We start from the raw sequence: 93,105 nt of genomic DNA on the forward strand, positions 1-93,105 counted from the left end.
CCGAACTCACCCCGGGTGACAAGGGCAAGCAGGGCCGCGTCCTCGAAGTCTTCCCCGACACGCAGCGCGTGATCGTGGAGGGCGTCAACCGCATCACCCGCCACAACAAGCCCGGCATGAACGGCCAGGCCGGTGGCATCGAGCAGGTCGAGGCCCCGATCCACGTGTCCAACGTGGCCATCGTGGATCCCGAGGACAACAAGCCGACTCGCGTGGGCTTCCGCGAAGAGACGGTTGAGCTCGAGAACGGCCGCACCAAGACGATGCGCGTCCGCATCTCGAAGCGCACCGGGAAGGACATCTGATGACTGAGACGACCCAGACCGTCCCCAGCCCGCGCCTGAAGGACCAGTACCGCAACGAGGTCAAGTCCTCGATGCAGGAGCAGTTCGAGTACGCGAACCCCATGCTCATCCCCGGCCTGACCAAGGTCGTCGTGAACATGGGCGTGGGCGACGCCGCTCGTGACTCCAAGGTCATCGACGGCGCCATCAAGGACCTCACCCTCATCACCGGCCAGAAGCCGCAGGTCACCCGCGCACGCAAGTCCATCGCACAGTTCAAGCTGCGCGAGGGCATGCCGATCGGCGCTCATGTGACTCTGCGCGGCAACCGCATGTGGGAGTTCCTCGACCGCCTCATCTCCACTGCTCTGCCCCGCATCCGCGACTTCCGTGGCATGTCGCCGAAGCAGTTCGACGGTGCCGGCAACTACACCTTCGGTCTCTCGGAGCAGGTCATGTTCCACGAGATCGATCAGGACCAGATCGACCGCGTTCGCGGCATGGACATCACGATTGTGACCACCGCGAAGACCGACGAAGAGGGACGCGCGCTGCTCAAGGCGCTCGGCTTCCCGTTCAAGGAGAAGTGAGATGGCGAAGACAGCGCTCAAGAACAAGCAGCAGCGCAAGCCGAAGTTCCAGGTTCGCGCTTACACCCGGTGCCGTCGCTGCGGACGTCCGCGCTCCGTGTACCGCAAGTTCGGAATCTGCCGAGTCTGCCTGCGCGAGCTCGCCCACCGCGGTGAGCTCCCCGGCGTGACGAAGAGCAGCTGGTAAGGACTATCGCCACAGGTCCCTGAAGAGGGAAACCACGGTGAGAAAGAAGCATTCGACATGACAATGACTGATCCCATTGCGGACATGCTGACTCGTGTGCGGAACGCCTCCGGCGCGTTCCACGACGACGTCACCATGCCGTACTCGAACTTGAAGGCCCGCATCGCGGAGATCCTCAAGACCGAGGGCTACATCAACGACTGGCGCGAGGAAGAGGCGAAGGTCGGCAAGAACCTCGTCATCACCCTCAAGTACAACCACGTCGCACGCGAGCGTGCGATCTCCGGTGTGCGCCGCATCTCCAAGCCGGGCCTGCGGGTCTACGCGAAGTCCACCAACCTGCCCAAGGTCCTCGGCGGCCTGGGCGTGGCCATCCTGTCCACGTCCTCCGGCCTCCTCACCGACAAGCAGGCAGCACAGAAGGGCGTGGGTGGGGAAGTCCTCGCCTACGTCTGGTAATCGGAAAGGAGACCGGAACATGTCCCGTATTGGACTTCGTCCCATTCCCGTGCCCGCTGCTGTCACCGGTGTGACCATCGACGGCCAGCGCGTTCAGATCGCCGGCCCGAAGGGCGAGCTCGAGTACACGGTTCCCGCACCGCTGACCGTTGAGCGTCGCGACGAGGACGGCGCCATCGTGGTGAGCCGTCCCGATGAGGAGCGCGAGACCCGCGCTCTGCACGGCCTGGCACGCACGCTCATCAACAACATGGTGGTCGGTGTGACCGACGGCTACGAGAAGAAGCTCGAGATCGTCGGCACCGGTTACCGCGTCATCGCCAAGGGCTCCGACCTCGAGTTCAGCCTCGGCTACTCCCACACGGTCCTGGTGAAGCCGCCCAAGGGCATCACCTTCGCTGTGGAGAGCCCGAACAAGTTCTCCGTGTCGGGCTACGACAAGCAGATGGTCGGCGAGCAGGCGGCTAAGATCCGCAAGCTCCGGGCCCCCGAGCCGTACAAGGGCAAGGGCATCCGCTACGCGGATGAGACCGTCATCCGCAAGGCCGGAAAGGCTGGTAAGTGATTATGGGTTTCGCTGAGAAGCACACTCGTGGTGACCGCAAGAGCCGGGTCCGCGCACGCGGCCGCCGTCACCTGCGCCTGCGCCGCCGCATCATCGGCAGCGCCGAGCGTCCCCGCCTCGTCGTGACCCGCTCCGCGCGTCACGTGTTCGTTCAGGTCATCGACGACGCCAAGGGCCACACCCTCGCGTCCGCCTCCACCATGGAAGCTGACCTGCGCGGCGACTCCGTCACCAAGACGGAGAAGGCGAAGAAGGTCGGCCTGCTGGTCGGCGAGCGCGCCAAGGCAGCCGGCGTTGAGTCCGTGGTCTTCGACCGCGGCGGCAACAAGTACCACGGCCGAGTGGCCGCCGTCGCCGACGGCGCCCGCGAAGCCGGACTGACTCTGTGACCAACCCCCGGAACCAGGACGAGAAGAGGATTCACATGACTGCTGAGCAGCAGAACAACGGTCCCGCCGCCTCCGGCCGGAGGGACGACAAGCAGAAGGGCGGTCGCAACGACCGTCAGGGCGGGCGTCGCGACAACCGCGGCGGCCGCCAGGAGGAGAAGTCCGCATTCCTCGAGCGCGTGGTGAGCATCAACCGCGTCTCGAAGGTCGTCAAGGGCGGCCGCCGCTTCGCCTTCACCGCACTCGTTGTGGTGGGCGATGGCGACGGCACCGTCGGCGTCGGCTACGGTAAGGCCAAGGAAGTTCCCGCGGCCATCTCCAAGGGCGTTGAGGAGGCGAAGAAGAACTTCTTCCGCGTCCCGCGCATCAAGGGCACCATCGTTCACCCCGTGCAGGGTGAGGACGCGGCCGGCGTGGTCTTCCTGCGCCCGGCAGCCCCGGGTACCGGTGTGATCGCCGGCGGTCCGGTGCGTGCAGTCCTCGAGTGCGCTGGCGTGCACGACGTGCTGAGCAAGTCGCTCGGTTCCGCGAACGCCCTGAACATCGTTCGCGCCACCATCGCGGCTCTCCAGCAGCTCGAGGAGCCCGAGGCAGTGGCAGCACGCCGCGGCCTGCCCCTCGAGGACGTCGCTCCCGGCTACCTGCTCCGCGCACAGGCCGAAGGCCGTGCCGAGGCTCGTGCCGCACGTGAAGAGAAGGTCGGTGCCTGATGCAGCTCAAAGTGACTCAGATCAAGTCGACAATCGGCGGCAACCGCGCTCAGCGTGAAACCGTGCGCGGCCTCGGCCTCAAGCGCATCGGCGACGTTGTGGTGAAGGAAGACCGCCCCGAGATCCGCGGCATGGTCAATGCCGTCCGTCACCTCGTGACGGTTGAAGAGGTGGACTGATTTATGCCTGACAACAACCCGCTCAAGCTGCACGACCTTCGCCCGGCCCCCGGGTCGAAGACCGCAAAGACCCGTGTGGGTCGCGGTGAGGCATCCAAGGGCAAGACCGCCGGCCGCGGCACCAAGGGCACCAAGGCCCGCTACCAGGTGCCCGCAGGCTTCGAGGGCGGTCAGACCCCGATGCACCGTCGTCTGCCGAAGCTTCGCGGCTTCAAGAACCCGTTCAAGGTGACCTACCAGGTCGTGAACCTGGACACCCTCCAGGCTCTGTTCCCTGAGGGCGGCACCGTGACGGTCGATGACCTCGTGGCGAAGAAGGCTGTTCGCAAGAACCAGCCCGTCAAGGTCCTCGGCACCGGCGACATCAGCGTCAAGCTGGACGTCACCGCGCAGAAGTTCTCGGCATCCGCCGAGGAGAAGCTCGTCGCCGCCGGCGGCAGCGCGACCGTTGCCTGATCCCGGCATCGCCGGTCAAGCATTTTGACGAGGCATCGCGGCTCACCTATTCTGAGCCGCGATGCCTCTTTTCATCTGGCACCAGAAGGAGGAACCGGGTGTCCAACCCCGTCATTCGTGCCATGCGCACGCCTGAGCTGCGCAACAAGATCCTTTTCGTCCTCGCACTGATCGCGATCTACCGGCTCGGCGTCTTCATCCCGACCCCCGGTTTCGACTACCGCAACGTGAACGCCTGCATCGACCAGTCGATGGCCGGCGGCGGGGGCGTGCTCGGCATCGTCAACATGTTCTCCGGCGGCGCACTGCTGCAGATGTCGATCTTCGCGCTCGGCGTCATGCCCTACATCACCGCCTCGATCATCGTGCAGCTGCTGCGCGTGGTGATCCCCCGGTTCGAGGAGCTGCACAAAGAGGGCCAGTCCGGTCAGGCGCAGCTGACGCAGTACACCCGCTACCTCACCGTGGGCCTCGCCGTGCTGCAGTCCACCACCATCATCACGCTCGTGCGCTCCGGCCAGTTCTTCCAGGGCTGCACCCTGCCGCTCGTGCCGGACCAGTCCGCCCTGATGCTGTCGCTGATGATCCTCACCATGACCGCCGGCACCATCGTCATCATGTGGTTCGGTGAGCTGATGACGGAGAAGGGCGTCGGCAACGGCATGTCCCTGCTCATCTTCACCTCCATCGCCGCCGGCTTCCCCGGCTCGCTGGGCCAGATCCTCAAGCTCCAGGGCTGGCTGATCTTCGGTCTCGTGTTCCTGGTGGGCCTGGTGCTGTGCGTTCTGATCATCTATGTGGAGCAGTCCCAGCGCCGCATCCCCGTGCAGTACGCGAAGCGCCAGGTGGGTCGTCGTCTCATCGGCGGCAGCTCCACCTACATTCCGATCAAGGTGAACCAGGCCGGCGTGATCCCCGTGATCTTCGCGTCGTCGCTGCTGGCGCTGCCGCAGCTGGCCACCACGTTCGGCAACCCCAACGACGGCTGGGTGCAGTGGATTCAGACGAACCTCACCCAGGGCAACGGCTTCAGCTGGGTGTACTCCGTGACGTTCTTCCTGATGGTGGTGTTCTTCGCGTTCTTCTACGTGTCCATCACCTTCAACCCGGAGGAGATCGCCGACAACATGAAGAAGTACGGCGGCTTCATTCCCGGCATCCGCGCCGGCAAGCCGACCGAACGCTACCTGCAGTACGTCATCAACCGCGTGCTCTCCGTGGGTGCCGTCTACCTGGGCGTGCTCGCGCTCATCCCGATCCTCGCCCTCGCGTTCCTCGGCGCGGATCAGAACTTCCCGTTCGGCGGCGTCTCCCTGCTGATCATCATCGGCGTCGGCCTCGACACGGTGAAGCAGATCTCCGCCAAGCTCCATCAGCACCATTACGAAGGGATCCTCTGACATGACTCAGACCCCCACCGCCACCCGCCTGCTCATCATCGGCGCCCCCGGCGCCGGCAAGGGCACGCAGGCCGCCCGCATCGCCGAGGCGCTGAACATCCCGGCGATCTCCACCGGTGACATCTTCCGCGCCAACGTCTCGCAGGAGACCGAGCTCGGCGTCCTCGCCAAGTCCTACATGGACAAGGGCGAATACGTGCCCGACGAGGTCACCAACAGCATGGTCAAGGACCGCCTCGCCCAGGACGACACCGCCACTGGCTTCCTGCTCGACGGTTACCCCCGCACCGCCGACCAGGTCACCGCCCTGGACGGCATGCTGAAGGACTCCGGTCGGGAGCTCGACGCCGTCATCCTGCTCGAGGTCGACACCGACGCCGTCGTGGACCGCCTGGTGCAGCGCGGCAAGGAGCAGGGCCGCTCCGACGACAACGAGGAGACCATCCGCCGCCGCATCGACGTGTACGGCGAGCAGACCGCCCCGCTGATCTCCGTGTACGACGAGCGCGGCCTCGTGCGCCGCATCGACGGCATGCAGCAGATCGACGAGGTCTCGGCGGACATCCTCCGGACCCTCGGTGTGAACCGCTGACGGGTATGGCCCGCAGCCGCATCGAATACAAGACGCCCGAGCAGTTCGCGCACATGCGAGCTGCCGGGCTTCTTGTCGACCGCCTCCATGACGAGATCCAGCGGTCGCTGCAGCCCGGGATGACCACCGGCGACCTCGACCGCATCGCCGCCGAGGTCATCGCCGACGGCGGCGGGACCCCCAACTTCCTCGGCTACCAGGGCTTCCCCGCCACCATCTGCGTCAGCGTCAACGAGGAGATCGTGCACGGCATCCCCGGTGACCGCGTCATCAACGACGGCGACCTCGTGTCCGTGGACGCCGGCTGCATCATCAACGGCTGGCACTCCGATGCCGCCCGCACCCACATCGCGGGTACCGCGAAGGACCCGGAGCACCGCCGGCTGATCGACGTCGCCGAAGCGGCCATGTGGGACGGCATCGCCGCCGCCGCCACTGGCCGCACGGTCGACGACATCGGCGCAGCCGTGGAGGACTCCGTGCTCGCCGCAGTGGGGGAGAGGTTCCAGCACCTGGAGGACTTCGGCGGGCACGGCATCGGGTCCGCGATGCACCAGCCGCCGGACGTCATGAACTTCCGCACCCGCGGCCGCCACCCGAAGCTGAAGCCAGGCATGGCGATGTGCGTGGAGCCGATGCTCACCATCGGCAGCGCTGACTGCGAGATCCTCGACGACGACTGGACCGTGGTCACCCTCTCCGGCGCGGTCGCCGCGCACGTGGAGCACGCGTTCGCCATCCTCGAGGACGGCATCTTCGTACTCACCGCCGCCGACGGGGGCCGCGAGCAGCTCGGCGCCCGCGGCGTGGAGATCGCCGCCGAACCCGTTCTCTGACGCCCGCCCCGCCGATGCGCCGGGACCGGCGGGGGAGGGGCCGGCATCCAGGGCGGCGGAACCCGTCGGCCGACGGGTGCGTGAGGTGAGCGACCACACGCGATCCCGCTCTTATCAGCCTTCTCCAGCCCGTGTAAGGTAGACGATTGGGTGTGTTCTGCACCCTTGAACAACCGGCGTAGACGACGCGCCTGCAATCGATGCCCGTGAACGGGTAGAGAGTACGTGAGGTTATGGCGAAGAAAGACGGAGTGATCGAGGTCGAAGGTGTTGTCACGGAGGCACTCGCGAACGCGCGTTTCCGTGTCGAGCTGGACAACGGCCACAAGGTCCTCGCCCACATCTCCGGCAAGATGCGCCAGCACTACATCCGCATCCTTCCCGAGGATCGGGTCGTGGTGGAGCTGAGCCCGTACGACCTTGAGAAGGGTCGCATCGTCTACCGCTACAAGTAAGCCAGTGAGGACAGCATGAAGGTTCACCCGAGTGTCAAGCCGATCTGTGACGACTGCAAGGTGATTCGTCGCCACTCCGTCGTCATGGTGATCTGCAAGAACCCCCGTCACAAGCAGCGCCAGGGCTGATCCGGCCCGCGGCCTGCCGCGAAACCCCGCGGGATCATCCCCGCACCAACAATTGAAGAGGCATCATCGACCGCCGATCAGGCGGTGACCCGCGGTGCGGAGGCTGCGGCGCTCGAACGAGTATGGGCGAGATGATGACTCAGGCCTCCGAGAAAAATAGGAGAACTGCACAATGGCACGTCTCGTTGGCGTTGACCTCCCGCGCGAAAAGCGCCTGGAAGTCGCCTTGACGTACATTTTCGGCGTGGGTCGTTCCCGTGCCGTCGAAGCCCTCGCCGCCACCGGTGTGGACGGCGACCAGCGCGTGCGCGAGGTGTCCGATGAGGACCTCGTGAAGCTGCGCGACTACATCGAAGAGAACTTCCAGATCGAAGGTGACCTCCGCCGTGAGGTCGCAGCGGACATCCGCCGCAAGGTGGAGATCGGCTCCTACCAGGGCCTTCGTCACCGTCGTGGCCTGCCCGTCCACGGCCAGAAGACCAAGACGAACGCTCGCACCCGCAAGGGCCCGAAGCGCACCGTCGCCGGCAAGAAGAAGGCGCGCTGAGGCACTAGCCGAAGCTGCGCCGCGATCGACCGTCAGGTCCGGTCGCTCCGATCACCTTCACGAATCCCAAGGAGTTCAGCCACATGGCTACCAAGTCCCGCGCCACTGCCGCGGCCCGCAAGCCGCGTCGCAAGGCGAACAAGAACGTCGTCGCCGGCCAGGCGCACATCAAGAGCACCTTCAACAACACCATCGTGTCGATCACGGACCCCGCCGGCTCCGTGATCTCGTGGGCCTCCGCCGGCCAGGTCGGCTTCAAGGGCTCGCGCAAGTCCACCCCGTACGCCGCGCAGATGGCTGCTGAGGCCGCTGCCCGCCGCGCCCAGGAGCACGGCCTGAAGAAGGTCGACGTCTTCGTCAAGGGCCCCGGCTCCGGTCGTGAGACCGCGATCCGCTCCCTGACCGCTGTCGGCCTCGAGGTCGGCTCGATCCAGGACGTCACCCCGCAGGCGCACAACGGCGTTCGTCCGCCGAAGCGTCGCCGCAACTGATCTGTCCCCCGTCCATCTCCGTGTCATACCGCCACCTGAACGTCATATAGCGGACGTTCGCAGAAAGGACACAACGTGCTCATTGCACAGCGCCCCACGCTGACCGAGGAGACAGTCTCGGACAATCGCTCCCGGTTCGTCATCGAGCCGCTGGAGCCGGGTTTCGGCTACACCCTCGGCAACTCGCTGCGTCGCACGCTGCTGTCGTCCATCCCGGGCGCAGCGGTGACGTCGATCCGCATCGACGGCGTTCTCCACGAGTTCTCCACGGTTCCGGGTGTGAAGGAGGATGTCACCGAGCTCATCCTCAACATCAAGAACCTGGTCGTCTCCTCCGAGAACGACGAGCCTGTTGTGATGTACCTGCGCAAGGAGGGCGAGGGCACCGTCACCGCTGGTGACATCACCCCGCCGGCCGGCGTGGAGATCCACAACCCGGATCTGCACATCGCAACTCTCAACGACAAGGGTCGTCTCGAGATCGAACTGATCGTCGAGCGCGGGCGCGGCTACGTGTCCGCCCAGCAGAACAAGGGCGTCGAGGGCGAGATCGGCCGCATCCCGGTCGACTCGATCTACTCGCCGGTCCTCAAGGTGACCTACAAGGTCGAGGCGACCCGTGTCGAGCAGCGCACGGACTTCGACCGTCTGATCATCGATGTCGAGACGAAGCCGGCCATCGCCCCGCGCGATGCCATCGCTTCGGCCGGCAAGACCCTCGTGGAGCTCTTCGGCCTCGCCCAGGAGCTGAACGAGGAGGCTGAGGGCATCGAGATCGGTCCGTCCCCGACCGACCAGGCGATGGAAGCTGATCTGGCTCTGCCGATCAACGACCTCAACCTCACGGTCCGCTCCTACAACTGCCTCATGCGCGAGGGCGTGCACACCGTCGGTGAGCTCACCTCCCGCAGCGAGGCGGACCTGCTGGACATCCGCAACTTCGGTCAGAAGTCCATCGACGAGGTGAAGGCGAAGCTCGCTGAGCTCGGCCTGAGCCTGAAGGATTCGCCGGCGGGCTTCGACCCGTCGACTGTGCTCGAGTCCTACGGCGACGGCGACTTCGGCGACCAGTTCTGACACTTCACACTTCCAAGGAGAACAACAATGCCTGCACCCACGAAGGGAGCTCGTCTCGGCGGTTCCGCCGCTCACGAGAAGGCGATGCTGGCCGGCCTGGCCACCGCTCTGTTCGAGCACGGCGCCATCAAGACCACCGAGACCAAGGCGAAGCGCCTGCAGCCGGTGGCCGAGCGCCTCATCACCATCGCGAAGAAGGATGACCTTGCTGCACGCCGCCGCGTCATGCGCTCCGTGCTCGACAAGTCGGTCGTCCACGAGCTCTTCACCGAGATCGCCCCGAAGTTCGCTGAGCGTCCGGGCGGCTACACCCGCATCACCAAGATCGGTCCGCGCAAGGGCGACAACGCCCCGATGGCGCTGATCGAGCTGGTCGACGAGCCGTACTCCGCCAAGGAGTCCGTGGTGAAGGAGGCTGAGGGCGCTGCCAAGCAGTCCGCGAAGGCTGACGACGCTGCGAAGGCCGACGAGGCCCCGGAGACCACCGAGGCAGCCGCCGAGGAGAAGACCGAGGACTGATCCTCTGGATCGCGACTGAGGTCTGATCCGCTTCGGATCACGAAGGAAAGGGCCGCTGGGTTGATTCCCAGCGGCCCTTCGTCATGCCCGCACGCAGGGGCGGCGGCAGCGTTCACGGCGCGGCCCGCGCCCGCCACAGCGACAGCGGCGGCCGTGGCGGTTGCGGTTGCGTCAGCGCCCCCGGCCGGGCAGGCGCCGCAGAACACGCCGGCCGGTGCGCTTCACGAAGTTGATGGTGCCGCCGTTGAGCACCCCGTGCTCGATGACCTCGAGCTGGTGGGCCATCGCATCGACCTGGTGGCGCATGTCGGCCAGCTCACGGCGGGTGTCGGCGAGTTCGCGGTGGAGCCCGTCGGCCTCCTCCCGCAGCGCCGCGGTGATGAACATCGGCAGTCCGAGCCCGTTCTTCTCCACCCAGGTGGTGAAGTACTGGTCTCGCAGCAGTGCGTCGAAGCGGTGGTGGTCGCGCAGGCCCGCCACCATAGAGTTGCTGGAGGCGCCGGTGGAGCCGGGCCGCTGATGCCAGAACGCGAGCGGTTCGTCCAGGAATCCGACCGTCATCGACTGCAGGAGCCGCAGATGGAACTCGTAGTCGCCGATCACCGGGAGCGATTCGTTGAACAGCCCGATGGTGTCGTGGACGCTGCGGCGGTACAGCAGGGAGATCGGTACCATCCGATTGATGCGGATGAAGTGCGCGAGGGTGATGCTGTGCATCTCCGGCCAGACCGGGAACGTCTCGTAGGGGACGTACACGCCGGGCTCCTCACCGGCGAGGCGCTCCAGCACGATGTGCGTGCGCACGGAGACAGCGGCGTCGTCGGTGTCGGCGAGGAAGCGTGTGGTGCGGGCGAGGAAGCGCGGGTGCCAGACGTCGTCATCGTAGTGGACGGCGACGAATTCGCTGCGGGTGGCGGCCAGGCCCTGGTTCGTGGCGGCTTCCATGCCGCGCGACTGCTCATTGTGGAGAACGGTGATGCGCTCGCCCAGTTCGTCCCGGTAGCGGTCGACCACGGCGGTCAGGTCGTCGGTGTCGCCGCCGTCGTTGACGATGACGAGGTGCCAGTCGGTGACGGTCTGCCCGAGGATGTCCTGGATGCCGCGGTCCAGGAGCAGGGGCCGGTCCTTGGTGCGCAGAATGATCGCGGTCTGTGCCGGTTCGCCGGTGGTCCCAGCTGATTCACCGGACGCGGCGGTGGCAGGGGAGTGGGCGCGGGTACCGGCTGCGGCCGCGGTGGCGGAACGGTCGCCGGTGTCTGTTGCTGCAGGGGCGTCGCCGCTGGGGGAGGGGGCCGACGGGTCCCGGCCCTGCAGGGCGTCCGCGATGGCGTCCCAGGTGCCGGTGATCGCCTCAAGCGCGGCTGCGCCGTGCGACGGGCCGCTGGCGTCGGGCGCGTCGGCGCAGTGGGCGAGATCGGCGATCGCGGCGTCGACAGCCGCCGGATCGGCGAGCAGGTGCTCCAGGCTCAGGCTGCGCTGGTCGGCCCCGGCATTGGCGAGGGCGCCGTCCATGCGGACGCGGCCGTACCGGTCCAGGTGGATCGGCAGCACGGGTGTGGCCGAGGCCAGCGCGAAGACCAGGGGATGGAACCGGGTGGTGAGGACTGCGTCGGCCGCGCAGGTGCGGGCAGCGGACGCCGCCGCCAGTTCGATCGGGGCGAGCCGGTGCGGGGCATCCAGACGCGCCGCAACCAGCGCATTGAGTCGGCAGTCGCCGGAATCGGGGTCGTCCTGATCCGCCATGTGCGGCACGAATTCGACTGTCGCGTCCAGTGCCGTCGCGGCCCGGTCGATGATGCCGGCGAGGGCGGTGACGTACTCGTCCTCATCGAACGGAGCCGCCGACCCGAGGGTCACCGAGAGGGTGCGGCCGCGGACAGCGCCCGCCCGGCCGTCAGTGTCTGCCCGGTCGTCAGTGCCCGCCCGGGCCTCGGTGCCGGCCCCGTGCGCGTCGTCAGCGGGGCCGGTGATGCGCTGGTCGAGGATCGGCGCGGCCGCATCGTCGCTGCTGCACAGCACTGCTGACGCGGCGGAACCCGTCGGCCCCACGCAGCGGGCGAGCGCGGCGCTCGCCTCATCGCGGACCGCCACCACTCGCGCGATGGCGAAGAGATCGCGCAGGCGGGCACGGTCGGCCGCCGTGAGGTCAGGGCCGAGGGTCTGGCCCGCGACCACGACCGGCAGGCCGAGGCTGTGCGCCAGCAGACCCATCGCCCACCGCTCCAGCAGCAGCCACCCGAATCGGGAGTTCAGGTTTCCTCCGCCGCCGATGACGAGGGCGTCCACGCCGCGCAGCTGCTCGCGGATGCGGAACAGCTTGTCCTCGGCGGGCAGGGCGGCATCGCTGCCGCCGAGGACCTGCTGGATCTCCTCGGCGTACCGTTCACGGTCCTGCGGATCGTGCGGGAAGGTGAGTGCGTCGATCGCGTCTGCGGGGGCGGTGCCGCCGGGGCCGTACTTCTCGTGCCGCGACACCGGGACCACAGTGAAGCCTCGGCGCTCCAGCTGCTCCCGTTCAGCGGACGCGATCGCTTCATCGCCCACGTGGTAGACGGTCTGGTCCACATCGCACAGCAGGGCGACTCTCATGCTTCACACTCTCTTCAGCGTCGACGGCGTCGGCAGGGCACCGTCCTGACCGCGGCGGTCGACGGGATCAGAGCTTGCCCTGCCTCTTCATCAGACGATAGATGAACGCGGCCATGTCTGCTCGGTTCGTCGCGACGAGCGGGCGGAACGTACCGTCCGGCCAGCCGGTGGAGATGCCCGCGCTCTTCATCCACGTGATCTCACGGGCGAACTGCGAGGTGCGGGGCACGTCCCGGAACGGGGCGGTCTTCGCCACGGGCAGCGGATCGCCGCTGGAACGGAACAGGAACGCGGCGATCGCATCGCGGTTCACCGGCTGCAGGGGACGGAACTCGCGGCCCCGGCGGGTGGTCCAGCCGGTGGAGAGGCCTGTCGCGTACGCCCAGGAGATCTCACGGTAGAACTGCGAGTTCGTCGGGACGTCCACGAACGGGGAGCGGGCCGGCGGGGTGTAGGCGGGGGAGCCGGCGACGCGGTACATGAACGCGATGATGGCGTCGCGGTTGACCGCGACGGACGGGCGGTACGTGCCGTCCGGCCAGCCCCGCAGAATGCCCTTGTTCGCCAGCGCTTCGATCTCGGTGGAGAACATGTGCGAGCGCGGCACGTCCTTGAAGGTCTGCCCGGGGCCGCCGGCGGTGAACACGACCTTGCCGTTCACCTTGTCGGCGATACCGTTCGCGAAGCGCTGCGGCCCGCTCGTCTTGGACTCCAGCGGCTGGCCCCACGCGGGGGTCCAAGAAGCGGCGTACGGGCTCTGGTGCGCCACGGTGGACTGTCCGGCGGTGACCACGAGGCCGCGAGTGGCGCGGGTGACGTGGTAGGAGCCCTCCAGCCGCTGGGCGTGGGTGACGGTGCCGAAGCGCGTGAAGCCTCCGTTCCGGTGGAACGCGAGGTAGTGCCCGGTCGGGTGGGCGTCGCGGTAGCGCTGGGCGAGGGTGCGCAGGTTCTCGAACTTCGAGTACACGTTCTTGCCGGGGCAGGAGGTGTAGTTGACGTCGCGGTGGCCGAAGATGCGCGGCAGCGACACGGGGCTCTTGTACCGCACGGCAGGCGAATCGGTGTTGCGGGGCTGGTGCACCGAGGTGCCGCGCACGTCGGCGATGAACGCGGAGCCGAGCTTCCAGCCCGCCACCCGCGCGAGGGCGTCGATGCCGGCCGACGGAGCCGACGCGACCTCGTAGTCGCCCATGATCGAGATGCCGAACGTGCTGTGGTTGAAACCGAGCGCGTGGGCGCCGCGGATGTTGCGGTGGATCCCGCCGCGGCGGCCCTCGAAGATCTGGCCGTACTTGTCGACCAGCACGTTGTAGCCGACGTCCGCCCAACCGAGCGTGCGCGTGTGGTAGCTGTAGATGCCGCGCATGATCTGCATCGAATCAGCGCGCGAATAGCTGTTGGAGCCGGCGGTGTGGTGCACCACCACGGACTTCAGTTCGCTGTCGGCGCTCGAGTTGCGCGCCCAGGACTCGTTCGCGCCCCATTCGGCGCGGGTGAACATCGCGGGCGCCGCGGTGGCGAGCACCTTGGTCGCCGGGACGGTGCCGGTGAGGCCGGTGCCGCCGCCGCTGGGCCCATTGCCCACGCGTTCGTGGTCCGACGGGTCCTCCGAGGTCTCGATCAGGTGCGCCGTCAGCTCAGCGGTGACGTCCTGACCGTCGCGCGCGGCGCGGAAGCGCACCGCTGTGGAGGGACCGAACCAGGACGGGTCGGTGGCCTTCGCCCCCATGTCGGTGAGCAGTTCGAGGCGGCGCCACGGGCACCAGGTGCCGTCGGCGGCCCGAGCGGACACCTCCACCGTGTCCGGGTCCTCCCCGGTCCAGGTGGCGGCGGCCATCGTCGCGGTGCCGGCGACGGAGCGTCCGGGAGCGTCGTCGTCAGCGGCGGAGGATGCGTTCTTCGCGGACTCCGGTGCCGCCAGGTCCTCATCGGTGATGGTGGTGGTGCCCGAGTCGCCCTGGGTGCCATCGGCTGCGGGGAGGGCGGCGGACGCAGCGGGGACGGCGGCTGCTCCGAAGGGGAGAGCGGCACCGGTGCGGATCAGGGAGCGGCGGGGAAGGAGAGACATGATGGTCCTCGGGTGGGAAACGCGAACATTACGAACGTATATCGGATCCATCGAAAGTGCTAGGCCGGTAACTTGGGGTTCCACGCGGTGTGAGAGAAAGCCCGTACTGCACATCAGGGGCGGCAGACCGGTCGCCCGGCTGCCGCCCCTGCGGTAGTTGATCGTCGAACCCCTCGGGGTGGTGGCCGATGGGATCAGCCGAAGTGCTTCGGCAGCACCGCCTCACGCTTCTCGCGCAGCTCAGCGATCGGGAAGGACCCCACACCCTGGATGTCGAGGGCATCGCCATCGGTCACACCGATGCGCACGGCCGGGAACTTCCGCGCCGTCACCATGTCGGTGAAGCGGACCTCTTCGCTGCGCGGCAGCGCCACGATCGCGCGGGCCTGCGACTCCGACAGCAGCGCGGTCAGATCGTCGAGGCCGTAGCGCTCCTTCAGCTCGTCCAGCACGATGCGGGCACCGGTGCCGAAGCGGGAGCAGGACTCCACCAGAGCCTGGAACAGGCCGCCCTGGGAGAGGTCGTGCGCGGCGTCGATGAGGCCGTCGCGGGAGCAGGACACGAGGATCTCGGCGAGCTCGCGCTCCGCGTCGAAGTCGACCTTCGGCGGCTGGCCGCCCAGGTGGTCGTGCACGGCGCCGGCCCAGGCCGACCCGGACAGCTCCTCAGCGGTGGAGCCGAGCAGGTAGATCGCCAGGCCCTCGTCCTTCCAGCCCGACGGCGTGCGGCGCGCAACATCATCGAACACGCCGAGGATGCCGACCACCGGGGTCGGGTGGATCGCGGAGTCGATGGTGCCGGGCTCACCGGTGGAGTTGTAGAGGGACACGTTGCCGCCGGTGACGGGGACCTCCAGGGTCCGGCACCCGTCGGCCAGGCCCGTGATGGCCTCCACCAGCTGCCACATGCGGTCCGGGTCCTCCGGGGAGCCGAAGTTCAGGCAGTCCGTGACCGCCATCGGCTGCGCACCGGTGGTGGCGACGTTGCGGTACGCCTCCACCAGCGACAGCTGCGCACCGGTGTACGGGTTCAGCATGGCGTAGCGGCCGTTCGCGTCGGTCGAGAGCGCGATGCCGCGGCCCGTCTCCTCATCCACGCGCAGCACGCCGGCGTCGTCCGGCATCGCCAGGGCGGTGTTGCCGCCCACGTAGCGGTCGTACTGATCGGTGACCCAGTGGGTCGAGGCCAGATTCGGGGACGTGGTCACGGTCCACAGCTGCTCCACCAGAGCGGCGGCATCCGCCGGACGCGGCAGCTTCTCAGCGGCGTCGGCCTCCAGCGCGTCCTGCCAGGAGGGACGGGCGTACGGGCGGTCGTAGACGGGGGAGTCGTGCGCGACCGTCTTCGGGTCCACATCGACGATGCGCTGGCCGCCGTGGTCGATGGTGAGGCGGCCATCGCCGGTGACCTCACCGATGACAGCGGACTCCACACCCCACTTGTCGGCGATCTCCAGGAAGCGGTCGAGCTTCTCGGGGGAGACCACCGCCATCATCCGCTCCTGCGATTCGCTCATGAGGATCTCGCCGGCGGTGAGGGACGGATCGCGCAGCAGGACCGTGTCGAGGTCCACGTGCATGCCGGAGTCGCCGTTGGAGGCGAGTTCGCTGGTGGCGCAGGAGATGCCGGCGGCGCCGAGGTCCTGGATGCCCTCGACGACCTCCTCGCGGTACATCTCCAGGCATGCTTCGATCAGCAGCTTCTCCATGAAGGGGTCGCCCACCTGCACAGAGGGGCGCTTCGCGGGACCCTCGTCATCGAAGGACTCGGAGGCGAGGATGGAGGCGCCGCCGATGCCGTCACCGCCGGTGCGGGCACCGAACAGGACCACCTTGTTGCCCACGCCCTCTGCGTTGGCGAGGTGGATGTCCTCGTGGCGCATCACGCCGATGGCGAGCGCATTGACGAGCGGGTTGTCCTGGTAGCAGGGATCGAACACGGTCTCGCCGCCGATGTTCGGCAGGCCGAGGGAGTTGCCGTAGCCGCCCACACCGGCCACCACGCCCTCCACCACGCGGGCGGTGTCCGGGTGGTCGATGGCGCCGAAGCGCAGCTGGTCCATCACCGCGACGGGGCGCGCACCCATGGAGATGATGTCGCGGACGATGCCGCCCACACCCGTTGCGGCGCCCTGGTACGGCTCCACGAAGCTCGGGTGGTTGTGGGACTCGACCTTGAAGGTGACGGCCCAGCCGTCGCCGATGTCGACCACGCCGGCGTTCTGACCGATCCCGACCAGGAGGTTCTTCTTCATCGCCTCCGTGGACTTCTCGCCGAACTGGGAGAGGTGTCTGCGGGAGGACTTGTACGAGCAGTGCTCCGACCACATGACCGAGTACATGGCGAGCTCGGCGTTCGTGGGGCGGCGGCCCAGGATCTCGCGGATCTTCTGGTACTCATCCCCCTTCAGACCGAGGTCGGCCCAGGGCTGCTGCTCATCAGGGGTGGCGGCAGCGTTCTCGACGGTGTCGATGTCAGGCATTGACGGAAGTGTCCTTTGGCTCGAGCGCATAGAAAACGGGGCTGGGTGCGGCCCGCAGCCGACCCAGCCCCATCCTACCCATGGGCGCAGCCCCGCCGAGCCCTCGGGTGCGGGGCGCTTCAGCGCGCCTGGTGCAGGGACTTCTCGCTCACCGGTGCGTTCCGGCTGGCGCGCTGCTGTCGGTAGTGCTCCTCCGCCTCATCCTGGCGCTCCCGCTCCGCGCCGAGCGCGATCGGGGCGCGCACATGCTCGGGCGCCAGATCGAACGCCGCCACGAGGTCCAGCGCCACCGGGCGCAGCTTCCACAGCAGGCGGTTGATGTACCCGCGCAGGGTGCGGCCGCGCTGCAGGGAGATGTGCCCGTTCAGCAGGTACCACGACAGGTTCGCTTCGATGCGGGTGAGGGCGAACAGGTCCCGCAGGCGGAACATGACGTGCTGGGTCTGCTGGTCCTCGATGTCGTTGATGGCGGTGGTGAACGCGGTCCAGCGCACCAGGTCCGCGTGCGCCTTCGCCGCCTCCAGCATCTCCACCTGGTGGCGGTTCACCAGGGCGGCCGCCTCCTGCGGGCTCATCTTCGCGGCGGGACGCAGCGCCAGCGCCACCTCCTCCACGGTGGACTTCGCGCGGGCCGCCAGCATCGACTCCTGGAACTGGGGGTCGCGCATCGACAGGGCGGCGCGCTTCGCACTGCCGGCGTCCTGCGCGGTCTGCACCAGGCGGTTCCACGGGGTGTGGCGCTTGGAGAGGGCTTCGGCGCGACCGGCGATGAACCGGCCGATGCCGGCGCGGTCGATGCTCTTCATCTCCGAGGAGTAGTCAGCGAGCAGACGCTTCGCGACCAGCTGCAGCAGCACCGTGTTGTCGCCTTCGAAGGTGGCGTAGACGTCGAGGTCGGCGTGCAGGCCGACGAGGCGGTTCTCCGCCAGGAACCCCTGACCGCCGCACGCTTCGCGGCATTCCTGGATGGTGTCCAGGGCGAGCCGGGTCGACGTCGGCTTCAGCGTGGCGGCGAGGGTCTCCAAGTCCTCGCGGGCCTCGGGAGTGTCGCCCTCGCCGGAGAACACGTCGTCGTAGGCGCGCAGCAGCTCGTCGTGCGCGAACTGCCCGGCGTAGGTCTCCGCCAGCGCCGGCAGCAGCCGGTTGAGGTGGGACTGGTAGTCCATCAGCACCGTCTCGCGGTTGGGGTCCGCGGAGGTGAACTGGCGGCGCTGCGAGGCGTAGGTGATGGCGATGGTCAGCGCCAGCTGGGTGGCGCGCAGAGCGGAGCCGTCCAGTGACACGCGGCCCTGCACGAGGGTGCCGAGCATGGTGAAGAACCGGCGTCCGGGGGATTCGATGGGGGAGGTGTAGACCCCGTCGGCGTCCACATCGCCGTAGCGGTTCAGCAGGTTGGTGCGGGGGATGCGGACGTTCTCGAACGCAAAGCGGCCGTTGTCGATGCCGTTGAGGCCGCCCTTCGGGCCATCGTCCTCGGACCGGATGCCGGGCAGCAGCTCGCCGTTCTCGTCCCGCACGGGCACGAAGAAGCAGTGCACCCCGTGGTCCACGCCGCGGGTGATGAGGCGGGCGAACACGGTGGCGGCGCGGGCGTGGCAGGCGGCGTTGCCGAGGTAGTCCTTCCACGCGGCCCGGAACGGGGTGTTGATGACGAACTCGTCGGTCTCGGGATCGAACGTGGCGGTGGTGGCGAGGGCCTGGACGTTGGAGCCGTGGCCGATCTCGGTCATGGCGAACGCGCCGGGCAGGCGCATCGCCATGGCGTCCGGCACCCAGCGGCGATGGTGTTCTTCGCTGCCGAGCTGAACGATGGCGGAGGTGAACAGGCCGAACTGCACACCGGACTTGATCTGCAGGGACGGGGAGCCGACCACGATCTCCTCGAACTGGGCGACGTTGTCCCCCTGCTTGTTGGGGCCGCCGAGAGTGGTGGGGACCATGTTGTCTGCGACCCCCATCTCCGCCATGAGGTGCAGCTGCTCAAGGACGCGCTCGCGGTGCTGGGCGACGGTCTGGTCGAGGTGGTCGTGGAGGCGCTCGTCCTTCATGCGCTCGCGGGCGAGGCGGCGGGAGTCGGCGTAAGTGCCGAGCAGGAGGTCGGTGAGCAGGGGGACGTCCACCTGCAGCGGTTCGTCGCTGTAGGGAGGGGCGACGGGGGCGGCGGTCTCGGGCTGCTCAGCGGTGAGCGCCCTGATGCTGTCGGTGATCGGCATGGCGGTCCTTTCAGTGCGTGTGTGTCACTCGGTGGGCGGGCCGGCGAGCAGCCACGTCACGAGGTGGTCGGCGATGTCATCGGGGGTCTTCTCGAACAGGGCATCGCCCTCGCGGGCGCGGATCCACTGGCTGGTGACGCCCTGGACGAAGCTGACGGCGCCGCTGGCCCACAGGGTGCGGGTCTGGGCGTCGATCGACTGGGGAAGGGAGGCGGCTACGAGGCGGCCCACAGAGGTGAGGAAGTGGTTGAGCCCGGCACTGGGCTGCACCACGAACTCGTAGAGGTTGCGGGAGGTGGCGGCGGTGTGCACGAACGAGGTGGTCATGGCGCGGATGGAGGTCTCGGCCGACGGGTGCTCATCGTTCGTGGCGCGCAGGACGCGGGTGAGCTGCTGAACCATCTCGTTGAGGATCTGCACGCCGAGGGCGCGCTGCAGTTCGGCCTTGTCCTTGAAGTAGCGGTAGACGATGGACTTCGAGGTTCCAGAGGCGACGGCGATGTCCTCCATGGTGAGGGAGGGGCCCTGGCGATGGATCTCGGTGCGGGCGACTGCCAGCAGCTCGGAGCGGCGCTGTTCGCGGTGGCGGGCCCACCGGGTGGAGCGGCCGTCGGGCTGAGGGGCTTGCGCGTTCATGTTCACGAAACCTAGAGTATCAAGTACTGGCAGTACTATGTAAAGAGGTCATTGTGACAGCTCCTCAGAACGCCCCGCGCCGCGTGCACGTCCTCGGCGGCAACCGCATCCCCTTCGGCAAGATCGGTGGCGCCTACCGCGGCGTCTCCAACCGCGACATGATGACCGCCGCCCTCGACGGCCTCATCGCCCGGTACTCCCTCCAGAACGAACGCATCGGCGAAGTCGCCGGCGGCGCCGTCCTCAAACGAGCAGCGGACTTCAACCTCACCCGCGAAAGCGTCCTCGGCACCGCACTGGACCCCCACACCCCGGCGATCGACATGCAGAAGGCCTGCGCCACGGGCCTCGAGACCCTCAACTTCGTCACCGCGAAGATCCGTCTCGGCCAGATCGACTCCGGCATCGCCGGCGGCGTCGACTCCGCCTCCGATGCCCCCATCGAAGTGTCCGACTCCCTGCGCCGCAAGCTCCACACCCTCTCCCGCGCGAAGACGGCAGGCCAGCGCCTCAGCCTCGTGGGCTCCCTGCGCCCGTCAGACTTCGCCCCCCTCGCCCCGCGCAATAGTGAGCCGCGCACGGGCCTGTCCATGGGTGAGCACCAGGCGATCACCACCCGCGAATGGGGCATCACCCGCGAGGAGCAGGATGAGCTCGCCGCGGCCAGCCACAGGAACCTCGCCGCCGCTTACGAGGAGGGCTTCTTCGACACCCTCATGACCGGCTACCGCGGCTGCGGCCGGGACGAATTCCTCCGCCCCGACACCACCGTGGAGAAGCTCGCCGGGCTGAAGACCGTCTTCGGCAAGGAGCAGGCCACCATGACGGCCGGCAACTCCACGGGCCTGTCCGACGGCGCCTCCGCGGTCCTCGTCGGCACCGAGGAATGGGCCGCCGCCAGGGGCCTGACCCCGCTCGCGGAGGTCGTCGACTTCCGCGCCGCCGCCACCGACTACGTCCACGGCGACGAGGGCCTCCTCATGGCCCCGGTGGAGGCGATGCCGCGACTGCTCGCCGACAACGGCCTCACCATCGACGACATCGACTTCTTCGAGATCCACGAGGCGTTCGCCGGCACCGTCCTGTCCACCCTGAAGGCATGGGAGTCGCGCGAGTACATGGTGGACCGCCTCGGCTTCGACGACGTGCTCGGCACGGTCCCGCGCGAGAAGCTCAACGTGAAGGGCTCGTCGCTGGCCGCCGGGCACCCTTTCGCCGCCACAGGCGGCCGCATCGTCGCGTCGCTGGCCACCATGCTCCGCACCGCAGCGGACGACACCGGCCGCACCCAGCGCGGCGTCATCAGCGTGTGCGCCGCCTCCGGGCAGGGCGTGGTGTGCCTGCTGCAGGCCGAGCCCGTCGGACAGGAGGACAAGTGATGGCCGCCCCCAACCTGTACGGCTCGTTCGTGAAGAGCCCCGTCGGCGGTCTGCTGGCGAAGCAGCTCGGCCTGCCCAGGCCCGCCCACCTGCCCCGCCGCGCAGACCGCGACGAGCTCGTCCTCAGCCCCGCCGTCGTCCTCGGCGACTCGACCGGCGCTGACGACATCGCCGCCCGCCTGCTCGACTGGGGCGCGGATGTGCGCCGCCGCGCCGACGACACCGGCAGCGTCGGCTCCCTCCTGCTCGTCCTCGACGACCTGCGCCGCCCCGAGGACATCGCGGGCCTCATCCAGCAGGCCCGCGCCGCCGTGAAGAAGCTGCAGCCCGGCGGCCGCATCATCACCGTCTCCCGCACCCCCGACGGCGCCGACCCCGTGGTCGACTCCGCCCGGGGCGCCGTCGAGGGCCTGCTGCGCTCGCTCGGTCACGAGGTGCGCCGCGGCGCCACCGCCAACGGCATCCAGGTCGCGCCCGAGTTCCCGCTCAGCGCCGTCAGCGTGGAGCACGCCCTGCGGTTCTTCCTCTCGGCCCGCTCCGCTTTCGTGGACGGGCAGCTGCTGCGGATCGATGCCGACACCGGCACCGCCCCCGCCGACTGGACTCAGCCGCTGGCCGGCCGCACCATCGTGGTCACCGGCGCCGCCCGCGGCATCGGCGAAGCGATCGCCCGCACCCTCGCCGCCGACGGCGCCGACCTCATCCTGGTCGACATGATGAACGCCGGCACCGAGCTCTCCCGCCTCGCCACCGAACTCGGTGGTCGCCCCGTCCTCGCGGACGTCACTCAGGAGCGCACCGCCGCCGCCCTCATCGCCGCGGCCGACGGGAGCCCGATCGACGGAGTGGTCCACAACGCCGGCATCACCCGCGACAAACTGTTCGCGAACATGACGCAGGACCGCTGGGAGGCCGTCATCGCCGTGAACCTCCGCTCGCAGCTGGCGATCACCCGCGCCCTGCGGGATGAGGATGCGCTCGGCGCCGACTACCGCCACGTGGGCATCGCCTCCACCTCCGGCATCGCCGGCAACCGCGGCCAGACCAACTACGCCGCCTCCAAGGCCGGTGTGATGGCGTACGTGGACGCGCTCGCCGGCGACCTCGCCGAATCCGGCGGCACGGCGAACGCGGTCGCGCCCGGGTTCATCGAAACGGAGATGACCGCGACGATGCCCGTGGTGACGCGCGAGGTGGCGCGCCTGCTGAACTCCCTCCACCAGGGCGGCCTGCCGCAGGACGTGGCCGAAGCGGTCGCGTTCCTGCTCTCGCCCGCCGCCGGCGGCATCCGCGGGGAGACGCTGCGGGTGTGCGGCCAGAACCTTGTGGGACGGTGATCCCATGAGCGTCCGTGAACTCTCCAGCGTCCCCAGCTTCCCCGCGATCTGGGCGGCCGCGCTCGGCCGCCCGCCGCTGGTGCCCCGCGCCACCAGTCTGCCGCAGCGCCGCTACCGGGTCCGGGGAGTGAAAGTCGGGGCGGAGCAGTCCGCCCGGTTCGACCACCTGGTGGGCGCCGCGGCGTCCGACTACGTCCACCCGGGCCTTCTGCATGTGCTCGCGTTCCCGGTGTCGCTGTCGCTGATGGCACATCCGCGGTTCCCGTTCCCGCTGCTGGGGCTCGTGCACGTGAAGAACTCGATCCTGCAGCATCGACCGGTGCGCGTGGGCGAGGTCGTGGATGTGGAGTGCAGCGTGCGGAACATCCAGCCGCACCGCCGCGGCGCCACGTTCGAAGCGGTCTCGACCCTGTCCGCTGACGGGCAGATCGTCGCCACGGACGTCTCCACCTATCTGGCCCGCGGGGAGACCGCCCGAAAGATCGCGGCGCTGCAGGAGGAGGGCGCGTCGGCCGACGGGTCCCGTTCCGAGGACCGTGCTGCGAAGCGTGAGGAGTTCCAGCCGCCGAAGCCGTCGGCCCGCTGGAAGCTCGGTGGGGACACCGGCCGCCGGTACGCGGCCGTGTCCGGTGATGCGAACCCGATCCACATGTCTGCCCTGTCGGCGAAGCTGTTCGGCTTCAACCGGGCGATCGCGCACGGGATGTACACGGCGTCTCGCGCATTCAGCGAGTGCCTGCCGGATCTGTCACGGCCGCTGCGGTGGGATGTGGAGTTTGCGGCGCCTGTGATGATCCCGGGAACGGTGTGGGTAGCGTATGATGCGGAATCGGAGCGGCGCACCGAGTTCGTGGGCTATCGCGCGCCACGGAAGGACCGCCCGGCCCGGAAGAACTTCAGCGGCTCGGTCGAGACCCTCGGCTGAGGCCGTGGCGAGGTCCGGACGAGCATTGAGCCTGCGCGGATGCGAAAGGTGAGCGATGGGTTTCTTCGGTGGCAAGAGCGGCGATGTGATTCGTCTTGAGGCGGAGGTGAAGCGCCTGCATCAGCGAGTGGATCACCTCACCGCGCTGATGACGGAGATCCTTGGTGAGGAGCTGCCTGCGGAGTCTCCCCCGACAGATCCGTACGCACCGACTCAGTCCGAGCGGGAGCTGGCGGCTGCGGGGCGGAAGATCGAAGCGATCAAAGAGTACCGTTTGCGCACCGGTGCAGGACTGCGCGAGGCGAAGACGGCGATCGACCAGATCTGAACGAGTCTGCGCCGAACCGACACGGACGTGGGCGAGCCAACTCGGATCTATTCCGTGAGCTCTCGGCTCAGGTGCGGAATCGACGGTGTTTGGTGATGATCCCGCGTCCGCTGCGTGAGCGCCATCGGATGCCGGTTCCACCCTGCAGCGGCTCGGCGATGTCGCGGTCGGCTTTGCTGAGGTTGCAGAACGCGTCGAGCGCGGCGCCGTTCGCCATTGACGCAGGGCCGCCCCGGCTGTGCGGGCGCACATGATCGATGTGGTCAGTGACGCCGGTGCGCTGCAGGGTGCCATTGCAGAACGGCTTCTGGCAGGCGTGTGCGCGGCCAGGGCAGCGGGCCACTGTTCCGTTCAGCGCCGTCGGCAACGCCAGTGCCTGCTTCACGTCCTGCCGCCCCGCCAGTCTCCACCCCGTCGCCGAACCGCAGCGCGCTGGACCGAATCGCGTGCGTGAACGCGTCGGCCTCCCACCGGGCACGGACAAGCAGTCGATGCCGGATCAGCCGGTCCCGCTGCGCATCCGTATCAGGCTGCATCCGGTCCACGTTCTCGTTGATCGCAGTCATGACACACCCCCTCCGCGGCGGTCTTTCCTCTCGAAGTGCCTCAGGCGGGGATGGGAGCGGCTGCCGCCGGCGGCGAGGCGGGCCGACGCGCTGCCACGACGCCGCTCAGCGCTGCGAAGGGCATGAATGCGATCGGGTCACGAAATGACGTAGCGAAAACGGTGCCGAGAGCAAGAACAGCGAGTCCGCCTGCAGTGCCCGGCCCGGGCGGCAGCCACTGCGCCATGGCTGACTGAGGTTCACTCCATCTGCCTGTGCTGGGGACTCGTTGTCGCGCGCAATCCTCAGCGACACTGTCCGTGATCCGCCCAGCCCGGCCCACCGCCACAGAATTCGACGGATGTTCCGTATTCGCCGCGAATAGCGAACATCCGTCGAATTCTGTCTGCCCGCCCCCGCGACCAGGCCAGGCAGCCGGCCCCGAGCCCCATTTCCAGCGCTGAATCTGCTCCCCCGGACACGCCCCGGGCGGGGCGACGGCCGAGTGCTGCAAACCGGCAGGAAGGGCCCAGACATCTTCGAGATAGTGGCGACACCAGTAAGGCGCGTCACAAAGGAGTATCGATGCCCCTGTACGAGTTCAGCTGCGACGGCGGCCACCTCACCGAGAAGCTGCTGCCGATCAGCTCGGAGACTCGATCGATTGCGTGTCCGGCCTGCGATGGGGAGGCGACTCGGCGCATCAGCGCCCCCGCGGTCTCCACCGCGGACCCCACCCGCATGAAGCTGATGGACTCCACGCAGGCCACCGCGCATCAGCCGCAGGTGGTCTCGAGCGTCCCCAGCGGACTGTCTCAGCGCTCCACCCCGGTCACCCGGAACCCGCAGCACCAGAAGCTGCCGCGGCCGTGACCTGGGCCGTGCCCCAGCACTGAGACCCACCCTCCGGATTCCAACCCCTCCCCAAAGGAAGGCGACCATGCCGAAGAATCTGTTCCCCCTCGATTCGTCCAAGAAGTTCACCGAGCAGGAGAAGATCGGCCACAACCGCTGGCACCCCGACATCCCCGCGCAGGTCACCGTCAAGCCCGGCGACACCTTCCGCGTGGACTGCCGCGAGTGGTTCGACGGCCACATCAAGAACGACGACTCCGCTGAGGACATCGCCACCGCGCCGCTGCACACTGTGCACACCCTGTCCGGCCCATTCCGGATCGAGGGTGCGAAGCCGGGTGACCTCCTCATCGTCGATATCGTCGACGTGGGCCCGATCCCGCAGGAGGAGGGTCCGCTCGCCGGCCAGGGCTGGGGCTACACCGGCATCTTCGCGAAGAAGAACGGCGGCTCCTTCCTCACCGACCAGTTCCCCGACGCGTACAAGGCCGTGTGGGACTTCCAGGGCGGCACCTGCACCTCCCGCCACGTGCCGGGCGTGAAGTTCACCGGCATTGTGCACCCGGGTCTGATGGGCACCGCGCCCTCGGCCGAGCTGCTGAAGAAGTGGAACAAGCGCGAGGGCGACCTCATCGCGACCGACCCGAACCGCGTTCCTGCCCTGGCGCTCCCGCCGGAGCCGAACGGTGCCGTCCTCGGCAGCCTCGAGGGCGAGGAGTTCGACCGTGTCGCCTCCGAGGGTGCGCGCACCGCACCGCCGCGTGAGAACGGCGGCAACCAGGACATCAAGAACCTGACCAAGGGCACTCGCGTGTTCTACCCCGTGTTCGTGGACGGCGCGAACTTCTCCGTGGGCGACCTGCACTTCTCGCAGGGCGACGGTGAGATCACCTTCTGCGGCGGCATCGAGATGGGCGGCTTCATCGACCTGCACGTGGATGTGATCCCGGGCGGTATGGAGAAGTACGGCGTGAAGGAGAACGCGATCTTCATGCCGGGCAACACTCCGCCTCAGCACAGCCAGTGGCTGAGCTTCTCCGGCACGTCCGTCACCCTTGACGGCGAGCAGCGCTACCTCGACTCGCACCTGGCATACCAGCGGGCGTGCCTGCATGCGATCGAGTACCTGTCCACGTTCGGCTGGTCGAAGGAGCAGGCGTACCTGCTGCTGGGCGCGGCACCGATCGAGGGCCGCTTCTCCGGCGTGGTGGACATTCCGAACGCCTGCGCGACCGTGTACCTGCCGCTGGACATCTTCGACATCGACATCCGCCCGACCGCGGGCGACGTCCCGACGATCGATCCGGGCATCGGCGCGCCGAAGTTCGAGGTGAAGTGATCCGGTGAAGCGACCAGTCCGCGGCGTCTGAAGCGCCGGGGCTGATCGCGTGAGCTCCCCCGAGGGCGGGGTCGGCGGCGAAGGCCGCCGGCCCCGCCCTGTTCTGTGCGCCGGGAGGAGCCGGGCAGGGGAGAGCCCGTCCGCGGGGTCCCGGGATGTGACGTCGCGCTTGCTGAGTCGTCATCGGGAGCCATCTGCCGACATCTGCTTATGGGGGTCATAAGCAATCTGTGTAGTGTGTCGGCGTCCGGCCCGCGGCGGCGACCCGCCGCGGGCATCCTCATCACCGACCCCAAGGAGCCCTCCTCATGCTTCTCACCGGACTCGCCGTCGGCGTCGTCCTCGGCTTCGTCTTCCAACGCGGCCGGTTCTGCGTCACCGGCGCATTCCGCGACGTGTGGCTCAGCCGCTCGCTGCGCTGGCTCACCGCCTTCCTCGTCGCCGTCACCATCCAGGCGGTCATCGTCAACGTCCTCATCGGCGCGGACATCATCCACCCGGAGATCCCGAAGCTCGCGCTGCTGGGCGTCGCCGCCGGATCCTTCCTCTTCGGCATCGGCATCGTCCTCGCCGGCGGGTGCGCCACCGGCACCTACTACCGCTCCGGTGAGGGCCTCATCGGCTCCTGGATCGCGCTCGGCCTCTACGCCTTCACCGCGTCCGTGATGAAGTTCGGCGCGGGTCAGCAGATCACCGACTCCCTGCGCGACACCTCCACCCAGGCCACCACCATCCACGGCACCCTCGGTGTGCCGGTGTGGGTGCCGCTGGGCCTGCTCAGCATCGTCACGATCGCGCTCGTGGCGCGTCAGCTGTCCCGCCCGGCCCCGAGCTTCGTGGGGCTGCCCGCGAAGAGGACCGGGCTTGCGCACCTGCTTCTGGAGAAGCCGTGGGCGCCGCTGGCGACCGCTGTTGTGGTGGGCCTCATCGCCGCCGCCGCGTTCCCGCTGTCGGAGGCGGCTGGCCGTCCCGGCGGCCTGGGGATCACGACCCCGTCGGCGAAGATCGTCCAGATGCTCACCGCCGGTGACGTCTCGACGCTCGACTGGGGCGTGCTGTTCGTCCTCGGGCTCATCCCCGGGTCCTACATCGCCGCGAAGGCGTCCGGTGAGTTCCGCCTGCGCGCCCCGGACGCGCGCACCGCTGTGCGCGCGGTCATCGGCGGTGTGCTGATGGGTGCAGGCGCGGCCATCGCCGGTGGCTGCACCATCGGCAACTCCCTGGTGGAGACCGCGCTGTTCTCCTGGCAGGGCTGGATCGCATTCATGTTCACCTTCCTCGGCGTCGGCGCAGCCTCCCGCCTGTTCATCGTCACGCACCGCCGCGTCGGGGCCGAGCCCGTCCGCCTGCAGGCCGACGGTGCCGCATCGGACAAGCCCGCTGTGACGCTCGAACGCATCAGCTGACCCAACGACAGAAAGGACCGAGACCATGGGTTTCATTACGCTTCCCAAGCGCCGCCCCACCGTGGAGCGGCAGGTTCCGCAGAACCCGTCGGCCGCCCACGCGGACGCCGAAGCGCAGGCGCCGCAGACCGACTCGGGCGCCACCTACCGCCTCGACACCATCGGCCAGGTGTGCCCGTTCCCGCTGGTGGAGGCGAAGCGCGCCATCGAACAGATCGACCGCGGTGACCGTCTGCAGATCGACTTCGACTGCACCCAGGCCACCGACTCCATCCCCGCCTGGGCCGCATCCGCCGGCCACGACGTCACCGAGTTCCGTCAGCTGGATGCCGCCACCTGGTCGATCACCGTCCAGAAGGGATGAATCCAGTCGGGTGGGTCACACTGTCGGCATGGACGACCTCACCTCCCGCCTGCACGTGCTGCGCGGCCGCGAGGTCCCCCTCGGAGGGCCCCGCGGCATGACCGTCATGCGCACCCTGCCCCACCGCGACTGTTCGCTGGTGGGGCCGTGGTGCTTCCTGGACCAGTTCGGCCCGGATGACGTCTTTGCAACGGGCGGCATGCAGGTGGCGCGCCATCCCCACACGGGATTGGCGACGGTCTCCTGGCTGTTCGAAGGGGCGATCACGCACCGCGACTCGATCGGCTCGCATGTTCTGGTCACCCCAGGCGCGGTCGATGTCATGACCGCCGGTCGCGGCATCACGCACTCCGAATTCACCACGAACGACACCACCACCCTGCACGGAGTGCAGCTGTGGTTCGCGCAGCCCGATGCCCAGCGCTTCGGCGACCCGGCGTTCGCGCTCGCCTCCACCGAACGGATCGAAGCCGACGCCTTCGCGCTGCGCGCCGGGTTCGGCGAGCATTCGGTGACCGGCCCGGGTGACCAGGTTGTCACGGCCCGCGGCGACCTGCAGATGGGCGTCCCGCTCGACTTCCTCGAGATCACGCTCGACCCCGACATCGAGGTCACCGCTCACCTGGATGCGGGGCACGAGTACGCGGTCGTGGTGGACCGAGGGCCCGTCACGGTCGGGGCGGGGGAGCGTCCCGTGGTGGAGGCCGACGGGTACGACCTCGTCCTGGTCCCCGAACGCTCCGAGTCGGTGCGGCTCACGGCAGGGGAGGCCGGGGCGCGCGTGCTGCTGATCGGCGGGGAACCGCTCGGTGAGGACATCGTGATGTGGTGGAACTTCGTGGGCCGCTCCCACGAGGAGATCGCCGAGTTCCGTGCCCGCTACCAGCAGGAGATGGGCTTCGAAGGCGCCGACGGCGAGGCACTCGACCCCGACTCGGACGCAGCGCGGCCGGCGACTGAGGGGGACCTGCTGTTCGGGACGTTCCCTCCGAACACGCCGCGGCCGCTGCCGGCACCGCGCCTGCCCGGTGGGCGTCTGCGGTCACGCGGGCGCCGCCCCCAGGAGCGTCGCGAGGGCCGAGGCACGTAGTCTCGGGGCATGACCGACGCTTCCCGCTCCGCCGCGCACTCGTTCATCGCCGACTCCGCTGACGCCCCGGCCTTGGCCGCCACCGCTCCTGACGCGCTCGAGCGCCTCATCCTGCACGACGCCTTCGGCGACGCCGCTGACTCCGCGGATGGCGATGCCGCCCCGGCAAGCAGCGGCGATGCCTCAGCGGGGGATGTGCTCGTGCTCGGTGACGACACCGGCGCTCTCACCCTCGGCACTCTCCAGCACGCGGCCGCGGCGCGGGTGATCGTCCGCTGCGGCGCCGTCGACGCGGCGCAGCGTGTGCGCGCCGCGGCCGACCAGGCGGGGGCGGAGGTCGCGGGGCGCGTGGTCGTGGTCGGCCTCGACACCGACCTCCCGGGTGGGGCCGAGCTGGTGCCGGCATCCGTCGGCCCCCGCATCACCACCGCCCTCGGGCGGCTCCCGAAATCGCTCGCCGAGCTCGACCTGCTCGCCCGCGGCACCGCAGCGATCGCGGCCGACGGGGCCCGGCTTGTTCTCGGCGGCAACCAGAAGCACATGGCCCGCTCCATGAACGACGTCCTCGCCGGCGCGTTCGAGAACGTCCGCGGAGGCTTCGGCAAGGGCAAGCACCGCTGCCTCATCGCGACCGGCCCCATCGCCGGTGCGGCGGCGCATGAGGCGCAGCGGCAGGAGGTGCTCGGCGTCGGCATGCTGACCGGTTTCGGCGGTGTGTTCTCCGGTGCGAAGCCCGACCGCGGCGGCTCCGCTCTCGCTGACCAGGCGATCCGCTGGCTCACGGCCCGGAGCGAGCGTGCGGCCGGCGCGGAGAACGGGGGAGGGGCCGACGGGGCCGCCCCCGCGCGGGTGCTGGACCTCGGCTGCGGCAACGGCCTGGTGTCACTGCGCCTGTTGCACGCCGCTGCGACGAAGCACGGCCCTGGCGCAGCGCAGAGGGGCGACGAGGTGAGCGATGGGGGAGCGGCTGCTCTTGACGTCACCGCTACTGATCACCAGATCGACGCGGTCCGCTCCGCTGAGTCCACGCTCGCCCGCTACCGTGACCGCGCCCGCGTCACTTGGGATGATGCCGCCTCGCAGGTCGAGGACGCCTCGATGGACCTGGTGCTGCTCAACCCGCCGTTCCATGAGGGCGCCCGCATCGATATGACGCTCGTGCAGGGCCTGCTGGATGCTGCGCAGCGTGTGCTGGTGGACAGTGGTGAACTGCTGTTCGTGCACAACTCCCACCTGCGGTATCGGCCGGCGCTGGAGGCGCGGTTCGCGTCGGTGAACGAACTGCATCGCGACCGCATGTTCACGGTGCTGCGCGCCGTGAAGTGACCGCGCTCGCGGTCCCTCGAGCCCGAGCCGCTTCTTCTCCGCGTCGGTGAAGTCTGCGGTGCGGACTGACGGCACCTGACATGCGGGTTAACACTCGGCCGCACTGGACCACAGACCTCAGGTCGATGGTGTTCGGCGTGTCAGAGTGGAAGTGCCCCGGAGGGATGATCCTCGGGCGGCGACGCCTCTTCTGCGGAGCCTGACCCAGAGCTAGGAGATGACCATGGCCGACACCCAGTTCACCGCCACCGCCCAGTCCATCGAGGGACTGCAGGTGCGCGCCTCATCACGGCAGCACACCATCACCGTCGATGAACCTGCTGCACTCGGCGGCACCGATCTCGGCGCCAACCCGGTGGAGCTGCTGCTCGCGGCGCTCGGCTCCTGCCAGGTGATCGTGGCCCGCGCCTATGCCGAGGCTAGGGGCATCAACCTGCGCGACGTCGCCATCGACGTCACCGGCACCCTCGACCCCGACGGCTTCCTCGGCAAGAACCCCGACGCCAAGCTCGGCTTCTCCGCCATCACCAGCCGCTTCCGGATCGACGCGGAAAATACCCAGGAGGAGATCGAGCAGTTCGTGGAGTTCATCGAAGCGACCTGCCCGGTTCTGGATACGCTCGTCAACACCCCGCGGATCGCTGCGGAGGTCGCGCCCGCCGGTGAGGGCAAGGGCACTGCCAGCGCCTGAGGCCGTCGGCTCGGCCTGACCCCGTCGAGCCGCCAACACAGAAGCGCCGGCCCGTCCCCCGTTGAGTGGGGAGCGGGCCGGCGCTTCGTCACGTGCGCCGCGCGGTTGCGCGAGCGCTGAGGCCAGACGGGCCTCGAGTGTCGGCGGTGCCTGGTGTATCAGCGGTGCTTCTTGCCGGTGGCGGCAACGAACAGCAGGCCGCCGGCCATCGCGAGGTTCTTCTGGAACTGCAGTCGCTGCTGAGTCTTCTCGTCCTTGTCCGTGGACTCCCAGAAGGCGTGGCCCGCGAGAGTGGTCGGGACGAGGGCGCCGAGAACAGCGAGCGACGCGAGGCGCGGGACGATGCCGAGAGCGAGGGCGGTGCCGCCCGCAACCATGGTGCCGGAGCTGGCGCGGACCATGGTGGCGGCGCCGTACTGCTGGGTCTGCTCCGGCATCCACGCCTTGAGCTTGTCCTCGACCATGGGGGCCATGGCGTCGGCGTTCTTGAACGTGTTGTAGCCGTTGTTGATGAACATGGAGGCGAGGCCGGCCCTGCCGATGGCGCGAAGGAGCTTGCTCATGGTCACGTCCTTTCAGACGGATCGTCGAAGTGTTGGACGATACCGAATCGTAATCAGGCGGTCTCCACTGTCGCTGGGTGGTAGGGGCGGAGCGGAATCCCGTTGACTGCGTTTCAGCGCCCATTCCGACGAGAATGAGCGCTGAAACGCATGGAACCGGGCTCTGCCGGTCGGGCTGGCCGGCGGGGGCCGGGCCGGGCCGTCGTCAGTTCGCGGCGACGAGCGAGGACAGCACGGAGCTGAAGAAGCGGGCGCCGTCGGTGCCGGAGCGGGTGCCCTCACCGGGCATATCCGGGCCGAAGCCCGCCTCCACCGCGTGTTCCGGGTGCGGCATGAGGCCCACCACGTTGCCCCATTCGTTGGTGATGCCCGCGATCGCGTTCACCGAGCCGTTCGGATTCTCCTCGAACCCGGCGGGGCCGTGGGTCGCGCCCTCCACGTAGCGGAACACCACGCGGTTCTCCGCTTCGAGCATGTCCAGGGTCCGCTGATCGGCCACGTACTGGCCGTCCTGGTTCTTCAGCGGGATGCGGATGACCTCACCATCCGTGTAGTCCGTGGTCCAGGCGGTGCGGGAGGTCTCCACGCGCAGCGGCTGGTCACGGCAGATGAAGGTACGGTGCGCGTTCTTGATCATCGAACCGGGCAGCAGGTGCGTCTCGGTGAGGATCTGGAAGCCGTTGCAGATGCCGAGGACCGGCATCCCGCCCTTCGCGGCATCGACCACGCGCTCCATCACGGGAGCGAAGCGGGAGATGGCGCCGGCGCGCAGGTAGTCGCCGTAGGAGAAGCCGCCGGGGAGGATGATCGCGTCCACGCCGTGGAGGTCGTCCTCGTTGTGCCACAGGGCCACCGGCTCAGCGCCTGCGAGCTTCACGGCGCGCAGGGCGTCGCGGTCGTCGAGCGTGCCCGGGAAGGTGACAACACCGATCTTCGGCATCAGGCGGTCTCCTCAGCCAGGCGCACGGACACGACGTCCTCGATCACCGGGTTCGACAGCAGCGTCTCGGCTGCGCTGCGGATCTCGGCGAGCTTCGCCTCGTCGAGAGCGCCGTCGACCTCGAGCTCGAAGCGCTTGCCCTGGCGGACGGAGGAGATGCCGTCGAAGCCCAGACGGGGAAGCGCACCGGCGACAGCCTTCCCCTGGGGATCGAGGATCTCCGGCTTGAGCATCACGTCAACAATCACGCGTGGCATTCAGTTCTCCCTGCTCTGCGCGGCTCACAGGCGTTTCCGCGCATCATTCTCTGCGGTCTCTCCTAGTCTATTGCCAGGAAGGGAGTTGTTCGACTCGTGCGTGTCACACATTTCAAGCACTCCGCGCTGCTGCTGGACTACCCCGGGACCCGGATCATCGTGGACCCCGGCAATCTCGCCGACCCAGCACTCCTGCAGACCACGGGGATCACCGCTGTGCTGGTCTCCCACCAGCACCCGGACCACGTGACCCTCGACAACCTGCAGGTGCTGGTCGACCAGAACCCGTCGGCCGATCTCTTCCTCGAAGCCGGCGCCTATGATGAGATGCGCCAGCAGGCCGGCCCCGGAAGCCTCGGCGATTCGATGCGGCGCGTGGAACCCGGGAAGCAGTTCCAGGTCGGCACCGGCTTCGGCGGCCAGGTGACGGTCACGATCCGCGCCGTGGGCGGCGAGCACGCCACCATCCACCCCGATATCCCCAGCGTGGGCAACGTCGGGTACGTGTTCGAGGCCGACGGGTTCCCCACCGTGGGACACACCGGGGACAGCCTGGAGCCGCTCGATGAGTGGCGCGGCATCGACGCCCTCAGCTTCCCGGTCTGCGCGCCGTGGTCGAAGATGCAGGAGACCATCGACTTCCTGCGCGAGGTGAAGCCCGTCATCGGGATACCGGTCCATGACGCGATCGCCTCCCCGGCGGGGCGTGAGATCTTCATGCGGCTGGCCACGAACCTCGCACCCGAGGGCACGGAAGTGCGGGACTGGCCGGTGGACGGAGTGATCGTGCTGGGCCGCAAGGCGAGCGAGACCAGCCACAAGTGGCGCCCGTGGACGGGGGACCCGGACGACTGAGCCCGACCCCCAGTCCGGAGGTTACCTGAGGGAAACCTTCTGGTTCGGTTCTTGTCAACGCCCTTCTGTAGCGTCACGCAGGCGTTCCTGACCCCGCACAGAAGGCATCCCTCCATGCTTTCCCGTCGCACCCGCATCAGCGCGGCAGCACTGACCCTGTCGGTGGCCGCCGCCGTCGGCCTCGTCCCCGCCAGCACCGCTGCCGTGCCCTCTGCGGCCAGCTCCGTCGGCGCCGCCCCGACCGCGCCCACGTTCGGCGCCGCCGCCTCGAAGAAGACCAAGCCCGTCACCAACGCCGTCACCGGCACCATCCCCGCCGACGCGTTCGACGAGGAGAGCGGCCTGCCCGCCGACGTGCAGATCGCAGGCCGCACCGCGGTCAAGGACCCCCTCACCCCGGGCGATCACCGCAGCGCCGACACCCCCGCCGCCGCGCCCGGCGACCTGCCGGTGATCCGCGCCGACCTCGCCGCAGCCGACGGGAACGCCCTCACCTGGAGCGGCACCGTTGACCCCGCCCGCAGCGTCACCCTGCTCGCCCTCAACCACGACACCGGCCGCTACGAGGTCCTCGACACCGCTCGCGGCAGCGCCGACGGCGACACCGAACTGGCCGCCGCAGGCCCCGCGGGCACCATCTCGAACGGCCGCGCCACCGTGATGGTCGTCGGCACCGACCCGTTCGCCGACGACCTCGACGAACCGGTCGACGACGCGTTCGAGAACACCGAGGGCTTCGACTTCTCGATCATGCACCTCACCGACACGCAGTACATCACCGAAGGCGCGACCAGCCGCCCCAGCCCGAAGGAGCGCCGCGTCTGGGAGAACGGCTACAAGGACACCTACCGCTGGCTCGCGAAGAACAAGGACAAGCACAAGATCGCCTTCGCCGCCCACACCGGTGACGTCATCGAGAACTGGCACCCCACCGACCCGTCCGGCCCGTACGGCACCCGCCGCGCCGAAGGCGAGTACCGCTTCGCCTCCGAAGCCGAGCGCATCGCCGACGACTCCGGCGTTCCCCACTCCGTCATCCCCGGCAACCACGACAACCGCGGCGGCAAGGACACCGGCCCGGACTCCATGTTCAACGAGCACTTCGGCCCGGACCGCTACAGGGCCCTCGAGCAGACCGACGGCTGGCGCGAACGCAGCGCCGAATACCACCCGTGGAAGGAGGGCGACAACCAGAACAGCTACAACCTGTTCACCGCCTCCGGCCGCGACTTCATCGTCATCAACCTCGGCTACGACGTCACCGACGAAGAAGCAGACTGGGCGCACAGCGTCCTCCAGCAGTACCCCACCCGCAACGCCATCATCACCACGCACGCCAACGACAAGCCGTCGAAGCAGGCCGACGGGCGCGGCGACCACGACTCGCACGACGGTGAAGTCATCCGCAGCCGCATCGTGGAGAAGAACCCCAACGTGGCACTGGTCCTCTCCGGCCACGAGCACGGCGTGAACATCGCGGTGAACCGGAACGTGGGCCAGCCGGGCAACCACGTGGTGGAGCTGCTCGCCGACTACCAGTTCTACACGGTCGGCTCTGATGAGTTCGGCATCACCGATGTGGGCGGCTACCTGATCAACCGCCAGCTGCGCTTCGGTGCGAGCTACTTCCGCCTCCTCCAGTTCGATCTCGACCGCGGCGAGATGAGCGTGGACACCTACTCGCCGCTGCTGGACGACTTCGGCGCGAGTGAGCACGACACCGCCAAGCGGTACAACGGCAAGGAGGACGACTTCCGCGTCCCGATCCAGTTCCAGGACCGCACCACCGCGTTCTCGGCCGACGGGTTCACCGCCGCCTGAGGCGGCGCCCCGCGCTGCCGCTCACAGAACAGCGGCCCACTGAGCATCTGCTCGGTGGGCCGCTGCGGTTCAGCGGTGCTGATATCAGTAGGTGGTGATGCCGCGGGCGCGGAAGACCTCCCGGGCGGCCTCCACCTGCTCGTTGGTGGGTGGGGGAGTGTCCTTCAGCTGGTAGGCGAGCCCCAGGTTCTCCCACTTGTCCTGCCCCATCTGGTGGAACGGCAGCACCTCCACCCGGGACACCGTGGACCAGCGGGACGCGATGTCCGCGACCTTCTCGATGTTCGCGGGATCATCGGTCAGGCCGGGTACGAGCACGAACCGCACCCAGATCTCGGTGCCGGCCTCTGCGAGGCGGTCACCGAACTCGATGGTGGGCTGCAGGTCGCGGCCCGTCACCGTCTTGTAGGTGTCCTCGTCGCCGCTCTTCACATCCAGCAGGACGAGGTCGATGTCCTCGAGCATCTGGTCACTGACATGCCGGCCGAGGAACCCGGAGGTGTCGATCGCGGTGTGCACGCCCATCTCGTGGGCAGCGTGCAGCAGGTTCGCGGCGAACGCCGGCTGCATCAGCACCTCTCCGCCGGACAGGGTGATGCCGCCGCCGGAGGCGCGGAACACCGAGCGGTACCGGCGGATCCGCTTCACCAGTTCGTCCAGGGAGATGTCCTGTCCGTCCCGCATCACCATCGTGTCCGGGTTGTGGCAGTACAGGCAGCGCAGCGGGCAGCCGGAGAAGAAGACGGTCAAGCGGGTGCCGGGGCCGTCCACCGCGGTGACCAGCTCCCACGAGTGGATGCTTGCGAGCTCACCGGCACGGATCGAGGCGAGGCGGTCAGGGCGGTCCAGGACCGTCTCCTCGAGTCCTTCGATGCCGGCGCCGAGGCGACGCTCGGCGCCGGTGAGCAGATCCACTGCGTGGGGCTGGTTCATCGGTTCCGCCTCAGGCGTTCTGGTGGAACGTGCGGTTGAGGACGTCCAGCTGCTGCTCGCGCGTGAGCTTCACGAAGTTCACGGCGTAGCCGGACACGCGAACCGTGAGGTTCGGGTAGTTCTCCGGGTTCTCCATCGCGTCCTCCAGGGTGTCCTTGTTCAGGACGTTGATGTTCGCGTGGTACAGGCCGGAATCCATGTTGTTCTCCGCGCGGTTGGCCTTCATCGAAGCCAGACGCTCCTCGAACGTGGGGACCATGTCGGTGTCTCCTGTCGTGGATGCTGCTGCTCGGTTGTTCTCGGTGGTGGTCATGTCAGTCCTCCTCCATGATGAAGCCGGCGTCCAGGATGCCGACCAGGTTTGTGATCCGCTCCTCCTCGGTGCGTCCGAGGCCCTGCGGGGTGATCGTGTTGGTCAGCGAAATGCCGTCCAGCGCGTCGTTGTAGTCGAGCTTGCCCACGCTCAGCATGGAGGCGACCATGCCGTGCGTGTCCATGCCGTTCGCGGGGTTCGCGCCCGGGGAGAACGGGGTGCCGGCGCGGTGGCCCGACGGGAAGTTGCCCGTCGCCTTGCCGTACACCACGTTGGACGTGATCGTCAGGACCGACTGGGTCGGGATCGCGTCGCGGTACATCGGAATCGCGTTGATCTTCTGCATCACGGTGTGCACGATCGTCGCCGCGATGTCGTCAGCGCGGTCATCGTCGTTGCCGTACGCGGGGAAGTCGCCCTCCGTGCGGTAGTCGACGATCAGACCGGTCTCGTCACGGATCGGGGTGACCTTCGCGTACTTGATCGCGGACAGGGAGTCCGCCACGATCGACAGGCCGGCGATGCCGCAGCCCATCGTGCGGATGATCTCCGAATCGTGCAGCGCCATCTCGATCGCTTCGTACGCATACTTGTCGTGCGCGTAGTGGATGATGTTCAGCGCCTCCACGTAGGTGCCGACCACCCAGTCGAGCATGAGCTCGTACTTCTGCCACACCTCGTCGAAGTCCAGCGGTCCGTCGCCCTCGATCGGGGTGTGCAGGCCCGGTTCGGTGACCTGCTTGCCGGTGACCTCGTCGCGGCCGCCGTTGATGGCGTACAGCAGCGCCTTGCCGGCGTTGACGCGGGCGCCGAAGAACTGCATCTGCTTGCCGACCTTCATCGGGGACACGCAGCACGCGATCGCGGCGTCATCGCCCCAGCGGCCCCGGATCTGCTGATCCGACTCGTACTGGATCGAGGACGTCTCGATCGAGATCGCCGAGCAGAACTCCTTGTAGCCGGCCGGCAGCTCCGGGTCCCAGAAGATCGTGATGTTCGGCTCCGGGGCCGGGCCGAGGTTCCTCAGCGTCTGCAGCAGGCGGAACGAGGTCTTCGTGACCTGGGCGCGCCCGTCCGAGGAGAAGCCGCCGTCGGACCAGGTCGCCCAATAGGGGTCTCCGGAGAAGATCTGGTCGTAGTCGATGGTGCGCAGGAACCGCACGATGCGCAGCTTGATCACGAACTGGTCGATGATCTCCTGCGCCTGCTCCTCGGTGAGGGTGCCGGCGGCGAGGTCGCGCTCGAAGTAGATGTCGAAGAACGGGGAGAGGCGGCCGATGGACATGGCGGCGCCGTCCTGGCTCTTCACCGCGCCGAGGTACGCCATGTACGTCCACTGCACGGCCTCGTGGGCGTTCTCCGCAGGGCGGCGCACATCGATGCCGTACAGGTCGCCGAGGGTGATCAGCTTCTTCAGCGCCTTGATCTGCTCGGAGTGCTCCTCACGGTAGCGGGCCCAGTGCTCGGAGAAGCCGAGGTCCGCCATGGCGTCCTTCGCGCGCATCTTGTCCTCGATGAGGCGGTCCACGCCGTAGAGGGCGACCCGGCGGTAGTCGCCAATGATGCGGCCGCGGCCGTAGGCGTCGGGCAGGCCGGTGATGATGTGGCTGGAGCGGGCAGCGCGGATGCGCGGGGTGTAGATGTCGAAGACGCCGTCGTTGTGGGTCTTGCGGTACTTCGTGAAGACCTTCTTGACGTCCTCGTCCACCTCCTTGCCGGCCTCCTTGATGGCGGTCTCCACCATGCGCCAACCGCCGTTGGGCATCATGGCGCGCTTGAGGGGCACATCGGTCTGCAGGCCGACCACCACGTCGTCGTCCTCGCTGATGTAGCCGGCGGGGAAGGCATCGATGTCGGCGGGGGTGTGGGTGTCGACGTCGTAGACGCGGCGCTTGCGCTCCTCGGAGAGGTACTCCTTCTCCAGGGTGTCCCACACGCGCAGGGTCTTGTCGGTCGGGCCGGAGAGGAACGAGGCGTCGCCCTCGTAGGTGCGGTAGTTGCGCTGGATGAAGTCGCGCACATCGATCTGCTCGGTCCAGTCACCGGTGGTGAAGCCGTCCCATGCCCTCGCGGTGCCCTCCGAGCCGGACGGGCCGGTGGTGGGGGCCTTGTTGTCAGTGGCAGTCATCGCAGTCGGTTCCCTTCCTCTGCTCTCTGGTGCACCACCAGGCTATGGGGCCGGATCGAGAGGATGGTGGGACCAACGGCATGCAGGGCGGCCCCCGTCACGTGATGTGACGAGGGCCTGCGGTTTCACTGCTTCTTCGCTGCCCTCTTCATCGCCTGCTTCGTCTCCCGCACGGCGATGAGCGACTCCGGCGAGGTGATGTCGGCGACGCTGAGGGTGGTGCCGTCGGCGCCGTAGTCACCGGCTGCCTCCCGCCACCCCTCACCGGTGTAGCCGTACTGCTTGCCGAGCAGGGCGAGGAAGATGCGGGCCTTCTGGTCACCGAAGCCGGGCAGGGCCTTCAACCGTTTGAGGACCTCGCGGCCGTCCGGGTCGCCGTCGGTCCAGATCGCGGCGGCGTCACCGTCGTAGTCCTCGATGATCTGACGGCACAGCTTCTGCACACGCTCCGCCATCGACTTCGGGAATCGGTGCACCGCGGGGGTTTCGCGGAACGCTGCGAGGAACTGCTCGGGGTCCTGGTCGGCGATGGTGGCGGCGTCGAGGGCACCGACGCGCTGCTGCAGTTTGAGCGGGCCGGCGAACGCGGTCTCCATCGGGACCTGCTGGTCGAGCAGCATGCCGATGAGCAGGGCGAGCGGGTTCTCGGTGAGGAGGGAATCGGCGTCGCGGTTGTCTGTGATGCGCAGCGGCGCCGGGGCGGAGGAGGCTGAAGTGGTCATGCCTCCAGTGTGCACCACCGCGCGACCGCGGAGCGCTGAGGGTCTCTCGCCGGGCGGGGGGCGCCGGGGACCGGGCAGAGCGAAGGCCCCGCGGCGGATGCCAGCGGGGCCTTCAGCGTCAGTGTGCGACGGCGCTCAGTACGGGTACACGGCCTTCTCGGCGCGGCCGCGGGCGAGCCAGGCGAAGAGCAGCGGCACCAGGTACGGCGCGAACAAGGTGGCCAGCACGGCACCGGCCATCGACGGGAACTGGTGCGGCCAGTGGATGAACACGGCGAGGAACAGGAAGGTCAGCCCCATCAGCAGGGTGATGACACCGCCCACCACCAGCATCGGCGACAGAGCCAGGTTCTGCTCGCGGCGGTGCTCGGCGTGGGAATCAGCAGAGCGGCGCAGCATGATGCCTGCAGCGGCCATAATGATGCCGATCAGGGACAGGCCGAGCGTGTTGACAATCAGCGCCATCATCATTGGGGTGAGTCCTCCTCGTAACGATCTGCGGACATTGTGCCATGAACCAGCGGCCCGGGCCGCATCAGTGTGGGACGGTCAGAACCGCTCGCCCGTGAGCCGCTCCAGCGCGTCGATGTACTTCGCGCGCGTGGCCTCCACGATCCTCTCCGGCAGCACCGGCGGCTCCTCACCCGAGGCGCGGTCCCAGCCGGACTCGGCGCTCGTCAGGAAGTCGCGCACGAACTGCTTGTCGAAGCTCGGCTGCGCCTGGCCGACCCGGTACCCGTCGGCGTCCCAGAAGCGGGAGGAGTCCGGGGTGAGGACCTCATCGCCGAGGACGAGCGAGCCGTCGGCCCGCGAGGTGCCGAACTCCAGCTTCGTATCCGCGAGGATGATGCCGCGCTCGCGGGCGAAGTCAGCGGCCCGGCGGTACACCTCCAGCGACGCCTCCTCCGCCTGCGCCCCGAGGTCCTCGCCCACCAGCTCGCGTGCTTGCGCGACCGTGATGTTCTCGTCGTGTCCGCCGACCTCCGCCTTCGTGGACGGGGTGTAGATCGGCTCCGGCAGGCGGGAGCCGTCCTCGAGCCCCGCCGGGAGCGCATGCCCGCCGACGGATCCCGATCCGCGGTAGTCCGCGAGCCCCGACCCGGTCAGGTAGCCGCGCACGATGCACTCCAGCGGGAGCATATCGAGCCCCTGGCAGCGCAGGGCCCGGCCGCGCACCGGCTCCGGGACGTCCTCGGCGCTGATGACATGGTTCGGGACCACGTCCTTCAGCAGGTCGAACCACAGCACGGACATGCGGGTGAGAATGCGGCCCTTGTCGGGGATGCCGGGCTGCAGGGAGAAGTCGAATGCGCTGATGCGGTCCGTTGCCAGCACCAGCACCTCCCGCGCGGTGCTGAGCGACTCGCCGGCGGGGACGTACAGTTCGCGGACCTTGCCGCTGACCGCGTGGTCCCAGCCGTCGAGGCGCGGGGCGTCCAGCAGCGCCTCGCTCATGCCTCCACCTCACCGGCGGCTGCGCGCTGGGCGATGTCGGTGCGGAAGTGCGACCCCGGCAGGGTGATGTGGCTGATCGCCATCTGCGCGCGGGAGCGGGCGTCTTCGAGCGACTCGCCGACCGCCACGACGGACAGGACGCGGCCGCCGTCGGACACGAGCTCGCCGCGGGGGTTCAGGGCGGTGCCGGCGTGGATGATGTGGGCGCCGAACTCCTCCGCCTTCTCGATCCCGCCGATGACATCGCCCTTGCGGGCGGACTTCGGGTAGCCCTCGGAGGCGAGGACCACGGTGACAGCGGCGTGGTCGTGCCAGCGCAGCGGCTCCGCCTGGTCCAGTTCGCCCTTCGCGGCCGCCAGCAGCAGCGGCGCGAACGGGGATGCGAGGCGCTCCAGCACCACCTGGGTCTCCGGGTCGCCGAAGCGCGCGTTGAACTCGATGACGCGCAGGCCCTGCTTCGTGCGGGACAGCCCGCAGTACAGGATGCCGACGAACGGCGTGCCGTCCTCCCGCATGGCATCGACCGTGGGCTGCGCGACGGTGCGCACGACCTCCTCCAGCACGGACTCGGTCTCGATCCACGGCAGCGGGGAGTAGGCGCCCATACCGCCGGTGTTGGGCCCCTGGTCGAAGTTGAAGGCGCGCTTGAAGTCCTGCGCGGGGGCGAGGGCGCGCACGGTGGTGCCGTCGGAGATGCAGAACACCGACAGTTCGGGGCCGTCGAGGAACTCCTCGATCACCACGCGGCCGCCCGGTGCGGACAGGGCCGCCTCGGCATGGTCGAGGGCGTCCTCCTTGAAGATGGAGACCACCACGCCCTTGCCGGCGGCGAGGCCGTCGTCCTTCACCACGTAGGGGACGCGGCCCGACGGGTTCATCGCATCCAGCGCCGCCTCCACATCCTGCAGCTTCGTGACGGTGACGGAGCGGGAGGTCGGGACGCCGGCGCGGTGCATGACGGACTTCGCGAAGTCCTTGGAGCCCTCCAGCTGCGCGGCGGCCTGCGACGGGCCGAACACGGTGATGCCGGCGGCGGTGAGGTCATCGGCGAGGCCGTTGACCAGGGGCGCTTCGGGGCCGATGACCACGAGGTCGATCGCGAGGTCGCGGGCAAGGGCGATGATGCCCTGATGGTCCGTGACGGCGATGTCATGGACGGTGGCGAGCTCGGCGATGCCGGGGTTGCCCGGCGCGGCGTGGATCTCAGGGGCAGGGGAATCGAGGGAGAGACGGCGAACGATCGCGTGTTCGCGGCCTCCGTGACCAACAACCAGAATCTTCACAGGCGCCAGCCTATCGCGCTGGAGCACCCGTCGGGCCACCGGGCAGGCGGGGCCTGTGACCGGTCTCCGGTAGTCTCAGTCGCGCCCCATCTCGCCCGCTGCTCCGCCCGGAAGGACCGCCCCGCTGATGCGCATTCGCCTGGACCTCGCCTACGACGGCACGGACTTCAGCGGCTGGGGCATCCAACCGGCCCTGCGCACCGTCCAGGGTGAGGTGGAGAAGGGGCTGTTCCGGATCCTCCGCCACGAGGTGCGGGTGCATGTCGCCGGCCGCACCGACGCCGGCGTCCACGCCACCGGCCAGGTGCTGCACGTCGACGTCCCCGAGGAGGCGTGGGCGCGGATGCCGGGCCGCAGCGACCGCACCCCCGGCCGCGCCATGTGCGAACGCCTCGCCGCTGTGCTGCCCCGCGACATCGTGGTGACGGACGCCCGCGCCGTCTCCGATGACTTCGACGCCCGCTTCTCCGCGCTGTCCCGCCGCTACCGGTACCGCATCGCCGATTCGATCGCGACCCGCTCGCCGCTGCGGCGCGACGTCATGAACCACAAGCGCCCCCTGGACGCGGAGGCGATGGACGCTGCCGCGCGCGCCCTCATCGGTGAACACGACTTCCTCTCCTTCTGCCGCCCCCGCGAGGACGCCACCACCATCCGCACCCTCCTGTCGATCTCGTGGGAGCGCGTCCCCCTGACCGACGGCGCCGGCCACCCTCTCGCGGATGCGGGACTGGTGGTCGCGGTGGTGGAGGCCGACGCGTTCTGTCATCACATGGTCCGCTCCATCGTGGGTGCGAGCGTCGCCGTGGGGGAGGGGCGGGCCGACGCCGCCTGGATGGCGGCCCTCGTCGCGACGCCCCGCCGCGACGCCGCCGGCAGCGCCCCCATGTTCGCGCCGCACGGACTGACGCTGGAGTCAGTCGGCTACCCGGAGGATGACCAGCTCGCCGCGCGGGCCCAGCAGACCCGCGGCAAGCGCGGCGACACGTGGGTGAGGCCGGCATGATCCTCGCCGTCGACGTCGGCACCACGGCGCTGAAGGCCGCCCTCGTGGATCGTGGCCGAGTCCTCGCAGCAGCGAGCCGCGCCTACGCGACCCACGCGCCGGGGACGGGCGCCGCCGAACAGGACCCGGACGACTGGTGCGCCGCCCTCACCGCGGTGGTGGCGGACCTGCTGGCGCACCCGGCGTGGTCCGATGTCGAAGCGATCGCGCTGACGGGGCAGATGCAGACCCTGGTGCTCGCGGAGGAGACCGCTGCAGGCTCCGGCCCGGCCGGCGCGGATCCGGCCAGAGCCGGTCATCGAGCCCCGTGCACGGGGCGCGCCGTTCTCTACAGCGACACCCGCGCCGCCGCGGAGGCCGACGAGATCCGCCGCGCCGTGCCCGACTGGGACGAGATCACCGGGAACCTGCAGGGCCCGACCGCGAACCCGGCGCAGTGGCTGCGCCTGGAGAGCACCCGTGAGCCCGCCACCGACACGGGCGCGGTGCGGCGGGTGTTCTTCTCCCCGGCGGGTCTGCTCGCCTGGATGCTCGGCGGCGACGCCCACTGCGATGTCACCACCGCCAGCGCCACCGGTCTGCTCGATGCCCGCACCCGCACGTGGAGCGAGGCCATCGCCCGCGCCGCGCACCTGCCGATGGGTGTGCTGCCCGCCGTGGGCGGCGGCGACATCGGGACCGTCACGACCGAGGGGGAGTCGCGCTTCGGCGTCCCGGCCGGTCTGCGGATCCACCTCGCGCCCGGTGACGCAGCCGCCGCCACGCTCGGCATCGTCGGGGGCTCCGACGGGCCCACCGAGTACATCTCGCTCGGCACGTCCGGCTGGGTCGCCAGCATCCAGCCGCTCGGCGCCGCACCGGCACGGCCGGAGGCCGAACACGCCCTGCTCCTCGACCCGCCGCTGGATCAGCATGTCCTCCGCATCGGCGCGCTCCTGTCCGCAGGCGACACCGCCGCCTGGGCTCGCCGTACCCTCCTCGGCGGCGCCTCCCCGCAGGAGGCCGACGCGCTCCTGGAGGCCCGGCTCGATGCCACCGGCTGCACGCCGTCGGGTCTGCTCGCCCTGCCGTCCCTGCGCGGTGAGCGGTTCCCCGTGCGCGCCGACCGCATCGGCGCCGCCATCATCGGCATGCGCCCGGACACCGACCAGGTGACTATGTACCAGGCGGTGCTGGAATCCGTCGGCCTCGCCCTCGCGAACGCGCTCCCGCCGAGCGGCGCCGCAGACGAGCAGTCGCCCGAAGCGGCCCTGCTGCCCGTCGTCGGCGGGGGAGCGGCCTCCCGGCCCTGGATGCGCCTCATCGCCGCGATCACCGGCCGGGACGCCCTGCCCGCCACCGCTGCCGACGCCGCCCTCCTCGGCGCAGCGCTCGCCGCCGGAGACGCCCGCCGCGAGGATCCGGTCCGCGACGCCGCTGCGGGGGAGCGGGCCGACGGGGCGAGCGCCGACGTGATCCCGGCACCCGCCGGCCGCGATCACCGGTGGGACGTGCTCCGGGCGCGGCAGCTCGAGCTGTTCCGCGCAGTCGCCGCCCTCAGCGACGAGATGTGAGCCATATCCTGTCGTGGAAGTGAACGGGCCTCATTGACCGCCTGAACAGCGCGCCGGTAGAGTGGACTGCTGTTGTGCCATGAATGCGCGCCCAACGCTGCCGATGATCTCACGCTTGGCGCGAAAGGCTCCTCACACGCATTCCGGCCCCCGCTCGCGAGGGCCAAGCACTGCAATCTATGGCCATGCTTTGAACCAAAGGAAGCGTGTCCACGGTCCATTCGAACCGTGTCAGCGGCGCTCCGCGTCGCGGCACAACCAACGAGAGAAGAAGGCACGAGTGCGTACGTTCACCCCGAAGCCCGGCGATGTCGAGCGTTCCTGGTACGTCATCGACGCAACTGATGTCGTCCTCGGCCGGCTCGCTTCCCAGGCTGCCCAGCTGCTCCGCGGCAAGCACAAGCCGGTCTTCGCACCCCACGTGGATGCAGGCGACTTCGTCATCATCATCAATGCGGACAAGGTTGCCCTGACCGGCAACAAGCGCGAGGACAAGCTCGCGTACCGCCACACCGGTTACCCGGGTGGCCTCCGCTCCGTGAAGTACAGCGAGCTGCTGGAGAAGAACCCCGAGCGCGCCATCCAGAAGGCGATCAAGGGCATGCTCCCGAGCAACAAGCTCGCTGCTCAGCAGATCAAGAAGCTGAAGGTCTACGCAGGTGCCGAGCACCCGCACGAGGCCCAGAAGCCGGTTCAGTTCAACGTCGCCGACCAGGTCGCGCAGTAACGGCCCTGGCCCGCGCGCTGAAAGAAATCTGAGGTTTACAGTGGCAGAAGAAACCACCCCAGTTGAGGAGTTCGAGGGCGAGACCTCGAACTACACCACCGAGTCGAGCTCCAACGCCGCCGTCGGCGAGGGCAAGTCCGCTGTCGGTCCGGGCTACGGCACCGGCCGCCGCAAGCGCGCCATCGCGCGCGTCCACGTCAAGCCGGGCTCCGGCGAGTGGGTCGTCAACGGTCGCAGCCTCGAGGAGTTCTTCCCGAACAAGCTGCACCAGCAGGAAGTGAACGACCCGTTCACCCTGCTCGACCTGCAGGGCCGCTTCGACGTCTTCGTCCGCGTCATCGGCGGTGGCCCCTCCGGCCAGGCCGGTGCCGTGCGCCTCGGCGTGGCACGCGCCCTCAACGAGGTCGACTCCGAGTCCAACCGCCCGGCCCTCAAGAAGGCCGGCTTCCTGACCCGTGACGCCCGCGTCCCGGAGCGCAAGAAGGCCGGTCTCAAGAAGGCCCGCAAGGCTCCGCAGTTCTCGAAGCGCTGATCCAGCCCTTCCGCTGGTGCCGGTCCGCCGGCACCTGACTGCAGCACGAACACCGTCCGCATTCCGCGGGCGGTGTTCTGTGTTCAATCGCCCCGGCGAGCGCGCCATATCCCACATCGACCCGTGGATCGCGGCGGCGGCCCCAGGGCGGACCCGGCCCGTCCCATTACGATGAGTGCGTCCGTGTCCGCACCCCGGACCGGACCTGACGCGACGCCCCCACCGGGGCGCCGCGACGGCATACGACTGCCCCACCAGATGGAGGAGACAATGGCGCGACTGTTCGGCACCGACGGTGTGCGAGGACTGGCCAACAAGGACATCACCGCGGAGCTCGCGGTTGAGCTCGCTGTCGCCGCAGCGCACGTGCTCGGCCAGCTCGGCGCATTCCACGAGGACGGCACGAAGCCCCGCGCGATCATCGCGCACGACCCGCGGCCGTCGGGCGACTTCATCTCCGCCGCCATCGCCGCCGGCCTCGCCTCCGCCGGCGTGGACGTGGAGGACGCCGGTGTGCTGCCCACCCCGGGCCTCGCGTACCTGGTGGAGTCCACCGGTGCCGACCTCGGCGTGATGGTCTCCGCCTCCCACAACCCGCATCCGGACAACGGCATCAAGTTCTTCGCCCGCGGCGGCACCAAGCTGCCCGACGAGGTCGAGGACGCCATCGAAGCGCGTATGGGGGAGGACTGGGAGCGTCCGCAGGGCACCGCGGTCGGCTCCATCACCCGCTTCGACGGCGCCGTGGACGCCTACGTCAACCATCTGCTGTCCACGCTGGACTCGCGCCTGGACGGCGTCACCGTGGTGGCGGACTGCGCCAACGGCGCCGCCTACGAGACCGGCCCGAAGGTGCTGGAAGCCGCCGGCGCCACCGTGCATGTCATCGGTGACCGCACCGACGGCAAGCAGATCAACGAGGACATCGGCTCCACCCACCTGGAGCAGCTGCAGGCCGCCGTGAAGGAGAAGGGCGCCGACCTCGGTGTCGCCTTCGACGGCGACGCCGACCGCTGCCTCGCCGTCGATGCTGACGGCACCGTCATCGACGGCGACCAGATCATGGCGATCCTCGCCGTCGACTTCCAGGAGCGCGGCAAGCTGCCGCAGAACACCCTCGTGGTCACCGTGATGAGCAACCTCGGCCTGAAGCTCGCCATGCAGGAGCACGGCATCCAGCTCGCCCAGACCGCAGTCGGCGACCGCTACGTGCTCGAAGAGATGAACTTCGCCGGCTACCGCCTCGGCGGCGAACAGTCCGGCCATGTGGTCATGACCGAGTACGCCACCACCGGTGACGGCGAGCTCACCGCCCTGCACCTGCTGCAGCGCCTCGTCACCTCCGGCAGGTCCGCGGCAGAGCTCGCCACGGTGATGACGCGGATGCCGCAGTCGCTGATCAACGTCAAGGGCGTGGACAAGACCCGCGCCAACATCGACGCCGGGGTCATGGACGCGATCAAGGACGCGGAGAAGCAGCTCGGCACCACCGGCCGTGTTCTGCTGCGCCCGTCCGGCACCGAACCGGTGGTGCGCGTCATGGTCGAGGCCCCGACCGATGAGCAGGCCAGCGAGGTGTGCGAGAAGCTCGCCGCCGTGGTCAAGGAGCGCCTGGCGCTCTGATCCGAACGGGCCTGCGCGCCCGATCATCCATGGGGCGGGCCCGGCTCGGGCCCGCCCACACATCTGTCCCCGCACCCTGCCCCTTCTGTTCGAGCACTCGGGAGTTCACCCCATGCAGCCGCTGCGCATCGCGTTCCTCGTCATCGCCGTCCTCGGCGTCCTCCTCAGTGCGGCTGCGCGGCTGCTGGGCCTGCCGCCGGAGGTGGTGCGCCGCCTGCGCATCATCGGGCTGTCCGCGGCACTGTTCGGCATCGCCGGGTTCTGGGTGCTGGCGCTGGCCAGCGACCACTGAGGCCGGGAGCCGTCGGCCCGCTTCGGACGGCGCCGCGCACGCCGAGGCGGCTGCGGTGATCAGATGCGGCGCAGCAGCACCGAGCGGACCTCGTGGTCCGAGCTCTTGCGCAGGATCAGGTCGGCGCGGCCGCGGGACGGCTGCACGTTCTCCCGCAGGTTCGGACCGTTGATCGTGTCCCAGATGTGCGCGGCGGTTGCGCGCGCCTCATCGTCACCGAGGTCGGCGTAGCGGCGGAAGTAGCTGTCCTCCTTCGCGAACGCGGTCGCGCGCAGCGACAGGAAGCGTTCGATGTACCAGCGGCGGATGTCGTCCTCGCGGGCGTCCACGTACACGGAGAAGTCGAAGTAGTCGGAGACGGCGATGCCGACCCGGCCGTCGGCGCGCACCCGCGGCGCCTGCAGCACGTTCAGGCCCTCCACGATCAGCACATCCGGCCGCTGCACGCGGACGAACTCGTCCGGCAGGATGTCGTAGCTGATGTGGGAGTACACCGGCGCCAGCACTTCGCCCTGGCCGCTCTTCACATCCGCGACGAACCGCAGCAGCGCGCGGCGGTCGTAGGACTCGGGGAACCCTTTGCGGTGCATGATGTCGCGGCGCTTCAGCTCCGCGGTGGGATAGAGGAACCCGTCGGTCGTCACCAGCTGCACGCGCGGCGTCTCCGGCCAGCGCGCCGTCAGCTCCCGCAGCAGGCGCGCCGTGGTGGACTTGCCGACGGCGACGGAGCCGGCGACCCCGATGATGTACGGGGTGCGCCGTGCGTTCTGATGGAGGAACTCGTTGCGCACGTCCCGCATGGACTGCGCGTTCTGCACCTGCAGGTTGAGCAGGCGGGAGATGGGCCGGTACACCTTGTTGACCTCGTCCATGTCGAGCCGGTCGCCGAGGCCGCGCAGCGTCTCGATCTCGTCCGCGGTCAGCGGCAGCGGCGTCTCACCGGACAGGGAGGCCCAGTCGTCGCGGGCGATCTCCGTGAAGGGGGAGAGGGATGGGCTCGCATGGTCGTGCACAGTCACAGCCACCATTGTTCCACGGACGCGGCGGATGCTCACTTCTGCACGCTCGCGCGAAGCGCTCCGCAGGCTCGAGCAGGCCGGGGGCGATCCGTGATCTATCACTCCGACGCGCCCGCTTCCATCCGGCTGCGCACAGGTGCGGCACCGCTATCGTTTCTGGCATGTGTGGAATTGTTGGATACGCAGGGCCCGTCGGCCCCGAGGCCTCGAGCCGCCCCATCGACGTCGTCCTCGCCGGTCTCACCCGGCTGGAGTACCGCGGATACGACTCCGCCGGTGTCGCCGTCCTCGGTGAGGACGAGGTCGACGTCTTCAAGAAGGCCGGCAAGATCAAGAACCTGAAGGAGGAGGTCGCCGGCTCCGAGCAGACGCCCTCGAACGTCTCCATCGGGCACACCCGCTGGGCCACCCACGGCGGGCCGACGGATGCCAACGCCCACCCGCACCGAGGCGGCAAGAAGGGCGAGCTCGCCCTCGTGCACAACGGCATCATCGAGAACTTCGCGCCGCTGAAGGACGAACTGCTGGCCGACGGCTACGAGTTCTCCTCCCAGACCGACTCCGAGGTCGCCGCCCACCTCGTGGCCCGCGAATACGCCGCCACCGGTGACCTCACCGAGGCGATGAAGAACACCGTCGGCCGCCTCGAAGGCGCCTTCACCCTCCTGGCGATCCACGAGGACGCCCCGGACCGCGTGGTCGCCGCCCGCCGCAACTCCCCGCTGGTGATCGGCCTCGGCGAGGGCGAGAACTTCCTCGGTTCCGATGTCGCCGCGTTCGTGGACTTCACGAAGCAGGCGATGGAGATCGGCCAGGACCAGATCGTCACGGTCACCGCCGACAGCGTCGACGTCATCGAGTTCGACGGCACGCCCGTCGCCGACCCGAAGACCTACACCATCGAATGGGACGCCGAAGCAGCCCAGAAGTCCGGCTACGCCTCCTTTATGGCGAAGGAGATCCACGAGCAGGCCGAGGCCATCGCCGACACCCTCGTGGGCCGCTTTGAGAACGGCCGCCTCACCCTCGAGGACATGCTCATCGAGGAGTCCACGCTTCGCAGCATCGACAAGATCATCGTGGTCGCCTGCGGCACCGCGGCGAACGCCGGTGAGGTCGTCAAGTACGCCATCGAGCACTGGTGCCGCATCCCGGTGGAGGTGGAGCTCGCGCATGAGTTCCGCTACCGCGACCCGATCGTGAGCCCGAAGACCCTTGTGGTGGCGATCTCCCAGTCCGGCGAAACCATGGACACCCTCATGGCGGTGCGGCACGCGAAGGAGCAGGGCGCGAAGGTCGTCGCGATCTGCAACACCCGCGGCTCCACCATCCCGCGCGAGTCCGATGCTGCGATCTACCTGCATGTGGGCCCGGAGATCGCCGTCGCCTCCACGAAGGCGTACCTGGGGCAGATCTCCGCCTGCTACCTCCTGGGCCTGTACCTCGCGCAGGTGCGCGGCAACTTCTACGGCGACGAGATCCAGGCCGTCCTGGACGACCTGGAGCAGATCCCCGCGAAGATCCAGCAGGTCCTGGACGGCTCCGAGCAGGTGGAGCAGCTCGCCCGCGACATGGTCGATGCCACCAGCGTGCTGTTCCTCGGCCGGCACGTCGGTTACCCGACCGCGCTGGAGGGCGCGCTGAAGCTCAAGGAGATCGCGTACATCCATGCGGAGGGCTTCGCCGCCGGTGAGCTCAAGCACGGCCCGATCGCCCTGGTGGAGGACGGTCAGCCGGTGTTCGTGGTGGTGCCCAGCCCCCGCGGCCGCGACTCCCTCCACTCGAAGGTCGTCTCCAACATTCAGGAGGTGCGCGCCCGCGGCGCCCGCACCCTCGTGATCGCGGAGGAGGGCGATGAGGACGTGCTGCCGTACTCGGATGTGGTGATCCGCTACCCGCAGACCCGCACCCTGTTCGCGCCGCTGCTGACCATCATTCCGCTGCAGATCTTCGCCTGCGAGCTCGCCACCGCGAAGGGCCTGGACGTGGATCAGCCGCGCAACCTCGCCAAGTCCGTCACCGTCGAGTGATCCGACCCTTCTGAGCGCCCCGCGGGGTGCTCACGACCGGCGCCGCTGGAGGTGCCCTCGGCCACGGAGCCGACGGGTGCCCGGTGGCTCCGCTGTCGTCCCCACGCCGTGCTGGCTACACTGGCGGCATGTCACGGGCCCACGACGTTCGAGATGGCGAGGAGCTCGCCTTCGAACCCGAACCCGAGTCCCGGCTCGCCGGGGTGGGTGTGGACATCGTCGACATCGACAGGTTCGAGGCGATGCTCGCCCGGACTCCACGACTGAAGGAACGGCTGTTCGCGCCCGAAGAGCGCGGACTGTCCCTCGCATCGTTGGCGGCCCGCGCCGCCGCGAAGGAAGCGACCGGTAAGGCTCTGGGCAACCCGGGGGAGCTCTCGTGGCAGGACGTCATCGTCCGCAAGACCGCGACGGACCGCCCCTACCTGGTTCTGCGCGGCAACGCGCTGGCCACCGCCGTACGGGAGGGCGTGAGCGCCCTGCACCTCTCGCTGAGCCATGACGGTCGTCTTGCTGTGGCATCTGTCGCAGCGGAAAGAAGGAAATCACTCGATGACTGAGACCGCAGCGTCACCCGCCCCGTTCGCCGAGGAGCCCGGTATCGCCCCTCCGAAGGCCCGCATCTCCAAGGACGCGATCCGGCACAACGCCCGGCAGATCCGCTCCGCCCTCGATGAGCAGACCGCGCTGATGGCGGTGGTGAAGGCCGACGGGTACTCCCACGGCATGATGGCTGCGGCCGAGGCCGCCATCGCCGGCGGCGCCACCTGGCTCGGGGTGGCGCATCCCGGATCCGCGCTCGGCCTGGCACGCGCCGGGTTCGATGTTCCGATCCTCACCTGGCTGTTCGACCCGACGACCGCTCTGGACGTGCTGCCGGAGCTGATCAGCGCCGGCATCGACATCGGCGTCGGCTCCTACGAACTGCTCGAGCTGGTCGCGGACGCGGGACGCACCGCAGACCGCCGCGCCCGTGTGCACCTGAAGATCGACACCGGGATGGGCCGCGGCGGTGTGCTCCCGGAGGACCTGCCGAAGATGACGACGATGATCCGCGGCAGCGACTACCTGCATGCGATCGGCGCGATGAGCCACTTCCATTCCGCTGACGTTCCCGGCGACCCCTCCATCGATGAGCAGATGCGGGTGTTCACAGAGGCGTGCGACGCCCTCGCCGACGAAGTCGGCCCGATCCCGCTGCGCCACATTGCGAACTCCGCCGCCGCCCTGACCCGCCCGGACACGCACTGCGACATGGCGCGGGTGGGCGTGGCGCTGTACGGCTACCCGCCGGTGGAGACGGACCTGGACCTGCGTCCGGCGATGACGCTGACCACGCGCGTGGCGGAGATCAAGACGGTCCAGGCGGGCCAGACCTCCGGGTACGGCGCCACCTACACCTGTGCGGAGAGCACGGACCTGGGCCTGCTGAGCATCGGCTACGGCGACGGCCTGCACCGGGCGGCGTCCGGTCGCGGCTGGGTCGCGGTCCGCACCGATGAGGGCATGAAGGTGGTCCCGCAGGTGGGGCGGATCTCCATGGACCAGATGGTGGTGGACCTCGGCCCTTCCTCCACGGCGCACGCCGGTGATGAGGCGATCATCTTCGGTGACCCGGCCGCGAACCCGGACGTTCCCACGGCGGAGGACTGGGCGAGGGCCGCCGGCACCATCTCCTACGAGGTGCTGACCTCGATCAATGCGCGGGTGAGCCGTGTGGTCCTCGACCTGACCGACGAGGACGAGGACACCGGCGCCGCAGATGACTCATCCACGGCCGGTGACTCCGACTCGGGCGCTGACCCCGCCGCGACTGCCGGCCCTGACGCTGAGGCCGGCGCTGAGGGTGGCGCCGCGCCGACCGAGCCCGCTGACCCTGCGCCGACCGCGGTCGGAGACGCTCCGGCTGCGGGGGCCACCGCAGCGCCCGACGCCGCACCCGCCCCGGTGATGCCGGGCGGCGCCTCGAGCGACGCCGACTACGTGCAGTCCCCGCCGACGCCGGTCACCGGCGGCACCCGCGTCACCGTCCCCTCTGCAGCCAGCGCGGAGCGCCCCGTCCGGACAGGCCAGGAGCCCCCCACCGAGAACCTTGAGCCGATCGCAGACGAGGCCGGCCCCGCACCGGTCCACGACGACGCCCTGCCCGGCGCACTGGAACCGCGGGAGCAGAAGACGTGGACGATCGTGGACCAGTCCACGCTGACGGACCCGTCGGCCGCCCCCTCGGCCGGCACTGACGCGTCCGGTGCGGCGGGCTCGCCGGCGGATGACACCGCGCAGATCCCCATCACCGCCACCAGCGTCCAGGTCGACACCAGCACGGCCGAGGAGACCCGCCGAGTCGCGCAGATCCTCGCTGAGCAGGCGCAGGCCGGTGACCTGATCGTGCTGGACGGCCCCCTCGGCGCCGGCAAGACCACGTTCACGCAGGGCTTCGGATCGCAGATGAACGTGCGCGGCACCATCGCCTCGCCCACGTTCGTCATCTCCCGCGTGCACCCGCCGCTCGGGGACGGGCCGAGCCTCGTCCACGTGGACGCCTACCGCCTCGACGACGACTGGGACATCGAGGACCTCGACCTCGACTCCGACCTGCAGGACTCCGTCATGCTCGTGGAGTGGGGCCGCGACCGGGTGGAGCATCTGACCGACTCCTACCGCAGTGTGCAGCTGACCCGCGCCGAGGGTGCGGACCCGGCGGGCGACGTCGATGACCCGGAGGAGCCGCGCACCATCGTCATCACCCAGACGGGGCCGCGCTATGAGGACATCGACCTCGCGCACCTCGCCGACCGGTTCCGCGGGGCCGGCCTGACAGTCCGCGACCACCACCAGGAGACGAGCGCATGATCCTCGGCATCGACACCTCCGGTGCCGTGTCGGTCGCGGTGGCCGACGGGGACCGCATCCTCGCTGTGCGCACCGATGACCGCGCCCGCCACCATGACGAAGTGCTGCTGCCGCTGATCCAATCGGCGATGGATGATGCCGGAGCCGCCCGCTCCGACCTCACCGAGGTCGTGGTGGGCCGCGGGCCCGGCCCGTTCACCGGCCTGCGGGTCGGCCTCGTGACGGCCCGGTCGATCGCCGCGGTCCTGCGGCTGCGCCTGCGGGGCCTGTGCTCCCTGGATGCGCTGGCGCTGCAGGCCGCCGAGCAGGATCCCCTCGCGGGGACCGTCGGTGTGGCCCTGGACGCCCGCCGGCGCGAGGTGTACGCCGCCGCGTACCGCATCGAGCATGCGGGGGAGCAGGTGCGTGTGCACCGCACTCTGGGGCCGACGGTCGCCGCACCCGCCGATGCAGCCGCTGACCTGACGGGGTGCGACGCGCTCGTCGGCGCCGGCGCCCACCTGTACGCCGAGCAGCTGCCGCCGACCGCGGACCTGCGGCATGTTGATGCCGGTTTCCTCATCCGCGCCGCGAACCAGCAGGTGCGCGACGGTGACGAGCTCGGCTCCACGGACCCGCTGTACCTGCGCGAGCCGGACGCGGCGAAGCCCACGGGCCGCAAATCCACGCTCGGGAAGCGATGAGCGTCCCGGCGCTGCTGCGCCCTGTGGAGCCCGAGGACATCGAAGCGATCGCGTTCCTCGAACTCGCGCTGTTCCCGGACGAAGCGTGGGACGTCTTCATGCTCGCCGAAGAGATCGGCCACCGCGACCGCCGCTACATTGCGGCCGTGGACCCGGAGAGCGAGGAGATCATCGGCTACGCCGGCATCATGCTCGCCGGCGACACCGCGGACCTGCACACCATCGGCACCACCCGCCCCGGGCAGGGGATCGGGCAGGCGATGCTGGCGAACCTGGAGGAGACCGCGCTGTCCGAGGGCGCAGAGCGCATGCTGCTGGAGGTCCGTGAGGACAATGAGCGCGCCCGCGCCTTCTACCGGGAAGCCGGCTACGAGGAGCTCGGGGTGCGCCGCGGCTACTACCGGACCGCGGCCGGCGCCATGGACGCCATTGTCATGGCAGCGGACCTGCCCCGCACTGCCTGAGCACCCCTCAGCCGATGAAGGTCTTCACCTTCTGCGCCACCTCCGGCCAGTGACGGTCCAGCTGACGCCCGCCGAGCACGATGCCGGCCCACAGGGTGACAGCACCGAGCACCAGGGCGATCACGGCACCGATCCAGGCGAGGTACTGGCCGAACGCAAAGCTCGCACCGATCAGCGCCATGGCCGGCAGCATCGGCAGCCACGTCACCAGCATCGACACCAGGGTGGGCAGCCACGCCGCCATCGGTGAGGAGTTCTTCATCGAGCCGGGCTTCGGCGCCGCGAACGGAAGGAACGCGGCCGTCGCCACACCGATGCCGGTCCCCGACAGGGCAACGCCCAGCGCGCTCAGCAGCAGAACACCCGCGTATCCGCCGAGATCGTGCAGCACACCGATCACGGCCGTCACGATGATCAGCATCGGAACCGCCCACATCAGCGACACTCCGGCGCGGGCCGCCAGGGTGGTGCGGCCGCGGATGCCGGCCACGATGTTCACCCAGTTCGCGGGGCCGTCCATCCCGATGTCGTTGTAGATCAGCAGACCCGCCATCCACGCCACCACCACGGTTGCGAGGATCGCCATCGACGGATTGTTCGACATCACCGACATTCCCACCATGAACGCCACCATCACCGGCTGGACCAGCAGGCCCATGGAGTAGCGGGCGTCGCGGCGCATGTACTTCAGCGACCGGCCGACGGATGCTCCGAACGGCGCGGAGCGCAGGAACCGCGGTACGAGCGCCGTCACCTTCTCCGACTTCGCGGCGCTGTCGCCCTGCAGCGCCTGCGTCAGCGCCTGCTCCAGGGAGCGGCGCCACCACAGCCACAGCACAGCGATCGTCACCGAGGCGATCAGCATCCGCACCACAGCGGCCACGTACCGGCCCTCCAGCAGGTCCATCGGGATCGCGAACGGCGCCCCCAGCGGGGTCCAGGCGATGACGCCCAGGACCAGCAGGGCGTAGTGGACGATCGTGTCGATGACCGACGGGCTCTCCGCGATCGCGTTGGAGATGAGGGAGAACCCGTACAGCCCCACCAGGAGGCCGATGATGCCGAGACCTGCCGCGAGCTCGCGGCTGCGGCGACTGGACTGGCGGGTGGAGCGGAACGCGTCGATCGCGCGCGGCAGCAGAATGCAGATCGCCAGGCCTGCCAGCAGGGACGGCAGCAGCAGCACCAGTCCGCTGATCGCACCGGCGGGCCGCTCCGCGAGGAACCGCACCAGCATGACCGTCTGCGCGGCGCCGAGCACACCGATCGCCAGTGCGGTCAGGATGATCGCGGGGGAGATGAGCGATGCGATCAGCATCGGCAGCTGGAGGTCGCGGCCGCGTCGGCCCAGGATCGCGAACTTCGCGGGCGAGAGCGCGTCCTCAGCGCCGGAGACCACGGCCGGCGCGAGCAGCCAGGTGAGCACGAGCAGCGCGCCGATGCCGACCGCGGTCGGCGCGAACGTCCCGCCGATCTCCGACACCGACGCGGACGTGATCAGGGCGGGGCCGCCGAACGCGAGCGCGCCCAGCGCATACAGCACACCGATCGCGCCGCCGATCGTGGCGGCGAGCGTGGCGCGGGCGCGGCGCAGCGTGATCGTCCACCGCAGCTTCATCAGCAGCGGTGTCAGCGACGGCGCCTTCCCGTTCGCGGGCGCGTCGCCGCCCTCGCCGGGCAGCGGAACGGGCCCGGCGGTGTGCACGGCAGCGGAGGAGCCGCCCTCGGCGGGAGCGGGGGTCACTGGTTCAGCCACGACAGATCCCCCTGGGAGGCCTGACCGCCGGCGAGTTCGAGGAAGCGTTCCTGCAGGGTGCCGCCGGCGCGGACCTCATCGAGGGTGCCAGCGGTGCGGACAGCGCCGTCGGTGATGATGGCGACGTGGCTGCACAGCCCCTCCACCAGTTCCATCACGTGGGAAGAGATCACCACGGTGCCGCCGGAGGCGACATAGCTGGACAGTGCGGAGCGGATCGTCTGCGCTGAGACCGGGTCCACCGCTTCGAGCGGCTCATCCAGCACCAGCAGGCGCGGCGCGTGCAGCAGCGCGTTCGCCAGAAGGATCTTCTTCGTCATACCGGCGGAGTAGTCGACGATCAGTTTGCCCTCGGCATCGGCGAGGCCGAGGGTTGCCAGGAGCGAATCGGTGCGCTGCTCCACTGTCGCGGGATCGATGCCGCGGATCAGACCGGTGTAGGTGAGCAGTTCGCGGCCGGTGAGGCGGTCGAACACGGGCAGGCCGTCCGCGAGGACGCCCACCTGGCGCTTCGCCTCCGTCGGCTGCTGCCACACATCGGTGCCGAGGATCAGCGCGGTGCCCGCATCGGGCCGCAGCAGACCCGTGGCCATCGACAGGGCGGTGGTCTTGCCGGCGCCGTTCGGGCCGACGATCCCGTAGAGCGAGCCGCGGGGAATGGACAGGGACAGGTCGTGGACGACAGGGACACCGGCGAAGGATTTCTGCAGGTCCTGCATCTGAAGAGCAGCATCGGTCATGCTCTCAGTCTAGGAAGCAGCCACCGGCGGAGCCGTCGTCCGAAGGTCGCAGATCAGGCGGTCTGCTCTGGTGCGAGCGGATGACCGGCGTCCGTCTCGGCCACGAGGTGCTTGACCACCGCGGGCAGGCCCCGCTGGTGCGCCACTTTGCGCTGTCGCTGATAGGACGCACCGAGTTCGGTGATGCGGTTCAGCCCCTCGAACTCGCGCGTGCACCCCAGGCGTTCAGCAACGGGGGCGAGGCGGTCCATCAGCTCCGGCAGGGCGTCCGTGATCAGCTCTTCGCGGTTGTTGCGGTCGAGCACGAGGATCGCGTCCATCCCGTACCGGGCGGCGCGCCACTTGTTCTCCGCGATCTGCCACGGCGCCATCACCGGCAGCTCCTCTCCGCGGTCGAGGCGCTCACTGAAGTCGTCCACGAGGCACTGCACGAGGGAGGCGACGGCGAGGACCTCCTGCAGGGACGGCAGTCCGTCGCTGACCCGCACTTCGATGGTGCCGAAGGCGGCGACCGGCCGGATGTCCCAGCGGATCTCGTTGACCTCCTCGATCACCCCCATCGTGGTCATGTCGTTGATGTACGCCTCGTACTGCGGCCATTCGGTGAACATGTGCGGCAGGCCCGCTGTCGGCAGCTGCTGGAACATGAGGGACCGGTTGGAGGCGTAGCTGGTCTCCTCGCCCTGCCAGTAGGGGGAGGAGGCCGACAGGCACAGCAGGTGGGGGAGGTACGTGAGCAGCGCGTTGGTGATCGGCAGCATCTTCGCCGGGTGGTCGATGCCGACGTGCACGTGCACGCCGTAGATCGTCATCTGCCGGCCCCACCACTGGGTGCGGTCCACGAGAGTGGAGTAGCGGGCATCGTCGGTCACCATCTGGTCGGCCCACCGCGAGTAGGGGTGCGCGCCCATGCTGGTGACGTCCACCCGCAGGGGTTCGCCCGCTTCGCGGACGCGCTGCAGGGAGCGGGCGAGGTCCTCACCGGCTTCGGCGACGGTGCTGCACACGTCGGTGACGAGTTCCACGGTGTTCTGCAGCAGTTCGCCGACCACACCGGAGGTGCCCGCGTGGACGTCACGGACGGACTGCAGCAGCGACGGCGCGCACTGGCGCGACTCACCGGAGTCCCGATCCACGAGCAGCATCTCCCATTCGATGCCGACCGTGGAGCGCTGGGAGGGGGCGATGTTGATGGTCATGGTGCCATTGTCCATCATCGGCCCTCATGAGGACGCCGTGTCCGTTCTGTCATAATCGCCTGTGGCGCCGTATGCGCCGCCTCGCGTCAGCACGTCGCGGTGGGCGGCCGATGGGGTCCGGACACCACGGGCCCCAGCGGTAGGATGGCCTCCCGCAGATGAAGGAGCATGATTCCATGCAAGCAGCCAAGCGTTCGCGTCAGCGGCAGGTCCAGCGCCTGGCGCAGCCGGTCACCTCGATCCAGGGCGCGGCCGGTCAGGAGACCCGTGAGATTCCCCTCGGCATCCGCCGGGCCGGGGCCTGGGCGTGGCGGTTCATCGTCATCGTCGCCAGCCTCTGGCTCATCGTGAAGGGCATGGGGATGCTGTCCGGACTGGTGATCCCCGTCCTGGTCGCGATCCTCCTCACCTCCCTGCTGAACCCCCTGGTGCGGATGCTCACACAGCACACGTTCCTTCCGCGCGCCGCCGCGGCCGCCATTGCGCTGCTCAGCCTGATCATCGTGGTGGTCGGCATGTTCGTGCTGGCGGGCCGTCAGCTCGTCGCGTCCTGGCAGGACATCTCCGATGCCGCCGTCAAGGGCTTCAACGAGCTGTGGGACTTCGCCACCACCACCCTCAACATCGACAGCGGGGCCGTGTCGGAGGCTCAGCGTGAACTGGTGGACAAGCTGCAGGCCAACTCCGGCGCCATCGTCAACGGTGCGGTCGCGACCGCCGCAACGGTCGGCAATGTCGGCACCGGCCTGCTGATCGCCCTGTTCACCCTGTTCTTCCTGCTCAGCTCCGGCCACAGCGTGTGGCGCTGGATCGTGGGCCTGTTCCCGGCACAGTCCCGCCCGACCGTGCACGAGGGCTTCCGCCGCGGCTGGAAGGCGCTGAGCGCCTACGTGCGCACCCAGGTGCTGGTGGCGGCTGTGGATGCCACCGGCATCGCACTCGGCTTCGTGATCATCGACCTGGTGCTCAGCGCCACCGGTGCTCCGAGCTCCGCCCCGCTGACTCCGTATGCGGTGCCGATCTGGCTGATCGTGTTCCTGTTCAGCTTCGTGCCGCTGGTCGGTGCGGTCGCCTCCGGTGCGATCGCCTGCCTCATCGCCCTTGTGCTGCAGGGCCCGATCATCGCGCTCATCATGGTGGGCGTGGTGATCCTGGTGCAGCAGCTCGAATCCAACGTGCTGCAGCCCCTGCTGATGGGACACGCTGTGGAGCTCCACCCCCTGGCCGTGTTCCTCGGCGTCGCGGGCGGCGCGATGATCGCCGGCATCACGGGCGCCCTGTTCGCGATCCCGTTCCTGGCGTTCATCAACGCGCTGTACCTCTTCTTCACCGGCCGTGACCCCGCCCCGGACCTCGGCGTGGACGAGACCGCGCAGCAGCACTACAGGGAACTGGAGCGGCGCCACAAGGAGTTCCTGGCGACCGGTGTGCACGCCGCTGACCAGTCCTGACACCGGCGAACCAGCCGCCGACAGAGCAGAAGGGCCGCATCCGTGGGGATGCGGCCCTTCTGCTCGTCAGTTCATCGGTGCGTCACTTGGCGCGCTTCGGATCGTACGGGCTGCAGCGCACGATCGTGACGGGGATCGACTTGCCGTTCGGTGCGGTGTAGTCGATCTTCTGGCCGACGCTGGAGCCGGAGATGGCCTGACCGAGCGGCGACTCGGAGGAGAACACCTCCAGGGTCTCGTCATCGTCGGCGATCTCGCGGTTGCCGAGCAGGAAGGTGCGCTCCTTGCCGGCCATCTCCACGGTGACGACCATGCCGGGCTCCACCACGCCGTCATCCTTCGGGGTCTCGCCGACCACCGCGGTCTTCAGCAGGTGGGTGAGCTCCTCGATGCGGCCCTCCAGCTTGCCGAGCTCCTCACGGGCGGCGTGGTAGCCGCCGTTCTCCTTGAGGTCGCCCTCGTCGCGAGCAGCGGAGATGCGCTCCACGATCTCGGAGCGGCGCGGACCCTCGAGCTCCGCAAGCTCTGCCTCGAGTCGGTCGAAGGCGTCCTGGGTCAGCCAGGCACCCTGCTGGTTCTCGCTCATCGTTGTTCTCCTGGGTCAGTTCAATGGACAGTCGAGTCTGAGTGGCGGTGCGCACCCACGACAGCTCCCTCGCATCTGTGCGGCGGGAGGGCGGCCGTGCGCCCGCGGCATCGCGGTCAGCATGCCAACGAAAAAGGACACATGACGAAGCATGCGTCCTGAGGTTTCGCTTCCGCGTTGACGACCATTGTAGCGCACATGTGTCCGAATGACCCTGATCCTCGTCACAGAACCCGTCGGCCGACGGGGTGGACTCCCGCGAGCGGACAGGGATCCGGGCGCGCGGCCCGGCACGGGCGCAGCGCGGACGCGCAGGTGCGGATCAGAGGGGAGTGCAGGACTTCACGACGCCGGACACCGCCGGCTGCTGAGTGGTCACCACCACCGAATGGTGGGAGACCCGCTCACTCTGCTGCGGAACCTCCACCGAGGTGAAGCCCACCTGGCCGCGGTTCCCGTTCAGCGCCTCCACACTGCAGCGCACCGCGGTGCCGGGCTTCGTGTTCAGCTCGAAGCTCACCCGCATCTGCGTATCGGACACGTGGGTGTAGCCGGTGGTGGTGACCTTCACCGGAGATGAGGAGGAGACCACCAGACCCACCCAGATGACGGTCGCGAGGAACACCAGAGCGAGGATTCCGATGCCGATCCGGGCGGCGAGGGTGCGGCCAGCGGAGCGAGACGTGCCGTAGCGCTCTGCCAGGCGTTCGGAACGGGACTCGGTGGCGTGCATGCGGCTATTGTGTCATGGGACCAGGACCTCTGCTGCTAGGAGAGACATTGAGCGCTGACAGCCGCCCCGCACGCGAGAAGCTGCGCATGATGGCCGTGCACGCCCACCCGGATGACGAAGCGTCCAAGGGTGCGGCAGCCGTCGCCAAGTATGTGCACGAGGGGGTGGACGTCACCATCGTCACCTGCACCGGCGGCGAACGCGGAGACATCCTCAACCCCGCGATGGCGGATGACCCCGACGCGCTCGCGGACCTCACGGCCGTGCGCCGCCGCGAAATGGAAGCGGCCCGCGACGTCCTCGGGGCCGACCACGTGTGGCTCGGCTTTGTGGACTCCGGCCTGCCCGAAGGGGACCCCGTCCCCGACCTGCCCGACGGGTGCTTCGCGCTCCTGCGCACCGAAGAGGCGGCACGCCCCCTCGTGCAGCTGATCCGTGAGCGCCGCCCGCACGTGCTCACCACGTATGACGAGAACGGGCACTACCCGCACCCGGACCACATCATGACCCACAAGATCTCGATCCTGGCGTGGGAGCTCGCCGCCGATCCCACCTATCGGCCGGAGCTCGGCGAGCCGTGGGAGATCTCGAAGCTGTACTACAACATGAGCATGTCGGCGGTGGAGGCGAACGAGTTCCACGAGTACTACCTGGAGCGTGGCCTCGACTCCCCGTACGAGGAGCGCCTGTCCTGGTACAAGGGGCTGCGGCAGAACCCGATCACCACCAAGGTGGACGTCTCCGACTACCTGGAGTACCGCGACCGGGCGCTTCTGGCGCACGCCACCCAGGTGGATCCGGAGGGCATGTTCTTCTGGGTCTCCAATGAGGTGCGCCGCCTCGTGTGGCCGTGGGAGGCCTACACCCTGCACTTCTCCCGCATTCCGGTGACGATTCCGGAAGACGACCTGTTCGAAGGACTCCGTTCGTGATGATGATCGCCGATCGCCTGCTCGTCGCTGCCGGCACCGTTCTGGCGGACTCGACCCCGTCGCCATCGCCGTCCTCCACGGTCCCGCCGGAGGACATGAACGCCGCCACCATCACCCCCGGCCTGCCGGGGTTCATCGTGTTCTTCATCATGGCGTGCGGTCTCGTGCTGCTGGCGTGGGACATGGGCCGCCGCATCCGTCGGTCCTCGGCGCGGGAGAACGTGGCGGCGCGCATGGCCGCCCGCGATGCGCAGGCAAGCTCCACCGAGGGCTCTGAGCCCGCGCGCGCTGCTGACGAGGGCGAAGGCCCCGAGCTCCGGTCCGAGGAGAATGACGTGGACCTTCCCGACGGCCCCGAGGACCGCGCCTGATCCGACTGAGGTCCTTCGCTCAGACCACGGAGATCCACACCGCGATGAGGTGGCAGACGAAGCCGATCACGGTGAAGCTGTGGAAGATCTCGTGGAAGCCGAACACCTCCGGCACCGGGTCCGGTCGCTTCAGTCCGTAGACCACCGCACCGAGCGTGTAGGCGATGCCGCCGCCGATCAGCAGGCCCACCACCGGCCAGCCTCCGCCGGCGTGCAGCTGCGGCATGTACAGCACGGCCACCCAGCCGAGCGCCACGTACGCCGGCACGTACAGCCAGCGCGGCGCACCGGTCCACAGCAGGCGGAACGCGACACCGAGCGCGGCGCCCGCCCACGCAACGGACAGCAGCACCGTGGCGTCATGCCGGTTGAGCAGTGACACCGCGATCGGGGTGTACGTGCCGGCGATGATCATGAAGATGTTCGCGTGGTCGAACCGCTTGAGCATCAGGGCCCGCTTCGGCGCCCAGGTGCCGCGGTGGTACGTGGCGGAGACGCCGAACAGCAGACCGGCCGTCGCGATGAACACCACGGTGGACAGGCGGGCCGCGAGGGTCCCGCCGAGGGCCACCAGGATCAGCCCGGCGATCATGGCGCTGGGGAACGCGAACAGGTGGATCCAGCCGCGCAGCTTCGGCTTCGGCACCACACCCGCGGCGATGCTGAACTTCTGCGCGGCGAAGTCGCGCGCCCGGTTCGCTCCGGCGCGCGCCGAAACAACGGGGTGGGACCCCTCGTGCGGTGTGGTGACCATGCGGTCATATTAGCCGACCGCACCCCGCCCGGCCGCCGGGGACCACCGCCTGGTCCGCGGTGCACGCCCGTCCGCTCAGCGGCCCCGGGCCCCCTTTTTTTTGTGAGCATGTTGTGCACGCCCGGGGCATGGATGGGGGAGCGGCACCCGTCGGCCGCCCCGATCGGGAAGAATGGGCCCCACCCCATCCGACGCGCCGACAGGAGGACCCGTGGCAGCACCCGCCAGCGCGCCCCGCACCCGAGCGGCTGGACCGCAGCACGCCCGCGGCGCCGAGGAGCCGGCAGCGCCGGCTGCGAGCGCCGCGCCCGAGCACGTCGGGGTCATCATCGACGGCAACCGCCGGTGGGCGCAGGGCCGCGGCCTCTCCACCGCCGATGGCCACCGGGAGGGCGCCCGCCGCATCAGCGATGTGCTGCGCTGGATGGACGAGCGCGGCATCGCCCTGGGCACCATCTGGATGCTGTCCACCGACAACGCGAACCGCCCCGCCGACGAGCTCCAGGCGCTGTTCGGGATCATCGCCGCGACCGTGGAGGACATCGCGGCCGACGGGTTCCGCATCCGCATCATCGGCGACCTCAGCCTGATCCCCGTCGCCTCCCGCCAGCGGATCGGCGCCGCGATCGACGGCGCAGACATCCGCCGGGACATGCGGGTGAACCTCGCGGTCGGGTACGGCGGCCGCCGCGAAATCGTCGACGCCGTGCGCACGTCGCTGCGCGATGCCGTCGCCGCCGGCGCCGACCCGATGGAGGCGATCGCGCGCCTGAGCGAACAGGACGTCGCCGACCACCTGTACACCGCCGGCCAGCCCGACCCGGACCTCATCATCCGCACTTCCGGTGAGGAGCGCCTGTCCGGGTTCCTGCTGTGGGAGTGCGTCCACACCGAGCTGGTGTTCACCCAGACGCTCTGGCCGGACTTCAGCGAGCAGGACCTGGATGCGGCCCTCGAGGAGTTCGCCGGCCGCGACCGCCGCTACGGAGCCTGAACCCGGCCCACCGCCCCGGTTAACCGGGGCCCAAGCCCCCATGAACTCTCATCGGCGCCCACCGGGACATGTCCGGGAGCCCCTTCGCGCCGACCTACGCTCAGGGCATGATCTATGTTCTGGACACCTCAGTCCTCCTCTCGGACCCAGGCGCGCTGTACCGCTTCGCAGAGCACGAGATCGTGCTCCCGATCATTGTGATCACGGAGCTGGAGGCCAAGCGCCACCACCCCGACCTCGGGTTCTTCGCCCGCAAGGCGCTGCGCTCGCTGGACCGCCTCCGCGAGAAGCACGGGTCCCTCGCCACCGCCGTCCCCATCTCCGACGAGGGCGGAACCCTGCGCGTGGAGCTGAACCACCAGGACACCTCCAGCCTCCCGCCGGGCTTCCGCCTCGCCGACAACGACACCCGCATCCTCGCCGCCGCCAAGAACCTCCTCGACGAAGGGCACGAGGTCACCCTCGTCTCCAAGGACGTCCCGATGCGCATCAAGGCCAGCGCCTCCGGCCTGCGCGCCGAGGAGTACCGCGCGGAGCTCGCCCACGACGCCGGCTACACCGGCATCGAAGAGGTCCACATCAGCGACGACGACATGCAGGGCCTGTGGGCCGGCGAAACGATCGACCTGCCGGAGGACAAGCGGGACCTGCCGCTGCACACCGGTCTGAAGATCCACTCCGGTCGCGGCAACGCCCTCGGCCGGGTGGTCCACATGAACCAGATGCGGGTCATCCCCGCGGATCAGACCCTGTTCGGCGTCACCGGCCGCTCCGCGGAGCAGCGCATCGCGGTGGACCTGCTGCTGGATGACGCCGTCTCCATCGTGTCGCTCGGCGGCCGCGCCGGCACCGGCAAGAGCGCCCTCGCCCTCTGCGCCGGCCTCGAAGCCGTGATGGAGCGCCGCACCCAGCGCCGCATCATGGTGTTCCGCCCCCTGTTCCCGGTGGGCGGGCAGGAGCTCGGGTACCTCCCCGGCGACCAGGACGAGAAGATGGGGCCGTGGGCGCAGGCCGTGTTCGACACCCTCGGCTCGATGGTGTCCGACTCGATCGTGGATGAGGTCATCTCCCGCGGCATGCTCGAAGTGCTGCCGCTGACCCACATCCGCGGCCGCTCCCTCCACGACGCGTTCGTGATCGTGGACGAAGCGCAGTCGCTGGAGCGAGGCGTGCTGCTGTCGATGATGAGCCGCGTGGGTCAGAACTCCCGCGTGGTCCTCACCCACGACGTCGCCCAGCGCGACAACCTCAGGGTGGGCCGCTTCGACGGCATTGCATCGGTCGTGGAGGCGCTGAAGGGCGAGGAGCTGTTCGCACACGTGACGCTGCGACGCTCCGAGCGCTCCCCGGTGGCGGAGCTCGTCACCCGTGTCCTCGACCAGCCGGCTCCCTGATCGGAGCGCTCGAGCATGATCACGGTGGTGAGCCGCCGGCTGCGTGCACAGCAGCCGCACCTCGTCGCGATGATGAGATGCGGCTGCTCGGCTCGCCAGGTGCTGTGGTGGGCGCTCAGCCCTTGCGGTGGGTCCAGGTCTCGCCGTAGGTGACGGTCAGGGGGTGGCCCTCGCAGTGGGACACCAGCCACTCGTAGGCGGCCTCGGCGGAGTCCAGGCCGTCCTCGCCGCCGGAGGTGATCCTCGCCTCCAGGGCGGTGCCCGACGGGTGCTCCGTCCATTCCAGTGACGCTCCGCCGTCGAGGCCGTGACGGCCTGTGTCCGGGTGCTCCGGGTTCTGGGTGAGGGTGCGGAACTTCTGATCCATGCGGTCCGCAGCGTCGCTCAGCGCCTGCGGGTCGGTGCCGGCGGAGATGAGGACGTCGAGGGTGACCAGGAAGTCACCGTCGCCCCAGCGGGCGGTGGAGCCGTCGGCGAACTCCATCTCCTCCACGGGGGCGTAGGGGGCGATGCCGGGCTCGGTGGGCTGCCGGTCGGCGACGGCGGCGAGGTGGGCGGTGTGGGACGGAGTGCTTGCGGTGGCCATGCGATGAGTCCTTCCAACGCGGTCCGCGCGGATCAGCGCGGTGGGCAGCGCCCTGCCGCCCAGGTCACGATTCTATGAACGTGCACGGTTCGGAGCCTCGCAGCACGGGTCCTTCGCGGCGGCGTACGGGGCTCCTCCGCTGCCGGGAACAGCGAAGCGGCCGCCGTCAGCATCCCTGCAGGCGGCCGCTGGTGGATTCGGCGCCGGGTGACCAGCGCTGGGCTATCAGGCCTTCGGCGCGGTCATCGACAGCACGTCCAGAGCATCATCGAGCTGCTCTTCGGTCAGCTCGCCGCGCTCCACGAAGCCGAGGTCGAGGGCGGCCTCGCGGACGCTGATGCGCTCCGCGACGGCGTGCTTTGCGATCTTCGCGGCGCTCTCGTAGCCGATCAGCTTGTTCAGCGGCGTCACGATCGACGGGCTGGCCTCCGCGTAGAAGCGGGCCTTCTCCTCGTTGGCGACGAGACCGTCCACGGTCTTGTCCGCGAGCACCCGCATCGCGTTGGAGAGCAGGCGGATCGACTCGAGCACGCAGGTGCCCATGAGGGGGATCTGCACGTTGAGCTCGAACACGCCCTGGCTGCCGCCCCAGGCGACGGCGGCGTCGTTGCCGACGACCTTCGCGCACACCATCATCATGGCCTCCGGCACCACCGGGTTCACCTTGCCGGGCATGATGGAGGAGCCGGGCTGCAGGTCCGGGATGGCGATCTCGCCGAGGCCGGTGTTCGGTCCGGAGCCCATCCAGCGCAGGTCAGTGTTGATCTTCGTCAGGGACACCGCGATGGTGCGCAGCGCACCGGACATCTCCACGAGGCCGTCGCGGGCGGACTGCGCCTCGAAGTGGTTGCGGGCCTCGGTCAGCGGCAGGTCGGTCTGGCCGCCGAGGTGCTTGATGACGGCCTGCGGGAAGCCGACCGGGGTGTTGATGCCGGTGCCGACGGCGGTGCCGCCCAGCGGCACCTCAGCGGTGCGCGGCAGAGCCGCTTCGACGCGCTCGATGCCGTAGCGCATCTGAGCGGCATAGCCGCCGAACTCCTGACCGAGGGTCACCGGGGTCGCATCCATCATGTGGGTGCGACCGGCCTTCACCACGGACTTCCACTTCTCGGCCTTGTCCTCGAACGCGGTGGCGAGGTGGTCGAGCGCGGGCAGCAGGTTGCGCACCACGGACGCGGTGACGGCGACGTGCACTGACGTCGGGAAGACGTCGTTGGAGGACTGGGAGGCGTTGACGTGGTCGTTCGGGTGGACCTCCAGGCCGGACGCCTTCGAGGCGAGGGTCGCCAGCACCTCGTTCATGTTCATGTTCGAGGACGTGCCGGAGCCGGTCTGGTAGACGTCGATCGGGAACTGGTCGTCGTGCTCACCGCTGATGACCTCATCGGCCGCGGCGACGATGGCGTCGGCGATCTGCTGGTCCACGGTGCCGAGCTCGGCGTTGGCGCGGGCCGCGGCCTTCTTCACCTCGGCGAGGGCGTGGATGTGGGCGGCTTCGAGCCCCTGGCCGGAGATCGGGAAGTTCTCCACGGCGCGCTGGGTCTGCGCGCGGTACAGGGCCGAAGCGGGCACCCGCACCTCGCCCATCGTGTCGTGCTCGATGCGGTAGTCAGTCTGGTCAGCCTGCGTCATTGCTCAACTTTCTTACTGGTGCTGGTGCCGGAGGGGCCGGCGAGCGACCCATCCAGCCTATCCCCGATCTCGTGCAGCCACGGCGGGTTCGCGCCGGTGCGGCTCACCGTCACCGACGCGAGTTGAGCGGCATGCCGGACAAGGGCCGTCACCTGCTCGGCGCCGAGGGCGGTGAGGCGCTCACGGGCGGCCTCGCCCGCCCCGTCGGCAGCGCCGCCGGCCGACGGAGTCAGCACACCGAGCCGCACCAGGCCGTCGATCAGGCCGGCGGAGAAGGTGTCGCCCGCCCCGATGGTGTCCGCGACGTCGGTGGGAGCACCGGGCACGTCGATGCGGCCGGCAGCGGTGAACGCGGTGGCTCCGTCGGCCCCGCGGGTGAGGACGGCCAGGAGCGCACCGCGCTGCAGGAACGCCGCACACGCGCGCTCCTCCTCGCCGGCGCCGTACAGCCACTGGAGATCCTCGTCGGACGCCTTGACCACGTCGGCGAGAGCGGCGTTCGCTTCGATGACGCCGCGGACATCGGCTGCTTCGCCCATGAGGGCGGAGCGGGCGTTGGGGTCGTAGGAGATCAGCGCGTGGGGGTGGAGGCGCTGGATCTCCTCGCGCACCACGGAAGCGCCCGGGGAGCGGGTGGCGGCGATGGAGGAGGTGTGCACCGCTGCGGGGGAGTCGGGGAGGCCGACGGGGTTCGGGGACCAGTCGAGGTCGAACTCGTATTCGGCGGCGCCGTCCTCTGCGATGTCGGCGCGGGCGGTGGAGGTGGCGCCCTCCTGCACGGATCCGGCTGTGAGCGTGACGCGCGAGTCGGCGAGGTGGGTGCGGATCCGCCTGCCGCGCTCATCGGTGCCGAGGTGGGTGAGCAGGTGCGAGTCGTGGCCGAGGCGCCCCAGCGCGACCGCCACGTTCATCGGAGAGCCGCCGGGGTGCTCCTCGGGGGACTGGCCGGGGCGGTGGACGATGTCGGTGAGGGCCTCGCCGATGGTCAGGATCTGCACGGGGTGCTGGTCGGAAGAGGAATCAGTCATCACACCGGTGATTGTCTCACCGGCTCGGTGGTTCGTGGAGCGGGTCGCACGGAGTCGCCCACCGCCCGGTGGTGCTGTCACAATGTCAGCCATGTCCGACCCATCGCTTGATCAGGCGCCGCCGAAGAAGCGGGAACTGCCCACGAAGAAGAACACCTCCGTCAAGAACATGGCGTGGGCCATGGGCCTGAACCTCATCCTGGCGGCGATCATCGCCGTGGCCGTGGTGGGGCTGGGCCGTGACAATGAGCAGAAGCCGTCGGCCGGGTCCGTCACCACCGTGAACATCGCCGAGTCCGCCGGCCGCGCCCAGGAGACCCTGCCGTTCCCCGTGGCGAAGCCCGAGATGGGGGAGGGGTGGCGGCCCATCAAAGCGCGGCAGGGCGGCTCCGGTGAGTCCGGCACGTGGACCGTGCAGCAGCGCTCAGCGAGCGGCGAACTGCTGACCTTCGTGCAGGGATCCGAATACGGGCCCGCGATCACCCAGCTGATGGGCGGGGAGTACCGAGCCAGTGGTGAGGAGCAGCAGATCGGCGGCGCCGACTGCGAATGGTTCGACGGCGACGACAAGCGCATCGCCCTCGGCTGCGACACCGGCGACTCCGGTTTCGTGGTGTACGGGGGAACGAACCGGGAGGACACGGCCGCCTTCGCCGAGAAGGCGGCGAGAACCGCGCAGTGACGCGCCGAGGGCGCACTCTCAGACGTCGCGGGCGATCAGCTCATCCAGCGGAGTCGGCGACAGCAGGTACGGCGCCACCTCCAGCACGGTGAACGCACCGACCTGGCCCGAGCGGTTCATACGGGCGGCGGCGCGGGCGTAGGCGACCTGCGCGGCCGCGGTGAAGTCCGGGTTGCGCTCCAGCTCCAGGGAGAACTCCACCGTGGACAGGGACCCGCCGAGGTCACCGGTGGTGATGACGCGGCCGCCGTGCGGCAGGCCCTGATGGTTCTTCTCGAACTCCTCGACGCTGACGAACTCGACCGTGGTCTCGTACGGCTCGAAGTAGTTCGGCATCGTCACGATCTGCTCGCGGATCCGCTCCTGCTCGGACTCCTCCGCCACCGCAACCACTTCGCGGCGGTGAGCGGTGTGCGCGGTGATGTCGGCGCCGTCACCGCGGCGGGCGGCCTGCAGGGCGTCGTCCGACGGGATCGTGTACTGCACGGCGCGCTGCACACCCGGCACCCGTCGGACCGCATCCGAGTGGCCCTGGGAGGCGCCGAGGCCCCAGAAGGTGTTCTGCTGCGCGCTGGGGAAGAGCGCCTCCGCCATGGTGCGGTTTACGGAGAACAGGCCCGGGTCCCAGCCCGTGCCGACCATGGCGGTGTTCCCGTTCGCACGTGCCGCGGCGTCCATGCGGGCGCGGTGGCCGGGGATGTCGGCGTGGTTGTCGTAGGTGTCCACGGTGGTGAACAGCTCCGCCCAGCCGGTGGCCTGCTCGGGGATGTCGGTGGCGGATCCCAGGCACAGAAGCACCACGTCGATGTCGTCGGTGTGCTCGGCCGCGGAATCGGCGGGGAACACGGGGGTGTCGGTGTCCAGGGAGCTGCGGCGGGAGAAGATGCCCACCAGGTCCATGTCATCCTGGGCGCGGATGAGCTTCTCCGCGCTGCGTCCGAGATTGCCGTAGCCCGCGATGGCGGCGCGGATCCGCTTCGTTTCAGTCATGGCACGAGCCTATGCCCCAGCCGTACTCGCTCGCCAAAGGCGCCCGGTGGGAGTGAGACGCGCACCGTTGAGCGGGCCGCGCCCTGCCGCAGCGGCGACGCCGGCCGGACACGGCTGCCGGTCGGCACTGCTGCGGGTCAGTTCTGCTGGTCGGTGCTCTGCGCCTGCTGGCGCTGCACGGCGGCGTCGAGGCGCTCGCGGGCGCCGTCGAGCCACTGCTGGCAGCGCGTGGACAGCAGTTCGCCGCGCTCCCACAGTGCGATGGACTCCTCCAGCCCGCCCTGCCCGGATTCGAGGCGCTGGACGATGCCGACGAGTTCGTCGCGCGCCTGCTCGTAGCCGAGCGCGCGGATGTCCTCCGGCAGCTCGGGGGACTGGGGGTCGTCGGGGGTGCTGGTGCTCATGCGGGGTCCTCCTCGGGTGAATCAGTGGGGCCGACGGGTGCCGTGCGGTCATCAGAGCCGGTGCTGACCGCACCGATGCGGCCCTCGGCCATGCGGATGGACAGGCGGGTGCCGTCGGGGGCGCTGACGGGGTCGGTGATGACGGTGCCATCGCTCAGCTGCACGGCCGCGTAGCCGCGCCGCATCGTCTCCAGCGGTGACAGGCTCCGCGCCTGCCGCCGCAGGTGCGAGATCTCGTCACCGGCGCGCTGCAGGCGCGCATGGATGATGGTGCGCACCATCGACATCTGGGAGCGCAGCTCATCGGATCGCGCACCGAGCATGGTGTGCGGCTGGGCGAACACGGGCCGGGAACGCAGCGCCTGCAGGTTCTGTGCGTCCCGGTCGATGCGGGCGCGCAGAGCGGACCTGAGGCGGGTGCGGGCCAGCTCCACGTGCTCGCGTTCGGCCATCATGTCCGGCACCGCGATCTTCGCGGCATCCGTCGGCGTGGACGCGCGCACATCCGCCACGAGGTCCAGCAGGGGAGTGTCCACTTCGTGGCCGATGGCGGAGATGATCGGCGTGGCGGCGCCGGCGGCGAGGCGCACGAGGGACTCGTCGGAGAACGGCAGCAGATCCTCCATGGAGCCGCCGCCGCGGGAGATGATGATGACCTCCACCTCGGGGCGCGCTTCGAGTTCGCGCAGTGCCGCGCTCACCTCGCTGACCGCTTTGGTGCCCTGGACGGCGACTTCGCGGATCTCGAATCGAACGGCGGGCCACCGCTTCTCCGCGTTGACCACCACGTCCCGTTCGGCGGCGGAGGCGCGCCCGCAGATCAGGCCGATGGTGTGCGGCAGGAACGGCAGCGGCTTCTTCCGGCCCCGGTCGAACAGGCCCTCCGCCGCAAGGGTGCGCTTCAGCTTCTCCAGGCGGGCGAGCAGCTCACCGAGCCCGACGGGGCGGATATCGGACGCCTCGAGCTGCAGGGTGCCGCGCTTGCTCCAGAAGGTGGGCTTGCACCGCACCACAACGGTCGCGCCCTGGGTCGGCTCCATCCCGGACTGCTGGAGGACGTTGTCGCGGATGGGGACGGTGAAGGAGGCGTCGGTGTCGGTGTCGCGCAGGGTCAGGAAGTGCAGGCCGGCTCCGCGGCGCATGTTCACCTGCACGAGTTCGCCGATCACCCACAGGGGCGACATGCGGTTGATGTAGTCGCGCACGTTGACACTGAGCAGCCGCACCGGCCACGGATTCTCCGGGGTGGTTTCGGCGGCGGTCGCGGCCAACTGCTGCGGGGGCTCAGTCATGGCCTCTACTCTGCCACGCCGCCCCGTGCTGCGCGGTGCTCCTCGAAGGAGCGTGGATCACTGCTCGTGTTGATGCCGTCGGCCCCGCAGGAAGCCGAAGCGGCGGCGCGGCTTCTCCTCGGTGAGGTGGCGGCCGAGCACGGCGTCACCGCGGCGGAACACGAACAGCATCGTGGCGCCCTCCTTCACGGGTTCCCCGAGCAGCTCGTGGCCCGCGGCGCGTGCGTCGTCGGGCACGTTGCGGTACGCCTGCGGGCAGTCGGTGGAGATCTCGATCGTCTCCCCGGGCCGCAGGCCGTGCAGTGCTTCGAGGGTGTGGATCACAGGGTAGGGGCACGACTCGCCGCGCAGGTCCAGCGAGTAGTCCGCGGTGCGGAACGAGGAACTCATGCGGCGACCTCCTCTCGCTCTGTCTGGGCGGATCCCTCAGCGTTGAGACGGCTGAGGCGACTGGTGCGGCGCGGCGACATCGCCAGCCACCACAGCGCCAGCAGAACCAGTGAGATCACCAGGGCTCCCCACAGGCCGCCGAAGCTCGTCAGACTGACCGGGGGAGCGGAGGCGACCAGATGGCGGTGGATGCCCCAGTGGTCCCAGCCGTAGGCGAGGACGGTGGCGCCGATGACATTGCCGCCGAACGCCACCCACGCCACTGTCTGCCCTTCCATCGCGCGGTACATCATGCCGGTTTCGCACGCTCCGGCCATGACGATGCCGAGGCCGAACAGGGTGCCGCCGATGACGGTGCCCCACCCGGCGGGCTTGGTCAGCGGGTCCATTCCGGTCACCAGCAGAACCACGAAGGTGGTGATGACGGCGGTCGCCAGGCCGATCACGAGCGCGTCGGAGAGCTTGGTCTTCCGCGTGACCCAGAGGTCGCGGAACGCCGCGGTGAAGCAGATCTGACCCCGCTGAATGAGCGCGCCGAACACGGTGCCGAACACCACGGCGACGGCGAGCAGGGGCCGCTCGGTGAGCAGGTACAGCAGGCATGCCGCGGCCAGAACCGCCACGATGACCGTGAACGCGGACAGGTGGCGGACCCGTCGGCGCCGGTTCTGCTCAGCGGTGAGGTGCTGGCGCGCGGACGCGGGGACAGGGCGAGTGGGGCCGCGCCACCAGCGCTGTCGGATCAGCTGAACACCCAACCAGGTGCCGATCGCGGTGGTGAGGGTGAACAGCCAGGCGTGCAGGGAGAACTGCGGAATGCCGGTGAACATGGCGGCGAGGTTGCAGCCGAAGGCGAGGCGGGCTCCGAACCCGGCGACGATGCCGCCGGCGAGTGCCTGGGGGAACCGGCGGCGCAGCGGCGGGGTCCGGACGCGGAAGTCGTCTGCCCAGAGTGCTGCGAGGAGGGACCCCGCGAGCATGGCGATGACGATCCAGCCGTCGGTGCGGTCCAGGGGGCCGCCCTCCAACGCGGTGACCTCCTGTAGTAGGTCCACGAACCGGGGTCGGCGCCGAGGAGCTCAACGGCATGTCCGCCCAGGCGGGTGAACTCACCGGTCACGGCCCAGACGGTTCCGGTGATCGCGAAGTAGGCGGCGCTGAGTGCGCCGAGGGCGGCGAACACGGGGCCGGGCGGCAGGCCCACGCGGGCGCGCAGAACGGAGTCGTAGGAGCGGTGGGGTGCTCGAGGAGCAGGCGATGATGTCACGGAGTCTCCGAAGCGGGCCGAGGGGACGAAGTCGATTGTAGACGGTCGGGAGGGGCTGGGATCCGGCCCGGTGTGTCCGCGCGGGTGGGCCAGCTCGCTTCGGCTGGGGTTCCCACCTCGTGGTCCGTAGGATGGTGGGCGTGACTGATCAGCGTGTTCTTCTTGCAGAGCCCCGCGGGTATTGCGCGGGCGTTGACCGGGCCGTTGTGGCCGTCGAGCGGGCGCTCGAGCACTTCGACGAGACCGTGTACGTGCGCCACGAGATCGTCCACAACAAGTTCGTGGTGGACTCCCTGCGTGAGCGCGGCGCCGTGTTCGTCGAGGAGGTCGACGAGATCCCCGAGGGGTCCCTCGTCATCTTCTCCGCCCACGGCATCTCCCCGGCTGTGCGCGAAGCCGCCGAGGAGCGGGGCCTGCGCACGATCGACGCGACCTGCCCCCTGGTGACGAAGGTGCACAAGGAAGCTGTCCGCTTCGCGAAGGCCGGCTACGACATCCTCCTGGTGGGCCACGCCGGCCACGAAGAGGTCGAGGGAACCGCTGGTGAGGCCCCTGATCACGTGCAGATCGTGGACTCCCGTGACGACCTCGACGCGATTCAGGTGCGCGACCCGGACAAGGTGGTGTGGCTGAGCCAGACCACCCTCAGCGTGGACGAGACGATGGAGACGGTGGAGCGGCTGCGTGAGCGCTTCCCGAACCTCCAGTCCCCGCCGTCGGACGACATCTGCTACGCCACCCAGAACCGCCAGGTCGCGGTGAAGAAGATCGCGCCCGATTCCGACCTCGTGCTCGTGGTCGGCTCCGCGAACTCCTCCAACTCCGTACGCCTGATGGAGGTCGCGAAGGAGAACGGTGCGAAGGACGCGCACCGCATCGACTTCATCAGCGAACTGAAGGACGAATGGTTCGAGGGCGTCACCACTGTGGGAGTCACCTCGGGGGCGTCCGTGCCGGAGGTGCTGGTGCAGGCGCTGCTGAAGGAGCTCGCCGAACGCGGCTACGGCACGGTGGAGCGTGTCCGCACCGCGCAGGAGGACCTGATGTTCTCCCTGCCGCGCGAGCTGCGCCAGGAGATGAAGGTGCAGGGAGCCGATGACCGTCGTGAGCGCCCGCAGCGGGACATGCGGGATGCGGCGGACCAGTCGCCGCTGTCCGGCCGGGGAGCTGCGCCGACGGGTGCCGACGCACAGTGAGCTGACCCCGCCCGTCGTGCACGCTGACCGCGGTTGAACGGGACGCAGACGAGAGAAGGACCCCACCGATCGGTGGGGTCCTTCGTTGTTGTCTGCTGAGCTCGGCGCGGGCGCTGAGACGAGTGGTCAGCAGCGGGCAGGGCTACGCGGCGGCCGGTGACGTCAGGATCGGTGCTAACTGAATAGTTTCCTCATTCGATTGTACGGCTCTGTTCGGACGATCGTCCCAATGAACCCAAGAGAGGTGAAAGCAGTCCTGGCCTGGGGGTTCGTGCGGAGAAGGGCTCTGGATGCGGAAGTGTTCCCGCCGGGGCGGTCTCACATATCGAGTCGGTGGCGCGAGTGGCGCAGAGACGCCTCCGCCGGGCGCCGAGCAGAGCGTTGACGACCGCGTCACGCCTCTGTAATCTACCTTCGGTTTGGTCAAGGACCTACTACGCGGTCAGGAGGAGCGCGCCGCTCCTGAATCGGGCTCGATCGAGGTGCGCTGAAGACACAGAAAGGGTTCACCGTGACCACTACCGGCCGACGGAATCTGTTGAAGGGCGCGACCTGGGCGGCCCCTGTCATCGCTGTCTCCACGATGGCTCCTGCCTACGCTGGCAGCCCTGTTCCCGGTACTGGGACGCTTGTGGCAGCCCCCTGGTCGAACACCTGGCGTGCAAGTAACCAGTACAAAGGAGCTGCTACCATCCTGCAGCCCTGGGTCATCTACCCCACGACACGGCCGTCCGGCACGGTGGCTGTCACCAATGAGACTCCTGCGTCACAGACCGCCAACCCGCTGACCAGGAAGGCCAGCGCATGGGATCCGATCTATCCGGATCAGAGCACGGGCAACTACAACGGCAACAAGGCCGAGGCGCCCGGTGCCGTGGGCAAGGGCGATGTCATCGAGATCTTCATCGAGAACATCGGCGGGAAGGACTCCTACGCGCCCCAGCCGCGCGTCGCTGGTCAGGAGCACACCACCTTCACTCATGACGGCACGCGCTACGGTCCTGACACATACGGCGCTGCTTGGCCGGATGTTCTGCTGCGCGACTACCGGCCGAACAATCCGGATGACTACTACGACTTCCTCAAGGCCAACGAATTCAGCGGTGCAGGCGTCAACACCGGCAAAGAGTCGTTCACGGGTGTCCCTTACACCACGGCGGATGGTCGCCACGGCTGGAAATGGGTCATCGAACTGACCAATCCCGTGGACAACGAACACGACGGGTCGGATGCGGTCACATTCGACATCCGCTACCCGCAGCACCGCCCTGAGGGGTCATTCCCCAAACAGACCTACGCCCAGTACCGGACCACGGTGATTTCGCCCTGGGGAACGGTGGTTTACACGTCCGCCTGATGGACCGGACGCGAAGGGCCCCGCAGGTAACGTACCTGCGGGGCCCTTCGTCGTGTGCGGACTGCCGCGCCCTAACGCGGATCAGCAGCTGGGGGAGCGGAACGTGGTGGACGGCAGGGCGTCCTGGCAGAGCAGTTCGGCGTAGCGCTCGTCGCCGTCCACATGCACCTTCATGAAGGACAGCATGCGGCCCTGCAGGGCGGGGTCGTCCACATTGCCGGCCCAGTGGGTGCCGGTGAGGTGGTTGATGAGGTAGCGGTCCTTCGCGCCGGTGAGGGAGCCGTAGATCGGCAGGGCGTACTGCGCGTAGGGGGCGACGTTGTCGAGCATGCCGCCCACCACGAGGGTGGGTTCGTTGACGCGGGGGAAGCCCTCCTTCGCCCAGGGGTGCACGGCGATGACGGCATCGAACTCGCGGGCCTGCGCGGCATAGAGGACACCACCGCCTCCCATGGAGTGGCCGATGAGCGCGGTGCGGTCCTTATCGACGATCTTCTGGATCGCGGGATGCTTGAGGCCCGACTCCATCGCGCGCACGGCCATGGTGGCCCGCTGCTGCGGCTGTTCGAAACCGGTGTACGTGTTGGCCTGCAGCACGATGAAGCCGTGGGAGGCGAGGCGCTTGGCGGTGACTTCGTTCACCGAGCCCGGCTCGAGGAATCCGGGCATGGCGACGACCAGGCCGTACTTCTCACCGTCCTTCGGGTTCGCGGGGTAGAAGAGGGTGCCGCCGCCGAAGCCGGAGAACTCACCCGCCTTGAGCTTGGTGGAGGTGACCTCGTACGGGCCGTCCTTGGTGATGGATTCCTGGGTGGGGGCGTCGCCGTGTTCGGCCGCGTTCGCAGCGGTGGGGGTGAGGGCGGCCCCGGAGAACGCGAGGGCGCCGGCGGCGAGGACTGCGGCGGTTCGGGAGGTGATGGTGGTCAGGAGGGATGAGCGGGTCACGGGATTCTCCTTCGGGTCAGTGGCTTCCATGACGCTGAGTGAATGGTAAGTCAGTCGTGACGTGCGTCGAAGTGGGTTCGGAGAATCTGTCCGCCTGGTGGGAAATGCCAGTCTCGGGGGCGGTCAGTCTGTGCTCGGATCGTGCTTGCCGGAGTCGCCGGAATCGCCGGTGTCGCGGGGGAGTTCGCGGGCGCGTGAAGTGACGGGCCCCGGCTCGGCGAGGGGCTTGCCCATTGCAGCGAGTTCCTCGATCGAACGCGCGGTCGGCATGACCCTCGACTGGTAGGAGCCGACCACGTCGTTGAATGTCTTCACCGTCCCATCGAGTGACCGCCCCAGTTTCGTGAAGTGCCGCCCCATGGTGGTGAGGCGTTTGTGGAGTTCCCTGGAGCGGGACAGCACTTCGAGGGCGTCCCGGTTGAGGGCGTCGGTGCGCCACGTGTGCGCCACGGTCCGCAGCAGCGCCATCAGCGTGGCGGGGGAGGCGATCACCACATCGAGGGTGAACGCGCCGTCCAGCAGGCCGGGATCCGCCTCGAGGGCGGCGGCGAGCACCCCATCGGAGGGAACGAACAGCACCACGAACTCCGGTGCGTCCCCGAGCCCCGCCCAGTACGACTTCGCACTCAGGGAGCTGACGTGCATGCGCAGAGCGCGGGCGTGTGCCTGCAGGTGGGCGGCGCGCTCCGACGGGTCCTGCGCGTCAACCGCGCGCAGGAACGAATCCATCGGCGCCTTCGCATCCACCACGATGGAGCGGCCCTGCGAGAGATGCACGACGAGGTCCGGGCGCTGCTCGCGGTCCCCGTCGGCCGACCTCCCCCTCTTCTGGGTGGAGAAGTCCGTGTGCTCCAGCATCCCCGCGGCCTCCACGATGCGCTGCAGCTGCACCTCACCCCACTGGCCGCGGGAGGAGGGGGCCTTGAGCGCTGAGGTGAGGGCCGCCGTGCCGTGGGTGAGGTCCGCGGTGGTCTGCGAGAGGCGGCGGAGCTGCGCGGTGAGGTCACCCTCGGAGCGTGAGCGGGCCGCCTCGGTGCGCGCCACCGACTGCTGCAGCTGCTCGAGGGACTGCCCGATCGGAGCGAGCGCAGCGGAGGTGCGGGCGTGGTCGCGGGAGTAGCGCTCGTCGGTCAGCGCCAGCAGCTGCTGCGAGGACTCCTGGGCCGCCTTCGCAGCGATCGCAGCGACATCCACCTGTTCGTCGTCGGCGCGTGAGCGGGTGCGCGCGGACCAGAGGGAGCCCGCGATGATGCCGAGCAGGAAGGCCGCAATGCCGATGACGATGACGATCCACATGTCCATGGGACTAGACCACCACGGGGGTGCGACATTTAAAGTCTGCGACACCCCGCCCGTGAGATCGGCCCCGTTCCCCAGCGGCCGGCGGCGGGCTGAGCAGGCGGCGGATAGACTGGCGCGCGTGGCTCTTACTATTGGAATCGTTGGCCTGCCCAACGTCGGCAAATCGACCCTGTTCAACGCACTGACCCGCGCCGAGGTGCTGGCCGCGAACTACCCGTTCGCGACCATCGACCCGAACGTCGGCGTGGTGCCCCTGCCGGATGCGCGCCTCGGCCGCCTCGCTGAGATCTTCGGTTCGCAGAAGATCCTGCCCGCGACCGTGTCCTTCGTGGACATCGCCGGCATCGTCAAGGGCGCCAGCGAAGGCGAAGGCCTGGGCAACAAGTTCCTCGCCAACATCCGCGAGGCCGACGCGATCTGCCAGGTCACCCGCGCCTTCTCCGACCCGAACGTGACCCGCGTGGACGGATCGAAGGACCCGCAGGGCGACCTGGAGACCATCTCCGCTGAGCTGATCCTCGCCGACCTGCAGTCCATCGAGAACGCCCTGCCGCGCCTGGAGAAGGACACCAAGCGCAAGGTCATCGACCGCGAGGTCCTGCCCGAGGTGATGAAGGCGAAGGAGCTGCTGGAGACCGGCGTGACCCTGTTTCAGGGCGCGAAGAAGGCCGGCATCGACACCTCGCTGCTGCGCGACCTGCAGCTGATGACCACCAAGCCGTTCATCTACGTGTTCAACACCGACGAAGAGGGCCTCGCTGACGCCGCCATGCAGCAGGAGCTGCGGGAGCTCGTGGCGCCGGCCGAAGCGATCTTCCTGGACGCGAAGTTCGAGTCCGAGCTCATCGAGCTGGACGAGGCGGAGGCGAAGGAGATGCTTGAGTCCACCGGCCAGGAGGAGTCCGGACTGGATCAGCTGGCGCGCGTCGGCTACGACACCCTCAACCTGCAGTCCTACCTCACCGCCGGCCCGAAGGAAGCGCGCGCGTGGACCATTCGCAAGGGCTGGACCGCTCCGCAGGCAGCCGGGGTCATCCACACCGACTTCGAACGCGGGTTCATCAAGGCCGAGATCGTCTCCTTCGACCAGCTCGATGAGGCCGGCTCGATGAACGAGGCCAAGGCCAAGGGCTGGGTCCGCATGGAGGGCAAGGACTACGTCATGGCCGACGGCGACGTGGTCGAGTTCCGCTTCAACGTGTGACCACCTGTCCGGCAGACCGTCGAACACGGCTCCCTGATGGGAGCGACGTCGCCTGCGCAACTGGGCCCGCATTAGCGCTAGACGCGAGTTTCATAATTCCGTAAGGTTACCCTTGCCTAACGGAAGGATCTCCATGAGCGCTACCGCCCCCGCCGTCCTGGTGACGGCTACGGCCCCGCACGATGATCAGGACCACACGACGACCCACGGCGTGCTGCCGCTCGTCGCGTCCCTCTACGTCACGCAGTATCTGGGTGTCGGCTTCATCTACGTCGGGCTGACCGCCATCCTGCGGCGCGAAGGAGTCTCCCTCGAAAGCCTCGCGGCCGTCTCCCTGGCGGGCGCAATGTGGGCGCTCAAACCCCTGTGGGCGCCGCTCGTCGACCGATTCGGCCGGACCAAGACGGGCCACTACCGCACGTGGCTCCTCGTGCTGCAGCCACTCCTGGCGCTCGCCAGCCTCGCCCTGGTCGCGATTCCTGAGCCCGCCCAGCATCTCGGCGTCCTCGGTGCCGTCATAGCGCTCTACACCTTCATCAGCGCCACGCAGGACATCGCCGCCGACGGCCTGACCGCCCGCGCCGTCAACGACGCGACGCGACCACTCGCCAACGGCATCGCCAACGCAGCGCAGTGGGTCGGCAACATCCTGGGCGGCGGCGTCATCGTGCTGATCTTCGACGCCTTCGGCTGGGCGCCGGCGATGATTGCGCTGGCTGCGCTCTGCCTCATCCCGCTCCCGCTCAGCCTTCGCCATCGCGAGCGCCTCCCCGATGCTCCCGAGCTGCGGCTCGGCCCTGCCTATGCCTCTCTCGTGCGAGTGTTCCGTCAGCCCGGCGGGCGCATGTGGGGACTCGCGGTGATGCCGCTGTTCCTGGCCGGCACCACCGCCGCGTACGGCCTCCTGTCTCCCGCACTCACCGATGCCGGCTGGGGGCTGGATCGTCTCGGCTGGGTGCTGGGAATGTTCCTCGCCATCCCCGCGGCGGCGGCCTCCCTGATCGTCGGGCCGTGCGTTCGACGATTCGGGGTCTCGCGCTGCCTGCTCACCGTCGGGCTCGTGGATGCGTTCGCCGTGATCGCGCTGCTCCCGCTGGCCTCCGGGTGGGCGCCCTTCCTGCTGACCGTGGTGGTCCTCAGTGTGTTCGTGGCGGCGATGGCGGCGGCGAGCACTATCGTCTACACCGTCAATATGTCGTTGGCTCGTCCCGGTTCCGAAGCCACCGACTTCACAGTGCTCGCCGCTGTCGCGATGACCGCGAGCTACGTCCTCGGCGCCGCAATCATGTACGCCGCGGGAACCGTCGGCTACGCTCCCGTGTTCCTCGTGAGCGCGGCACTCGCTTTCCTCGGCACAGCAGCGGGGGTTGCGCACACCCGTCGAATCGAGGCGAGCACCGCATGAGCAACATCTCCGTCTCACAGGGCGACGGCCCGATGCGGGTTCACGTGGCTCGCTCCGAACGCATCTCCTCGTGCATCCAACGGGTCACATTCACCGGCGATGACCTCGCACGCCTCCGCTGGCGTGGTTTCGACCAGTGGGTGCGCCTGTTCCTGCCGACGAGCGATCCTGCGAGCCTGGATCACGTGCCTGATCGCATCACCAGGGGGACGTACGCGCGCCTGCTCACCGTGCCGGCCAGGCGCCGCCCATCGGTGCGCTCGTACACCCTGCGTGCCTGGCGCCCGGACGCCGGCGAACTGGACATCGATTTCGTTCTCCACGGCGACAAGGGAGTCGCCGGCCCTTGGGCCGCGAGCGCGCGGCCCGGTGACCGCGCAGCGCTCCTCGACCAGGGGTGCGGGTGGCCCGAGCCCTCAGCGCAGAACCTCCTCCTGGCTGCCGATGAGACCGGACTTCCCGCCGTCGTGGGTGTTCTGCGGGACCTCCCGCGCACGGCGCGCGGCTGTGCGCTGGTGGAGATCCCTGATCCGTCGGACGCGCAGTCGGTGGAGCTCCCCAGCGGGATGGAGCTGCGCTGGTTGGTGCGCTCCGCTGATGTCGCCCCGGGAGCCATGATCCTCGGCGAGCTGCCGCAGCTCGACCTTCCGACGGCCGACCGCCACGCGTTCGCTGTGGGGGAGTCCGCGCTGGCCACGGGAGTGAGGCGGCATCTTGTCCGTCAGCGCGGCTGGGCGCGAGGCGAGGTCACCTTCTGCGGCTACTGGAAGTGCTGACGGCGCCCGCCGACGTCAGCGCCGTCGGCGCCGTGGAGCAGGCGGGGCCGCGCCCCATGCAGGAGCGCGACCCCGTCGTGCGGGTGAATGCTAGCGGCGACTGCGGCGCAGGCGAATCACCGCCGCCCCGGCTGCGATGAGCACGACCGCCGCCGCGATCAGCCCAGCGGCTTCGGTACCGGTCCGCGGCAGGAAGCCCTCACGGGCGGACTGAGCGGAATCCGACTGCGGACGAGAGTCCCGGCCGGAACCCGCGGTCGCGTCCTGGCCCGATGCGCCTGCCGTCCCCGCCTCCGGTTTCTGTGCATCCCCTGGCGCCGATCCGTGACCAGCCTCGTCACTCACCCCTGGTCCTGCCGGCTTCCCCGGCTCTTCGGGGTCACGCGGGTCATTGGCCACGGGCTGCCCAGGCACGGTGGGGGACTGCGGCTTCGAGGGCTTCCCAGGGGCGGGTGACGTTCCCGGGCCCTTGGGGTCCGACGGGTTCTCCGGCGTCTCCGGCAGCTCCTCCACGTCACAGTCCTCGCCCTTCACGGTGACGTCCTGAACAGGCGAATAGTGCTTCGCACCGTACGGATCCGTGGTGAGAACGTAGAAGGAATGCGTGCCGTCAGCGAGCTCCTTCACGTCGACCGACACCTCCGACGGTGACGCTGCGCCCTTGACTGCGCCCAGTTCGGTGCTCGTGAGCACGTCGATGCGGGCATCGGTCGAGGTGAGCGACTTCGTGCGGGGCTCGAGCCCCAGGTCGGCGTAGCTCACCTGGAACTCCTGGTGCTCGGGCTCCAGGCTCGGGTCCTCCGAGTTGTAGATGTCGCGGACCGGGGAATACGTGCGCGCGATCATCTTTTCGCCCTGGTTGTCGAAGTGCATGAGGCGGAGGAAGCCCTCGCCTCCTTCGGGCAGGCCCTGGTAGTCGAACAGCATCTGCGTGACGGTCCGCTCCTTCGTGCCGTCGCCGTCGTCATCGAACGTGTCCACACGGGTGTAGGCATCGTGGTAGTGGCCGCTCATCACTGCCCGAACATTCGGGTTCGTGGCCACGACCTCGTCGTAGATCCGCTGCGGGACCGGCCCGAGTCCGCCGGTGGTGAGCATGTATTCATGCAGGTTGATGAAGGCGGTTCGTTCGGGATACTTCGCCAGGACTTCGTTCATCCACGCGATCTCCTCGTCGCCCGGATCCCAGCCCATGTAGAGCATGATGAAATCGTGACCGCCCGCGGAGATGAGGTCGTAGTGGCCGCGGTTGTCCTTGTAGCTGCCGCCGTACCACGGGTTGCCTGCATATCGGGCCTCGCCGAAGTGCTTCGAATAGGCCGTGAAGTCGTTCGACAGGTGGCCCACATCGTGGTTCCCGGCGAGGACGCCGTACGGGAGCTGTGCATCATCGAGCATCCGATACGCCTGATCGGCGTTGTCCCACTGGTACTGCTTGTCCGCCTCATCCACGATGTCGCCGGTATGGAACACGTACTGAAGGTTCATCTCGTCTCGGCGGTCCAGGAAGTAGTCGTGGATCGCCAGCTGGCTCTCGAAGTACGATTCGTTGTAGTACTGCGTGTCCGATTCCCACCCGAAGGTGAAGTCGTAGTCGCTGCGCGGAGTGTCGTCCGGGTGGTGAGGTGTGACCGCGGTCGAACGGTCGGACAGGTTCTTGCCCGCCCATCCTTCCGAATGCTGCACCACAGCGCGGATCTCACCATCCACGGTGTGTCCCGCGAGGGGCACCATCGCTTCGAGCGTGCCGGCACCGGACTTCGAGTCGGTGAGCGTGACGTCGACTTCCTCGTAGGCGCTCTTGTCGGTGTTCCACACCAGGAGTCGCACACGCGCACCGGGGTCGGTTGTGCCGCTCCAGGCCACACGGATGAGCGAATCCTCGGGGGAGCCTTCAGGGACCGGCGTGGTGAAGGCATGGAAGGGCAGCGCATCATCTGAGGTCGTTGCCCTGCCAGCGCTCACTTCTGCGCCCGTGCGTTCGCTCTGGTCCGCATCCTGCACTGCGCCGCCTGTGCCGTTGAGAGTGCCGTTGGACAGTGACGCGCTGTGTCCCTCCCGGAACGACACGTCCAGCGCATCCCCACTCGGGTCAGACACCTGCGCTGTGAGGGACGAGTCGGTGCAGACGCTCAGCTCCGCTCCGGGTTCGGTGACGATCTCGCCCGACGGCTGCTCCAGCGGCGTGGTGAAGGTGATCGTCTTCTTCGAGGTGTTCCCCACCGTGTCCTTCGCCGTGATGACCAGTGTGTGGGTTCCCGGCTTCATGGTGAGGCTCGAGAAGGTCGTACCGGACTCCACCGGTTCACCGTCGAGTGCTGCATTCACCGATTCGAGACCCGAGCCCGTGTCCGTGGCGGAGAAGTCCACGGGGAACTCTCCTCGCAGTTCCGCTCCGTCGGCGATCGGTGACGTGATCTCCGGCCCGGTGTTGTCCACGATGACGGTTCGTTCCACGCGCGATCCATCAGGTCCGATTCCGCAGACGGTGTGCTCGCCGTCGGCCACCGTCGTGGTGTCCCAATCGGCAGAACGAGCAGTGAAGACATCGGATGGAATGTCGAACTTCGCGTTGAGGATGTCAACCTTGCCCGCGGAATCCCCCATCTGGATGATGGTGTCGGGGTTGTCCCATCCTGGGGCGCGCAGCGTGCGGCCGTCGGGGAGAATGAGGCGCACATTCCGGACGGTGAAGTCGTCGTTGTTCTCGTTCTCGTCGATGCCGGGCTTCGCTTTCGTTCCCGCGGCGATATCGAGCTGCAGGTTCTTCCCCTGGGTCACATATGTCAGGGGAACGTCGGTGGAGATCGTGGCCCACTTGTCGTAGAGCCCCTCGTCGAATACGTGCAGCACGTCGTCGCCTACGAGCACACCGTTGCGGAAGTAGGTGTCGGTCTGCGACGCCTCGAACGCAAAGACCGGCGAGGTCTCGAGGGATGGCTTCGCCCCGGTGAGTGTGGTGCCGTCCACGCACACCTCCGGCTCGTCGGAGGGGCTGTCGGTTGCTGCGGAAACGGGCACTGTGCCGTTGACGAACTGGCCGTCTGTCAGATTGAGGCGCAGCGGATCAGTGTCTGCGCCGTCCACTGGGACGCGGACAGCGTCCAGGGTCGACTCGTGCGTGCCGTCCGAGGCCGCCACCGAGTATTCGAAGTGCTTCTTGCCGGTGAGGTCCGCCTGCGGGATCGTGAGCGTGAACGTGCCGTCGGCGTTCCTCGTCAGGTTGTGCACCTGCGGCGTGGCGTCGGAGCTTGATGAGAGCGACACCTCCACTCGGCGCACCTGCACATCGTCGCTGATGGCGAACGTGAGCTGGGCGTCCTTCGAGGGGTCGATGGAGGCGGGCGAACGGTCCTCGATCTTGGGGGCGGCGGTGTCGGGGTTGAGAGCGACCGGTTCGCTCGGCACTTGGCCCGGCTGAGCTGAGCCCGGCGTGGCCGCAGACTTCTCCATGATCATGCCGGTGGCGAAGTCCTTGGGATCCACGGTGTAGTGGATGCCGGCGTCTGGGCCGGTGTCGTCAGCACCGCCCACGTTGTAGAACACGCGGTGCACCGGATCGCCCGCGCGGGTCTGGATCTCCATACCGCGGATCGAGCCGTTCGCCATGCCGGCGGACTCGATCTCGACCAGCTCGAACGAGTTCGGGTCGACGTTGTAGTTCTTTGCGAAGTCTTCCTTGGTGAGATCCGCATTGGGACCGTTCTTCACCCATGCCACCACGGTCTTTCCAGGCTCAACCACGGCATTGCCCGGGCTCATGGGCCACACGGCGGCGTTGGTGATGGTGAGGTCATCAGTGGGGTAGAGGTAGCGGAGCTGGTAGTCGGCCAGACTGATCGGTTCGGTGGTCGGGTTGTAGATCTCGATGAATTCGTAGCCGTCAGAACCGCCGACGTTCGTGGAGTCGGGGACCAGCTCCGTGATCATGAGGTGCCCCACGGTGGTGTCAGGGCCCGGGCCCGGAATGGTGGGCGCGGGGTCGCCGGGATCTGTCGGATCCGGTGCGCCGGGGTCAGGGTCCGACGGCTTCTCGGGATCCTCCGGCGCCGGCCGGTCGTCGAGCTGCTGGGGGTCCACCGTGCCGGCGGTGGGGGCTGACAGTGAGGCGAAGACGTCGAGGGAGCGTGCCGCGGCATCGGCTGGCGTTCGGAAGTGGATGGTCTTTCCGGCTCCGACGCTTCCTGTGGGGTAGAAGGCGCGGACCACTTCACTGCCCGAGGCGTCGGAGATGCGGATGCCGCGTTCGCCGCCGTTCGCCATGCCCGGCTGGCCTTCGATCTTCTCCACGCGCGTGTCGGCATCGATGCCCCATGCTGCTCTGAAGTCATCCGCGGTGTATGCCGATGTGTCGACCGTGGTGCTCGTGTAGTTCAGCCACAGCACCACGGTTTCACCGGGCTCAACGGTGACGGGGGATTCAACCGTGAGCGGGACGTCCTTCGACGTGTCGGCGGAGTCGGCATAGATGTAGCTGAGCGCGAGGCCGCCGTCACCGATGGTTGCCGGTTCGGTCCCGGGGTTGGTGACTTCGATGAATTCGAAGTTGTCCACGCCGCTGTTGTCGGGGGCGATTTCGGTGACGATGAGCGGCCACGTTTCAGGAGCAGCGGCCGACGCGCTCTGGATGACCGAAGGAGCCACACCGGCAGGAAGGACTGCGGGGGCGATGACGATCGAGCAGCTGAGTGCGGCTGCTGCGAGTGTGCGGGAGGAGAAAGCGGGGGTTCTGCGTGCCTGAGCATGCCAAAGAGGGGACACGTGCGTCTCTTTCATCGGGGGGATAGGGACCTATACCTCTACGGTGCGCGCGTGGCGGCCAGGTGAATGAGAAGTGACGTATTGGGGCCAGTGCCGGTAGGACAGCGGGTATTCTTCGACAAGTCACGGAACCGTCCGGTGCGGACGAAGACTGTGCGGACAGCTGGCAGGAGGAGATCGAGATCGTGGACGAGCAGATCGCAGTGAGAGCACCGGGGCGGGTCGCATGAGCGGCGCGTCCCCTGTTCTGCGCCGGCTTCGGCCCGGCGATGCCCCAGCGGTGCTGTCGGCCTTCCGATCGAACCCCGACATGGCGCGCCAGGGCGATGTGTCGACTCCTGCCGATTCAGAGCGCTATGTGAACAGGTTGACGGAGGCGGGTGCGCCGCACGAAGCCTGGGCCATCGTCGCCGAGGACGAGCTGGTCGGCCTCGTGTGCGTGAGCGTCGATGACACGAACCTCAACGGGTGGTTCTGGTACTGGATGACGGACGCGGCCCGCGGACGCGGGTGGATGTCCGCGGCGGCCGCCACCGTCGCGACGTGGGCTCTGAGCGAGGGCGGGCTGGAGCGTCTCGAGCTGGGGCACCGCGTGAACAACCCTGCATCCGGAGCAGTGGCGAGACATGCCGGGTTCGTGAAGGAGGGGACTGAGCGGGCGAAGTTCCTCGTGGACGGCCAGCGGATCGACGTTGACACCTATGGGCGGCTCAGGTCTGATCCTTCGCCGTCCTTCGACCCCATCCCGATGATCGACCACTAGCAGCGGGACCCGCCATGGATCCTCGTGCCTTCCAGCCGGCCCGGAATGTTGACCTTCCAGTTGCTGGATGCCGCACGGTTGTGGTGTCAGCACGTGCTGACGACACAGCAGAAGGGATTTGCGATGATGAACATCGGACAGTTCGCGTACAGCACAGGACTGAGCGTGAAGACGCTCAGGTACTACGACGAGATCGGTCTGCTCCCCGCAGCCGAAGTGGACGAATTCAACGGCTACCGCTCCTATCGGGCCTCACAGCTGCGCGACGCGGCACTGCTGCGGGTGCTGCGCACGTCCGGTATGGGAATCTCCCAGATGAAGCGGGCGCTCACCCATCCGGCCGAGATCGATGAGCTGCTCGCCCAGCGCCGAGCCGAACTCGCTGCGCAGCGAGAACTCGAGGACTGGGCACTGGAGGAGGCCCCGCACTGGCAGGACATCGATCTGAATGCGGTGAAGACACGCAGCTGCGCAGCACAGCCCTGGGTCGGCGTCGCTGTTCCTCTGGATCTGCGTGATCTGGTCGACGATGCTGATGGGCAGGCAGCTGAGGAGTGCTTCGGGCGCGTGGCGGAGCTGTCCTCCGGCCTGTTCGCCGAACTCGCGTCACGGGGGCTGGTCGACGCTCAGGACGCGGGGGAGCACCACTCGTGGATGGAGCTGCGCACTGAATCTGCACGCCCGAGCGTTATCCAGACGGCGTGCTGCATTCCCGTTGATGACAGGATTCGGGCGGACTTCACGATCGATGGGCACCCGGTGATGACCGGGGAGCTGCCTGACCGTGTCGAGGCCTTCGTCGCCGAGAGCGTCGCGGCCGCTGACAGCGCCGACAGCGAACGCCAGCGCCCGGAGGACCGGCTCGCCGGTGGCCCGCTTCCGCAGCGCGCGGGGATCGCGCTGTCCCTGGTGGCGGAGCAGGCCGGAGCGGACCCCTTCTGCGTCCGGCAGCAGACCAGGGAAACCGCCGACGGGTTCGAGCTCGAGTACAGCCTGACGCTGCCTGCGGGGCAGTGAACGCGGCTGCGTGAGGACCGCCCCGGCGCCACGGGGCTCCGACCTCGTGGCGCTGGGCTGATCGGTACTGTGCAGAGGTGGTGACGTCAGACCACGTCGTCCGGCACTACCGGTCCGCGGATGCCCGCGTGAGCGCGGAGGTGTTCGCCAGACTCCTTCCGGTGATCCGCAGCGCATCCTCATCCATGCCGCCAGGATTGGGACGACGAACCGCCAGCACCCGTCGGCCGCCCCGACCAGGCGGCTACGATGGCGGCAGCCCACCCGCACACCAGACGCGACAGAGGAGCCGCACCATGACCTTCACCGTGTACCTCTCCGGCGAGATCCACTCCGACTGGCGCGAGGAGGTCCAGCGCGGTGCTGAAGCCGCCGGCCTCGACATCACCTTCACCGCGCCGGTCACCGACCACCCCGCCAGCGACGCCGCCGGTGACCACCTCGGCGACGCCCCCGAGGGCTGGTGGCGCGACAACCAGTCCTCCAAGGTCAACGCGATCCGCACCCGCACACTCATCCAGCAGGCCGATCTCGTGGTGGTGCGCTTCGGCGACAAGTACAAGCAGTGGAACGCGGCGTTCGACGCCGGCTACTGCTCCGCCCTCGGCACCCCCTACATCACCCTCCACGACGAGGACATCGTCCACCCGCTCAAGGAAGTCGACGCCGACGCCCAGGCCTGGTGCCGCACCACTGATCAGGTCGTCCAGACCCTCCAGTACGTCCTGAAGGGCTGAGAGGACCGCGCCCGGCGCCGTCCTGGCACACGCCCGTCAGCGGCGCCGCAGCATCCGCACGATCAGGCGGCGCACCTCCTCGATCAGCAGGAACACCACCGCGGCGCCCAGCACCACCAGCCAGTGCGCGCCGTCCAGCGGCACGGTCGAGAACGCCGTGTTCAGCAGCGGGACGTACAGCACCAGCAGCTGCAGGCCGAGCGTGATCCCCAGCGCCGCCCACAGCTTCCCGTTCGTGAACAGGCCCACCGCCATGCTGCGGTGCGCGTGCCGCACCGACAGGGCGTTCACGATCTGCAGCACCACCAGCACCGTGAACGCGACGGTCCGCGCCGTCGTCGCATCATCGGAACCGTCGATCAGGCCGCCGGGCAGTCCAGCATCCAAAGTCAGCAGCGTCAGCGCGCCCATGACGAAACCCGTCCACAGGATCCGAGCCCACTCCGGGCCGTTCAGAGCCCGATCACCCGGGCGGCGCGGCGGATCCTGCATCACCGAGTCATCCACCGGATCCAGACCCAGCGCCAGAGCCGGCAGGGAATCCGTCACCAGGTTCACCCACAGGATCTGCGTGGCCAGCAGCGGCAGGAGCACGGACCCGTCGGCCTGAGTCAGCCCGAGCAGCCCCGCGAGGAACACACCGCCCATCACCGTGAGCACTTCGCCCATGTTCGAGGACAGCAGGTACCGCAGAACCTTCGTGAGGTTCCGGTAGATGCCGCGGCCCTTCTCCACCGCGGTGATGATGGAGGCGAAGTTGTCGTCGGTGAGGATCATGGCGGCGGCGTCGTGGGACACCTGCGTGCCGGTGATGCCCATCGCCACGCCGATGTCGGCGCGCTTCAGCGCAGGGGCGTCGTTCACGCCGTCACCGGTCATCGCGACGACCGTGCCGCTCTCCTGCAGGTGGCGCACGATCCGCAGCTTGTGGCTCGGGTTCACCCGGGCGAACACGGACGTGCCGCTGACCGCGTCGGCGAATTCGGCATCGTCCAGGGCATCGACCTGAGCGCCCGTCATCACCTGCGGCTGGTTGATGCCGAGGTCCTCAGCGATGCGGCCCGCAGTCAGCGGGTGGTCACCGGTGATCATGATGACCCGGATCCCTGCGTGCTGCGCTTCGGCGATCGCATCGGCCGCTTCGGGGCGCGGCGGGTCGATCATCGCCGCAAGCCCCACAAACGTCAGGTCCTGCTCGGCGTCCTCCGTCAGGTCGCCGGAAGTCGTCCAGGCGCGGCCTCCGTCGGCCTCCCGGATCGCGACCGCAAGCGTGCGGTACGCGTCCCCCGCGAGCCGCGCGATCTCGCCCTCGATGCCGGTGCGACCCGCCTCATCCAGCGGCGCATCGCCGCCCGCGGTGCGGATGCGGGAGCATCGCGCCAGCACCACATCCGGCGCGCCCTTCATGATCAGCAGCGGCTCCCCGGCCTCACCCGTCACCGCGACCGACATGCGCTTGCGCTCCGAGGTGAACGGCAGCTCATCCATGCGCTCCCACCCGGGGATCGTGTGCGGGCCGTCAGCGCAGGCCAGCAGGAACGCCGCCTCCGTCGGATCCCCCAGCGGCCCCTCCGGTGTGAGCCGCGCGTTCGAGGCAAGCGCCCCCAGCTGCAGCGTCGCAGCGGCGGCACTGTCCGACGCAGCTTGGTCACCGTCAGCGGTCACCACCCGTTCGATCGTCATCCGGTTCTGCGTCAGCGTGCCTGTCTTGTCCGTGCACACCACGCCCGCTGAGCCCAGCGACTCCACCGCATCCAGCTTCTTCACGATCGCGTTGGAGCGGGCCATCTCCCACACACCGAGAGCCAGCACCATCGACACGATCGCCGTCAGCCCCTCCGGCACCGCCGCCACCGCCAGCGACACCCCCAGCAGCAGCACCGTCACGATGGAGGACAGCGAATGGTCATCGGTCGCGAGGTACGCCGCGACCATGACGATCAGGGCGATGGCGATGACCGCGATGGTGAGCATGCGGCCGACGGATGCCATCTCCTTCTGCAGGGGCGTCTCCACTTCGCCGGCGTCCGAGATCATGTCAGCGATCTTCCCGATCTCCGTGGCGGCGCCCGTCCCCGTCACCACGGCGGTCGCGCTGCCCTGCGTGACGGCCGTCCCGGAGAACACCATGCACGTCCGGTCGCCCAGTGCCGCATCGCGAGCGACCTCATCCGCGGACTTCTCCACCGGCACTGACTCACCCGTGAGCGCCGCCTCCGCCACCATCAGGTGGCCCACCCTGACCAGGCGCGCATCCGCCGGGACGGCATCGCCCTCACCGAGGTGGAGGATGTCCCCGGGGACGAGGTCCGCTGCCTTGATCTCCATCTGCCGCCCGTCCCGGGTGACGGTGGCGTGCAGGCTCGTCATCTGCGACAGCGCTGCGACCGCGTCAGCGGCCTTCAGCTCCTGCACGAGACCGATCACGGTGTTCAGCACGATCACCGCGGCGATCACAATCGCATCCACCGGCAGGCCGTGCATGCCCTCCGCCGCCCACGCGATCACCGACACCACGATTGCTGCGAGCAGCAGGTAGGTGAGCGGCTCGGCGACCAGCGCCAGGGCGCGGCGCCAGATCGGCACCGGGGGCGCGGAGGCGAGTTCGTTGCTGCCGAAGTGCTCGCGGCGCTGCGTCGCGTCAGCGGCGCTCAGCCCGGTCGCGACCTGTGCGTCGAGCGCGGTGAGGATGTCGGAAGCCGATGACGCATGGGGGTCCGCCGGGGGAGGGGTGAGGGGAGGGCCCGCCGGCGGAGGGACGGGGGACTGCGCTGCGCTGCTCATACCTCGAGCCTATGCCGCTTTTCGGCGCCGCCCCGGGGCCTTCAGCCTGGTGGCGGTGATCCACGGCCCCGAACCCGGCGATCGACAGGGCTGACCCCGGTGCGCACAGGTCCAGGTGTGCACAAACTGGAGATTTCCGCCGGATCGGAAGGCCGAACCCCGCCGCAGGTGAGTTCTGCTCCAACT

The 93,105-nt window shown here is 68.9% G+C and carries 91 protein-coding genes (1 of these 91 only partly in view); 56 read left to right on the plus strand and 35 right to left on the minus strand.

The genetic code is table 11. From position 1 onward, the window contains the following. The 18 genes from rplX to rplQ all read left to right on the plus strand — a co-directional run. A protein-coding gene (gene rplX, locus MHY20_RS01025) for a 50S ribosomal protein L24 (RefSeq protein WP_183375615.1) crosses the window boundary here: on the plus strand, positions 1-305 show its 3' portion. It extends 112 nt beyond the left edge of the window; only the last 305 of its 417 coding nucleotides appear in the window; its start codon lies beyond the left edge, outside the window; it ends in the stop codon at positions 303-305. Then, complete coding sequence (rplE, locus tag MHY20_RS01030; RefSeq protein WP_183375613.1) at positions 305-874, plus strand: 50S ribosomal protein L5; 570 nt, start codon at positions 305-307, stop codon at positions 872-874. The genes rplX and rplE overlap by 1 nt, the downstream gene beginning before the upstream one ends. Position 875: 1 nt before the next feature. Further along, on the plus strand, positions 876-1,061 hold the full coding sequence (locus MHY20_RS01035; protein WP_183375611.1) for a type Z 30S ribosomal protein S14: 186 nt from the start codon (positions 876-878) through the stop codon (positions 1,059-1,061). A 57-nt stretch (positions 1,062-1,118) separates the two neighbouring features. After that, entirely contained in the window at positions 1,119-1,520 is a 402-nt protein-coding gene (gene rpsH / locus MHY20_RS01040; RefSeq protein WP_183375602.1) for a 30S ribosomal protein S8, read from the plus strand. Between the two features lie 19 nt (positions 1,521-1,539). After that, on the plus strand, positions 1,540-2,085 hold the full coding sequence (gene rplF / locus MHY20_RS01045; protein WP_239373936.1) for a 50S ribosomal protein L6: 546 nt from the start codon (positions 1,540-1,542) through the stop codon (positions 2,083-2,085). Positions 2,086-2,087: 2 nt separating this feature from the next. Next, entirely contained in the window at positions 2,088-2,474 is a 387-nt protein-coding gene (gene rplR / locus MHY20_RS01050; protein ID WP_183375598.1) for a 50S ribosomal protein L18, read from the plus strand. 35 nt (positions 2,475-2,509) lie between these two features. Next, on the plus strand, positions 2,510-3,184 hold the full coding sequence (rpsE, locus tag MHY20_RS01055) for a 30S ribosomal protein S5 (protein ID WP_183375596.1): 675 nt from the start codon (positions 2,510-2,512) through the stop codon (positions 3,182-3,184). After that, positions 3,181-3,363, plus strand: a complete 183-nt coding sequence (gene rpmD, locus MHY20_RS01060; RefSeq protein WP_183375929.1) for a 50S ribosomal protein L30 — start codon at positions 3,181-3,183, stop codon at positions 3,361-3,363. The genes rpsE and rpmD overlap by 4 nt, the downstream gene beginning before the upstream one ends. A gap of 3 nt (positions 3,364-3,366) precedes the next feature. Then, positions 3,367-3,819, plus strand: a complete 453-nt coding sequence (gene rplO / locus MHY20_RS01065) for a 50S ribosomal protein L15 (RefSeq protein WP_183375594.1) — start codon at positions 3,367-3,369, stop codon at positions 3,817-3,819. 122 nt (positions 3,820-3,941) lie between these two features. Then, complete coding sequence (gene secY, locus MHY20_RS01070; RefSeq protein WP_183375926.1) at positions 3,942-5,219, plus strand: preprotein translocase subunit SecY; 1,278 nt, start codon at positions 3,942-3,944, stop codon at positions 5,217-5,219. Between the two features lies 1 nt (position 5,220). Continuing rightward, on the plus strand, positions 5,221-5,811 hold the full coding sequence (locus MHY20_RS01075) for an adenylate kinase (RefSeq protein WP_183375592.1): 591 nt from the start codon (positions 5,221-5,223) through the stop codon (positions 5,809-5,811). A gap of 5 nt (positions 5,812-5,816) precedes the next feature. Next, positions 5,817-6,647 carry a type I methionyl aminopeptidase gene (map, locus tag MHY20_RS01080; RefSeq protein ID WP_183375590.1) on the plus strand — a complete coding sequence of 277 codons (831 nt, stop codon included), beginning with the start codon at positions 5,817-5,819 and terminating at the stop codon, positions 6,645-6,647. Positions 6,648-6,880: 233 nt separating this feature from the next. Then, positions 6,881-7,102, plus strand: coding sequence for a translation initiation factor IF-1 (gene infA, locus MHY20_RS01085; protein WP_183375588.1), 222 nt, complete (start codon positions 6,881-6,883; stop codon positions 7,100-7,102). 15 nt (positions 7,103-7,117) lie between these two features. After that, positions 7,118-7,231: a 50S ribosomal protein L36 gene (gene rpmJ, locus MHY20_RS01090; RefSeq protein ID WP_183375586.1), complete on the plus strand. Its 114-nt coding sequence runs from the start codon at positions 7,118-7,120 to the stop codon at positions 7,229-7,231. A gap of 172 nt (positions 7,232-7,403) precedes the next feature. Continuing rightward, the gene (gene rpsM / locus MHY20_RS01095; RefSeq protein ID WP_183375584.1) at positions 7,404-7,778 is read left to right on the plus strand and encodes a 30S ribosomal protein S13; all 375 of its coding nucleotides are present in this window, start codon (positions 7,404-7,406) and stop codon (positions 7,776-7,778) included. An 83-nt stretch (positions 7,779-7,861) separates the two neighbouring features. Further along, positions 7,862-8,269: a 30S ribosomal protein S11 gene (gene rpsK / locus MHY20_RS01100; RefSeq protein ID WP_183375582.1), complete on the plus strand. Its 408-nt coding sequence runs from the start codon at positions 7,862-7,864 to the stop codon at positions 8,267-8,269. 75 nt (positions 8,270-8,344) lie between these two features. Further along, positions 8,345-9,346 (plus strand): DNA-directed RNA polymerase subunit alpha, encoded by a 1,002-nt coding sequence (locus MHY20_RS01105; protein WP_183375580.1) that lies wholly within the window; start codon positions 8,345-8,347, stop codon positions 9,344-9,346. A gap of 27 nt (positions 9,347-9,373) precedes the next feature. Further along, a complete protein-coding gene (gene rplQ, locus MHY20_RS01110; protein WP_183375578.1) occupies positions 9,374-9,865 on the plus strand; it encodes a 50S ribosomal protein L17 in 492 nt (163 codons plus the stop codon). Between the two features lie 171 nt (positions 9,866-10,036). On the opposite strand, the gene MHY20_RS01115 is transcribed toward rplQ, so the two are convergent. The 5 genes from MHY20_RS01115 to MHY20_RS01135 all read right to left on the minus strand — a co-directional run bounded on the left by MHY20_RS01115 (position 10,037) and on the right by MHY20_RS01135 (position 19,854). Next, entirely contained in the window at positions 10,037-12,454 is a 2,418-nt protein-coding gene (locus MHY20_RS01115) for a polysaccharide pyruvyl transferase family protein (protein ID WP_239373938.1), read from the minus strand. A 67-nt stretch (positions 12,455-12,521) separates the two neighbouring features. Further along, positions 12,522-14,522 (minus strand): S-layer homology domain-containing protein, encoded by a 2,001-nt coding sequence (locus tag MHY20_RS01120; protein WP_239373940.1) that lies wholly within the window; start codon positions 14,520-14,522, stop codon positions 12,522-12,524. Positions 14,523-14,716: 194 nt separating this feature from the next. Continuing rightward, entirely contained in the window at positions 14,717-17,005 is a 2,289-nt protein-coding gene (gene purL / locus MHY20_RS01125; RefSeq protein ID WP_239373942.1) for a phosphoribosylformylglycinamidine synthase subunit PurL, read from the minus strand. A gap of 119 nt (positions 17,006-17,124) precedes the next feature. Continuing rightward, positions 17,125-19,218: an acyl-CoA dehydrogenase gene (locus MHY20_RS01130; protein ID WP_239373944.1), complete on the minus strand. Its 2,094-nt coding sequence runs from the start codon at positions 19,216-19,218 to the stop codon at positions 17,125-17,127. A 24-nt stretch (positions 19,219-19,242) separates the two neighbouring features. Next, entirely contained in the window at positions 19,243-19,854 is a 612-nt protein-coding gene (locus tag MHY20_RS01135; protein WP_239373946.1) for a TetR/AcrR family transcriptional regulator, read from the minus strand. 53 nt (positions 19,855-19,907) lie between these two features. On the opposite strand from MHY20_RS01135, the gene MHY20_RS01140 reads away from it, so the two are divergent. The 4 genes from MHY20_RS01140 to MHY20_RS01155 are packed head-to-tail and all read left to right on the plus strand — an operon-like array spanning position 19,908 to position 23,823. Further along, positions 19,908-21,233 carry an acetyl-CoA C-acetyltransferase gene (locus MHY20_RS01140; protein WP_183375566.1) on the plus strand — a complete coding sequence of 442 codons (1,326 nt, stop codon included), beginning with the start codon at positions 19,908-19,910 and terminating at the stop codon, positions 21,231-21,233. Then, positions 21,233-22,570 (plus strand): 3-oxoacyl-ACP reductase, encoded by a 1,338-nt coding sequence (locus MHY20_RS01145; protein WP_239373948.1) that lies wholly within the window; start codon positions 21,233-21,235, stop codon positions 22,568-22,570. Before MHY20_RS01140 ends, MHY20_RS01145 begins: the two co-directional genes overlap by 1 nt. Positions 22,571-22,574: 4 nt before the next feature. Further along, on the plus strand, positions 22,575-23,495 hold the full coding sequence (locus MHY20_RS01150; RefSeq protein WP_239373950.1) for a MaoC/PaaZ C-terminal domain-containing protein: 921 nt from the start codon (positions 22,575-22,577) through the stop codon (positions 23,493-23,495). A 55-nt stretch (positions 23,496-23,550) separates the two neighbouring features. Continuing rightward, the gene (locus MHY20_RS01155; protein ID WP_239373952.1) at positions 23,551-23,823 is read left to right on the plus strand and encodes a hypothetical protein; all 273 of its coding nucleotides are present in this window, start codon (positions 23,551-23,553) and stop codon (positions 23,821-23,823) included. 67 nt (positions 23,824-23,890) lie between these two features. Here MHY20_RS01155 and MHY20_RS01160 read toward each other — a convergent pair whose 3' ends face one another. Continuing rightward, on the minus strand, positions 23,891-24,208 hold the full coding sequence (locus MHY20_RS01160) for an HNH endonuclease signature motif containing protein (protein ID WP_239373954.1): 318 nt from the start codon (positions 24,206-24,208) through the stop codon (positions 23,891-23,893). A gap of 745 nt (positions 24,209-24,953) precedes the next feature. Between MHY20_RS01160 and MHY20_RS01165 the strand changes: the two genes are divergently transcribed. The 7 genes from MHY20_RS01165 to MHY20_RS01195 all read left to right on the plus strand — a co-directional run bounded on the left by MHY20_RS01165 (position 24,954) and on the right by MHY20_RS01195 (position 31,439). Then, positions 24,954-25,241, plus strand: coding sequence for a zinc ribbon domain-containing protein (locus MHY20_RS01165; RefSeq protein ID WP_239373957.1), 288 nt, complete (start codon positions 24,954-24,956; stop codon positions 25,239-25,241). 67 nt (positions 25,242-25,308) lie between these two features. Next, complete coding sequence (gene fmdA, locus MHY20_RS01170) at positions 25,309-26,562, plus strand: formamidase (RefSeq protein ID WP_239373960.1); 1,254 nt, start codon at positions 25,309-25,311, stop codon at positions 26,560-26,562. 308 nt (positions 26,563-26,870) lie between these two features. Continuing rightward, positions 26,871-27,968 carry a YeeE/YedE family protein gene (locus MHY20_RS01175; protein WP_183375556.1) on the plus strand — a complete coding sequence of 366 codons (1,098 nt, stop codon included), beginning with the start codon at positions 26,871-26,873 and terminating at the stop codon, positions 27,966-27,968. A gap of 25 nt (positions 27,969-27,993) precedes the next feature. After that, a complete protein-coding gene (locus MHY20_RS01180) occupies positions 27,994-28,332 on the plus strand; it encodes a sulfurtransferase TusA family protein (RefSeq protein WP_183375554.1) in 339 nt (112 codons plus the stop codon). A gap of 28 nt (positions 28,333-28,360) precedes the next feature. Continuing rightward, entirely contained in the window at positions 28,361-29,422 is a 1,062-nt protein-coding gene (locus MHY20_RS01185; protein ID WP_239373963.1) for a pirin family protein, read from the plus strand. 9 nt (positions 29,423-29,431) lie between these two features. Continuing rightward, positions 29,432-30,748 carry a methyltransferase gene (locus tag MHY20_RS01190; RefSeq protein ID WP_239373965.1) on the plus strand — a complete coding sequence of 439 codons (1,317 nt, stop codon included), beginning with the start codon at positions 29,432-29,434 and terminating at the stop codon, positions 30,746-30,748. Between the two features lie 223 nt (positions 30,749-30,971). Beyond that, the gene (locus MHY20_RS01195) at positions 30,972-31,439 is read left to right on the plus strand and encodes an OsmC family protein (RefSeq protein WP_239373968.1); all 468 of its coding nucleotides are present in this window, start codon (positions 30,972-30,974) and stop codon (positions 31,437-31,439) included. A 158-nt stretch (positions 31,440-31,597) separates the two neighbouring features. Here the strand turns inward: MHY20_RS01195 and MHY20_RS01200 are convergent, their stop codons facing one another. From MHY20_RS01200 to purS, 3 genes are all read right to left on the minus strand, one after another. Further along, a complete protein-coding gene (locus tag MHY20_RS01200; protein ID WP_183375548.1) occupies positions 31,598-32,002 on the minus strand; it encodes a DoxX family protein in 405 nt (134 codons plus the stop codon). Positions 32,003-32,207: 205 nt separating this feature from the next. Next, positions 32,208-32,942 (minus strand): phosphoribosylformylglycinamidine synthase subunit PurQ, encoded by a 735-nt coding sequence (gene purQ, locus MHY20_RS01205; protein WP_239373971.1) that lies wholly within the window; start codon positions 32,940-32,942, stop codon positions 32,208-32,210. Then, positions 32,942-33,199 carry a phosphoribosylformylglycinamidine synthase subunit PurS gene (gene purS / locus MHY20_RS01210; protein ID WP_239373974.1) on the minus strand — a complete coding sequence of 86 codons (258 nt, stop codon included), beginning with the start codon at positions 33,197-33,199 and terminating at the stop codon, positions 32,942-32,944. The genes purQ and purS overlap by 1 nt, the downstream gene beginning before the upstream one ends. A 96-nt stretch (positions 33,200-33,295) precedes the next feature. On the opposite strand from purS, the gene MHY20_RS01215 reads away from it, so the two are divergent. Then, positions 33,296-34,054, plus strand: coding sequence for an MBL fold metallo-hydrolase (locus MHY20_RS01215; RefSeq protein ID WP_239373977.1), 759 nt, complete (start codon positions 33,296-33,298; stop codon positions 34,052-34,054). Between the two features lie 114 nt (positions 34,055-34,168). Continuing rightward, complete coding sequence (locus MHY20_RS01220; protein WP_239373979.1) at positions 34,169-35,875, plus strand: metallophosphoesterase; 1,707 nt, start codon at positions 34,169-34,171, stop codon at positions 35,873-35,875. A gap of 84 nt (positions 35,876-35,959) precedes the next feature. Here the strand turns inward: MHY20_RS01220 and pflA are convergent, their stop codons facing one another. The 7 genes from pflA to purD all read right to left on the minus strand — a co-directional run bounded on the left by pflA (position 35,960) and on the right by purD (position 42,709). Further along, positions 35,960-36,808: a pyruvate formate-lyase-activating protein gene (pflA, locus tag MHY20_RS01225; RefSeq protein WP_239373982.1), complete on the minus strand. Its 849-nt coding sequence runs from the start codon at positions 36,806-36,808 to the stop codon at positions 35,960-35,962. Between the two features lie 10 nt (positions 36,809-36,818). Next, positions 36,819-37,067, minus strand: a complete 249-nt coding sequence (gene grcA2, locus MHY20_RS11540; protein ID WP_183375924.1) for an autonomous glycyl radical cofactor GrcA2 — start codon at positions 37,065-37,067, stop codon at positions 36,819-36,821. A gap of 55 nt (positions 37,068-37,122) precedes the next feature. Continuing rightward, complete coding sequence (locus MHY20_RS01230) at positions 37,123-39,249, minus strand: pyruvate formate lyase family protein (RefSeq protein WP_275436354.1); 2,127 nt, start codon at positions 39,247-39,249, stop codon at positions 37,123-37,125. A 125-nt stretch (positions 39,250-39,374) separates the two neighbouring features. Then, positions 39,375-39,971, minus strand: a complete 597-nt coding sequence (locus MHY20_RS01235) for an HhH-GPD-type base excision DNA repair protein (RefSeq protein ID WP_239373985.1) — start codon at positions 39,969-39,971, stop codon at positions 39,375-39,377. A 135-nt stretch (positions 39,972-40,106) separates the two neighbouring features. Continuing rightward, positions 40,107-40,439 carry a hypothetical protein gene (locus tag MHY20_RS01240; protein ID WP_183375532.1) on the minus strand — a complete coding sequence of 111 codons (333 nt, stop codon included), beginning with the start codon at positions 40,437-40,439 and terminating at the stop codon, positions 40,107-40,109. An 81-nt stretch (positions 40,440-40,520) separates the two neighbouring features. Next, complete coding sequence (locus MHY20_RS01245) at positions 40,521-41,426, minus strand: phosphoribosylaminoimidazolesuccinocarboxamide synthase (RefSeq protein WP_239373987.1); 906 nt, start codon at positions 41,424-41,426, stop codon at positions 40,521-40,523. Next, positions 41,423-42,709 (minus strand): phosphoribosylamine--glycine ligase, encoded by a 1,287-nt coding sequence (gene purD / locus MHY20_RS01250; RefSeq protein WP_239373989.1) that lies wholly within the window; start codon positions 42,707-42,709, stop codon positions 41,423-41,425. The genes MHY20_RS01245 and purD overlap by 4 nt, the downstream gene beginning before the upstream one ends. A 127-nt stretch (positions 42,710-42,836) precedes the next feature. Between purD and truA the strand changes: the two genes are divergently transcribed. From truA to MHY20_RS01280, 6 genes are all read left to right on the plus strand, one after another. Continuing rightward, entirely contained in the window at positions 42,837-43,715 is an 879-nt protein-coding gene (gene truA, locus MHY20_RS01255; protein WP_239373992.1) for a tRNA pseudouridine(38-40) synthase TruA, read from the plus strand. After that, positions 43,712-45,268: an FGGY family carbohydrate kinase gene (locus tag MHY20_RS01260; RefSeq protein ID WP_239373994.1), complete on the plus strand. Its 1,557-nt coding sequence runs from the start codon at positions 43,712-43,714 to the stop codon at positions 45,266-45,268. Before truA ends, MHY20_RS01260 begins: the two co-directional genes overlap by 4 nt. A gap of 280 nt (positions 45,269-45,548) precedes the next feature. Beyond that, a complete protein-coding gene (rplM, locus tag MHY20_RS01265; protein WP_239373996.1) occupies positions 45,549-45,995 on the plus strand; it encodes a 50S ribosomal protein L13 in 447 nt (148 codons plus the stop codon). A 40-nt stretch (positions 45,996-46,035) separates the two neighbouring features. Beyond that, a complete protein-coding gene (gene rpsI, locus MHY20_RS01270; protein WP_183375520.1) occupies positions 46,036-46,527 on the plus strand; it encodes a 30S ribosomal protein S9 in 492 nt (163 codons plus the stop codon). Positions 46,528-46,797: 270 nt separating this feature from the next. Next, the gene (glmM, locus tag MHY20_RS01275) at positions 46,798-48,150 is read left to right on the plus strand and encodes a phosphoglucosamine mutase (RefSeq protein WP_183375518.1); all 1,353 of its coding nucleotides are present in this window, start codon (positions 46,798-46,800) and stop codon (positions 48,148-48,150) included. 112 nt (positions 48,151-48,262) lie between these two features. Continuing rightward, positions 48,263-48,442, plus strand: a complete 180-nt coding sequence (locus MHY20_RS01280) for a hypothetical protein (protein WP_183375516.1) — start codon at positions 48,263-48,265, stop codon at positions 48,440-48,442. A 59-nt stretch (positions 48,443-48,501) separates the two neighbouring features. On the opposite strand, the gene coaA is transcribed toward MHY20_RS01280, so the two are convergent. Continuing rightward, positions 48,502-49,461: a type I pantothenate kinase gene (coaA, locus tag MHY20_RS01285; protein ID WP_239373998.1), complete on the minus strand. Its 960-nt coding sequence runs from the start codon at positions 49,459-49,461 to the stop codon at positions 48,502-48,504. Between the two features lie 161 nt (positions 49,462-49,622). Here coaA and glmS point away from each other — a divergent pair, with 161 nt between their 5' ends. From glmS to MHY20_RS01310, 5 genes are all read left to right on the plus strand, one after another. After that, the gene (glmS, locus tag MHY20_RS01290; RefSeq protein WP_239374000.1) at positions 49,623-51,491 is read left to right on the plus strand and encodes a glutamine--fructose-6-phosphate transaminase (isomerizing); all 1,869 of its coding nucleotides are present in this window, start codon (positions 49,623-49,625) and stop codon (positions 51,489-51,491) included. Positions 51,492-51,619: 128 nt separating this feature from the next. Continuing rightward, positions 51,620-52,051 carry a holo-ACP synthase gene (locus tag MHY20_RS01295; RefSeq protein WP_183375511.1) on the plus strand — a complete coding sequence of 144 codons (432 nt, stop codon included), beginning with the start codon at positions 51,620-51,622 and terminating at the stop codon, positions 52,049-52,051. After that, a complete protein-coding gene (gene alr, locus MHY20_RS01300) occupies positions 52,044-54,344 on the plus strand; it encodes an alanine racemase (protein WP_239374002.1) in 2,301 nt (766 codons plus the stop codon). Before MHY20_RS01295 ends, alr begins: the two co-directional genes overlap by 8 nt. Further along, the gene (gene tsaB, locus MHY20_RS01305) at positions 54,341-55,027 is read left to right on the plus strand and encodes a tRNA (adenosine(37)-N6)-threonylcarbamoyltransferase complex dimerization subunit type 1 TsaB (RefSeq protein ID WP_239374004.1); all 687 of its coding nucleotides are present in this window, start codon (positions 54,341-54,343) and stop codon (positions 55,025-55,027) included. The genes alr and tsaB overlap by 4 nt, the downstream gene beginning before the upstream one ends. Beyond that, positions 55,024-55,491, plus strand: a complete 468-nt coding sequence (locus MHY20_RS01310) for a GNAT family N-acetyltransferase (RefSeq protein ID WP_183375505.1) — start codon at positions 55,024-55,026, stop codon at positions 55,489-55,491. The genes tsaB and MHY20_RS01310 overlap by 4 nt, the downstream gene beginning before the upstream one ends. 7 nt (positions 55,492-55,498) lie before the next feature. On the opposite strand, the gene MHY20_RS01315 is transcribed toward MHY20_RS01310, so the two are convergent. Genes MHY20_RS01315 through MHY20_RS01325 form a run of 3 tightly spaced genes read right to left on the minus strand, consistent with a single transcriptional unit; the run spans position 55,499 to position 59,186 of the window. Then, a complete protein-coding gene (locus MHY20_RS01315) occupies positions 55,499-57,247 on the minus strand; it encodes a hypothetical protein (protein WP_239374006.1) in 1,749 nt (582 codons plus the stop codon). Beyond that, positions 57,232-57,987 carry an ABC transporter ATP-binding protein gene (locus MHY20_RS01320; protein ID WP_239374008.1) on the minus strand — a complete coding sequence of 252 codons (756 nt, stop codon included), beginning with the start codon at positions 57,985-57,987 and terminating at the stop codon, positions 57,232-57,234. Before MHY20_RS01320 ends, MHY20_RS01315 begins: the two co-directional genes overlap by 16 nt. Positions 57,988-58,040: 53 nt before the next feature. Continuing rightward, on the minus strand, positions 58,041-59,186 hold the full coding sequence (locus tag MHY20_RS01325; protein WP_239374011.1) for a glutamate--cysteine ligase: 1,146 nt from the start codon (positions 59,184-59,186) through the stop codon (positions 58,041-58,043). Positions 59,187-59,362: 176 nt separating this feature from the next. On the opposite strand from MHY20_RS01325, the gene MHY20_RS01330 reads away from it, so the two are divergent. After that, positions 59,363-60,637, plus strand: coding sequence for an AI-2E family transporter (locus MHY20_RS01330; protein WP_239374014.1), 1,275 nt, complete (start codon positions 59,363-59,365; stop codon positions 60,635-60,637). Between the two features lie 82 nt (positions 60,638-60,719). On the opposite strand, the gene greA is transcribed toward MHY20_RS01330, so the two are convergent. Continuing rightward, entirely contained in the window at positions 60,720-61,223 is a 504-nt protein-coding gene (gene greA, locus MHY20_RS01335; RefSeq protein WP_183375500.1) for a transcription elongation factor GreA, read from the minus strand. 322 nt (positions 61,224-61,545) lie between these two features. Then, positions 61,546-61,956, minus strand: a complete 411-nt coding sequence (locus MHY20_RS01340) for a DUF4307 domain-containing protein (protein WP_183375498.1) — start codon at positions 61,954-61,956, stop codon at positions 61,546-61,548. A gap of 47 nt (positions 61,957-62,003) precedes the next feature. On the opposite strand from MHY20_RS01340, the gene mca reads away from it, so the two are divergent. Beyond that, positions 62,004-62,888: a mycothiol conjugate amidase Mca gene (gene mca, locus MHY20_RS01345; RefSeq protein ID WP_239374017.1), complete on the plus strand. Its 885-nt coding sequence runs from the start codon at positions 62,004-62,006 to the stop codon at positions 62,886-62,888. Then, a complete protein-coding gene (locus MHY20_RS01350) occupies positions 62,888-63,259 on the plus strand; it encodes a hypothetical protein (RefSeq protein ID WP_239374020.1) in 372 nt (123 codons plus the stop codon). Before mca ends, MHY20_RS01350 begins: the two co-directional genes overlap by 1 nt. A 19-nt stretch (positions 63,260-63,278) precedes the next feature. Here the strand turns inward: MHY20_RS01350 and MHY20_RS01355 are convergent, their stop codons facing one another. Further along, positions 63,279-64,013: a hemolysin III family protein gene (locus MHY20_RS01355; RefSeq protein ID WP_239374023.1), complete on the minus strand. Its 735-nt coding sequence runs from the start codon at positions 64,011-64,013 to the stop codon at positions 63,279-63,281. A gap of 211 nt (positions 64,014-64,224) precedes the next feature. On the opposite strand from MHY20_RS01355, the gene uppS reads away from it, so the two are divergent. Both uppS and MHY20_RS01365 read left to right on the plus strand, forming a co-directional pair. Next, a complete protein-coding gene (gene uppS / locus MHY20_RS01360) occupies positions 64,225-65,007 on the plus strand; it encodes a polyprenyl diphosphate synthase (protein ID WP_239374026.1) in 783 nt (260 codons plus the stop codon). 68 nt (positions 65,008-65,075) lie between these two features. Beyond that, positions 65,076-66,401, plus strand: coding sequence for a PhoH family protein (locus MHY20_RS01365; RefSeq protein ID WP_239374029.1), 1,326 nt, complete (start codon positions 65,076-65,078; stop codon positions 66,399-66,401). 115 nt (positions 66,402-66,516) lie between these two features. Here MHY20_RS01365 and MHY20_RS01370 read toward each other — a convergent pair whose 3' ends face one another. From MHY20_RS01370 to MHY20_RS01380, 3 genes are all read right to left on the minus strand, one after another. Next, positions 66,517-66,987, minus strand: a complete 471-nt coding sequence (locus MHY20_RS01370) for a hypothetical protein (RefSeq protein ID WP_239374032.1) — start codon at positions 66,985-66,987, stop codon at positions 66,517-66,519. 225 nt (positions 66,988-67,212) lie between these two features. Then, entirely contained in the window at positions 67,213-68,619 is a 1,407-nt protein-coding gene (locus MHY20_RS01375; RefSeq protein WP_183375479.1) for a class II fumarate hydratase, read from the minus strand. Continuing rightward, positions 68,616-69,647, minus strand: a complete 1,032-nt coding sequence (locus MHY20_RS01380; protein WP_239374034.1) for a carbohydrate kinase — start codon at positions 69,645-69,647, stop codon at positions 68,616-68,618. Before MHY20_RS01380 ends, MHY20_RS01375 begins: the two co-directional genes overlap by 4 nt. Positions 69,648-69,738: 91 nt before the next feature. Between MHY20_RS01380 and MHY20_RS01385 the strand changes: the two genes are divergently transcribed. Then, the gene (locus MHY20_RS01385; RefSeq protein ID WP_239374036.1) at positions 69,739-70,329 is read left to right on the plus strand and encodes a DUF4245 family protein; all 591 of its coding nucleotides are present in this window, start codon (positions 69,739-69,741) and stop codon (positions 70,327-70,329) included. Between the two features lie 18 nt (positions 70,330-70,347). On the opposite strand, the gene MHY20_RS01390 is transcribed toward MHY20_RS01385, so the two are convergent. The 5 genes from MHY20_RS01390 to yedE form a co-directional block, all read right to left on the minus strand. Further along, positions 70,348-71,319 carry a diaminopimelate dehydrogenase gene (locus MHY20_RS01390; RefSeq protein WP_239374038.1) on the minus strand — a complete coding sequence of 324 codons (972 nt, stop codon included), beginning with the start codon at positions 71,317-71,319 and terminating at the stop codon, positions 70,348-70,350. A gap of 137 nt (positions 71,320-71,456) precedes the next feature. Continuing rightward, positions 71,457-71,723 (minus strand): exodeoxyribonuclease VII small subunit, encoded by a 267-nt coding sequence (locus MHY20_RS01395; RefSeq protein WP_183375471.1) that lies wholly within the window; start codon positions 71,721-71,723, stop codon positions 71,457-71,459. Then, on the minus strand, positions 71,720-73,015 hold the full coding sequence (gene xseA / locus MHY20_RS01400) for an exodeoxyribonuclease VII large subunit (protein WP_239374040.1): 1,296 nt from the start codon (positions 73,013-73,015) through the stop codon (positions 71,720-71,722). The genes MHY20_RS01395 and xseA overlap by 4 nt, the downstream gene beginning before the upstream one ends. 57 nt (positions 73,016-73,072) lie before the next feature. After that, positions 73,073-73,405, minus strand: a complete 333-nt coding sequence (yedF, locus tag MHY20_RS01405) for a sulfurtransferase-like selenium metabolism protein YedF (protein WP_183375467.1) — start codon at positions 73,403-73,405, stop codon at positions 73,073-73,075. After that, positions 73,402-74,460, minus strand: a complete 1,059-nt coding sequence (yedE, locus tag MHY20_RS01410; protein WP_239374042.1) for a selenium metabolism membrane protein YedE/FdhT — start codon at positions 74,458-74,460, stop codon at positions 73,402-73,404. The genes yedF and yedE overlap by 4 nt, the downstream gene beginning before the upstream one ends. A 343-nt stretch (positions 74,461-74,803) precedes the next feature. Between yedE and MHY20_RS01415 the strand changes: the two genes are divergently transcribed. Continuing rightward, positions 74,804-75,868: a 4-hydroxy-3-methylbut-2-enyl diphosphate reductase gene (locus tag MHY20_RS01415; RefSeq protein WP_239374044.1), complete on the plus strand. Its 1,065-nt coding sequence runs from the start codon at positions 74,804-74,806 to the stop codon at positions 75,866-75,868. A 511-nt stretch (positions 75,869-76,379) separates the two neighbouring features. After that, the gene (locus tag MHY20_RS01420; protein WP_239374046.1) at positions 76,380-77,225 is read left to right on the plus strand and encodes a hypothetical protein; all 846 of its coding nucleotides are present in this window, start codon (positions 76,380-76,382) and stop codon (positions 77,223-77,225) included. 81 nt (positions 77,226-77,306) lie between these two features. Here the strand turns inward: MHY20_RS01420 and MHY20_RS01425 are convergent, their stop codons facing one another. Then, positions 77,307-78,170, minus strand: coding sequence for a dienelactone hydrolase family protein (locus tag MHY20_RS01425; protein ID WP_343217722.1), 864 nt, complete (start codon positions 78,168-78,170; stop codon positions 77,307-77,309). A gap of 123 nt (positions 78,171-78,293) precedes the next feature. Further along, a complete protein-coding gene (locus MHY20_RS01435; RefSeq protein WP_239374048.1) occupies positions 78,294-79,472 on the minus strand; it encodes a DNA recombination protein RmuC in 1,179 nt (392 codons plus the stop codon). Positions 79,473-79,590: 118 nt separating this feature from the next. Between MHY20_RS01435 and ychF the strand changes: the two genes are divergently transcribed. From ychF to MHY20_RS01450, 3 genes are all read left to right on the plus strand, one after another. After that, positions 79,591-80,676 (plus strand): redox-regulated ATPase YchF, encoded by a 1,086-nt coding sequence (gene ychF, locus MHY20_RS01440; protein ID WP_239374051.1) that lies wholly within the window; start codon positions 79,591-79,593, stop codon positions 80,674-80,676. Positions 80,677-80,809: 133 nt separating this feature from the next. Then, entirely contained in the window at positions 80,810-82,081 is a 1,272-nt protein-coding gene (locus MHY20_RS01445) for an MFS transporter (protein ID WP_239374054.1), read from the plus strand. Then, positions 82,078-82,857: a siderophore-interacting protein gene (locus MHY20_RS01450; protein WP_239374057.1), complete on the plus strand. Its 780-nt coding sequence runs from the start codon at positions 82,078-82,080 to the stop codon at positions 82,855-82,857. The genes MHY20_RS01445 and MHY20_RS01450 overlap by 4 nt, the downstream gene beginning before the upstream one ends. A gap of 90 nt (positions 82,858-82,947) precedes the next feature. Here the strand turns inward: MHY20_RS01450 and MHY20_RS01455 are convergent, their stop codons facing one another. Next, positions 82,948-87,501, minus strand: a complete 4,554-nt coding sequence (locus MHY20_RS01455) for a lamin tail domain-containing protein (protein ID WP_239374060.1) — start codon at positions 87,499-87,501, stop codon at positions 82,948-82,950. Between the two features lie 343 nt (positions 87,502-87,844). Between MHY20_RS01455 and MHY20_RS01460 the strand changes: the two genes are divergently transcribed. The 3 genes from MHY20_RS01460 (at position 87,845) to MHY20_RS01470 (ending at position 90,135) form a co-directional block, all read left to right on the plus strand. After that, positions 87,845-88,381 carry a GNAT family protein gene (locus tag MHY20_RS01460; RefSeq protein WP_239374063.1) on the plus strand — a complete coding sequence of 179 codons (537 nt, stop codon included), beginning with the start codon at positions 87,845-87,847 and terminating at the stop codon, positions 88,379-88,381. 123 nt (positions 88,382-88,504) lie between these two features. Then, the gene (locus MHY20_RS01465) at positions 88,505-89,398 is read left to right on the plus strand and encodes a MerR family transcriptional regulator (RefSeq protein ID WP_239374066.1); all 894 of its coding nucleotides are present in this window, start codon (positions 88,505-88,507) and stop codon (positions 89,396-89,398) included. Positions 89,399-89,694: 296 nt separating this feature from the next. Then, entirely contained in the window at positions 89,695-90,135 is a 441-nt protein-coding gene (locus MHY20_RS01470; protein WP_183375172.1) for a YtoQ family protein, read from the plus strand. A 36-nt stretch (positions 90,136-90,171) separates the two neighbouring features. Here the strand turns inward: MHY20_RS01470 and MHY20_RS01475 are convergent, their stop codons facing one another. Continuing rightward, on the minus strand, positions 90,172-92,919 hold the full coding sequence (locus MHY20_RS01475; RefSeq protein ID WP_239374068.1) for a cation-translocating P-type ATPase: 2,748 nt from the start codon (positions 92,917-92,919) through the stop codon (positions 90,172-90,174). Positions 92,920-93,105 lie beyond the last annotated feature (186 nt).

Origin of the sequence: Helcobacillus sp. ACRRO (genome assembly GCF_022347125.1) — a bacterium.
Lineage (GTDB): Bacteria > Actinomycetota > Actinomycetes > Actinomycetales > Dermabacteraceae > Helcobacillus > Helcobacillus massiliensis.

Bases quoted from the DNA above. Each gene is read 5' to 3' on its own strand.
- rplO (WP_183375594.1), top strand. From the start codon at position 3,367: ATGCCTGACAACAACCCGCTCAAGCTGCACGACCTTCGCCCGGCCCCC.
- MHY20_RS01295 (WP_183375511.1), top strand. From the start codon at position 51,620: ATGTCACGGGCCCACGACGTTCGAGATGGCGAGGAGCTCGCCTTCGAA.
- rpmJ (WP_183375586.1), top strand. From the start codon at position 7,118: ATGAAGGTTCACCCGAGTGTCAAGCCGATCTGTGACGACTGCAAGGTG.
- rplQ (WP_183375578.1), top strand. From the start codon at position 9,374: ATGCCTGCACCCACGAAGGGAGCTCGTCTCGGCGGTTCCGCCGCTCAC.
- MHY20_RS01175 (WP_183375556.1), top strand. From the start codon at position 26,871: ATGCTTCTCACCGGACTCGCCGTCGGCGTCGTCCTCGGCTTCGTCTTC.
- MHY20_RS01465 (WP_239374066.1), top strand. From the start codon at position 88,505: ATGATGAACATCGGACAGTTCGCGTACAGCACAGGACTGAGCGTGAAG.
- grcA2 (WP_183375924.1), bottom strand. From the start codon at position 37,067: ATGGTCCCCACGTTCGAGGAGCGTCTGGCTTCGATGAAGGCCAACCGC.
- MHY20_RS01310 (WP_183375505.1), top strand. From the start codon at position 55,024: ATGAGCGTCCCGGCGCTGCTGCGCCCTGTGGAGCCCGAGGACATCGAA.
- rplE (WP_183375613.1), top strand. From the start codon at position 305: ATGACTGAGACGACCCAGACCGTCCCCAGCCCGCGCCTGAAGGACCAG.
- MHY20_RS01135 (WP_239373946.1), bottom strand. From the start codon at position 19,854: ATGAACGCGCAAGCCCCTCAGCCCGACGGCCGCTCCACCCGGTGGGCC.
- MHY20_RS01460 (WP_239374063.1), top strand. From the start codon at position 87,845: ATGAGCGGCGCGTCCCCTGTTCTGCGCCGGCTTCGGCCCGGCGATGCC.
- MHY20_RS01380 (WP_239374034.1), bottom strand. From the start codon at position 69,647: ATGACTGATTCCTCTTCCGACCAGCACCCCGTGCAGATCCTGACCATC.
- MHY20_RS01240 (WP_183375532.1), bottom strand. From the start codon at position 40,439: ATGATGGCGCTGATTGTCAACACGCTCGGCCTGTCCCTGATCGGCATC.
- glmS (WP_239374000.1), top strand. From the start codon at position 49,623: ATGTGTGGAATTGTTGGATACGCAGGGCCCGTCGGCCCCGAGGCCTCG.
- purS (WP_239373974.1), bottom strand. From the start codon at position 33,199: ATGCCACGCGTGATTGTTGACGTGATGCTCAAGCCGGAGATCCTCGAT.
- infA (WP_183375588.1), top strand. From the start codon at position 6,881: ATGGCGAAGAAAGACGGAGTGATCGAGGTCGAAGGTGTTGTCACGGAG.
- MHY20_RS01415 (WP_239374044.1), top strand. From the start codon at position 74,804: ATGGTGGGCGTGACTGATCAGCGTGTTCTTCTTGCAGAGCCCCGCGGG.
- rpsK (WP_183375582.1), top strand. From the start codon at position 7,862: ATGGCTACCAAGTCCCGCGCCACTGCCGCGGCCCGCAAGCCGCGTCGC.
- MHY20_RS01325 (WP_239374011.1), bottom strand. From the start codon at position 59,186: ATGACCATCAACATCGCCCCCTCCCAGCGCTCCACGGTCGGCATCGAA.
- rpsE (WP_183375596.1), top strand. From the start codon at position 2,510: ATGACTGCTGAGCAGCAGAACAACGGTCCCGCCGCCTCCGGCCGGAGG.
- alr (WP_239374002.1), top strand. From the start codon at position 52,044: ATGACTGAGACCGCAGCGTCACCCGCCCCGTTCGCCGAGGAGCCCGGT.
- MHY20_RS01130 (WP_239373944.1), bottom strand. From the start codon at position 19,218: ATGCCGATCACCGACAGCATCAGGGCGCTCACCGCTGAGCAGCCCGAG.
- MHY20_RS01470 (WP_183375172.1), top strand. From the start codon at position 89,695: ATGACCTTCACCGTGTACCTCTCCGGCGAGATCCACTCCGACTGGCGC.
- glmM (WP_183375518.1), top strand. From the start codon at position 46,798: ATGGCGCGACTGTTCGGCACCGACGGTGTGCGAGGACTGGCCAACAAG.
- purQ (WP_239373971.1), bottom strand. From the start codon at position 32,942: ATGCCGAAGATCGGTGTTGTCACCTTCCCGGGCACGCTCGACGACCGC.
- MHY20_RS01075 (WP_183375592.1), top strand. From the start codon at position 5,221: ATGACTCAGACCCCCACCGCCACCCGCCTGCTCATCATCGGCGCCCCC.
- MHY20_RS01475 (WP_239374068.1), bottom strand. From the start codon at position 92,919: ATGAGCAGCGCAGCGCAGTCCCCCGTCCCTCCGCCGGCGGGCCCTCCC.
- MHY20_RS01200 (WP_183375548.1), bottom strand. From the start codon at position 32,002: ATGAGCAAGCTCCTTCGCGCCATCGGCAGGGCCGGCCTCGCCTCCATG.
- MHY20_RS01390 (WP_239374038.1), bottom strand. From the start codon at position 71,319: ATGACTGAAACGAAGCGGATCCGCGCCGCCATCGCGGGCTACGGCAAT.
- MHY20_RS01355 (WP_239374023.1), bottom strand. From the start codon at position 64,013: ATGGTCACCACACCGCACGAGGGGTCCCACCCCGTTGTTTCGGCGCGC.
- MHY20_RS01330 (WP_239374014.1), top strand. From the start codon at position 59,363: ATGCAAGCAGCCAAGCGTTCGCGTCAGCGGCAGGTCCAGCGCCTGGCG.
- MHY20_RS01165 (WP_239373957.1), top strand. From the start codon at position 24,954: ATGCCCCTGTACGAGTTCAGCTGCGACGGCGGCCACCTCACCGAGAAG.
- MHY20_RS01395 (WP_183375471.1), bottom strand. From the start codon at position 71,723: ATGAGCACCAGCACCCCCGACGACCCCCAGTCCCCCGAGCTGCCGGAG.
- yedF (WP_183375467.1), bottom strand. From the start codon at position 73,405: ATGAGTTCCTCGTTCCGCACCGCGGACTACTCGCTGGACCTGCGCGGC.
- rplR (WP_183375598.1), top strand. From the start codon at position 2,088: ATGGGTTTCGCTGAGAAGCACACTCGTGGTGACCGCAAGAGCCGGGTC.
- rpsH (WP_183375602.1), top strand. From the start codon at position 1,119: ATGACAATGACTGATCCCATTGCGGACATGCTGACTCGTGTGCGGAAC.
- MHY20_RS01350 (WP_239374020.1), top strand. From the start codon at position 62,888: ATGATGATCGCCGATCGCCTGCTCGTCGCTGCCGGCACCGTTCTGGCG.
- MHY20_RS01450 (WP_239374057.1), top strand. From the start codon at position 82,078: ATGAGCAACATCTCCGTCTCACAGGGCGACGGCCCGATGCGGGTTCAC.
- MHY20_RS01190 (WP_239373965.1), top strand. From the start codon at position 29,432: ATGACCGACGCTTCCCGCTCCGCCGCGCACTCGTTCATCGCCGACTCC.
- MHY20_RS01340 (WP_183375498.1), bottom strand. From the start codon at position 61,956: ATGCACGCCACCGAGTCCCGTTCCGAACGCCTGGCAGAGCGCTACGGC.
- MHY20_RS01385 (WP_239374036.1), top strand. From the start codon at position 69,739: ATGTCCGACCCATCGCTTGATCAGGCGCCGCCGAAGAAGCGGGAACTG.
- secY (WP_183375926.1), top strand. From the start codon at position 3,942: ATGCGCACGCCTGAGCTGCGCAACAAGATCCTTTTCGTCCTCGCACTG.
- pflA (WP_239373982.1), bottom strand. From the start codon at position 36,808: ATGAACCAGCCCCACGCAGTGGATCTGCTCACCGGCGCCGAGCGTCGC.
- MHY20_RS01260 (WP_239373994.1), top strand. From the start codon at position 43,712: ATGATCCTCGCCGTCGACGTCGGCACCACGGCGCTGAAGGCCGCCCTC.
- MHY20_RS01115 (WP_239373938.1), bottom strand. From the start codon at position 12,454: ATGAGAGTCGCCCTGCTGTGCGATGTGGACCAGACCGTCTACCACGTG.
- MHY20_RS01230 (WP_275436354.1), bottom strand. From the start codon at position 39,249: ATGACTGCCACTGACAACAAGGCCCCCACCACCGGCCCGTCCGGCTCG.
- MHY20_RS01435 (WP_239374048.1), bottom strand. From the start codon at position 79,472: ATGGACATGTGGATCGTCATCGTCATCGGCATTGCGGCCTTCCTGCTC.
- rplF (WP_239373936.1), top strand. From the start codon at position 1,540: ATGTCCCGTATTGGACTTCGTCCCATTCCCGTGCCCGCTGCTGTCACC.
- MHY20_RS01195 (WP_239373968.1), top strand. From the start codon at position 30,972: ATGGCCGACACCCAGTTCACCGCCACCGCCCAGTCCATCGAGGGACTG.
- map (WP_183375590.1), top strand. From the start codon at position 5,817: ATGGCCCGCAGCCGCATCGAATACAAGACGCCCGAGCAGTTCGCGCAC.
- rpsM (WP_183375584.1), top strand. From the start codon at position 7,404: ATGGCACGTCTCGTTGGCGTTGACCTCCCGCGCGAAAAGCGCCTGGAA.
- MHY20_RS01280 (WP_183375516.1), top strand. From the start codon at position 48,263: ATGCAGCCGCTGCGCATCGCGTTCCTCGTCATCGCCGTCCTCGGCGTC.
- fmdA (WP_239373960.1), top strand. From the start codon at position 25,309: ATGCCGAAGAATCTGTTCCCCCTCGATTCGTCCAAGAAGTTCACCGAG.
- truA (WP_239373992.1), top strand. From the start codon at position 42,837: ATGCGCATTCGCCTGGACCTCGCCTACGACGGCACGGACTTCAGCGGC.
- MHY20_RS01145 (WP_239373948.1), top strand. From the start codon at position 21,233: ATGGCCGCCCCCAACCTGTACGGCTCGTTCGTGAAGAGCCCCGTCGGC.
- tsaB (WP_239374004.1), top strand. From the start codon at position 54,341: ATGATCCTCGGCATCGACACCTCCGGTGCCGTGTCGGTCGCGGTGGCC.
- MHY20_RS01235 (WP_239373985.1), bottom strand. From the start codon at position 39,971: ATGACCACTTCAGCCTCCTCCGCCCCGGCGCCGCTGCGCATCACAGAC.
- MHY20_RS01370 (WP_239374032.1), bottom strand. From the start codon at position 66,987: ATGGCCACCGCAAGCACTCCGTCCCACACCGCCCACCTCGCCGCCGTC.
- MHY20_RS01445 (WP_239374054.1), top strand. From the start codon at position 80,810: ATGAGCGCTACCGCCCCCGCCGTCCTGGTGACGGCTACGGCCCCGCAC.
- MHY20_RS01365 (WP_239374029.1), top strand. From the start codon at position 65,076: ATGTCCGGGAGCCCCTTCGCGCCGACCTACGCTCAGGGCATGATCTAT.
- MHY20_RS01180 (WP_183375554.1), top strand. From the start codon at position 27,994: ATGGGTTTCATTACGCTTCCCAAGCGCCGCCCCACCGTGGAGCGGCAG.
- greA (WP_183375500.1), bottom strand. From the start codon at position 61,223: ATGAGCGAGAACCAGCAGGGTGCCTGGCTGACCCAGGACGCCTTCGAC.
- MHY20_RS01245 (WP_239373987.1), bottom strand. From the start codon at position 41,426: ATGAGCGAGGCGCTGCTGGACGCCCCGCGCCTCGACGGCTGGGACCAC.
- MHY20_RS01375 (WP_183375479.1), bottom strand. From the start codon at position 68,619: ATGACGCAGGCTGACCAGACTGACTACCGCATCGAGCACGACACGATG.
- MHY20_RS01150 (WP_239373950.1), top strand. From the start codon at position 22,575: ATGAGCGTCCGTGAACTCTCCAGCGTCCCCAGCTTCCCCGCGATCTGG.
- purL (WP_239373942.1), bottom strand. From the start codon at position 17,005: ATGCCTGACATCGACACCGTCGAGAACGCTGCCGCCACCCCTGATGAG.
- MHY20_RS01320 (WP_239374008.1), bottom strand. From the start codon at position 57,987: ATGACCGATGCTGCTCTTCAGATGCAGGACCTGCAGAAATCCTTCGCC.
- MHY20_RS01035 (WP_183375611.1), top strand. From the start codon at position 876: ATGGCGAAGACAGCGCTCAAGAACAAGCAGCAGCGCAAGCCGAAGTTC.
- MHY20_RS01185 (WP_239373963.1), top strand. From the start codon at position 28,361: ATGGACGACCTCACCTCCCGCCTGCACGTGCTGCGCGGCCGCGAGGTC.
- MHY20_RS01220 (WP_239373979.1), top strand. From the start codon at position 34,169: ATGCTTTCCCGTCGCACCCGCATCAGCGCGGCAGCACTGACCCTGTCG.
- MHY20_RS01120 (WP_239373940.1), bottom strand. From the start codon at position 14,522: ATGTCTCTCCTTCCCCGCCGCTCCCTGATCCGCACCGGTGCCGCTCTC.
- MHY20_RS01155 (WP_239373952.1), top strand. From the start codon at position 23,551: ATGGGTTTCTTCGGTGGCAAGAGCGGCGATGTGATTCGTCTTGAGGCG.
- xseA (WP_239374040.1), bottom strand. From the start codon at position 73,015: ATGACTGAGCCCCCGCAGCAGTTGGCCGCGACCGCCGCCGAAACCACC.